Origin of the sequence: Amycolatopsis sp. 505, assembly GCF_031625235.1 — a bacterium.
GTDB lineage: Bacteria > Actinomycetota > Actinomycetes > Mycobacteriales > Pseudonocardiaceae > Amycolatopsis.
In genome coordinates this window covers 1,353,415-1,438,994 of sequence record NZ_JACKQP010000001.1, presented here as the reverse complement: position 1 = coordinate 1,438,994, position 85,580 = coordinate 1,353,415, and the positions used below count along the sequence as shown (strand labels likewise).

At 71.5% G+C, this 85,580-nt stretch carries 83 protein-coding genes (1 of these 83 running past the window's edge); 41 read left to right on the top strand and 42 right to left on the bottom strand.

The genetic code is table 11. The features are described 5' to 3' along the window. Window positions 1–128 precede the first annotated feature (128 nt). The 13 genes from H5965_RS06960 to H5965_RS06900 form a co-directional block, all read right to left on the bottom strand. Window positions 129–707, bottom strand: coding sequence for an EndoU domain-containing protein (locus H5965_RS06960; RefSeq protein ID WP_310968450.1), 579 nt, complete (start codon window positions 705–707; stop codon window positions 129–131). A 31-nt stretch (window positions 708–738) separates the two neighbouring features. Further along, on the bottom strand, window positions 739–2,019 hold the full coding sequence (locus tag H5965_RS06955) for a DUF6297 family protein (protein ID WP_310968449.1): 1,281 nt from the start codon (window positions 2,017–2,019) through the stop codon (window positions 739–741). After that, window positions 2,013–2,618 carry an ATP-binding cassette domain-containing protein gene (locus tag H5965_RS06950; RefSeq protein ID WP_310968448.1) on the bottom strand — a complete coding sequence of 202 codons (606 nt, stop codon included), beginning with the start codon at window positions 2,616–2,618 and terminating at the stop codon, window positions 2,013–2,015. Before H5965_RS06950 ends, H5965_RS06955 begins: the two co-directional genes overlap by 7 nt. Next, complete coding sequence (locus tag H5965_RS06945; RefSeq protein ID WP_310968447.1) at window positions 2,615–3,496, bottom strand: LLM class F420-dependent oxidoreductase; 882 nt, start codon at window positions 3,494–3,496, stop codon at window positions 2,615–2,617. Before H5965_RS06945 ends, H5965_RS06950 begins: the two co-directional genes overlap by 4 nt. 14 nt (window positions 3,497–3,510) lie before the next feature. Then, the gene (locus H5965_RS06940) at window positions 3,511–4,353 is read right to left on the bottom strand and encodes a TIGR03621 family F420-dependent LLM class oxidoreductase (protein ID WP_310968446.1); all 843 of its coding nucleotides are present in this window, start codon (window positions 4,351–4,353) and stop codon (window positions 3,511–3,513) included. Between the two features lie 78 nt (window positions 4,354–4,431). Then, window positions 4,432–6,255 carry a phosphoenolpyruvate carboxykinase (GTP) gene (locus H5965_RS06935; protein WP_310968445.1) on the bottom strand — a complete coding sequence of 608 codons (1,824 nt, stop codon included), beginning with the start codon at window positions 6,253–6,255 and terminating at the stop codon, window positions 4,432–4,434. A 349-nt stretch (window positions 6,256–6,604) separates the two neighbouring features. Continuing rightward, entirely contained in the window at window positions 6,605–7,300 is a 696-nt protein-coding gene (locus H5965_RS06930; RefSeq protein WP_310968443.1) for a hypothetical protein, read from the bottom strand. 101 nt (window positions 7,301–7,401) lie between these two features. Beyond that, on the bottom strand, window positions 7,402–9,240 hold the full coding sequence (locus tag H5965_RS06925; RefSeq protein ID WP_310968442.1) for a dynamin family protein: 1,839 nt from the start codon (window positions 9,238–9,240) through the stop codon (window positions 7,402–7,404). Then, a complete protein-coding gene (locus H5965_RS06920) occupies window positions 9,237–9,623 on the bottom strand; it encodes a nucleotide exchange factor GrpE (RefSeq protein WP_310968441.1) in 387 nt (128 codons plus the stop codon). The genes H5965_RS06925 and H5965_RS06920 overlap by 4 nt, the downstream gene beginning before the upstream one ends. A 19-nt stretch (window positions 9,624–9,642) precedes the next feature. Then, on the bottom strand, window positions 9,643–10,257 hold the full coding sequence (locus tag H5965_RS06915; RefSeq protein WP_310968440.1) for a TetR/AcrR family transcriptional regulator: 615 nt from the start codon (window positions 10,255–10,257) through the stop codon (window positions 9,643–9,645). After that, window positions 10,254–10,730, bottom strand: coding sequence for a hypothetical protein (locus H5965_RS06910; protein WP_310968439.1), 477 nt, complete (start codon window positions 10,728–10,730; stop codon window positions 10,254–10,256). Before H5965_RS06910 ends, H5965_RS06915 begins: the two co-directional genes overlap by 4 nt. A 45-nt stretch (window positions 10,731–10,775) precedes the next feature. After that, window positions 10,776–11,423: a hypothetical protein gene (locus H5965_RS06905; protein ID WP_310968438.1), complete on the bottom strand. Its 648-nt coding sequence runs from the start codon at window positions 11,421–11,423 to the stop codon at window positions 10,776–10,778. A gap of 59 nt (window positions 11,424–11,482) precedes the next feature. Continuing rightward, window positions 11,483–13,000: a dynamin family protein gene (locus H5965_RS06900; protein ID WP_310968521.1), complete on the bottom strand. Its 1,518-nt coding sequence runs from the start codon at window positions 12,998–13,000 to the stop codon at window positions 11,483–11,485. 203 nt (window positions 13,001–13,203) lie between these two features. On the opposite strand from H5965_RS06900, the gene H5965_RS06895 reads away from it, so the two are divergent. Together H5965_RS06895 and H5965_RS06890 are read left to right on the top strand one after the other, a co-directional pair. Beyond that, window positions 13,204–14,358 (top strand): sensor histidine kinase, encoded by a 1,155-nt coding sequence (locus tag H5965_RS06895; protein ID WP_310968520.1) that lies wholly within the window; start codon window positions 13,204–13,206, stop codon window positions 14,356–14,358. Further along, window positions 14,355–15,011 carry a response regulator transcription factor gene (locus tag H5965_RS06890; RefSeq protein ID WP_310968437.1) on the top strand — a complete coding sequence of 219 codons (657 nt, stop codon included), beginning with the start codon at window positions 14,355–14,357 and terminating at the stop codon, window positions 15,009–15,011. The genes H5965_RS06895 and H5965_RS06890 overlap by 4 nt, the downstream gene beginning before the upstream one ends. A gap of 7 nt (window positions 15,012–15,018) precedes the next feature. On the opposite strand, the gene H5965_RS06885 is transcribed toward H5965_RS06890, so the two are convergent. Continuing rightward, entirely contained in the window at window positions 15,019–15,855 is an 837-nt protein-coding gene (locus tag H5965_RS06885) for a LysR family transcriptional regulator (protein ID WP_310968436.1), read from the bottom strand. A gap of 95 nt (window positions 15,856–15,950) precedes the next feature. On the opposite strand from H5965_RS06885, the gene H5965_RS06880 reads away from it, so the two are divergent. Then, entirely contained in the window at window positions 15,951–16,676 is a 726-nt protein-coding gene (locus tag H5965_RS06880; RefSeq protein ID WP_310968435.1) for an SDR family oxidoreductase, read from the top strand. Window positions 16,677–16,682: 6 nt separating this feature from the next. Here the strand turns inward: H5965_RS06880 and H5965_RS06875 are convergent, their stop codons facing one another. Beyond that, on the bottom strand, window positions 16,683–17,594 hold the full coding sequence (locus H5965_RS06875; protein ID WP_310968434.1) for an SDR family NAD(P)-dependent oxidoreductase: 912 nt from the start codon (window positions 17,592–17,594) through the stop codon (window positions 16,683–16,685). Continuing rightward, a complete protein-coding gene (locus tag H5965_RS06870) occupies window positions 17,591–18,178 on the bottom strand; it encodes a TetR/AcrR family transcriptional regulator (RefSeq protein WP_310968433.1) in 588 nt (195 codons plus the stop codon). The genes H5965_RS06875 and H5965_RS06870 overlap by 4 nt, the downstream gene beginning before the upstream one ends. Before the next feature lie 288 nt (window positions 18,179–18,466). Here H5965_RS06870 and H5965_RS06865 point away from each other — a divergent pair, with 288 nt between their 5' ends. The 6 genes from H5965_RS06865 (at window position 18,467) to trmB (ending at window position 23,399) form a co-directional block, all read left to right on the top strand. Then, a complete protein-coding gene (locus H5965_RS06865) occupies window positions 18,467–19,405 on the top strand; it encodes an ABC transporter ATP-binding protein (protein ID WP_310968432.1) in 939 nt (312 codons plus the stop codon). A gap of 17 nt (window positions 19,406–19,422) precedes the next feature. Continuing rightward, entirely contained in the window at window positions 19,423–20,172 is a 750-nt protein-coding gene (locus tag H5965_RS06860) for an ABC transporter permease (protein WP_310968431.1), read from the top strand. A 106-nt stretch (window positions 20,173–20,278) separates the two neighbouring features. After that, window positions 20,279–21,211, top strand: coding sequence for an ATP-binding cassette domain-containing protein (locus H5965_RS06855; RefSeq protein WP_310968430.1), 933 nt, complete (start codon window positions 20,279–20,281; stop codon window positions 21,209–21,211). After that, window positions 21,208–21,963 (top strand): hypothetical protein, encoded by a 756-nt coding sequence (locus tag H5965_RS06850; RefSeq protein ID WP_310968429.1) that lies wholly within the window; start codon window positions 21,208–21,210, stop codon window positions 21,961–21,963. The genes H5965_RS06855 and H5965_RS06850 overlap by 4 nt, the downstream gene beginning before the upstream one ends. 159 nt (window positions 21,964–22,122) lie before the next feature. Beyond that, window positions 22,123–22,692 (top strand): hypothetical protein, encoded by a 570-nt coding sequence (locus H5965_RS06845; protein WP_310968428.1) that lies wholly within the window; start codon window positions 22,123–22,125, stop codon window positions 22,690–22,692. Window positions 22,693–22,766: 74 nt separating this feature from the next. Continuing rightward, the gene (trmB, locus tag H5965_RS06840; protein ID WP_310968519.1) at window positions 22,767–23,399 is read left to right on the top strand and encodes a tRNA (guanosine(46)-N7)-methyltransferase TrmB; all 633 of its coding nucleotides are present in this window, start codon (window positions 22,767–22,769) and stop codon (window positions 23,397–23,399) included. A gap of 91 nt (window positions 23,400–23,490) precedes the next feature. Here the strand turns inward: trmB and H5965_RS06835 are convergent, their stop codons facing one another. After that, window positions 23,491–25,740, bottom strand: a complete 2,250-nt coding sequence (locus tag H5965_RS06835; RefSeq protein WP_310968427.1) for an ABC transporter permease — start codon at window positions 25,738–25,740, stop codon at window positions 23,491–23,493. Continuing rightward, window positions 25,737–26,438 (bottom strand): ABC transporter ATP-binding protein, encoded by a 702-nt coding sequence (locus tag H5965_RS06830; protein ID WP_310968426.1) that lies wholly within the window; start codon window positions 26,436–26,438, stop codon window positions 25,737–25,739. The genes H5965_RS06835 and H5965_RS06830 overlap by 4 nt, the downstream gene beginning before the upstream one ends. 173 nt (window positions 26,439–26,611) lie before the next feature. Between H5965_RS06830 and H5965_RS06825 the strand changes: the two genes are divergently transcribed. From H5965_RS06825 to H5965_RS06815, 3 genes are read left to right on the top strand one after another with little or no spacing between them, the layout of a single operon-like run. Further along, window positions 26,612–28,411: a histidine kinase gene (locus H5965_RS06825; RefSeq protein WP_310968425.1), complete on the top strand. Its 1,800-nt coding sequence runs from the start codon at window positions 26,612–26,614 to the stop codon at window positions 28,409–28,411. Next, a complete protein-coding gene (locus tag H5965_RS06820) occupies window positions 28,408–29,058 on the top strand; it encodes a response regulator transcription factor (RefSeq protein ID WP_191313514.1) in 651 nt (216 codons plus the stop codon). The genes H5965_RS06825 and H5965_RS06820 overlap by 4 nt, the downstream gene beginning before the upstream one ends. 23 nt (window positions 29,059–29,081) lie before the next feature. Continuing rightward, a complete protein-coding gene (locus H5965_RS06815; RefSeq protein ID WP_310968424.1) occupies window positions 29,082–30,389 on the top strand; it encodes an amidohydrolase in 1,308 nt (435 codons plus the stop codon). Window positions 30,390–30,408: 19 nt separating this feature from the next. Here H5965_RS06815 and H5965_RS06810 read toward each other — a convergent pair whose 3' ends face one another. The 5 genes from H5965_RS06810 to H5965_RS06790 all read right to left on the bottom strand — a co-directional run bounded on the left by H5965_RS06810 (window position 30,409) and on the right by H5965_RS06790 (window position 36,647). After that, window positions 30,409–31,086, bottom strand: coding sequence for an SDR family oxidoreductase (locus tag H5965_RS06810; protein ID WP_310968423.1), 678 nt, complete (start codon window positions 31,084–31,086; stop codon window positions 30,409–30,411). Beyond that, window positions 31,083–32,717: an SdrD B-like domain-containing protein gene (locus H5965_RS06805; RefSeq protein WP_310968422.1), complete on the bottom strand. Its 1,635-nt coding sequence runs from the start codon at window positions 32,715–32,717 to the stop codon at window positions 31,083–31,085. Before H5965_RS06805 ends, H5965_RS06810 begins: the two co-directional genes overlap by 4 nt. A gap of 86 nt (window positions 32,718–32,803) precedes the next feature. Next, window positions 32,804–34,870, bottom strand: a complete 2,067-nt coding sequence (locus tag H5965_RS06800) for a PhoX family phosphatase (protein ID WP_310968421.1) — start codon at window positions 34,868–34,870, stop codon at window positions 32,804–32,806. A gap of 111 nt (window positions 34,871–34,981) precedes the next feature. Then, window positions 34,982–36,199 (bottom strand): MFS transporter, encoded by a 1,218-nt coding sequence (locus tag H5965_RS06795; protein ID WP_310968420.1) that lies wholly within the window; start codon window positions 36,197–36,199, stop codon window positions 34,982–34,984. Further along, window positions 36,189–36,647: a MarR family transcriptional regulator gene (locus H5965_RS06790; RefSeq protein ID WP_310968419.1), complete on the bottom strand. Its 459-nt coding sequence runs from the start codon at window positions 36,645–36,647 to the stop codon at window positions 36,189–36,191. Before H5965_RS06790 ends, H5965_RS06795 begins: the two co-directional genes overlap by 11 nt. Before the next feature lie 66 nt (window positions 36,648–36,713). Between H5965_RS06790 and H5965_RS06785 the strand changes: the two genes are divergently transcribed. Beyond that, a complete protein-coding gene (locus H5965_RS06785; protein ID WP_310968418.1) occupies window positions 36,714–37,352 on the top strand; it encodes an HAD family phosphatase in 639 nt (212 codons plus the stop codon). Here H5965_RS06785 and H5965_RS06780 read toward each other — a convergent pair. The 4 genes from H5965_RS06780 to H5965_RS06765 form a co-directional block, all read right to left on the bottom strand. Continuing rightward, a complete protein-coding gene (locus tag H5965_RS06780; protein ID WP_310968417.1) occupies window positions 37,318–38,043 on the bottom strand; it encodes a hypothetical protein in 726 nt (241 codons plus the stop codon). The two genes, H5965_RS06785 and H5965_RS06780, sit on opposite strands and share 35 nt — an antisense overlap. Further along, window positions 38,040–38,570, bottom strand: coding sequence for a SigE family RNA polymerase sigma factor (locus tag H5965_RS06775; RefSeq protein ID WP_310968416.1), 531 nt, complete (start codon window positions 38,568–38,570; stop codon window positions 38,040–38,042). Before H5965_RS06775 ends, H5965_RS06780 begins: the two co-directional genes overlap by 4 nt. 91 nt (window positions 38,571–38,661) lie before the next feature. Next, window positions 38,662–39,750, bottom strand: a complete 1,089-nt coding sequence (locus tag H5965_RS06770) for an inositol-3-phosphate synthase (protein ID WP_310968415.1) — start codon at window positions 39,748–39,750, stop codon at window positions 38,662–38,664. Between the two features lie 72 nt (window positions 39,751–39,822). Continuing rightward, window positions 39,823–40,368 carry a PadR family transcriptional regulator gene (locus H5965_RS06765; protein ID WP_086679623.1) on the bottom strand — a complete coding sequence of 182 codons (546 nt, stop codon included), beginning with the start codon at window positions 40,366–40,368 and terminating at the stop codon, window positions 39,823–39,825. A gap of 245 nt (window positions 40,369–40,613) precedes the next feature. Between H5965_RS06765 and H5965_RS06760 the strand changes: the two genes are divergently transcribed. The 3 genes from H5965_RS06760 to H5965_RS06750 all read left to right on the top strand — a co-directional run bounded on the left by H5965_RS06760 (window position 40,614) and on the right by H5965_RS06750 (window position 46,165). After that, a complete protein-coding gene (locus H5965_RS06760) occupies window positions 40,614–41,009 on the top strand; it encodes a DUF5318 domain-containing protein (protein WP_310968414.1) in 396 nt (131 codons plus the stop codon). Between the two features lie 67 nt (window positions 41,010–41,076). Continuing rightward, window positions 41,077–43,728, top strand: coding sequence for a transglycosylase domain-containing protein (locus H5965_RS06755; RefSeq protein WP_310968413.1), 2,652 nt, complete (start codon window positions 41,077–41,079; stop codon window positions 43,726–43,728). A gap of 169 nt (window positions 43,729–43,897) precedes the next feature. Next, window positions 43,898–46,165, top strand: coding sequence for a transglycosylase domain-containing protein (locus H5965_RS06750; protein ID WP_396136868.1), 2,268 nt, complete (start codon window positions 43,898–43,900; stop codon window positions 46,163–46,165). 63 nt (window positions 46,166–46,228) lie between these two features. On the opposite strand, the gene H5965_RS06745 is transcribed toward H5965_RS06750, so the two are convergent. After that, window positions 46,229–47,275 carry a Gfo/Idh/MocA family oxidoreductase gene (locus H5965_RS06745; RefSeq protein ID WP_310968411.1) on the bottom strand — a complete coding sequence of 349 codons (1,047 nt, stop codon included), beginning with the start codon at window positions 47,273–47,275 and terminating at the stop codon, window positions 46,229–46,231. Window positions 47,276–47,330: 55 nt separating this feature from the next. Here H5965_RS06745 and H5965_RS06740 point away from each other — a divergent pair, with 55 nt between their 5' ends. Beyond that, window positions 47,331–48,389 (top strand): ROK family transcriptional regulator, encoded by a 1,059-nt coding sequence (locus H5965_RS06740; RefSeq protein ID WP_310968410.1) that lies wholly within the window; start codon window positions 47,331–47,333, stop codon window positions 48,387–48,389. A gap of 48 nt (window positions 48,390–48,437) precedes the next feature. Beyond that, window positions 48,438–49,988: a glycosyltransferase 87 family protein gene (locus H5965_RS06735; protein ID WP_310968409.1), complete on the top strand. Its 1,551-nt coding sequence runs from the start codon at window positions 48,438–48,440 to the stop codon at window positions 49,986–49,988. On the opposite strand, the gene H5965_RS06730 is transcribed toward H5965_RS06735, so the two are convergent. After that, window positions 49,985–50,758, bottom strand: a complete 774-nt coding sequence (locus tag H5965_RS06730) for a deoxyribonuclease IV (RefSeq protein ID WP_310968408.1) — start codon at window positions 50,756–50,758, stop codon at window positions 49,985–49,987. The genes H5965_RS06735 and H5965_RS06730 overlap by 4 nt on opposite strands. A gap of 114 nt (window positions 50,759–50,872) precedes the next feature. On the opposite strand from H5965_RS06730, the gene H5965_RS06725 reads away from it, so the two are divergent. The 12 genes from H5965_RS06725 to dnaB all read left to right on the top strand — a co-directional run bounded on the left by H5965_RS06725 (window position 50,873) and on the right by dnaB (window position 60,616). Continuing rightward, window positions 50,873–51,670, top strand: coding sequence for a hypothetical protein (locus H5965_RS06725; protein ID WP_310968407.1), 798 nt, complete (start codon window positions 50,873–50,875; stop codon window positions 51,668–51,670). Between the two features lie 117 nt (window positions 51,671–51,787). Next, entirely contained in the window at window positions 51,788–52,693 is a 906-nt protein-coding gene (locus tag H5965_RS06720) for a hypothetical protein (protein ID WP_310968406.1), read from the top strand. A gap of 84 nt (window positions 52,694–52,777) precedes the next feature. Beyond that, on the top strand, window positions 52,778–53,662 hold the full coding sequence (locus tag H5965_RS06715; protein ID WP_310968518.1) for a hypothetical protein: 885 nt from the start codon (window positions 52,778–52,780) through the stop codon (window positions 53,660–53,662). 102 nt (window positions 53,663–53,764) lie between these two features. Then, window positions 53,765–54,091, top strand: a complete 327-nt coding sequence (rpsF, locus tag H5965_RS06710) for a 30S ribosomal protein S6 (RefSeq protein ID WP_200876551.1) — start codon at window positions 53,765–53,767, stop codon at window positions 54,089–54,091. A gap of 17 nt (window positions 54,092–54,108) precedes the next feature. After that, entirely contained in the window at window positions 54,109–54,621 is a 513-nt protein-coding gene (locus H5965_RS06705; RefSeq protein WP_043787121.1) for a single-stranded DNA-binding protein, read from the top strand. A gap of 43 nt (window positions 54,622–54,664) precedes the next feature. Further along, window positions 54,665–54,913, top strand: coding sequence for a 30S ribosomal protein S18 (rpsR, locus tag H5965_RS06700; protein WP_003098744.1), 249 nt, complete (start codon window positions 54,665–54,667; stop codon window positions 54,911–54,913). Between the two features lie 14 nt (window positions 54,914–54,927). Then, window positions 54,928–55,389 carry a 50S ribosomal protein L9 gene (gene rplI, locus H5965_RS06695; RefSeq protein WP_310968405.1) on the top strand — a complete coding sequence of 154 codons (462 nt, stop codon included), beginning with the start codon at window positions 54,928–54,930 and terminating at the stop codon, window positions 55,387–55,389. Between the two features lie 127 nt (window positions 55,390–55,516). Then, window positions 55,517–55,870 (top strand): hypothetical protein, encoded by a 354-nt coding sequence (locus tag H5965_RS06690; protein ID WP_310968404.1) that lies wholly within the window; start codon window positions 55,517–55,519, stop codon window positions 55,868–55,870. Next, entirely contained in the window at window positions 55,867–56,466 is a 600-nt protein-coding gene (locus H5965_RS06685; protein WP_310968403.1) for a DUF3558 domain-containing protein, read from the top strand. Before H5965_RS06690 ends, H5965_RS06685 begins: the two co-directional genes overlap by 4 nt. A 1-nt stretch (window position 56,467) precedes the next feature. Continuing rightward, a complete protein-coding gene (locus H5965_RS06680) occupies window positions 56,468–57,817 on the top strand; it encodes a hypothetical protein (protein WP_310968402.1) in 1,350 nt (449 codons plus the stop codon). A gap of 100 nt (window positions 57,818–57,917) precedes the next feature. Further along, window positions 57,918–58,706 (top strand): ESX secretion-associated protein EspG, encoded by a 789-nt coding sequence (locus H5965_RS06675; protein WP_310968401.1) that lies wholly within the window; start codon window positions 57,918–57,920, stop codon window positions 58,704–58,706. A 506-nt stretch (window positions 58,707–59,212) separates the two neighbouring features. Continuing rightward, the gene (dnaB, locus tag H5965_RS06670) at window positions 59,213–60,616 is read left to right on the top strand and encodes a replicative DNA helicase (RefSeq protein WP_310968400.1); all 1,404 of its coding nucleotides are present in this window, start codon (window positions 59,213–59,215) and stop codon (window positions 60,614–60,616) included. A gap of 3 nt (window positions 60,617–60,619) precedes the next feature. On the opposite strand, the gene H5965_RS06665 is transcribed toward dnaB, so the two are convergent. Then, window positions 60,620–61,072, bottom strand: coding sequence for a MarR family winged helix-turn-helix transcriptional regulator (locus H5965_RS06665; RefSeq protein ID WP_310968399.1), 453 nt, complete (start codon window positions 61,070–61,072; stop codon window positions 60,620–60,622). A gap of 66 nt (window positions 61,073–61,138) precedes the next feature. Here H5965_RS06665 and H5965_RS06660 point away from each other — a divergent pair, with 66 nt between their 5' ends. Both H5965_RS06660 and H5965_RS06655 read left to right on the top strand, forming a co-directional pair. Further along, complete coding sequence (locus H5965_RS06660; RefSeq protein ID WP_310968398.1) at window positions 61,139–61,531, top strand: MarR family winged helix-turn-helix transcriptional regulator; 393 nt, start codon at window positions 61,139–61,141, stop codon at window positions 61,529–61,531. Window positions 61,532–61,598: 67 nt separating this feature from the next. Next, window positions 61,599–62,369, top strand: coding sequence for a class III extradiol ring-cleavage dioxygenase (locus H5965_RS06655; protein ID WP_310968397.1), 771 nt, complete (start codon window positions 61,599–61,601; stop codon window positions 62,367–62,369). Window positions 62,370–62,593: 224 nt separating this feature from the next. Here H5965_RS06655 and H5965_RS06650 read toward each other — a convergent pair whose 3' ends face one another. Together H5965_RS06650 and H5965_RS06645 are read right to left on the bottom strand one after the other, a co-directional pair. After that, a complete protein-coding gene (locus H5965_RS06650) occupies window positions 62,594–65,977 on the bottom strand; it encodes a PE-PGRS family protein (protein ID WP_310968396.1) in 3,384 nt (1,127 codons plus the stop codon). Window positions 65,978–66,182: 205 nt separating this feature from the next. Then, window positions 66,183–67,160, bottom strand: coding sequence for a hypothetical protein (locus H5965_RS06645; RefSeq protein ID WP_310968395.1), 978 nt, complete (start codon window positions 67,158–67,160; stop codon window positions 66,183–66,185). A 225-nt stretch (window positions 67,161–67,385) separates the two neighbouring features. Between H5965_RS06645 and H5965_RS06640 the strand changes: the two genes are divergently transcribed. From H5965_RS06640 to H5965_RS06630, 3 genes are read left to right on the top strand one after another with little or no spacing between them, the layout of a single operon-like run. Further along, window positions 67,386–68,591, top strand: a complete 1,206-nt coding sequence (locus H5965_RS06640; protein WP_310968394.1) for an AI-2E family transporter — start codon at window positions 67,386–67,388, stop codon at window positions 68,589–68,591. Then, a complete protein-coding gene (macS, locus tag H5965_RS06635; RefSeq protein WP_310968393.1) occupies window positions 68,588–69,724 on the top strand; it encodes a MacS family sensor histidine kinase in 1,137 nt (378 codons plus the stop codon). Before H5965_RS06640 ends, macS begins: the two co-directional genes overlap by 4 nt. Continuing rightward, a complete protein-coding gene (locus H5965_RS06630) occupies window positions 69,721–70,380 on the top strand; it encodes a response regulator transcription factor (RefSeq protein ID WP_176173886.1) in 660 nt (219 codons plus the stop codon). The genes macS and H5965_RS06630 overlap by 4 nt, the downstream gene beginning before the upstream one ends. A 3-nt stretch (window positions 70,381–70,383) precedes the next feature. Here H5965_RS06630 and H5965_RS06625 read toward each other — a convergent pair whose 3' ends face one another. After that, complete coding sequence (locus H5965_RS06625) at window positions 70,384–71,412, bottom strand: hypothetical protein (protein WP_310968392.1); 1,029 nt, start codon at window positions 71,410–71,412, stop codon at window positions 70,384–70,386. 72 nt (window positions 71,413–71,484) lie between these two features. Between H5965_RS06625 and H5965_RS06620 the strand changes: the two genes are divergently transcribed. Beyond that, complete coding sequence (locus H5965_RS06620) at window positions 71,485–72,147, top strand: DUF1707 domain-containing protein (RefSeq protein ID WP_310968391.1); 663 nt, start codon at window positions 71,485–71,487, stop codon at window positions 72,145–72,147. 73 nt (window positions 72,148–72,220) lie between these two features. Here the strand turns inward: H5965_RS06620 and H5965_RS06615 are convergent, their stop codons facing one another. The 8 genes from H5965_RS06615 to H5965_RS06580 form a co-directional block, all read right to left on the bottom strand. After that, the gene (locus tag H5965_RS06615; protein WP_310968390.1) at window positions 72,221–73,714 is read right to left on the bottom strand and encodes an MFS transporter; all 1,494 of its coding nucleotides are present in this window, start codon (window positions 73,712–73,714) and stop codon (window positions 72,221–72,223) included. Window positions 73,715–74,375: 661 nt separating this feature from the next. Next, complete coding sequence (ptsP, locus tag H5965_RS06610; protein ID WP_310968389.1) at window positions 74,376–76,046, bottom strand: phosphoenolpyruvate--protein phosphotransferase; 1,671 nt, start codon at window positions 76,044–76,046, stop codon at window positions 74,376–74,378. Then, on the bottom strand, window positions 76,039–76,776 hold the full coding sequence (locus tag H5965_RS06605) for a hypothetical protein (RefSeq protein WP_310968388.1): 738 nt from the start codon (window positions 76,774–76,776) through the stop codon (window positions 76,039–76,041). The genes ptsP and H5965_RS06605 overlap by 8 nt, the downstream gene beginning before the upstream one ends. Window positions 76,777–76,804: 28 nt before the next feature. Next, complete coding sequence (locus H5965_RS06600) at window positions 76,805–77,674, bottom strand: ribokinase (protein WP_310968387.1); 870 nt, start codon at window positions 77,672–77,674, stop codon at window positions 76,805–76,807. A 258-nt stretch (window positions 77,675–77,932) separates the two neighbouring features. After that, on the bottom strand, window positions 77,933–79,021 hold the full coding sequence (locus tag H5965_RS06595) for a hypothetical protein (protein ID WP_310968386.1): 1,089 nt from the start codon (window positions 79,019–79,021) through the stop codon (window positions 77,933–77,935). Window positions 79,022–79,028: 7 nt separating this feature from the next. Further along, the gene (locus tag H5965_RS06590) at window positions 79,029–80,003 is read right to left on the bottom strand and encodes a hypothetical protein (RefSeq protein ID WP_310968385.1); all 975 of its coding nucleotides are present in this window, start codon (window positions 80,001–80,003) and stop codon (window positions 79,029–79,031) included. Continuing rightward, window positions 79,996–80,319, bottom strand: a complete 324-nt coding sequence (locus tag H5965_RS06585) for a hypothetical protein (protein ID WP_310968384.1) — start codon at window positions 80,317–80,319, stop codon at window positions 79,996–79,998. The genes H5965_RS06590 and H5965_RS06585 overlap by 8 nt, the downstream gene beginning before the upstream one ends. A gap of 25 nt (window positions 80,320–80,344) precedes the next feature. After that, entirely contained in the window at window positions 80,345–80,857 is a 513-nt protein-coding gene (locus H5965_RS06580; RefSeq protein WP_310968383.1) for a YbaB/EbfC family nucleoid-associated protein, read from the bottom strand. Window positions 80,858–81,070: 213 nt separating this feature from the next. On the opposite strand from H5965_RS06580, the gene H5965_RS06575 reads away from it, so the two are divergent. The 5 genes from H5965_RS06575 to H5965_RS06555 all read left to right on the top strand — a co-directional run bounded on the left by H5965_RS06575 (window position 81,071) and on the right by H5965_RS06555 (window position 85,005). Continuing rightward, window positions 81,071–82,447 (top strand): hypothetical protein, encoded by a 1,377-nt coding sequence (locus H5965_RS06575; protein ID WP_310968382.1) that lies wholly within the window; start codon window positions 81,071–81,073, stop codon window positions 82,445–82,447. Further along, window positions 82,444–83,187 carry an ESX secretion-associated protein EspG gene (locus tag H5965_RS06570; protein ID WP_310968381.1) on the top strand — a complete coding sequence of 248 codons (744 nt, stop codon included), beginning with the start codon at window positions 82,444–82,446 and terminating at the stop codon, window positions 83,185–83,187. Before H5965_RS06575 ends, H5965_RS06570 begins: the two co-directional genes overlap by 4 nt. Next, entirely contained in the window at window positions 83,184–83,579 is a 396-nt protein-coding gene (locus H5965_RS06565; protein WP_310968380.1) for a hypothetical protein, read from the top strand. Before H5965_RS06570 ends, H5965_RS06565 begins: the two co-directional genes overlap by 4 nt. Before the next feature lie 14 nt (window positions 83,580–83,593). Further along, entirely contained in the window at window positions 83,594–84,196 is a 603-nt protein-coding gene (locus H5965_RS06560; protein WP_310968379.1) for a DUF3558 domain-containing protein, read from the top strand. 71 nt (window positions 84,197–84,267) lie between these two features. After that, entirely contained in the window at window positions 84,268–85,005 is a 738-nt protein-coding gene (locus tag H5965_RS06555) for a TetR/AcrR family transcriptional regulator (RefSeq protein WP_086851640.1), read from the top strand. Here H5965_RS06555 and H5965_RS06550 read toward each other — a convergent pair. Next, a protein-coding gene (locus H5965_RS06550; RefSeq protein WP_310968378.1) for a 3-oxoacyl-ACP reductase family protein crosses the window boundary here: on the bottom strand, window positions 85,002–85,580 show its 3' portion. The gene runs 159 nt beyond the window's last position; the window shows 579 of its 738 coding nt (coding positions 160–738); its start codon lies off the right edge, out of view; its stop codon occupies window positions 85,002–85,004. The genes H5965_RS06555 and H5965_RS06550 overlap by 4 nt on opposite strands.

Below are 85,580 nucleotides of genomic sequence, written 5' to 3'. Positions count from 1 at the left end.
ACGAAGGCCTCCGGCGGGTGATGTGGTTCCTAGACAGCTCCACTTCACAACCGGAGGCCTTCACCTGTCAGCACGACAGGCCGACACCGGGTCACCTCGACTCGGAACAACGTCCCTGGACATCACAGCTAGAGCGGGCGCAGCTGCTTGAGGATGTGCTCGCGGTCGTTGAGGAACGCGCAGCCCGGCACCGGCAGGTCGTAGCTGTTCAGCAGCTTCTCGAAGTCCGAAAACTCGTCGGCCGAGAAGCCGAAGCCGACCCGGTAGGCGTGCGCGGCCAGGACGTCGGCCAGTTCCTCCCACTCGCCGGCCCACAGCAGCGTGCGGTAGTGCGTGTAGTCCTCCGGCGAAAGGCGGTTGCCGATCATCGTCAGGACGCTGTCGGCGAAGAAGCTGATGCGGTTGCCCTTGAGGTCCGCCACCGTCGGGTTCGCCGGGTCGCGGGCGGTGTCGGGGTTGCGGACCACGCCCGGCCCGGCCACCGGGTAGGCGGTGTGGACGTGCCCGTTGTCCTCGACCAGCACGATCAAGTGGACGTTGAACCGCTCGCCGGCGCAGCGCCAGCGGCCGTTGCGCTGCTGGCGCCGGGCCTCGCTGGGGTCGTTGGCGACGTCCTTGACCACGGAGATGATCTGCTCGTCGGTCCAGCCGGCCGGGAACTCGCTGGTCGCCCTGCGCCCGACGCCCGGTGCGTGCCCGCCGCCCACTCGCTGCTCCCTTCGTCGCAACGAGCGTAGGTCAAACGGCCGCGGCGAGCAGCACGATGCCGACGACCTGGAGATCGAGACCGCGGAAGAGCTGGCGGGTGAGGTTGGCCGGCATCGGGCCCATCGGGGTGTCGACGAACCCGGGATTCGCGTAGTCAACGGCGGTGCGGGTGACCGTGCGCAGGATCGAGAGCACCGAAAGCGGCACGGCGAGCCACGCGCCCGCGGCGAACGACGTCCCACCCGCGAGGGTGACCACGAACAGCGCTGTCGCCCAAAGAAGACCCACCCCGGCGAGCACCAGGCCGTGGGCCAGCACCAGGTCGCGATCCCGCGAGCCCAGCCACCGGCGGCGGCCCGGATTGCGCCACAGCTCGCCGAGCCCGCCGGCGAACGGTGTCAGCGCGACGTACGCGCCGAGGCCGACCAGGACCGCGCCCGGCACGGTCGGCACCGCGATGTGCGCGGCGACGACCGCGAGGCCCACCAGCAGCGCCGCCCCCGCGTACCGCGACCGGCCGAGCGTCCCCGCCCACGCCAGCCGCAGCGGGGTCGGGCGGCGCAGCGAAAGCCCGCCGATCGGCGTGGACGGCGGGAGCAGCATCATCGGGTCGAGGAAGGTGACGGCGACCGAGCGCAGCACCCGGCCGTCCCACCCGGCGAGCAGCGCCGCCCGGCCCGCGCGCGACACCGGTTCGCCGCCGAAGGCCAGCGGCAGCGCCGCGACCAGCACCCCGGCCGCGACGAACTGCACCGTCGCCGGGCCGAGGCGGAGCGCGGCGATGCCCAGGCCGAGCACCGCGAGCGCCAGCGGGCCGAGCGCGTCGAGGCGCAACGACGTCCGCCGGGCCGACGCGAAGGCCGCCACCCCGGTCGCGGCGACGATCGCGACCGACGCGCGCCACTCGTTCAACCCGGCGCCGCCGACGGCGAGCAGCAGCGCGGCCAGGTAGCCGGTCACCGCGATCACGCCGGTCCAGGCGCCGAGCAGCCGGAGCGTGACGACGCGGCCGCGGTCGACCGGGGCGAAGTCGAGCCAGGTCAGCTCCGCCGGTTCGACCCAGGCGAAGCCGCGCCGCAGCAGGCCGCGCCAGCCCACCGCGCAGCACAGCGTCAGCAGCCCGAGCACGGCCGGGAAGTCCACAATGGATGATCCGTAGAGCGCCGGGCGCCAGGCGTCGACGTGGAAGAACGCGGTGAACAGGAACCCGAAGCCGAACAGGAAGACGAAGGACGCGGTGTCGCCGCTGAAGATCCCGCCGAACCGCTTCCGGCCCGGGATCCGCATCCGCCTCGGGGTCAGCGTCACCACAGTTCGAGCACGCTGTCCGCGGCTTCGAGCAGCGGCGGGTGGTGGGTGGCCACCACGACCGCCGCGCCGGCCGCCGTCGACCGGGCGATCACCCCGACCAGCCATTCCTTGCCCGCGGTGTCCAGCGCGCGTTCCGGCTCGTCCAGCAGGAGCACCCGGTGGGGCCGCGCGGTGACGCCGAGCAGCAGCAGCCGACGCCGCTGGCCCGCGGAGAAGTGGCCGGACGTCACGCGCATGCGTTCGCCCAGGCCCGCGTCGCGCAGCAGTTCCTCGTGGTCGCCGAGGTCGGCGCCGAACGAACCCGACAGCAGCTCGAGGTGCTGCAACGGGGTCAGCTCGGCGAAGAAGTCGGAGTCGTCGAAGAGCACCGACACCTTGCGCCGGAATTCGACGTCCCGCTCGTCCGGCACCTTGCCGTCGATCAGCACGCGGCCCCGCTGCGGCTTCTGCATGCCGTAGAAGCAGCGCATCAATGTCGACTTGCCGACACCGTTCGGCCCGACGATCGCGGCACACTCGCCGGGGTCGACGGAGAAGTCCAGGTCGTCGAAGAGCCAGAGCTCGCCGGCCCGGACGCCGAGCGCCTTCGCGTCGATCATCGGAGGGCTTCGAGGACCGGGGCGAACTCGTCGAGGAAGGGCTCGAGGACGGTGAAGTAGCTGAACCCGAACCGCTCGCGGTGCCCCCGGAGCCGGTCGGCGATCTGCGCGGGCGTGCCGACGAGGGCGACCGGCAGCTCGCCGATCTCGGTGGCGCTCAGGCGGCCGCCCACCAGCTGCTCCAGTTCGGCCAGGCCGGCCGCGCGGTCGTTCGTGACCTTCACGAACTGGCAGAGCAGGTTGAACTCGACCGAAGACGCGCGGTCGCCGAGCTTCGCCCGCACGAACGCCACGCGCTCGTCGACCTCCTCGGGCGCGGCCGCGGCCAAGGGCGAGCCGTCGGGCGTCTTGGTGGTCCCGGTGAAGCCGATGATGTCGGCGTGCTGCGCGGCCAGGCTCAGCACCCGGTCGCCGCGGCCACCCAGCAGCAGGGGCGGGCCTTCCGGACGCACCGGCGCGGGCTTGTGCTCGGGGTCGGCGTACCGCCGCTTGAGCTCGGCGATCGTCCGCTCGAGGTGGTCGACGCGCTCGCGGGCGGACGGGAACGGCATCCCGGCGGCCTCGAACTCCTCCTTGACGTACCCGGCGCCGAGCCCGAGCTCCAGGCGCCCGCCGGTGAACTGGTCGGTGCCCGTGACGTCCCGGGCGAGCAGCACCGGGTTGTAGAACGGCGCGTTGAGCACGAAGGTGTTCAGCTTGACGCGCGAGGTGACCTCGCCGGCCAGCACGAGCGCCGGAAACGGCGGTGCCATGCCCAGGTGGTCGGCCGCCGACAGGACGTCGAAGCCGAGTTCCTCGGCCTTGCGGCACTTCTCGACCCAGGCGGCACGGCTGTCCGGCACGACCATGTTGACACCGAAACGGAAATCCCCAGTCATGCCGACCAAGGTACTCACCGGAGCTTTTCGATCACCGGGCCCAGCCTGGCCAGGTCGTCTTCGAGCACGGTGAAGTAGCTGACGCCGAGGGTCTCGCGGGTGCGCAGCAGCTGCTCGGCCGCCGCTTCCGCCGAGCCGGCGACGACCGTGGCCAGCTCGCCGAGTTCCTCGACGCCGAGGTGCGGCACGAGTTCGTGGGCCGCTTCCAGGGCCGCTCGCCGGTCATCGGTGATCCGGACGAAGTGGACCATCAGGTTCAGCTCGACGTCCCGGCCGTCGAGCACCTGCTTCACGAAGCCGGCGCGCTCGGCCAGCGCGGCGGCACCGGCCAGGGCCAACCGACCCTCGGCCGCTCCGGGCGCGGTGCCGGTGAGGGCGATGGTGTCGGCGTGCGCGGCGGCGAAGGTCAGCATCCGGTCGCCCCGGCCGCCGAGCAGCAGCGGCGGCCGCGGGCGGTCGGTGAACGCGCGCTCGAGCTCGGTGACCACGTCGACGAGCCGTTCGAACCGGCGGCCGGGCGTGCCCCAGTCGACGCCGGCGGCTTCGAACTCCGCGCGGACGTACCCCGCGCCGATCCCGATCTCCACCCGGCCGCCGGTGAACTCGTCGAGCGCGGTGACGTCCCGGGCCAGCAGCACCGGGTTGTGGAAGCTCGCGTTCAGGACGTAGGTGTTCAACCGGATCCGCTCGGTGGCCTCGGCGGCGAGGAGCAGGGCCGGGAGCGGCGCGACCCGGCCGAGGTGGTCGACCACGCCGACGACGTCGTAGCCGAGGTCCTCGGCTTGGCGGCACTTCGCCACCCACTCGGCCCGCGAGCCGGGCACGTACATCGCGACGCCGAAGCGGAACGGTCTCATGGCCGCGAAACTACCGGTAAAAAGAACAAGGGGACGCCTCCCGGATGCGGCCGGGAGGCGTCCCCTGTCTCAGGGAGCTCAGCTGAGGCGCTGGGCCAGCGCGTCGAGCTCGTCACGCAGCGACGTCGGAACCTTGTCGCCGATCTTCTCGAACCACTCCTCGATCAGCGGCAGCTCCTCGCGCCACTCCTCGGGCTTGACGTCCAGGGCGGCCTGGATGTCCTCGAGCGGCTCGGTCAGGCCCTCGGTGTCGAGGTCCTCGGCCCGCGGCACGAAGCCCACCGGCGTCTCGACCGCGTTGCCGCGACCCTCGACGCGCTCGACGACCCACTTGAGGATCCGCGAGTTCTCGCCGAAGCCCGGCCACAGGAAGCGGCCGTCGTCACCGCGGCGGAACCAGTTGACGTAGAAGATCTTCGGCAGCTTGTTCGCGTCGGCGTTCTTGCCCAGGTTCAGCCAGTGCTTGAAGTAGTCGCCGGCGTGGTAGCCGAGGAACGGCAGCATCGCCATCGGGTCGCGGCGGACGTTGCCGACCGCGCCGGCCGCCGCGGCCGTCGTCTCCGACGACATGGTCGCGCCCATGAACACACCGTGCTGCCAGTCGCGGGCCTCGTTCACCAGCGGGACCGTGGTCTTGCGGCGGCCGCCGAACAGGATCGCCGAGATCGGCACGCCCTTCGGGTCGTCCCACTCCGGCGCGAGGATCGGGCACTGCGACATCGGCGTGCAGTAGCGCGAGTTGGGGTGGGCGGCCTTCTCCTCGGAGTCCGGCGTCCAGTCCTGGCCCTTCCACGACGTGGCGTGCTGGGGCTTGTTCTCCATGCCCTCCCACCAGATGTCGCCGTCGTCGGTCAGGGCGACGTTCGTGAAGACCGTGTTGCCCTTCTCGATCGTGCGCATGGCGTTCGGGTTGGTGTGCCAGTCGGTGCCCGGCGCGACGCCGAAGAACCCGAACTCGGGGTTGACCGCGTACAGGCGGCCGTCTTCACCGAAGCGCATCCAGGCGATGTCGTCGCCCAGGGTCTCGGCGCGCCAGCCCGGGATGGTCGGCTGCAGCATGGCGAGGTTGGTCTTGCCGCAGGCGCTGGGGAACGCGGCCGCGACGTAGTGGACCTTGTCCTCCGGCGAGATCAGCTTGAGGATCAGCATGTGCTCGGCGAGCCAGCCCTCGTCGCGCGCCATCACCGAAGCGATGCGCAGCGAGTAGCACTTCTTGCCCAGCAGGGAGTTGCCGCCGTACCCCGAGCCGTAGCTCCAGATCGCGCGCTCCTCGGGGAAGTGCGAAATGTACTTCGTTTCGTTGCAGGGCCAGGAAACGTCCTTCTCGCCCGGTTCGAGCGGGTGCCCGACCGAGTGCAGCGCGGGCACGAATTCGCGCTCGCTGCCGTCCGGTGCGATGAACTTCTCGAGGGCCGCCTTGCCGGCGCGGGTCATCACGCGCATCGACGCGACAACGTAGGCGAAATCGGTGATTTCGATACCCAGCTTGGGATTCTCGTCGCCGAGCGGGCCCATGCAGAACGGGATGACGTACATCGTGCGGCCGCGCATCGAGCCGCGGAACAGCTCGGTCATGGTGGCCTTCATCTCGGCCGGGTCCATCCAGTTGTTGGTCGGACCGGCGTCCTCGGGACGCTCCGAGCAGATGAAGGTCCGGTCTTCGACGCGGGCGACGTCGTCGGGGTCGGAAGTGGCCCAGAAGGAGTTCGGCTTCGACTTGAGCTGCACGAACGTGCCCGCCTCGACCAGCTCCTGGTTGATCCGGGCGGCTTCTTCGTCAGACCCGTCGACCCACACGACCCGGTCCGGGGTGGTCAGCTCGGCGACCTCCCGGACGAAGGACAGCACGCCAGTGTGCGTCGTCGGCGCGGTGTCCAGTCCGGGGATGGCGACTGCGGTCATCTCTACTCCTGACTTCCGACGACAAATGCGCCCGCACCGGAACGACGTTGTCCCGGTGCGGGCGTCATTGCCGGCGACCGAATGGCTTCGCACACCGGCTGGCGAACCGGTGTGGATGTTTTGGGATTCCCCGAGAGTAGCCGCATGACCGGCAAGTAACCGAGAGCTGACGTGTAGGTTCTCTCACAAGAACGATAAGGGAATCGATTCAGATGTCACTTGATCGGTGTATTCGCCGAAAATCTTGCGGTGGCCCGGGACACACCTGTGACCTGCTCGTTTTCATTGAAGACATGAAGAAAGCCCGAGGCCGCAGCCTCGGGCTTTCAAACTATGACGTGGATCACTTTCAGTTCGGCGAAATCCACTGCCCGGTGCCGGAGTCGATGCGCGCGACGCCTTCCAGGGTCTGCGTGCCGGCCTCGCCCCAGGCCGCGTCCGCGGCGGGATCGCCGTCGTTCCTCAGTCCACTGGAGACTTCGGTCCACTGACCGGGGCCGGAGTGCTCGAACGTCGTGGTCGTGCCGTCGGACTCGGTCTGCACCGCGATGTCCGCTTCGCCGTCGCCGTCCTTGTCGGTGAAGGCGATGGTGCCGCCGCTCTTCGTCTCGACGATGGCGGTGTCGTTGTGGCCGTCGTGGTCGGTGTCGATGGTCGCGACGCCCGCGTCGACCTCGCCGTCCGGCAGGTCGGCGTGGATGTGGCCGCCGGAGCTGTCGTCCCGGCCGCCGGTGTCGGAGTCGTCGTGGCCGCCGCCCGCGCCGTCCTGGACCCACTGGCCGCTGGCCTCGTCGTAGACCGCCTGCTCGACGACCTTCCCGTTCTCGTCCAGCACGGCGTAGTGGTCGGCCTCGCCGTCGTGGTTCGTGTCGATGAACGCCTGGGCCGAGCCGTCGTCGTGCTCGATGATCGCGGTGTCGTTCACCCCGTCTTCGTTCACGTCGTAGTTGACCTCGGCCTGGTACTCCTGGCCGTCGACGTGGACGGTCATCGCGTCCGGGCTGCTCGCGTCGGTGTCGCTGCCGCCGCTCTCGTCGACCCACATGGCACTTCCCCCTTCGAACCGGGTAACACGCTCCGACCTGCTGTCTGAGGGTATGACTCACCGTAGGCCCGTTCGGTTCCGCTTCACAACCGGACCGGTGCTCAGGCGGTTTTGTCCCGCAGCGCCCGGATCCGCGTCAGGAAAGCTTCGGCGCGCTCGCGGCCGTCGCTGACCTCCTTGAGCCGCTTCGACACGACGGCGATCTTCTTGGCCCGCTCCTGCGCGCCCATCTTGATCGTCTTGTCGACTTCCTTCAGCTCCGCCTCGATGGCGTCGATGCGCCGGCCCAGCGCCTCGTCCAGGGCCATCGACAGCTGCTGCTCGGCCTCGATGAGCTGCTCGGCGACCAGCTGGTCGAGCGTCGAACGGGCGTCCGCGATGGCCTCGACCAGCCACTGCTTCATGTGCTGCTTGTCGGCCGCGTGCTTGCGCGTGCGGGCCATCCACCAGCCGGCGCCGAGGCCGATGATGATCGTCGCGGGCAGCACGACCGGGTTGAGGATCGCGACGCCGGCCAGCGGCAGCGCGGCCACCTTGCCGGCCCCGACACCGCCGGAGATGCCCATGAAGACGAGCAGCTTGTCCTCGGCCGTCGGCGGCTTCTTGTCCGGCGGGCGCAGCACCACGGGCGGGCCGCCCGCCCGGGCGAACTGCGCGCGGATGACGTCGAGCTCTTCGGGCGAGAACAGCTCCGCCAGCGAGACGTTGGTGACCTGGTTCAGCCGTTGCGAGAGCAGCATCGAAATGCGCTGCGACGTCGTCTGCAGCGCGATGTCGACCTGCTGGGGCAGCGCGGCCAGCTCGTCGCGCTTGGCGGCGTCGATCAGCTGGCGGAAGTGGGTCTGCGCGTCCCGCATCTGCCGGCTGCTTTCGTGCCCGACCTCGACGCGGGTGCGCTGCACCTCGCCGCGCAGCTTCAGCTGCCAGCCGCGGGTCGAGCTCCGGCGTTCGGCCTGCAGCTGGTCACGGCGTTCGCGCAGCTGCTCGGCCTCGGCCTCGCCCGCCGACAGCGCGCGGCTCTCGGCCTGCAGCTTCGCCTTGAGCTCGCCCAGTGCGCTGGACAGCGCGCGCAGCGTGTTCGCCTCGCCGAGCATCGCCGACCGGCCGACGAGCAGCTCCTGCAACGCCGTCTGGATCGCCGCGACGCCGGACTTCTCCCGCAGCATCGCGGCCATCTGCTCGTTGGGCGCCTTCGCCGCGGTCTCGAACATCCGCGCCGACACCGGGTGGAACACCGCTTCGGCGAAGCGGGGCGCGTGGTCGCGCAGCAGCTGCCGGTCGGCTTCCATGACCTCGCGCCAGCCGCGGAACATGTCCACCTTGGTCAGCGCGAACACGACGGTCTCGACGCGCTCGCCGACGTCCCGCAGGAACTGCAGCTCGGTCGAGGTGAACGGCGCCGAGGCGTCGACGACGAACAGCAGCGCGGTGGCGCCCGCGGCGGCTTCCTTGGCGAGCTCGCCGTGCATCGAGTCGAGCCCGCCGACCCCCGGCGTGTCGACCAGCGAAAGCCGTTCGAGCAGCGGCACCGGCCCGGTGACCTCGACGTACCGCGGCGGGAGCTGCCCCGGCGGCAGCTCGTGCGCGGCGGACACCCAGTTGATCAGCTGGCCGAGGTCGATCGGCACCGGGGCGAGCTGGCCGGGGTAGCAGGCCTGCGCGCCCCAGCTGTCCGCGTGGTCGAACACCAGGTAGGTCGCGGTGGCGACGTCGGCATCCACAGGGGACAGTCCCGGTGTCGCGAGCAGGGCGTTGACCAGCGAACTCTTCCCGCGGTTCGTCTCGCCGACGACCACGACGGCCGGCTTCTTCGGCCGGGCCTTCCGGATGTCCTCGACCCACTTGGCGGCGTCCGGATCGGCGTCGCGGACGACGGTCAGCAGCTGGTCTCGGGTCGCGGCGACCTGCGCGGGCAGGCTCGGCGCGGTCGGTGCGCTCACGGGCTCTTCTTCGCGTAGACGGTGACGATGGGGGCGCGCAGCAGGCGGTCGTGGTCGGCGAAGCCGGTGACCTCGGTTTCCGCGACGATGCCGTCGAGCGCCGGGTCTTCGGTGGGGACCGCGCCGCCGGCCTCGTGGCGGGCCGGGTCGAAGCGCTCGCCGTCGGGCCGCAGGGCCTGGACGCCGATCGCGGCGAGCCCCTCCTCCAGGCGTTCGACGACGCCGCCGCTGCGGGCGCGGTCCAGGGCGTACAGGCACATCTGGATCAGCGCCTGGCGGTCCGCGAGTGCCCGCTCGAGATCACTCACCTGCTGCAAGGGGTGCACATCGGTGTCCGACGCGGCCGCGCCGCCGTCGGTTCCCTCCTTGCGAAACCACGCCATGACCCACAGTCTGGCGGACTCAGCCACCCTCCGGGGATGAAACCGGGCGAAGGAACCGGATCAGGATCGTTCGGAGGATCGCCTGCTCGGCGGCCAGATCGAGGCCGGGGTCGATGCTGGCCCGCGAAATCATCGCGTCGATCAGGCCGGCCAGCCAGCCGGCGACCGCGCGCGGGGCGACGCCGGGGTCGATCTGCCCGGCCGCGCCGGCGCGGGCGACCAGGACGGCCAGGCCGTCCCGCATCGCCCGGTCGTTGCGCTGGATCAGCTCGGCGAACTCGTCGTCGCGAGCGGCCTGGGCGGCGGCTTCCAGCACGAGCCGGACGACCGCGGGGTGCGCGACCTGGCCCGCCAGCTCGGTGACGACGTCGAGCAGCGCGGCCAGCGGATCGTCCGTCTTCGCGGCGGCTTCGAGGCGATCGGCCGTCTCGGCGGCGTCGTCGGTGAAGATCGCCGTGAAGACCGCACGCTTGCTGGGGAAGTAGTGGAAGAGGCTGCCGGAGCTGATGCCCGCGGCCCGGCAGATGTCCGCGGTCGTCGTCCGCTCGAAGCCCTTCTCGGCAAAGCAGCCGGCCGCCGCGTCGACGATCGACGCGCGCTTGGCCGCGTGCTTGGCCGGGTCGACCGTCCTCATCGCTCGACCGGCTCGTCCTGCCAGGGGTAGCCGTGCTCGGCGAAGGCCGGCGCCAGCTCGCGGCCGGTGAGGTCGGTCTTCTCGCGGGCGATCTCCCGGCCGTCGGTCGTGCGCAGGACGAGCTCCTTGCCGTCGAGGTAGACGGCTTCGAGGTCGGCCTCGATGCGGCGGGTCTTGTCGCCGCGGACCATGGTGACCCGGGTCGGCGACACCGTGACGACGAGGCGCTCGTGCGCCCAGATCGCGGCGAACAGCAGGCCGAGCACGAGCCCGCCGCCGACCGCGGCCAGCGTCGCCCACGGCTGCGGCAGCTTCGTGAGCACCTTGAACACGCCCTGGAAGGGGAAAGCGGGCAGGTCGCTGACCCACGCGGCGATGGCCCAGACGCCCACGCCGAGCGCACCCCCGATGAGCGGGCAGCCGACCCAGGACCCGGTGCGCAGCCACGACGGCTCGTCGACGGTCGTCTCCATGCGGTCCATTATTAGACCGCGTGCTCGGTTTATGAAACCGGGGGTTCAGACGAGCTGGTCGATGACCTCGCGGAGGACCGCTTCGAGGCCCGGTCCGTTCTCGGCGAGGCGGGACGACACGAGCAGCTGGTCCTCGGCCGTGCGCAGCCAGATCGAACCGGCGACCGAGATTTCGATGACGTTGAGGCGGAAGGGGTAGGCGCGGCGGCCCAGGCGGACTTCGGCCTCGCGGACCAGCTGGCCGAGCCGCTCGCCGGCCACGATCTGGCGGCGGTAGAAGCCGGGGGCCCACGGGGTGCTGCCCGACGGCTCGTGCGACCCGCGCAGGGCGGGGCCGCGGGCGTTGGCGAAGTGTCGGGCCGCGGCCGGAGCGAAGAAGTCGATCGCCTGGCGTATCGCCGAGCCGGGGGCGAGTGCGGGCCTGCCGTAACGGATGCGCGGGCTGCGCGGGTCCGGGTCCTCGCGGTTGCGCAGGAAGGCGAGCAGATCGACCCACCAGCCGGCCCAGTGCGCCTGGACGGCCGCGCGGTCGAGCCCGGCCGGGATGTGCACCGGCACCTGCGGCTCCACCGGCGGCAGCACCTGCCCCTCGGAAACGGACAGCGCCAAGGCGTCCCGGATGTACAGCGCGACGTCGACCTCGGTCTCGCTGCTCCAGCCGGCTCGCCAGGATGTCGTGTTTTCTAGGCGCACGCTTCAACAGTACGCGGAAAAACGCGCCTACCAGGGAGAGTTGGCAAGCCGAAACAACCTCAGGCTTCGCGGACCTGTTGCCAGATCAAGAAGTACGCCCGGTGCACGACGTGCGCGACGCGGCTCTGCGCCGGCGTCGCCCCGAAGGAGGCGAAGGACCGCCACCAGCCCGCGCGTTCGAGCGCGTGCGCGGCCAGCTCCTGGCGCGGGGCGCCGGGCTTGCCGAGCTGGGCGCCGATGTCGGCGTTGCTGCCGACCCGCAGCACCTCTTCGGACAGGTCCTCCGGCATGTCGACCGCGCCGGACGCGACCAGCGTCAGCGCTTCGAGCAGCCGCAGCTGGTGGGCCTCGGGCTTGGCGAGGAGCACTTCGATCGCATCGTGGACGCGCTGGCGTTCGGCGGGGTCGGCCGAGGCGTGCGCGAGCGCGGTCACCGAGGCCAGGGCCGCGGCCGCCTTGATGCCGTCGGCGCGGGCGGCGAACACGATCGACAGCCGCTGCCGGACGGCTTCGAGACCGGACGCGTCGAGCAGCGCCCGCCGCAGCGCGCCCGCCGTGATCTCCGGTTCCTTGCGAATGGCCTCGACCGCGTGCGAAATGCCGAACAGGTCGAGCTTCTCCAGCAGCCGCAACCGGGTGCCCGCCGGGACGTCGCACTCCCAGCTGGTGAAGATGTCGGCCGAGATCAGCATGGTCTGCAGGACGTCGTCGTCGAGCTCGGCGAGCTGCCGCAGGGCCTCGGCGTCGGCGGAGGTGAAGCCGCCGGACTCGGCGGACTCGGCGATCAGCCCGATCACCGGCAGCACGTCGGCGACGCGCGGCTTCAGCGTGGACGCCTGCTTCTCGGCGAGCAGCGTCGCGGCCTTCCAGACGTCGCCGCCGGACCCGTCGACCGACTCGGGCGCGATGGTGTCGGCCTTGTTGAGGACGGCGATCGCGTTGACCGGGCCCGCCTCGCGGCTCGCCGTGGCCGCGGTGAAGGCGGCGAGGGCCTGCTGGTCGTCCGCGCGGACGCCCTGCGTGACGACGTACAGCACGGCTTCCGCACCGGCGACGGCGTTGCGCGAGGTGTCGTCGAGCTCGTCCGAACCCTCTTCGTCGTCCTCTTCTTTGCGGTGCTTCGCCGCACCCAGCAGCTGCTCGGTGCGGGACACCGAAGCGGCGTCGAGCGAGCCGAGGCCGGGGGTGTCGATCACCGTCATGCCCTGCAGGACGGCGTTGGTCAGGTACGCCTCGATGTGCGACACCTGCTCGATGTCGACGCCCAGCTCGGCGGGGATCATGCCGTCGGCGGCGAACGGGAGCACCTGCTTGCGGCCGTCGGTGAAGACGATCTCGACGCGGTCCACCGTGCCGTACTGGAACCGGGTGACCAGCCGGGTGCACTCGCCGATGTCGGTCGGCGCGACCCGGCGCCCGATCAGGGCGTTGACCAGCGTCGACTTGCCCGACTTGATCCGGCCGGCCACGGCCACCTGCAGCGGCGCCCCGAGCCGGCGCAGCACCTCGGCGAACCCGGCGGCGGTGCGCGCGGACACCTGCGGCTGCAGGCGGTGACACAGGTTGGCCACCGACATCGACAGCGGACCCGCGAGCCGGCCCTGCTCCGGTGACGTCACGGCCCCCAGTCCTCCCCGTCGTTCGGCGACCCGTGAATCGTGCCATGCGGGTCATCCCCAGGTCGCACCGAAGGTGGTACCGCCGGCCGACGCGCGGTTTCCGCGCCGCGACCTAGTGTTGTGTGGTGCGACGGCTGAGCCTCTGGATGCGTGCCCACCCCATGGCGGGCGACTCGGTCCTCGCCGTCCTGCTCGGCCTGTTCGACCTGCTGGTGTTCGCCGCCGGCGCTCTGGACGAGGGCCCCGGGCTGCCGCCCTGGTACGTCACCGTGCCGGTGGAACTCGCGATGATCCTGCCGCTGGTGTTCCGGCGGCGGTCACCACTGTGGTCGGCCTACGTCGTGCTGGTGATCGGTGTCGTGCACGCGACGCTGGAGCTGGGCATCTCGAGCATCGCCGGCCTCGCGATGAGCATCTACTCGGTCGTCGTCTACGCCGGGCGGCGGCCGGGGCTGGTGTACGTCGGCGCGGTCGTGGCCGGCTCGGCCCTGATGCTCGCGCTCGGCCCCTCGGACGAGCTCGTCATCTCGGCGCTGTTCCTGGCGTTCGGGATCGCCCTGTGCTGGACCCTCGGCGAGTTCGTCGGGGCCCGGCGCGCCTACGACGTCGAAGTGGAGGCCAGGTTGCACCTGCTCGAGACCGAACGGGACCAGGCCACCCGGATCGCGGTGGCCGAGGAACGCGGGCGGATCGCCCGCGAGCTGCACGACGTCGTCGCGCACGCGGTGAGCGTCATGGTCGTGCAGGCCGACGGCGCGTCCTACGCGATCCAGAGCAACCCCGAGCTCGCTCAGCGGGCTCTGCAAACGATTTCCGAGACCGGCCGCGGCGCGCTCGGCGAACTGCGGCGCCTGCTGGACGTGCTCCGCAGCGACGACGCGGACGGCGAGCCCCGGGTGCCGCAGCCGGACGCGCACGCCCTCGCCGAGCTGGCCGACCGGATGCGCACCGCCGGCGTGCCGGTGGACCTGGAGCTCGGCGAGCTCGGCGACCTGCCGGCCGGTGTCTCGCTGGGCGTCTACCGGATCGTGCAGGAGTCGCTGACCAACACGCTCAAGCACGCCGGCCGCGGCGCGACGGCTTCGGTGCGGGTGCACCGCACCGGCGACCTCGTCGAGGTGCTGGTGTCCGACGACGGCGCGGGCGCCGCCCAGCTCGTCCCGGCCGGGCGGGGCGACCGGCGGCTGCCGGGCGGGAACGGCCTGATCGGCATGCGCGAACGCGCGCACGTGTACGGCGGGACGCTCGACGTGGGCCCCGCTCCGGGTGGAGGGTGGCAGGTCCGTGCGGCCCTGCCGGTTAGGTTGGACAAGTGATCCGGGTGGTGGTCGTCGACGACCAGGAACTGATGCGCGTCGGGTTCCGGATGGTGCTGGGCGCCCAGGAGGACATCGACGTCGTCGGCGAGGCGGGCGACGGCGCGCAGGCCATCGAGCTGGCCGAAAAGCTGCGCCCCGACGTCGTGCTGATGGACGTCCGGATGCCGGTGCTGGACGGCGTCGAGGCGACGAAGCGGATCGTCGCCGCGGGCACCGCGCGCGTGCTGGTGATGACGACGTTCGACCTCGACGAGTACGTCTACGCGGCGCTGCAGGGCGGGGCGAGCGGGTTCCTGCTCAAGGACACCCAGCCCGGCCACCTGGTTTCGGCGTTGCGCGCGGTCGCTTCGGGCGACGCGGTGGTGTCGCCGTCGGTGACCCGCCGCCTCCTGGACCGCTTCGTCGGCACGGGCGGCGCGCCGATGCGGGACACCACCGAGCTGGACGTGCTCACCGACCGCGAGCGCGAGGTGCTCGTGCTGATCGCCAAGGGTATGTCGAACCTGGAGATCGCCGAGGCGCTGTTCCTGTCCGAGGCGACGGTGAAGACGCACGTCGGGCGGATCCTGGCGAAGCTGGAGCTGCGGGACCGGGTGCAGGCCGTGGTGCTGGCCTACGAAACCGGTCTCGCGCGCCCCGGCCTGGGCTGACGCCCGGTCAGAGCCGGGTCGCCGCGCGGACCAGGCCGGCGAGGGCCAGCGAACGGCTGTGCGGTGGCCAGGCGATCACCGTGGTCACGGTCGGCGCGTCCGGAACCGGCACGGCGACCAGGCCCTCGAGCAGCGCGGCGCGGCTGGACTCGGGCATGACCACCGTGGTGCGGCCGAGCGCGATCAAGTGGAAGAGCTGGGTCTGGTTGCGCACTTCCGCACCGGGGCCGTCGGGGTAGGTGCCGCCGGGGCCGGGCCAGCGGGCCAGGGGCAGTTCCGGCAGTGAAGTGACCTCCGCCAGCCGGACCTGGGACCGGCCGGCGAGCGGGTGCGCGGCGGGGAGGATGGCGACCTGCCCTTCCACGGCCAGGACCTCGGTGTCGAGATCGGCCGTCGAGTCGAAGGGCTGGTGCAGCAGGGCGACGTCGGCCCGGCCGTCGTGCAGCGCCTGCTGGGGCTGCGATTCGCAGAGCAGCAGGTCGACGGCGACGGCACCCGGCTCGGCCGCGTACGCGTCGAGCAGTTTCGCGAGCAGTTCGCCGGACGCGCCGGCCTTCGCGGACAGGACGAGCGACGGCGGGCTGGTGGCGGCGGCCCGGGTCCGTCGTTCGGCCGCCGCCAGCGCGCCGAGGATCGCCCGGCCTTCGGTCAGCAGCACCGAGCCGGCACCGGTGAGCGTGACCTTGCGGCTGGTGCGTTCCAGCAACGCGACGCCGAGCCGCCGCTCGAGCTGGGCGATCGTCCGCGAGAGCGGCGGCTGGGCGATGCCGAGGCGTTCGGCGGCCCGGCCGAAGTGCAGCTCCTCGGCGACCGCGACGAAGTAGCGCAACTCCCTCGAGTCCACCCGCTCAGGCTACCCGCCAGACCGATACCACCGGGGTATCGTCGCTCGTCGTCGAGGGTGTTGGTGCTCCGCCGGGACGCACCCATGATCGGGGCATGAACGAACGGACGGTCGCGCTGGTCACCGGCGCGAACAAGGGAATCGGCTTCGAGATCGCGGCCGGGCTCGGCGCGCTGGGCTGGAGCGTCGGCGTCGGGGCGCGCGACGACCAGCGCCGGGAGGATGCCGTGGCGAAGCTGCGCGCGGCCGGCGTCGACGCGTTCGGCGTGCCCCTCGACGTCACCGACGACGCGAGCGTGGCGGCCGCCGCGGCCCTCGTCGAGAGGCGCGCCGGACGGCTCGACGTCCTGGTCAACAACGCCGGCATCGCGGGCGCCTGGCCGGACGAGCCGTCGGCCGTCACGCCGGAGAACCTGCGGGCGGTCGTCGAGACCAACGTGATCGGCGTCGTCCGGGTCACCAACGCGATGCTGCCGCTGCTGCGCCGCTCCGCGCACCCGCGGATCGTCAACCAGTCCAGCCACGTCGGGTCGCTGACCCTGCAGACCACGCCGGGGGTCGACCTCGGCGGGGTCAGCGGGGCGTACTCGCCGTCGAAGACGTTCCTCAACGCGATCACCGTCCAGTACGCCAAGGAGCTGGCCGGCACGCCGATCAAGATCAACGGCAGCTGTCCCGGCTACGTCGCCACCGAGCTGAACGGCTTCCACGGCACGAGCACCCCCGAGGACGGCGCCAAGGTCGCCGTCCGGCTCGCGACCCTGCCCGACGACGGCCCGACCGGCGGGCTGTTCGACGACGCCGGGCCGGTGCCGTGGTGACGTCGGTCAGCGGAAGTCGTCCGGCGGGGTCGTCGCCGGGTCCTTGCCCGCGTGGCGGACTTCGGTGAGCCAGCGGCCGAAGTCCGGCCGGTCGCCGTCGACGTCCGTGTAGCCGTACTCCTTCATCAGCGTCCAGGAGGCCACCGTCTGGCCGGCGAAGCGGGCGACGTCCGGGTCCTGCGCCAGGGCCGCGACGCCACGGGCCAGCAGGTACGGCGTCTCGGAGATCTTGAAGTCGACCGGCGCGATCTTGCCGACCGCGTCACGCCAGTTGTCCTCGGTGACCTCGAAGATGTCCAGCATCGACTCCGAGCGCAGGAAGCCCGGCGTCACCGCGAAGCCGACGCAGTCGTACTCCTTCAGCTCCGCGCCGAGGGCGCGGCCGAGCGCGCGGATGCCGCACTTGGCCAGGTAGTAGGGGAAGCCGGCGCCGACGTAGTCGTCGTTGTCGCCGTCGGTCACCTCGAGCACCAGACCGCGGCGGGCGATCACCAGCGGCAGGAGCTTGTGCAAGGCGATGAGGTGGGTGTCCAACGCGTTGTGCGTCAGCTTGAGCGCGTCGTCGAGGGGCGTCTCCCAGTAGGGCGCGTCGAAGTGGAAGTACATGTCGCCGCCCCAGACGTCGTCGACCAGGATGTCGATTCCGTCCACTTCGGACTCGATGCGGGCCTTCAGCGCGTCCACATCGGACTGTGAGGTGAAGTCGCAGCGGACGACGACCGCCTTGCCGCCCGCCGCCTCGACCAGCTCGCCCGTCTCTTCGATCGTCTCCGGGCGCTTCATCGGTGACGCCGTTTCGCGCGTGGTGCGGCCGGTGACGTACACCGTCGCGCCCGCGCGGCCCAGCTCCACCGCGATCGCCCGGCCGCAGCCCCGGGTCGCCCCGGTGACCACCGCGACCTTGCCCGCCAAACTCATGCTTCCTCCCGTCCCCGCCACGCGGACAGCACCGCGTCGACGTCCTCCGCCAGCCGGTCGGCCAGCCGCCCGTGCGGCCGGATCGACCAGTCGATCGACACCCCGTTGATCACGCCGAGCACCGCACGGGCCGCGCGCGGCACGCTCGGCGCGTGCGGCAGCGAAGGAGCCGCCGCCCGCACCAGCCGCCGCAGTTCGTCCTCGACCGCCGTGAAGTGCTCGCCCAGCAGCGACCGCAGCACCGGGTCGCCGATGTCCACGCCGAGCTGGCCCAGGTGGTTCGCCGCCTCTTCGGCGTCACCGAGCACCGCGTAGACCGCCACCGCCGCGGCGCGCAGGCCGTCGACCGGGTCGTCCGCCCGCTCGGCGCACTCCCGCATCTGCTCGACCGCCCGCCGCGTGGCCCGCCGGCTCATCTCCTGCAACAGGCCGCTCTTGGAGCCGAACCGCTGCGCGACCGTGCCGACCGAAACCCCGGCCTCGGCCGCCACCTGCGCCAGCGTGAAACCGGGGCCGCAGCGGCCGATCACGGTCTCCGCCGCACCCAGCAGCCGCTCGTCGGTGATGCTCCTCGGCCGGGCCACCCAGTTATTGAACCATAGTTCATTAATGAGGTCGAATCAGAACCTTGTTCTGGTTAGGACGGCGCCACGGACCGCAGCTCGCCCACCTGCGGCGACCGTCGCGCCGGCCGACGGCTGAACAAGGTTCTCAGGGTTGACTCAGGGTCATCACGGATCGCGCATCGGCCGAAGAGCCAGCAAGGTACTACTCAGGTAGGGGGAGTGGTTCGGCCTCCAGGGTGACGCGCAAACCATCCCCGACCCGCGACGATGAACGCGTCGTAAGCGAGGGGCGGAAGAGGAGCAGTCATGATCGAGGCAACGGGCCTCACCAAACGGTACGGAAAAACGCTGGCGGTGAACAACCTGTCGTTCTCCGTGTCCGCGGGGCAGGTCACCGGCTTCCTCGGTCCGAACGGGGCGGGCAAGTCCACCACCATGCGGATGATCCTCGGCCTGGACAACCCGACGGGCGGCCAGGTCACCATCGGGGGCAAGAAGTACCACGACCTCAAGGAGCCGCTGCGCACCGTCGGCGCGCTGCTGGACGCGAAGTGGGTGCACCCGAACCGCTCGGCGCGCGCCCACCTGCTGTGGATGGCGAAGTCCAACCGCATCCCGGCCACCCGCGTCGACGAGGTCCTCGAGACGGTCGGCCTGACGAGTGTCGCGAACAAGCGCGCCGGCGGGTTCTCGCTCGGCATGTCGCAGCGCCTCGGCATCGCGGCCGCCCTGCTCGGCGACCCCGAGGTGCTGCTGTTCGACGAGCCGGTGAACGGCCTCGACCCCGAGGGCATCCTCTGGATCCGGAAGTTCATGCACCGGCTGGCCGAGGAAGGCCGCACGGTGTTCGTCTCCAGCCACCTGCTTTCGGAGATGGCGCTGACCGCGAGCAACCTCGTGGTGATCGGCCGGGGACAGCTGATCTCGCAGTCGTCCACCGAAGACTTCGTCGCCCGCGCGGCCGAGAACACGGTGAAGGTGCGTTCTCCGCAGCTGGCCGAGCTCCGCGACGCCCTGCAGCGCGCCAGCGCCGGCGTCGTCGAGGAGGCGAACGCGCTCGTGGTGTCCGGGATGGACAGCGACAAGATCGGCGAGATCGCCGCCGCCAACCGGATCGTGCTGCACGAGCTGAGCCCGCAGACCGGCTCGCTCGAACAGGCCTTCATGCAGATCACCGGCGACTCCGTCGAGTACCACACCGGCCTCGACGCCGAGGCGCAGCACGTGCTCGAGTCCGCCAAGTAACCGGGGAAACCAAGACCATGAACCTGCTCGCCGTGGAACGCATCAAGCTGTTCTCGACCCGCTCGCCGTGGTGGTGCGCGCTCATCACCCTGGCCCTGACCATCGGCTTCGCGGCCATCATCGCCGGCGCGACGCCGTCCGACGCCCAGCTCACGCTGCCGGCCACCCAGTTCGGCGGCTCCCAGTTCGGCATCGCCGTCGTCATGGTGCTCGCCGCGCTCGCGGTGACCACCGAATACCGCTTCAACACCATCCGCACGACGTTCCAGGCCGTGCCGCACCGCTCGCCGGCGCTGGTCGCCAAGGCGATCGTGGTCGCCCTGGTCGCGTTGGTCATCGGCGAGCTCGCCGCGTTCGGCGCCCTCGGCCTCGGCATGCTGATGCGGCCGAACGACGGCCTCGGCCTGCACACCTCGCAGGACTGGATGAACGTGGCCGGGCTCGGGCCGGTGTTCGCGCTCAGCGCCGTGCTCGCGGTGGCGCTCGGCATCCTCATCCGGCACAGCGCCGGGGCGATCGCCCTGCTGCTGATCTACTACTTGGCCGTCGAGGAGCTCGTGCAGCTGATCCCGAAGATCGGCAACCACATCCACGAGTGGATGCCGTTCAACGTGGCCAACAAGTTCCTCCGTGGCTCCGCGGTGGTCGACGGCCCGCCGCCGTCGGACTCGCCGCTGAGCCCCGGCTGGGCGCTGGCGTACTTCGCCGGCATCGCGCTCGTGTTCCTGCTCGTCGCGCTCGGGGTCGCGAAGAAGCGGGACGCGTAGGGGGTAACAGGGGAAAAGGGGAGAACACCGGATCCGGGTCGCGCTGTCGGGGGGCGACCCGGGTCCGGTGTTTCGCAGTAGGCTCGCCTCGACGGACGGGGAGCCCATGATCGAAGCGACAGCACTGACCAAGCGGTACGGCGCGACCACCGCGGTCGACGAACTGACGTTCACCGCACGGTCGGGGCGCGTCACCGGCTTCCTCGGCCCGAACGGCGCCGGCAAGTCGACGACCATGCGGCTGATCCTCGGCCTCGACACCCCGGACGCGGGCCGGGTGCTCGTCGACGGCGTCCCGTACCGGGAACTGACGGATCCACTGAGGACGGTCGGCGCGATGCTGGACGCCACCTGGCGCCACCCCGGCCGCAGCGGGCGCGACCACCTGCGCTGGCTCGCCGCCACCAACGGCATCCCGGACAAGCGCGTCGAAGAGGTGCTGGCGCTGGTCGGCCTGACCAGCGTCGGCAAGACCCGCGTCCTGCAGTACTCGCTCGGCATGCAGCAGCGGCTCGGGATCGCCGCCGCCATGCTCGGCGACCCGCGCGTGCTGCTGTTCGACGAGCCGGTGAACGGCCTCGACCCCGAGGGCATGGCGTGGATCCGGCAGCTGCTGCACGCGCTGGCCGCCGAAGGCCGGACCGTGTTCGTGTCCAGCCACCTCCTGCCCGAGATGGCGCAGACCGCGCAGGACCTCGTGGTGATCGGCCGCGGCCGGCTGATCTACCAGGGCACCATGGACGAGTTCATCGCGCAGACGAGTGAACACGGCGTCCGCGTCCGCACCGCGCACGCGGACCGGCTGCGCGCGGCGCTCACCGGGCAGGCCGAGTTCACCGAAGCCGACGGCGCCTTCGTGGTGTCCGGAATGGACAGTGACCGGATCGGGCAGCTTGCCTTCGACGCCGGCGCCACGCTGCACGAGCTGAGCCCGATCACCGGCTCGCTCGAGCAGGCCTACCTCGACCTGACCCGCGACGCCGTCGAATTCGCGGTGCCGTCCGCGCCGTCCGCGCCGTCTTCGGAGGCCGCCCGATGATCACCAACCTCCTGCGCGCCGAGCGCATCAAGCTCTTCAGCACCCGGGCGCCGTGGTGGTGCCTGGCCATCGCGATCATCGCGCCGCTCGCCTTCACCGCGCTGTTCTTCGCGCTGGCCGGGCCGGAGATCCCGCCGACGGTCGGCAACACCCAGCTCGCGAGCGGCAACGGCCGGACCGTGCTGCTCGTGCTCGCGGTGCTCGCGACCGCATCGGAGTTCAACTGGGGCACCATGCGGCTGACGTTCCAGGCGGTGCCGAGCCGGGTGCCGGCGCTGGTGGCCAAGGTGCTGGTCGTCGGCGCGCTGGGCGCCGTGCTCGGGCTGGTCGTCGGCTTCGGTTCCTGGGGACTGGCGTCGCTGGTGCAGCCGGACGCCGACCTCGCGCTGCACTCGGGCGCCGCCTGGCGCTCGGTGCTCGGCCAGAGCCTCGTCTTCCTCTTCACCGCGGTGGCCGGCGTCGGCGTCGCGCTCCTGCTGCGCAGTGTCGCCTTCGGGCTGACGGTGGTCCTCGTGTGGACGCAGGTGCTCGAAGGCGTGCTCGTCTTCATCCCGGGCATCGGCAAGCACATCTACCAGTGGATGCCGTTCCACGCCGCCGACGAGTTCGTCGGGGCGGGCGGGTTCGCCGCCGGGCCGCTGGGGCTGGCGCCGGCGCCGCTCGGGCCCTGGGGGTACCTCGGTTACTTCGCGGCGATCACCGTTGCCCTGTTCGTGGCCGGTGTACTCGTGACGGCACGACGCGACGCCTGAGCGTGACCGCGGTCTCAATACCGCAAAAAACCTTGTTAACAAAAGGTGAAACACCTGTGGCTTCCCTCACAGGCACCGGACATACTGCTACGACCAGGCAAGATTCATAAGTGAGAGCACCGGACCCGTCTGAACTCCCCCTGGAGGTGAATCTTGACGGTGGACACCGGGCAAGAATTGGGCGGCACGATTCCCCGAGCCCGCGTCGAAGACGACGCTCCCCGGCTCGAACCCATGCTGCACCTCGAATGGTCGCGGGCGATCGAACTCCCGCAGGCCGCCATGACGGCGGCGACGCCGGCGGAACTCCGCCGCGCGTGGGTGCACCGCGCACCCGAAGACAGCGTCCTGGCCCTGTTCCGCGCTTCGGCCGGGATGGCGGGCCCGATCCCCGCGCCGTGGTGGCTGCGCGCGATCGCGGACGGCAAGCTCGATTCGCGGGAGCAGGGTTTCCGCGTCGAGGACCGGATCGCGCAACTGCTCGGCAGGCGCCCGGGGTGGGAATTCGTCCCGTGGGCCGCGGACGGTGAATCCGGCTACTGGGAGTTCATGCCGTCCGAACGCGGCAAATCGGGACACGCGATTCCGACGACGGTGATGAACACCGACCGGCACGAGGGCTGGATCGACGTCCTGCCCGCGCACACCGGGCCGACACCGGACCCGATCCCGATCGCCGGGCTCGCCGGACTCCGGTCGCGTCTCGGGGTGATCGAGGCCGTTCGTTAACCTCTCCCTCCGTGGAGAAAGAAGACGGGCGTCGGCTGCGCAGCGTGGTCAGTTACGTCAAGCGCGGTGGCCGGATGACCGTCGGGCAGCAGCGGGCGTGGGACGACCACTGGCCGCGGCTGGGCCGCACGGTGAGCGAGCTGCCCGAAGGGCCGCTCGACTTCACCGCGTGGTTCGGCCGCGAGGCGCCGGTGATGCTGGAGATCGGCTCCGGCATGGGCGAGACGACCTCGCAGCTGGCCGCCGCGGCGCCGGAGCTCAACTACGTCGCGGCCGAGGTCTACGACCCGGGCCTCGGCCAGCTGATGCTGCGCGCCGAAAAGCTGGGCGTCGAGAACCTGCGGCTGCTGCACGGTGACGCCGTCGTGCTGCTGACCGAGCACGTCGAGCCGGACACGCTGCACGGCGTGCGGCTGTTCTTCCCCGACCCGTGGCCGAAGAAGAAGCACCACAAGCGGCGGATCGTGCAGCCGTCGTTCGCCGCGCTCGTGGCGTCGCGGCTCGCCCCCGGCGGCACCTTCCACATGGCGACCGACTGGGAGAACTACGCCGAGCAGATGCTCGAGGTCTGCTCCGCCGAACCCGCGCTGCGGAACTGCTACGACGGCTGGGCGCCGCGGCCGGAGTGGCGGCCGGTGACGAAGTTCGAGCAGCGCGCCGACGTCGAAGGCCGCGTCTCGCACGACCTGATCTTCGAGAAGCGCTGAAGGGGACTCTCCCCGGATCCCCTGCGGAGAAAGTCCACTTCAGCTCACTACCCCCGGTATCCGCCCCTCCCCCGACAGAGGGGCGAACGCCCTATTCGTCGGCCAGCGGCTCGGCCTGGACCCGCTTCAGCGCGGGGGTGCAGACCGACGCGCCGAGCAGGGCCACCCCGACCCCGAGCACGACCGGCGCCAGCAGCCACGGGCTGAGCACGATGCCGCGCGCGTCGACCATGCTGTAGAGCCCAACGCCGACCAGTACCCCGACGATTCCCGCGCCGATCGTGGCGACCAGCGCCGGCAGCGCGGCTTCCATCCGCAACGCCCTGGCCAGCACCCGCACCGGCGTGCCCGCGGCCATCAGCGCGCCGAACGTGCGGCGGCGGTCCATCACCGAGCCCGCGGTCGCGACCGCGGCGCTGCAGCCGGCCAGGACGCCCGCCGCGATCAGCCCGATCACGGTGACCCGGCGCAGGTCGCCGAGCTCGGTCTGCTGGTTGTACAGGTACTGGTCGCGGCTGCCGATCTCCGCGCCCGCCGCCGGGCCGGCCAGTGCCGTCCGGACGGTCTCGCGGTTCGCGTCGGTGGTCGGCGCGACGACGGTGTAGTCGGTCAGCTCGAGACCGTCCGGCAGCGCCGCCGGGTCGACGATCAGCGTGTCCGACAGGTCCGCGTCCCGGGGGTGCACGGCTTCCACCCGCGTCCCCGACTTCGCGGCCACCGCCGTCCCCTCCCAGTTCGTGGCGAACTTGTACTGGGCCAGGTCGATCGCCGAGTCGCCGAACACGGCCGGGCCGCCCGCGCAGTTGTCCGGGGTGAGCCCGTAGCGGGTCAGCTTGACGGCGTCGGCGCAGGTCATCACCAGCGCGCGGTGGCCGTACCGGTTGGGCGCCTGGCCCTTGACGAGGTAGACCTCGCCGACCGCGACCGCCTGCTCGTTCTGGCCGTACTTCCGCAGGGCGGCGTTGGCCTGGTCGACGATCGTGCCCGCGTGCCGGCCGTCGGTGTCGACGTAGAGCACGGAGTCGGCGTAGGACCGCCCGCCGCCGGCCATCGATTCGAACGTCGGCAGCAGCGTCAGCGCCATCGACCCGGCGAACACCGCCAGCACGATCCCGGCGGAGGCCCGGTAGGCGCCCTTCGGGTCGTCACGCAGGCGGCGGCCGGCGAGCAGAGCGGACGGGCGCCGCCAGACCCGGACGAACGTGCCGCCGACCGCCGACGTCACCCACGGCCCGACGATCGCGGCCGAGCCGACCAGGAAGAACAGGCCCGCCATGACCAGCCCGATCCCGCCGGTCTCCTGCACCGTCGTCACGGCGATGAGGAAGAACGCGCCGGCCGCGGGCAGGGCCAGCAGCCGCCACCAGTGCAGCGGCTTCTTCGTGTGCCCACCGGTCGCGAACAGCGGGTTCTTCAGGACCCGGCGCAGGCCGAGGACGCCGGCCAGCACCACGAGCACCGGGATGGCCAGGACGATGAACACCGTCAGGCCGACCGGCAGCGCGAAGTCGGACGCCAGCCAGGTGCCGCCGGCCCACGGCACGAACGACGCGAGGCCGTGCAGGGCCGGGCTGATCAGCAGCCCGAGGGCCGCGCCGATGCCCGCGGACAAGGTCGTCTCGGCGGCCACCATGTTCGTGACCTGCCCCGGCGTCGCCCCGGCTAGCCGGATCGCGGCCAGCCGCCGTTCCCGCCGGGCCGCGGTCAGGCGCGCCGACGACGCGACGAGCACCAGGCTCGGCACCAGCAGCACGATGATCCCGACCCAGGACAGCAGCATGAGCAGCGCGTCCGGGCTCGCCTTCCCGCTCGGGAACCCCGCCACCTGGGACACGTTCTCCGGCATCGCGTCCGGGGCGTGCCCGGTCAGCGCGACCAGCTGCTCCGGGAACCGGAGACCGTCTTCGCCGAGCGAGCCGACGGGCTTGCCGAACCGGTCGCCGAGCTGGGCGGCCGGGTTGGCCTGCAGGAGCCGGCCGAGCGCGGGGGACACGACGGTCTCGCCGGGGCCGGGCAGCTGCGGCACGCCCGGCGGCAGCTTGATCGACCCGGCCGTCGCGCCGGGCGCCAGTGCGACGTCGACGCGGACGATCTGCTTGCCGTCGAAGTAGTCCTTCGACGCGTTGAAGAGCAGGTTGACCGGGCCGTCGGAGCCGTGGCTGTAGAACTGTTCGCCCTGCCAGAGGGCGCGCTGTTCGCGGTTCTGGGTGGCGAACGGCAGCGTCGCCAGCAGCAGCACCAGCCCGGTCGCGACGGCCACCCCGATCGCGGTGAGGATCGCCGACGTCCGGGTCCGCCGGTCGACCCGCAGCACCCGCAGGGCGATCTGGAGGGAGTTCACGCGGCCAGCCTCGCCGCGATCAGGCCGTCCCGGATGGCGACGGTCTTGGGCATCGACTCGGCCAGCTCGCGGTCGTGGGTCACCACGATCACCGCGGCCCCGGTCTCGTGGGCGGCGCCGAGCAGCGCGTCCATCGTGTCGCGGCCGGTGCGCGTGTCGAGCGCACCGGTCGGCTCGTCGGCGAAGATGACCTTCGGCCGGTGGGTCAGCGCCCGGGCGATCGCGACGCGCTGGGCCTCGCCGCCGGACAGCTCGCCGGGACGGCGGCGCTCCTTGCCGGCCAGGCCGAGGCGGGACAGCCAGACGCGGCCGGCGTCGATGGCCTCCTTGCGCCCGAGCCCGGCCAGCAGCGACGGCAGCGCGACGTTCTCTTCGGCCGACAGCTCGGCCACCAGCATCCCCGACTGGAAGACGAACCCGAACTCGGTGCGGCGCAGTTCGCTGCGCTTCTTCTCGCCGAGGTGGTCGATCCGCTGCCCGGCCAGGAAGATTTGCCCGTCGTCGGCCCGGAGGATGCCGGCCAGGACGTGCAGCAGCGACGTCTTGCCCGAGCCGGACGGCCCGACGATGGCGACGGCGTCCCGCGGCTGGATGTCGATGTCGATGCCGGCCAGGGCGTGCTGGTTGCCGTAGCGCTTCACCAGCCCGCGGCCGGAGAGCACCGGGCCGTTCGTCGCGTGTGGAGTGTTCGGGTCCACGAGGTTTCTCCCTGTCGGTCGGATCTTGATGCCGACGAGCCTCGCCGAAACCACGGGGTGTCCACTTCGGGCAGACGGCCAGTGACTACCCCGGCCGCCTCGGCCGATCGGCCGAGGGAGGGCGGGCCACTCGGCCAAGGTGCGGGCACCGGGGAATCACGTAACGTCACGTTGTGCCCGCCGCGCCCCTGCCGAAAACGCTCTACACCCGCGCCGCCGCCCTGGTGCGGCGCATCGGCGTGCCCGCCGCCGTGCTGTACGCCGCGCTGCTGTTCGACGTCATCTACACGACGCAGGCGGCGCTCGACGAGCACGGCCCGCGCTTCGTCGACTTCGGCCTGCTGCCGGGCATCTTCGCGATGGTGGCGTGCGGCCTCTGGGCCCAGAAGCGCGCCGCGGTCGCCGGCGTGGCCGGCGGCGGGGTGCTGATCTTCTCCACCCTCTTCCTGCACGCGTTCCACATCCCGCCGTACTCCAGCGTGCTGCCGAAGGTGACGATCACCGAGGTCGTGGCCGGGGTGCTGATGGTCTACTACGTGGCCCGCCGGGCCCGGGCGGGCGTGGCGTTCTGCGTGGTCGGGTTCCTGGTCGTCGCGGGGCTCATCGCCGTCTTCGGCCGCTACGCCGGAGTCGGTGACATCGACAGCGGCACCGGCACCCAGGCGCTGCTGTTCGGCCTGCTGCTGCTCGTCGGGGCCCTGGTGCCGGCCATCGCGACCCGGGACCGCCGGCCGCAAGCCGATCCGCGGGTGCGGCGGCTGAACCGGGTGAACGAGCTGGCGATGGGGCAGTGGCCGCTGATGGGGCTGCTGGCGTTCGCGCTGCTGTTCGAGTTCGGCTACACGTATTCGAGCAACGCCCGCGGGTTCCCGATCCTGTTCTGTTCGCTGGTCGCGGCCGTCATCGCGGTGCTTTCGCCGCGGCGGCCCGCCGACGCGCTGCTCGGCCTCGCCGGGATCATGCTCGTCTCCGCGGTCGTCACGCCGTTCCTGAACCTGCGGTCCTACGACTACCAGATGCCGGGCGGGGTGCCGGCCGTGCAGGTGATCGCCGGCATGGGCGTGGTGGTGAACCTGACCCGCGCCCAGGGGCTGAGCCGGTCCTGGCCGCGGATCGCCGTGCTGTCGAGCGTGGTGGCGCTCGCCGCGATCCTCAACTCCTACCGGTCCCGGGGCCTGCAGACCGACCCGGAAACCTTGACGCTGCTGGCCTTCGCCGCGGCGCTGATGCTGGGCATCTCGATCGCCGTCGGCCTGATGCTGCGCTCGCGGGACGCCCAGCGCACCCAGGCCGTGCAGACGGCGGTGAGCGACGCGCAGACGGCCGAGCGGATGGCGCTGGCCCGCGAGCTCCACGACGTCGTCGCCCACCACGTCACCGGGATCGTCGTGCAGGCGCAGGCCGCGCGGATGATGGCCGAGAAGAAGCCCGAGATCGCGGTCGAGGCGATGGCCCGGATCGAGAACGCCGGCGTCGAGGCGCTCGCGGCGATGCGGCGGCTGGTCCGTTCGATGCGCGGCGACGCACCCGCCGGGATGAGCGAGTTCAGCGAGCAGGCCACCACCGATCTCGGCGCGGACCTGCGGAAGCTCGTCGAGACCGCGAACCACGGCGTGCCGACGTCGATGCACCTCGACGTGCCGCCGGACCTGCCGCACGAGGTCGGCCGCTCGGCGCTGCGGCTGGTGCAGGAGTCGCTGACCAACGTCGGCAAGCACGCTTCGGGCGCGACCGAGGCGTTCGTCGTCGCCGAGGTGCAGGGAGATCAGTTGCACCTCAGGGTGACGGACAACGGGCGGGAGACGGCGCACCGGCCGGCCGGCGGCTCGGGCGGCTACGGTCTGGTCGGCATGCGCGAACGCGTCGCGCTGCTCAAGGGCCGGTTGTCGGCCGGGCGGGATCCGGACGGCGGCTGGCGCGTCGAAGCTTGGCTGCCGCTGGCGGCCGGAGAAGACCAGGAAGGGGACGAGTGATCCGGGTACTGATCGCCGACGACCAGGAGATGGTGCGGATGGGTTTCCGCATGATCCTGGACGCGCAGGACGACATCGAGGTCGTCGCCGACGTCGCGGACGGCGTCTCGGCGGTCTCGAAGGCCCGCGAGCTGCGCCCGGACGTCTGCCTGCTCGACATCCGCATGCCCGGACTCGACGGCCTGGAGGTCACCCGGCAGCTGGCCGGCCCGGACGTGGCGGACCCGCTGAAGGTGGTCGTGGTCACGACGTTCGACCTCGACGAGTACGTCCACACGGCGCTGCGCAACGGCGCGTCCGGGTTCCTGCTGAAGGACGCGGGCCCGGCGCTGCTGATCGAGGCGGTCCGCGCGGCCGACCGCGGTGACGCGCTGGTGTCGCCGCAGATCACCGTGCGGCTGCTCAAGCACTTCAACGGCGGCGCGGTGAAGCCGCAGGCCGCCTCGCCGTCCGAGCCGCTGACGCCGCGGGAGCTGGACGTGCTGAAGGCGGTCGCGCGCGGGCTGACCAACACCGAGATCGGCGCGGAGCTGTTCATGTCGCTGTCGACGGTGAAGACGCACCTGGCGTCGGTGCAGAGCAAGATCGGCGCGCGGAACCGGGTGGAGAGCGCGGCGTGGGCGTGGCGGAGCGGAGTCGTTTCGTGATTCCGGGTGCGTAGTATCCAGAGATGCAACGCCGTTTCCACGCCCCTGTCGTTCTCCCCGCCGACCCGTCCTGTTCGCTTCTCCGTGACGCGGTCGTCGACGTCGACGCCGATGGGCGCATTTCGTACTGCGGACCGGCGGCCACCGCCCCGGAATCCGCCGCACCGGTCACCACCCTGACCGGCATCCTGCTGCCCGGCCTGGTCAACACGCACGCGCACAGCCCGATGACGCTGCTGCGCGGCATGGGCGGCGACCTGCCGCTGCTGCCCTGGCTCAACGAGATCATCTGGCCGGCCGAGGCGAAGCTGCGCCCGGAGGACGTCCGCACCGGCATGCTGCTCGGCTCGGTCGAGATGCTGCGCCACGGCGTCACGACCAGCGCCGAGATGTACTTCGAAGGCGAGCAGCTGGTCGACGCGGTCCTGACCACGGGCGGCCGGGTACTGGTCGCGCCCCCGGTGATGGAGCTGCCGGGCCTGGACTGGAAGACCCAGCTGGCGGCGATCGAGCGCTGGATCGACACGGACGGCCTCCGCTTCGGCCACGGAGACCGCATCGAGCTCGGCTACGGCCCGCACTCGGCGTACATGCTCTCGTCCGACGGCTTGCGCGCCACGGCGGAGTCGGCGCGCTCGCGCGGCGCGTTGGTCCAGATCCACGTCGCCGAGGCGGCGGCGGAGGACACAGCGGTTCGTGCTTCTCATGGTTCGGTGCCGGCTTTGCTTCGTGAGCTGGGCATGCTGGACGGCCGGGTGCTGGCGGCGCACTCGATCCACCTGTCGGATACGGACATCGCGCTGTACGCGGCCCACGGCGTCGGCATGGCGCACTGCCCGGGCTCGAACGCGAAGCTGGCTTCGGGCATCGCGCGGATCGCGGACCTGCGCGCGGCGGGGGTTTCGGTTGGCCTAGGTACCGACGGCCCGGCGTCCAACGACGACCTCGACCTGTGGGAAGAACTGCAGCTCGCGGCCATGTTCGCCCGCCTGGCCACGGGCGATTCGACGGTACTGACGGCGGCCGACGTCTTCCTGCTGGCGACTCGGGGCGGGGCGGCCGCGTTGGGGCGGTCCGACATCGGCTCTTTGGAGCCGGGCCGGTGGGCCGACCTGGTGCACATCGACCTGGACGACCCGGCGTTCGCCTGTGGCTTGGACGTGCCGGACGCGCAGCTGCTGTCGAACCTGGTGTGGGCGGCAGGCTCGCGGCGCGTGCGGGATGTGTGGGTCGCGGGTGAGCAGGTCGTGGCCGACGGCGAGTCGACGAAGGTGGACCGCGCGAAGGTGCAGGCCGGCGTGGCCGAGACAGCGGCGCGGCTGCGGGCTTGATCCGGAGTCCCGAGCGGGCCTAACGCGGGCGGAGGATGATCTCCGTCGGGTGGGCGTCCGGGGTGGCTGACACCGCCGTCACCACCGCGGTGGCCACCGAGTCCGCCGTCAGCAGGTGGGACGTGTCGTACTCGCGGCCTTCGCCCGCGAAGATCGCCTGCTGCATCTCCGTGTCCGTGCGGCCCGGGTAGACCGACGTCACGCGGATGTCGCGCTCCTCCTCGCGGAGGGCGTCGGCGAAGGCGCGGGCCGCGAACTTGCTCGCCGCGTACGGGGACCAGCCCGGGCGGGCGTTCAGGCCGGCTCCGGAGTTGATCACCACCACGTGGCCGCGGGCCGCGCGCAGGGCCGGGAGCAGGAGGCGGGTCAGCTCGACCACCGCCAGGGTGTTGACCTCGAAGTTCTCGCGCCACGCCGACGCCGACGCGTCCTCGATGCGGCCCAGGCGCGCGACGCCCGCCGAGTGGACCAGGACGTCCAGGGACGCGATGTCCGCGACCGCCGCCGCCAGCGACGCCGGGTCCGTCAGTTCCACCGGCCACGGCTTCGCGCCCGGGAGCTCCTTCGCCAGCGCGGCGAGTGCGTCGGCGTCCCGGCCGCCGAGGAGGACCCGGTGGGTCGGGGCCAGCTGGTGGGCGATCGCCGCGCCGATTCCGCGGGAGGCGCCGGTCACCAGGGCCAGGGGAAGATCCGTCATGACCTCACCGTAGCGGCGAACCCGGCGTCCACCGTGCGGTCTTCGCGCTTTCCGGCGCCGAGGGTGCGGGGGTCCGTGCAGCCGGACGCCGGGTCGACGTCGGAGTCGCGGGTGTCGTCGCCCGCGTCCTTGGCCGCCGGGTGGTGGCCGTCCGCGGTGAAGCACACCTGGTACGTGCCGTCTTCCAGGCCGTCGAAGCCGTACGAGCCGTCGGGGGCGGTGACCACGTTCGCGACTTCCTTGCCGCTCGCGTCCTTCAGCACCACCTTGACGCTCGCGAGGCCCGGCTCGCCCGCGTCCTGCAGGCCGTTGCCGTCGGTGTCGGCCCAGGCGAAGTCGCCGATCCGGTTCGTCGGCGACAGCAGCCCGAGGTCCACCGCGAGGTCCTCGTGGGACGGGCCGCCCACGGTGCGCGGCGCGGTGCAGCCGTCCGGGTCGGCGTCCGAATCGCGCTCTTCGCTGCCGGCGTCGCGGCGGGTCACGGTGAAGTCCGCCGGAACCGCGAAACAGACCTGGTACGTGCCGTCCTTCAGCTTCTCGAAGCCGTACTTGCCCTGGTCGTCGGTCGTCGCGGTGCCGACCGTGCCGCCGGCGCCGTCCTTCAGCGTCACCTTGACCCCGGCGACGCCGGGTTCGTCCGGGTCCTGCAGCCCGTCTCGGTTGCGGTCCGCCCAGACGAAGTCGCCGATCTTCGCGATGGCCGGGGGCGGGAGCACGGTGATCGTGGCCGACGCCGTCTTGTCGCCGAGCGTGCCGCCCGCGTAGTGCACGCCGGTCACCTTCGCCGTGTTGACGTGCCCGTTGTCGGCCACCGTGAGGTCCGCGTGGTCGCAGGTCAGCTGCCGGTTCGCGCCCGCGGCCAGCGCGAACGGTTCGAACGACCCGGGGCACCACGGGTCCTGGACCGTGATACCGGTGAGGTCCTGGGTGCCCTCGTTGGTCACGGTGATGCGGTAGTGCGCGGGTTCGCCCGCGGTGACCGTCGCGAACGACGCCCACGCGCCGGTCGCCGGGTTCTGCACTTCCTTCTTGACCGAGTAGGCGGCGAGCTGGAGGTCGACGCAGTCCCAGTGCAGCCGATCGAGGGTGCTCGTCGCGAAGAACTTCACCGCGGCCGCCTTCGCGGGCGCCGTCGCAGGCGGGAACTCCTGCCGGACGAGGGTGCCGTCGCCGGCGTAGTGGTCGGCGACGAGCTTGGTCTCCTGGATCTGCGTGCCGGTGGCGTCGTAGAACCGCAGGCCGGTGGCCGGTTCGTAGCGCGGCGCGATCGAAGCCGTCCAGACGCCGAGGGTGTAGACGCCCCCGGGCACGAACCGCTCGGTCTGGTACGCGGTGCTGGTCTTGCCGTCCGGTGTCTGGATGACCGCCGCCCGCTGCCCGTCGACCGCGTACTGCTGCTCGGTCGCCAGTCTCGGCACCTTCGCGGCCGGTGTTCCGGGCGGGACCGGCGCGGCCGGGTTGAAGACGTACCCGTCGGGTGCGCCGTTCCTCGCCGTTTCCTCGACGCTCGGGTTCGCCGCGAGGCCGCCGCAGACCGGCGGCGCGTCCTCGGCGACGGACGCCGACGCGGGAACGACCGCCGCCGCGATCGCCACCACCGCCACCGCCACCGTGCGCCCCGAGAAGATCACCCTTCGACTATGGCGCGCGGCACGGGCCCGCACCGGCCGAAGACCGTCCACTTAAGAGTGAACCTCGGCCGGTGCAGACCTCTGCGTCAGCGTTCGCCGATGCGGCCGGGCAGCCCGAAGCGGCCCTTCTTCCACACCGACACGATGGCCGGCCGCGGCTGGGCGGTGCCGCCGTCCGGCCAGTGCGACGTCGGGTTCGCCGAGCTCGCCGCGTTCTCCCCGGGGTGCTGGACCGCGACGAGGACCAGGTTGTCGGTGACGACCGGGCCGCACGTCTCGGCGCCGACCGGCACCGACAGGAACTGCTTGACGTGCCCGCGCTCCGGGCCGGTGACCGGCACCGAGAACAGGCCGTCGTTCGCGCCGAGCGCGTTGCCGTCGGTGGCGATCCACAGGTTGCCGTGCCGGTCGAAGGCCACGTTGTCCGGGCAGGAGATCGGACTGACCTGGTTCTTCGGGAAGCCGCCGAAGTAGGTGTCGGCCGCCGCGGGGTCGCCGCAGACCAGCAGCAGCCGCCAGGCGAAGCGGGTCGACGCCGCGTCGCCGCGGTCCTCTTCCCACTCCAGGACGTGGCCGTTCTTGTTGCCGTTGCGCGGGTTGACCTCGTCGACGCCGGCCTTGCCCGCCGCGCCGCGGTCGCTGTTGTTGGTCAGGGCCGCGTAGACCCGGCCGTTGACCGGGTTCGGCTCGATGTCCTCCGGCCGGTCCATCTTCGTGGCGGCCACCTTGTCCGCGGCCTGGCGGGTGAAGACGTAGACCTCTTCGGCGGTGAATCCGTCCACAAAGGACGTGTCGCCGCTGGCCAGCGGGATCCACTCGCCGCGGCCGTCGAACTCGCCGTCGGCCGGGAGCTTGCCCGTGCCGTCGATCTCCGCGGCCGGGCTGTCGCCGGTGAAGCGGCCGACGTACAGCGTGCCCTCGTCGAGCAGCGCCGAGTTGTGCCGCCGCGCGTGGGCGCTGTGGCCCGGCTTGTACTTGCCCTTGGAGACGAACTTGTAGATGTACTCGAAGCGGCTGTCGTCGCCGGAGTAGACGGCGACCCGGCCGTCGGCGGTGATCTTGATGTTCGCGGCCTCGTGCTTGAAGCGGCCGAGCGCGGTGTGCTTGACCGGCGTCGAGTTCGGGTCGTTCGGGTCGATCTCGACGACCCAGCCGAACCGGTTCGGCTCGTTGGGCTCCTGCGCGACGTCCCAGCGCTTGTCGAAGCGCTCCCACTTGCGGGTGCTCGTCCCGGTGCCGACGGTGTAGCGCTTGAGCCGCGCCGCCGCGACCGGGTCGGTGACCTTGTCGGAGTTGGCGAAGTACTGGTCGAAGTTCTCCTCGCCGGAGAGCACCGTGCCCCACGGCGTCACGCCGCCGGAGCAGTTGTTCTGCGTGCCGCGGACCTTGCGGCCGGTCGGGTCGGCCGACGTCCGGAGGAACTTCGAGCCGGCGGCCGGGCCGCGGACCTCGAAGATCGTGTCGAGGGTGATCCGGCGGCCGTACCGGCTCGGGACGACCTCCAGGCCGCCGTGGATCGGGTCGCGGCGGGCCTGCAGCACCGAAAGGCCGTGCGCCGCCCAGGCGATCTTCGCCTGCTCCTCGGTCGGGTTCGCCGGGTCGTACTGGCCGGCCGGGAACATGTGGACCTCGGTCGTGTACTCGTGGTTGACCACGAGCAGGTTCGACAGGCCCAGCGGGTCCTGCGGGATCAGGCCGACGAAGTCGTTGTTGTACCCGAACTGCTTGGCCTGCGCGGCCGCGGTCTGCTTGGTGAAGTCGAACTCCGGCGCGCCCGCGACGACCGGGTCGCCCCAGCGGACGACGACGCGCTGGGCGTACCCGTCGGGGATGCTGACCGCGTCGAGCTTGTTCGGCGGGACCGGCGTGAAGTCGGTGCCCGGGACCGGACGCGGCCGGGGCTGCGGCTTCCGGAGCGGCGAGGCCGCCGCCGTCCCGGACAGGGCGGCGAACCCGCCCGCGGCGGCGGCCATCACGGCGCCGGCCTTGAACACCCGGCGGCGCGAGATGTCCTTGACGACGTCGCCGAAGTACTCGTTCCCGGATTCGTTGGCCTCCGGGTGGGCGCAGGCGTTGCCGCAGCGGTACTCACAGGTGACCGGGGAACGGCCGCCGGGGTGGACGGGCAGCAGGGGAAGCAGGCGGTCGGGCACGAGGCCTCCATGGTGGGAGTTCGGGAACGAACCGACCGTAAGCTTCCCAAACCAGCCATTCACGACATACAGGTGAACGGCGGGTGTATTGCTGCTCCGTACGGGTGTGACTCAGAACTCTTCGCCGACGAGCACCGCTTCCTCCGGCAGCGTGTGCGGGTCCGCCTTCTTCTCCCGCAGCGAGAGCAGCGCCCCCGCGACGACGCACAGCACGGCCGAGGCGACGAACGGCGCCTGCGGCGAGCCGAACCACTCGGCGACGTGCCCGACGAGCGTCGCGGCGACCGCGCCACCCAGCCAGCGGCAGAAGTTGTAGCCCGCGCTGGCGACCGGGCGCGGCGCGTCGCTGATCGACATCGCGGTGCCGGTGAACAGTGTGTTCAGCAGGCCCGACACCAGCCCGGAGACGATGATCCCGGCGACCAGCACCGGCTTGCTCGGCACGGCGAGGACCAGCATCAGCACGGCGTACCCGAAGACGGCGGCCGCGGCGGCGTGCCGCTCGCCGAGCCGGGCGGCCAGCCGCGGCGCGAGCGCGACCCCGGCGACCGCGACGCACAGGCCCCAGCCGCAGAACACCAGGCCGACGGCGATCGCGCTCCAGCCGAGGACGAACGGTGACCAGGCCAGCACGGCGAAGAACGCGGCCGTGTACAGCGCCGAGGCGACCGAGGTGCGCAGCAGGCCGGTGTGCTTGAGCGCGCGCAGCGGGTCGAGCAGCTTGACCGGCGTTCGCTGCTCGTGCTTGTCGCTCTTGAGGAACACCGCGCACAGCACGAGCGCGCCGGCCATCAGGATCGCGGTGCCGAGGAACGGGCCGCGCCACGAGATGCTGCCGAGCAGGGCGCCCAGCAGCGGGCCGACCGACAGGCCGACGCCGAGGGCGGCTTCGTAGAGCAGGATCGCGCCGGACTGGCCGCCGGTCGCGGCGCCGACGATCACCGACAGCGCAGTCGCGATGAAGAACGCGTTGCCCAGGCCCCAGACCGCGCGCAGCCCGACGAGCTGCTCGATCGACCCGGCGGCCGCGCACAAGGCGGTGGCCGCGACGATCAGCGTCAGCCCGACGAGCACCGTGCGCTTGGCGCCGAAGCGGGCGCTCGCCGCGCCGGTGACCAGCATCGCGACGACCTGGACGCCGAGGTAGGACGAGAAGAGCAGGGTGACCTGGGACGGCGTCGCGTCCAGGCCCTTGGCGATGGACAGCAGGATCGGGTCGACCAGGCCGATCCCCATGAAGGCGATGACCGCGGCGAACGCGGTGATCCACACCTGCTTGGGCTGGCCCTTGACCGCGTCCAGCAGGCTCGAGTGGTGTTCAGCGCTCATCGCTGATCAGTTCCTCCTTCTTGGTGTCAACGAGCAACTTGGCGAGAGCGGGCAGGGCGGCTTCGATCGCTGCGCGGTCGGATTCGTCCATCGCGATGAGCCGCTCGCGGAGGAATTCCTCGCGAGCCGTCACCAGTTCGGCGTAAAAGCGCAGGCCCTCGTCGGTGACTTCGACCAGCACCGCGCGGCCGTCGGCGGGGTCCGGGCGACGGGTCGCGAGGCCGAGCCGTTCGAGCCGGCCGACGACGTCGGTCATCGACGGCAGCCGCACCCCTTCCAGCTCGGCCAGCGCGGACATCCGCCGCGGACCGCCGTTGACCAGCTCACTCAGCACCGAACCCTGGGTGAGGGTCAGCGTCAGCTGCGGGGTCTGGCGGCGGACCTGGTGGTAGAGCCGGAAGACCAGCGGCCGCAGCCGGTGGGCGAGATCGGTGATCGCGGAAGTCACTTAGCTAGGCTAACAAAAATTAGTAAGGGTGGCTAAGTAAGTCCGCTCACAGGTTAGGCTCGGGCCATGGACGCGGTGATCTTCGACCTCGACGGCGTACTGGTGGACTCCGAGCGGATCTGGGACGAGGTGCGGCGAGCGGTCGTCGCCGAGCACGGCGGCACGTGGCGCGAGGAGGCGACGCGCGCCCTGCAGGGGATGAGCACGCCGGAGTGGGCGCGGTACCTGGTCGAGGAGCTGGGCGCCCGGACCACCCCGGCCGAGATCGCGACGGTCGTGGTCAAGCGGATGGCGGCGCGGTACGCGGCGGAGCCACCGCTGATCCCCGGCGCGGTGGACGTCGTCCGGCAGGTGTCGGCGCGGTGGCCGGTGGCGATCGCGAGCTCGTCGCCGGTGATCCTGATCAAGGGGTTCCTCGACGTGACCGGCCTGCCGGTGGGAGCGGCGGTGTCCTCCGAACAGGTCGGGGCCGGGAAACCGGCGCCGGACGTCTACCTGCGGGCGGCCGAGCTCCTGGGCGTGGCGCCCGGCGATTGCGCGGCCGTGGAGGACACGACGAACGGGCTGCGGTCCGCGCTGGCGGCGAAGATGGCGGTCTACGCGGTGCCGAACCCGCACTTCCCGCCCGACCCCGAGGTGCTGAAGCAGGCGACGGCGGTGGTGGAGGAGATCACCGGCTTGCCGGGTGCGCTTGGTCTGGGTTGACCTCGTAGCGGACCGGCGGCGAACCGGGCTTGACGTCGGCGAGGAACACCCGGTCCCGCCCCAGCGCACCGACCTCCTTCGCCGGGCTCAGGTCGCCGGCCGCGTCGTAGAGGCGCAGGCCCCGGACCTCGGCGCTGACCAGGATGACCGCCTTGCCTGCCGGCAGCGGGCCGCCGTCTTTGCCCACGTACCCGGCCCGGACGACCCGGTCCGACCGCGGGACGCACGACGGCGACTCGATGCCGAACTGCGAACCGGTGCCGCCGTGCGTGGTGCCCTTGAGGAACGTCTCGACGCAGAACCACGGCCGCCCCGATAAGTCGGCCGGGTTGACCGCGTACGACGTCCACGCGTTCGTCTGGCCCGCGAAGTCGGTGAGCGCCACCGGCTCGTTCCCGCCGACCAGGTTCTCCGGGGAGATCACGGGCTTGGCGAGCACCAGCTCCTGCCCCGGCTGCGTCGCGGGCTGCGGCGGCGGGGGCTGGGCGGTGTTGACCTGGGTGGCGATCGACACGCTGGTCAGCACGACCAGGACGGCGGCCAGCGGAGCCACCCAGACGGCGGCCCGGCGGCGTCTCGACGGCCGCCGCTGCCGGCGCTGCTGTTCCGCCCAGGCCAGCTCGAGGTCGGGCGAGACCTCCCGGGCCTGTTCGCGCAGTGCTTCGGCCAGCTTGCGTTCGAGGTCGGTCATCGCTCACCTCCCAGGTCGTCCCCCAGGTGCTTGCGCAGGTTCTCCATCGCGTGGTGCGTCGTCGCCTTGACCGTGCCCGGCGAGATGCCCAGCGTTTCCGCGATGGCCGCTGTGCTCAGGTCCAGCCAGTACCGCAGCACCAGCACCTCGCGCTGCCGCCGGGACAGCCGCGCCAGCACCGCCCGCAGCTGCTGGTGCTCCCAGTTGGCCACCGCCCGGACCTCGGCCGACAGCTCGTCCGGCGGCCGGTCCTGCGGCGTCCGCCGGACGACGCGCAGGTGCCGGGTCCGCGACCGCGACATGTTCACCACGGTCGTGCGGAGGTAGCCCGCCACGCGCGTGTGGTCGGTCAGGGTGTCCCAGCGCTGGTGGAGCTTGACGAACGCCTCCTGCGCGACGTTCTCCGCGTCGTCCGCGCCGAGCAGGTGGGCCAGCCGGGTCATCTGCCCGAAGTACTCCCGGAACAGGTCGTGGAAGGTCGGCGCGCCCAGGTCCCCCGGCACGCTCTCGCCCACACTCGCACTCACACCCCGCCAACGCCCGCCCCGCCCCACCGGTTTAGTGCACCACGCGAAGAAGGCCGCCACCAGCGGTGACGGCCTCCTCCGACGGCAGTTCCTACCGCTCGACCTCGCCGCGGATGAACTTCTCGACGGCGTCGCGGGCGGTCGCGTCGTCGTACTGCTCCGGCGGCGACTTCATGAAGTAGGACGACGCCGACAGGATCGGGCCGCCGATGCCGCGGTCGAGCGCGATCTTCGCGGCGCGCACGGCGTCGATGATGATGCCCGCCGAGTTCGGCGAGTCCCACACCTCGAGCTTGTACTCCAGGTTCAGCGGCACGTCGCCGAACGCGCGGCCCTCGAGCCGGACGTAGGCCCACTTGCGGTCGTCGAGCCACTGCACGTAGTCCGACGGTCCGATGTGGACGTTGCCCTTGCCGAGCTCGCGGTCGACCTGCGAGGTGACGGACTGGGTCTTGGAGATCTTCTTGGACTCGAGCCGCTCGAGCTCCTTCATGTTCAGGAAGTCCATGTTCCCGCCCACGTTGAGCTGCATCGTCCGGTCGAGCTGGACGCCGCGGTCCTCGAACAGCTTCGCCAGCACGCGGTGCGTGATGGTGGCCCCGACCTGGGACTTGATGTCGTCACCGACGATCGGGACGCCGGCGTCGGTGAACTTCTGCGCCCACTCGGGGTCGGAGGCGATGAACACCGGCAGCGCGTTGACGAACGCCACGCCGGCGTCGATCGCGGCCTGGGCGTAGAACTTGTCCGCCACCTCGGAGCCCACCGGCAGGTACGAAACGAGCACGTCGGCCTGCGCCTCGCGCAGCGCGGCGACGACGTCGACCGGGGTCTCGTCGGACTCCTCGATCGTCTCGCGGTAGAAGCGGCCGAGCCCGTCGTGGGTGTGGCCGCGCTGGACGGTGACGCCGAGCGGCGGCACGTCGGCGATCTTGATGGTGTTGTTCTCGGAGGCGAAGATCGCCTCGGACAGGTCGCGGCTGACCTTCTTGGCGTCCACGTCGAACGCGGCGACGAACTCGATGTCGCGGACGTGGTAGCCGCCGAAGTCGACGTGCATCAGACCGGGGACGCGGGTGGCCGGGTCCGCGTCGCGGTAGTACTGGACACCCTGGACCAGCGACGCCGCACAGTTGCCGACGCCCACGATGGCCACCCGTACGCGGCGGTTCTCGCCCATGGGGGTTTCTCCTTCAATCCGTGTCTGTTCAGTAGGTCTGGTGCCGCGACGCTGCGGCCCGGGCCGGGCGGCTCAGGTCTCCGGACCCTGCCGTTCGGCTTGTTCGTGCGCGATCAGCTCGTTGAGCCAGCGCACCTCCCGCTCGCTGGTCTCCAGCCCCAGCCGGTGCAGCTCGCGGGTGTAGCGATCGATCTTCTCCTCGGCCCTGGCCAGCGCCGCCCGCATACCCTCACGGCGTTCCTCGACGCGGCGGCGGCGGCCCTCGAGGATCCGCATCCGCACGTCGGCCGGGGTCCGCGAGAAGAAGGCCAGGTGGACGCCGAAACCTTCGTCGTCCCAGGTCTGCGGCCCGGCGTCGCCGAGCAGCTCACCGAAGCGCTCCTTGCCCTCCGCGGTGAGCTTGTAGACCCGCCGTCCGCGCCGCGACCACGCCCGGTCGTCGGCCTCGTCCAGCTCCTCGACCAGGTATCCGGCCCGCAACAGCTTCCGCAGGGTCGGGTACAGCGAGCCGTACGAGAACGTCCGGAACGTGCCGAGCGTCTCGTGCAGCCGCTTGCGCAGCACGTACCCGTGCATGGGCGCTTCGTGCAGAAGACCGAGGATCGCGAACTCCAGCACACCGCACCCCCTTTCGGGAACAAACCGAGACCACCCGCGTTGCTCCGAACGAGCGCCTCGATCCAACCTACTCAGCCACTATATCGCGCCGATACATCGAAGTGGCGAAGCTAACCTCCGCTCACTACCCATCAGGGTCGAAATTCACCGGAGAGTTATCGAACGTCCGGCGTGTCCGCCCCGGTCCCGGGCTTGCGGGCGCTAGGGGGCGTGGACGCCACAGGAAGAGCCCGTACTCTGTCCTCGTGATTAACCAGCGGCAGGTCGTGGACTACGCGCTGCAGCGCCGTGCGCTGCTGGCCGAAGTCCGCTCCGGGCGCGTCGGCAGCCACGAGGCCTGCGACGCGAGCCCGTACCTGCTGCGAGCGGCGAAATTCCACGGCCGGGATGGCGACCAGCCCTGCCCGATCTGCCGCCAGGAGCCGCTGACCCTGGTGTCCTGGGTGTACGGCGACGAGCTCAAGCACGTGGCGGGCTCGGCCAGGACACCGGAAGAGCTGGCCAGGATGGCGGGCTCGTTCGCCGAGTTCACCGTGTACGACGTCGAAGTGTGCCGGGCGTGCCACTGGAACCACTTGGTCCGGTCATACGTCCTGGGCACAGGGGAACCGGCGGGTCCGCGAAGGACCGCGGGCCGGTGAGCCACCGTACGACCATCGCAACACGCAGGTCAGACCCCCTGCGGGGACTGATCCGGGAGGACCGTCCGTGACCGACGACAACCGCTCCTGGCCCAACCAGGAGCCAGACGCACCCCGTCGCGCCCCATGGCCGGGTGACGACGCGGGACCGGCGTGGCCCGGTGAGTCGCCTCGGCGCGCCACCCCGCCCCGCGGCAACCCCGGGCAGGGCGGCCCGGCCTGGCCCGCCGGCGACGAGGGTGGCCGGCAGTGGCCCGCTGACCAGCCACGACGTCCGCAGGCGCCACGCGGCCAGAGCGGTGCGTCCGACCGGCGCCAGCCGCCCGGACGGCGTCCCGGTGGCCCGCCCGGCTCGCCGCCGCAGGGTTTCCGGCAGCCTCCGCCGGCCGGACGGCGTCCGGACCCGGAACCCGAACGTGAGCCGGATCTCATCACCCACCACGCGCACAACGGGACCGAGGACGCCTACGAGCCGTACGACGACGACCGCTTCGACGAGTTCGCCGACGACGTCGGGCCCCAGGAGGAGCTCGACGAGAAGGGCCGCAAGGTCCTCACCCCGGCGCAGCGGAAGAAGCGCCGCTGGAAGATCATCCGGCGGGTCGCCTACGCTTGCGTCGGCGTCTTCTTCGTCGTCCCGGCGATCGCGTTCGTGATCACCTACTTCATGGTCGACGTGCCGACGCCGGAGAGCGTCGCGGCGCTGCAGAGCCAGCCGGTGACGTACTACTACAACGACGGCAAGACGGTGATGGGCAAGTCCCTGCCCAAGGGCGGTGACCGGCAGCTGGTCAAGCCGGGCGAGATCCCCGACGTCGTCAAGCACGCCGTGTACTCGGCCGAGGACGCGACGTTCGAGACCAACTCGGGCTTCGACTTCACCGGCATCCTGCGCGCGGTCTTCAACCAGGCGACCGGTGGCCAGGGCGGTGGTTCGACCATCTCCCAGCAGTACATCAAGAAGGCCACCGAGAACGACGCGCCGACGCTCACCCGCAAGTGGACCGAGCTGGCCAAGTCGTTCAAGATGAACAACCAGGAGTCCAAGGAAGAGATCATCACGGGCTACCTGAACATCATCTACTTCGGACGCTCGGCGAACGGGATCCAGGCGGCCGCGAAGGCCTACTTCAACAAGGACGTCAAGGACCTCAACGCGTCCGAGGCGGCGCTGCTCGCGGGTCTCATCCAGGGCCCGAGCAAGTCGGAGAACCAGGAGTACGCCCAGCGCCGCTGGAACTACGTGATGGACCAGATGGTGGCCAACAAGTGGCTGCGGGCCGACGAACGCGCGGGCGCGCAGTTCCCGACGCCGGTCCCGAAGGCGGCCAAGGACACCAACCAGTCGATGTCGTTCCACATCCAGCAGCGGATCGACGACGAGCTGGCGGACGAGGGCTACGACAGCGCCAAGCTGCACGCGACCGGCGCCAAGGTCTACACCACGATCGACCCCAAGGCCCAGAAGGCGGCCGAGGACGCGGTCGCGGAGAAGATGAAGGGCCAGACCGACGACCGGCTCCTCAGCGCGCTGGTCGCGGTGAGCCCGAAGACCGGCGGCATCCTCGCCTACTACGGCGGCCCGGACATCGTGAAGAACGCGGAGGGGAAGGACCAGACCGGCCAGGACCGGGCCAACCAGGCGCGGAACCCGGGTTCGTCGTTCAAGGCGTTCGACCTCACCGCGTACCTGAAGATGGGCAAGGGCCTCGGCGACACCTTCGACGGGTCCAACAACCGGAAGTTCGGCAACCCGCCGAAGACGATCCGCAACGCGGGCGAGAGTTCCAGCTGCGGCCCGCAGTGCACCGTCGCCACGGCGATGGAGATCTCGGCGAACACCGTGTTCTACGACATGGTCTACAACATCACGAAACCGGCGAAGGTGGCCCAGGCCGCCAACGAGGCGGGCGTGCCGACGTCGCCGCAGATGAGCCAGGACATCAACATCGCACTCGGCGGTGGCGCCACCGTGGCCACGCCGGAGGCCATGGCCGCGGGGTACGCCACCTTCGCCGGCGATGGCATGCAGCGTCCGGCCCACTTCGTCGCCAAGCTGACCAACGCCCAGGACGAAGTCGAGTTCGACGAGAGCAAGTACCAGGCCAAGCCCGCGTTCGACAGTGACGCGCAGAAGACCGCGCAGATCGCCGGCAACGTGACCACGGCGCTCGGCCCGGTCATCAAGCACTCCAACCTGCAGTGCCCGGCCGGTCACCAGTGCGCCGGCAAGACCGGTACGCAGCAGTACGACCCGCGCGACGGCGACCCCGCCTCGTACAAGGACCGCAACGCCCAGACCTGGATGGTCGGCTACACGCCGTCGGTCTCGGCCGCGGTCTGGGTCGGCGGCGACGGCAACATCCCGCTGCACGACAACAAGAACAAGCCGATCTTCGGTAGCACCATCTCCGGCCCCATCTGGCAGGAGTTCATGAAGAACTACCTGGACGGGGCCCCGCCGGAGAAGTTCAACAAGGTCGACCCGATCGGCAAGGACGTCAGCGAAGTCACCACGACGCAGTCGAAGCCCTCGGACACGCCGACGCCGACGGAAACCCCGACCTCGACGCCGTCCGAGACGCCCACGGAGACCGAGACGGAGACCGAGACCTCGAGGACGAGGGTGAGCCGGCCGACGCTGCCGGGTACGGGCGGACCGACCCCGCCACAGCCCGGCGACGGGCTCGCCCGGCCACCGGGCGCCGGAGAAGGCTGATCGGAGGCCCCGCACTGGGAACAGTGCGGGGCCTTCGCCGTTCCGGTGAACCACCGCCGCCCGTGGTCCGTGTGGAGTGTCGAGGGGTCTGCGCCCGCAGCCCACTTGCGTACCCGAGGACGGCCCCGTGTACACCGACCGAAATCGCTCGAGGTCCGGCCGGAGGCCGGTGCCGCGTGGTCGTTACCAGCCACGCCGGCCCCTTCCGCCGCGGCCGGCCGAACCGGACGAGTTCACCGCCGACGTCACCCCGGAGCCGGCGCCGGACGCGCGCAGGCGCCGCCGCTGGAAGACGGTCCGCCGGGTGCTGTACGTGCTGTCCGGCCTGTTCTTCCTGGTCCCCGCGGTCGCCTTCGTGATCACGTACTTCGCCGTCGACGTGCCGTCGCCGGACACGGTCGCGCAGTCGCAGGGCCAGGCGGTCACCTACCTCTACGCCGACGGCACCGAGATGGGCAAGGACGTGCCCACCGGCGGGAACCGGCAGATCCTGAGCCCGGCCCAGATCCCGGACGTCGTCAAGAAAGCGGTGATCGCCACCGAGGACGCGTCCTTCGAGACCAACTCCGGCTTCGACCTCTCCGGCATCGCCCGGGCCGCCTACAACCAGGTCACCGGCGGGTCCGGCGGCGGGTCGACGATTTCGCAGCAGTACATCAAGGTCTCGTCCGGCGACGACGCCCCGACGTTGACGCGCAAGTGGGTCGAGCTCGCGAAGTCGTTCAAGATGAACCAGACCTACGAGAAGGCGGACATCATCACCGCCTACCTCAACATCATCTACTTCGGCCGCGGCGCGTACGGCATCCAGTCGGCGGCGCAGGCGTACTTCGGCAAGGACGCCAACCAGCTGGACTACTCCGAGGCCGCGCTGCTCGCCGGCCTGATCCAGCAGCCGGGCCGGTCGGAGAACGGGACGGTCGCCCGCGACCGGTGGAGCACGGCACTGGACCGCATGCAGCGCAACGGGTACCTCTCCGCCGCCGACCGGAAGGCGGCGAAGTTCCCGGCACCGGTCCCGCTCGTCGAATCGCGGCAGGGGACCACGCTGAACCCGTTCGTCAAGAAGCAGGTGAAGGCCGAGCTGGCCGCGGCCGGGATTCCCGAGGAGAAGTACTACTCGGGCGGGTTCCAGGTGTTCACGACGATCGACTCGAAGGCACAGGAAGCCGCCGAGAAGGCCGTCGCCGAGGGCATGGCCGAACAGACCGACGACCGCATCCTCGACGCGCTCGTCGCCGTCGACCCCAAGTCCGGCGGCGTGCTCGCCTACTACGGCGGCGCGCCGATCGTGAAGGGCCCGAACGGCGAGGACCAGGCCGGACGCGACTGGGCGGACGAAGCGCACAACCCCGGGTCGTCGATGAAGCCGTTCGACCTCACCGCGTTCCTCAAGGGCGGCCGCGGGCTCAACGCGGTCTTCGACGGCCGCTCGCCGCGGACGTTCCCCGACGTGCCGCTGCCGGTGCGCAACGCCGGCGCCAGCAGCAGCTGTTCCGAGCAGTGCACGGTGGCCGAGGCGATGCAGCGGTCCACCAACACCGTCTTCTACGACATGGTGCTCAACGTGACCAAGCCGGGCGGGGTCGCCGAAGCCGCGCAGGAAGCGGGCATCCGCACGAAGGACACCGGCGGCCGCAGCGTGCTGTTCACCGGCGACAACAACATCTCCATCGGCGGCGGGCAGACCGCGGTCACGCCGGCGGACATGGCCTCGGCGTACGCGACCTTCGCCGCCGGCGGCGTCCAGCACGGCCGCCACTTCGTGCAGAAGGTGACGAACTCCGAGGGCGAAACCGCCTACGAGGCCGACACCCGGGCGACGGACGCGTTCGCCGACAACGACCGCGGCAAGAGCAGGCAGATCGCCGGGAACGTGACCGCCGCGCTGGCGCCGGTGATCCCGTTCTCGCGGCTGACCTGCCCGGCCGGCCACGAGTGCGCGGGCAAGACCGGCACCCAGCAGCACACGCCGGGCGACGACGAACCCGCGTCGGCGGCGAACACGAACTCGCAGACGTGGATGGTGGGGTACACGCCCTCGGTCGCCGCCGCTGTCTGGGTGGGCGGCGACGGCGACAAAGCCCTGCGCGGCCCGGCCGGCCAGCCGCTGACCCCGTCCCTGGTGGCCGGACCGGTGTGGCAGCGGTTCATGCAGCTCTACCTGTCCGGCAAACCGGGCGAGCGCTTCGACCGCGTCCAGGCGATCACCTCGCCGCAGGACGACCAGCTGCAGTTCCAGCTCCAGCAGCAACAGCAGCAGCAGCAACAGTTCCAGCAGCAGCAACAACAGCAGCAGGAGCAGCGCTTCACCATCGGCCGCGGCGGCAACCCGGATCAGCAGCAACAGCAGCAGCAGAACCGCGTGCGGCGCGACGGCCGGGGTCCCGGACGCGGCAACGGGAACGACACCGGCCAGTCGAACTCCGGTCCGTGAAACCGGGGGAGGAGGCCGTGACCTCGGAGCTGGGGGTCACCGAGGTCACGGCCGGTCAGGGGGTCAGAGGTCGACCACGACGCCTTCGACGCCGGAGCGGTGGGCCGCCTCGATGACGCGCAGGGCCTCGACCGACGAGGCCGGGTCGACCGGGAACTCGCCTTCGCCGCGCAGCGCGTCGCGCACCTGGGCGTAGAACTGCTCGTAGCGGCCGGTCTCGGTGGGCACGGTCTCGATCTCCGGGCCGACGCCGAGCTTCCCGGCGTCCGCCGCGGGCTCGGTGCCCCAGCCCGCGTCGCCGGGACGCAGACCCGCCTTGATCTGCGGTTCCTGCACGTCGAGGCCGTACTTGGTGAACGTCGCCCGGTCGCCGAGGACGCGGAACCGGGGGTTCAGCGTGGCCGCGAGGGCGGTCGCCCACAGGTGCGACCGGACGCCGTTCGCGTGGTGCAGCGCGACGAAGACGTCGTCGTCGACCTGGACGCCGGCCCGGCGGCGGTCGACCTCCGCATAGACGCGGGTGACCGGGCCGAACAGCTGCAGCGCCTGGTCGACGATGTGCGCGCCGAGGTCGTAGAGCAGGCCGCCGGCCTCGGCCGGGTCGCCGAACTCGCGCCAGTTGTCCTTGGGCTTCGGCACCCAGCGGTCGTAGCGGGACTCGAAGCGGAACACCTCGCCGAGGCGCCCGGAGTCGAGCACCTTCCGCACGGTGAGGAAGTCGGAGTCGAGGCGCCGGTTCTGGAAGACGGTCAGGCCGACGCCGGCCGCCTTCGCCGCGTCGACGACCTGCTGGGCTTCGGCCGCGGTCGGCGCGAACGGCTTGTCGACGACCACCGGCAGGCCGGCTTCGACCGCCCGCAGCGCGAGCGGCACGTGCGTGCGGTTCGGGGTGCTGACCACGACGAGGTCGAGCTCGCCGGCCCGCTCGAACAACGCGTCGGCGTCCGGCACGACCTCCGCGCCCGGGTGGTCGGTGCGGGCCTGGGCGGCGTTGCCCGACGTCGTTATCACCGAGGGGGTGAGCCCGGGCGTCGCGGCCACCAGGGGCGCGTGGAAGACGCGGCCCCCGATGCCGTACCCGAGGATGCCCACGCGCAAGTCGTCCGCCATGCCGCTATTAAACAACAGCGTTGCCTAACTGACCAGACGTGGGAAGATCCTGTCCATGGCGGAGACCGGGGTGAACCTGCGCGACGTGCGCGCGCACAACCGCGCCCTGCTGCTCTCGCACATCCTGCGCACCGGCGGTCTCAGCCGCGTCGAGCTGGCCGAACGCACCGGGCTCACCCAGCAGGCCGTCTCCAAGATCGTCCCCGAACTCCTCGACACCGGCCTGCTGGACGAGCAGCGGCAGCCGTCGGCCGGCGTCGGCAAACCCCGCACCACGCTGCGCATCCGGGCGGGCGCCCGGCACGCGCTCGGCGCGCGCCTCGACCGCGACGAGTACCACGTGCTGCGCACCAACCTCGTCGGCGAGGTCGAGGAGACGGCGGGCGGCCCGCTGCCGCCCGGCTTCACCCCCGCGCAGGCCGTCGAAGCCATCGGGGCCACCGCGCTCGAACTCGCCGACGGCTTCGACGTGCTCGGCCTCGGCCTCGGCGCGGTCGGCCCGCTGGACCACCGCGCCGGCCTGGTCCGCGACGCGACCAACATGCCCGGCTGGCACGACGTGCCCCTGCGCGACCTGCTCGAGCAGCGCACCGGGCTGCCGGTGACGCTCGACAAGAACACCAACGCCGCCGCGTTCGCGCAGCTCTGGCCGCACGGCGAGCCGACGGCGACCGCGGTGGCGCTCGTCGGCACCGGCATCGGCGTCGGCCTGCTGATCGACGGGCGGCTCTACCGCGGGCCGCGGACCAACGCGGGTGAGTTCGGGCACACCACGATCGCCTTCGACGGGCCGCGCTGCGCCTGCGGGCGCCGCGGCTGCGTCGAGATCATGGCGAAGCAGGCACCGGACACCCGGGCCGCCGCGGGCTTCCTCGGCGTCGGGCTGGCCGATCTGGTGCAGGTGCTCGACCTGGAGCGGATCGTGCTGGCCGGACGGGCGGTGCGGGACGAGCCGGACGTCCACCGCGAAGCCGTTTCGGACCGGCTGGGGGAACTGCTGCCCCTGCCGCACTGGCAGCGCATCGAGGTCGTCGAAGACGGCTCCGGCGAGGAGATCGTCACGCGCGGGGCGGCCGCGGAGGTGCTGGCCTCGTACTACGCGAATCCGGCGTGATCACCGGCTTCACCACCGCGCACGTCGATCACCGATACGATCCGCCTCGTGCCAGAGGAGACCACGCGGGAGCCGGAACCCGGTCCGGTGACGCTGACCAGGGCGGAACGGGTCGTCCCGAGCTGGAACGAGCCCCTTGCGGCGGCGGTCACCAGACCACTCGGCGGCCCGCTCGGTGAGCACGCGGCGGTCGGCAGGCACTGGTTCTGGTCACCCCAGCGCGTCGGGCTGCTGCTGGCCACGCTGGCGCTGATGCTGTGCTGGTTCGGCAAGGGCTCCTGCATCCAGCAGTACCAGGACGCGAACGGCAACACCCAGCTCGACTGGCGGGCGGGCCGCCCGTTCGTCGCCATGTGCTACTCGGACATCGTGCCGCTCTACGGCTCCGAGCGGCTCGACCGACCGGGCACCTTCCCGTACTACACGTCGTGGCAGGAAAGCTCCCAGACCGCCGAGGACAACACCCGGTACATGGAGTACCCGGTGCTCACCGGGCTCTTCCAGTGGGTCAACGCGAAGCTCGCGGCGGGCTGGTACAACGTCGCCGAGTCCGGCTGGCTGCCCGGGGCGCTGCCGGTGGCGATCTACTTCGACATCACCGCGTTGTTCCTCGGGCTCGCCTGGCTCGTCACCGTCTGGGCGACCGGCCGGACGGTGAAACGCCGTCCGTGGGACATGGTCCTGGTCGCGATCTCGCCGCTGGTGCTGGTGCACGCCTTCACCAACTTCGACGCCATCGCGACCGCGTTCACCGCGACCGGCCTGCTCGCCTGGGCGCGCCGGCGCCCGGTGCTCGCCGGCGTCCTGCTCGGGCTGGGCGCGACGGCGAAGCTCTACCCGCTCCTCCTGCTCGGCGTGCTGTTCTTCCTGTGCCTGCGCGCGGGCAAGCTGACCCCGTTCTGGAAGACCGCGGGCGCCGCGATCCTGACGTGGCTGGCGGTGAACGTGCCGTTCATCCTCACCGCGACCCGCGGCTGGTGGGAGTTCTTCCGGATGAGCGCCCTGCGGCCGATGGACCCGGACTCGCTGTACAACGTCTTCTCGTACACCACCGGCTGGGCCGGGTTCGACGGTGTGCTGCAGAAGAACCAGACGCCGACGTACCTCAACATCACCGTCGCCGTGCTGTTCCTGGCCTGCTGCGCCGGGATCGCCTACCTCGCGCTCGCCGCGCCCCGGCGGCCGCGCGTCGGCCAGCTCGCGTTCCTCGTGGTGGCCGCGTTCCTGCTGACGAACAAGGTGTGGAGCCCGCAGTACTCGCTGTGGCTCGTCCCGCTGGCGGTGCTGGCGATCCCGCGCTGGCGGCTGCTGCTCGGCTGGATGCTGATCGACGCCGTCGTCTGGGTGCCGCGGATGTTCTACTACCTCGGCGTCGACCACAAGGGCCTGCCGGAGGGCTGGTTCCTGGGCACGGTCGTGGTCCGCGACCTCGCCGTGGCCGGGCTGTGCGTGCTCGTGGTCCGGGAGATCTACCGCCCGGCGACCGACCTGGTGCGGGCCGACGGCGACGACGACCCGGCCGGCGGCTTCCTCGACGGCGCCCGGGACGTGATCATCCCGAACGCCACCCGGCGCCGCCGGCGGGCCGTGGCCGTCTAGCCGAGCTGTTCGCGCAGGTAGGCGATGTCGGTGGCCTGACCGTCGGCCGGCGTCTCGACGACGACCGGGGCACCCGCCTCGCGGGCGACGGCGACCAGCACCTCGGGGTCGATCGTGCCCTCGCCCTCGACGACGTTGGCGTGCCGGTCGCGGGTCGAGCCGAACTCGTCGCGGGAGTTGTTGAGGTGCACCAGGTCGATCCGGCCGGTGATGGCCTTGACCTTTTCGACGGCGGTGGCCAGGTCCCAGCCCGCGGCGAACGCGTGGCAGGTGTCCAGGCAGAACCCGGCGCCGAACTCGCCGACCTTGTCCCACAGCCGGGCGATGACGTCGAGGTCGCGGGTGATCGCGTTCTCGCCGCCGGCGGTGTTCTCGATCAGGATCGGGACCTTGAAGCCACCCTTTTCCTGCTCGCGCTCGAACAGCTTGCGCCAGTTGTCCAGGCCCGCCTCGACGTCGTCGTTCGCGCCGACGTGCCCGCCGTGCACGATCAGGCCCTTGGCGCCGATCGCCGCGGCGCCGTCCGCGTGCTGGGTGACGTTCTTCCGGGAGGGAATCCGGATCCGGTTGTTCAGCGAAGCCACGTTGATCAGGTACGGCGAGTGGATGAACACCTCGACCGGGTCGGCCGCGATGGCTTCGCCGTGCGGGTGCGGCTTCGGGGCCTTCCAGCCCTGCGGGTCGGAGAGGAAGAACTGGACGACGTCGGCTTTGCGCTCGGCGACCGCGGTCAACGGGTCGTCGTCACGGACATGGGCGCCAATCAGCATGCCGAGCACGGTACTCCGGATCCCGTTTCCGGCCGGTGGGCCCGGTTGGTGACGCTCGTGGAGTACCGTGAGCGCGTTCCGTGATCCAGATTGGTCCGACTGCCGGAGGGCATGATGGGGAAGCACGTCGCCCGGATCACCGCACTGGGGTTCACGCTCGCGGCCTCGGCCGCGCTCGCGGCGCCGGCCGCCGCGGAGACCAACCCCACCCTCGGCGGGAGCTGCGAAGCCACGCTGCAGCAGGGTGGTTCGCCGGGCCTGACGCTCGACGCCGGCGCCCCGTTGAACGCCCCGAACCAGCTCACGGTCGGCCTCGACTCGAGCTCGCGGAACACGAACGGCTCGGCCCCCCTGCTCACGCTGCCCCTCGGCGACACGGTGAAGGCGCTCGGCATCGGCCGGGTACCGCTGGTCGGCGACGCGGCGGCGAAGGGCGTCTGCCCGGCCGCGCAGGGCACGGTCAACACGGTCGGCGGCCTGACGCAGGGCGTCGCCTCGCAGCTGCCGCCGCTGCCCCTGCCGCCGGGACCGAACCCGCCGCAGCCCGCGCCGCCCACCCCGCCCGGTCCGCCTGGTCCGACGCCGCCGAGCCCGGCGCCGAACCCGCCCGGCTCCAGCACCGGCCCGATCGTGACCGGTCCGGGGAACGCGGGCCTGCCGGGTGACGCGATCTCGGGCATCTACACCAACGCCGCACTGCTGCCGGGCAGCCTGGTCCAGGCGCCGGTGATCGCGCAGATCATCCCCGGCCAGCAGGTGCCGCCGACCGTCGACGCCCAGAAGTCGGGCACCGCGGAAGCCCTGCCCAGCATCACGCCGCCGGCGAAGCTGCCGATGCTGCTCGCGGTGCTGGCGCTGGCGATCGTCGCGGCCGCGCTGGTCCGCGCCTGGATCCGCCGCAGCCCCGCCTGACGCACGGTCACGGCCGCTTCCACCCGAATGCCGGACATTTCTGAGCGAGCGGGCGTCACCGAGCTGCCTTAGCGTCGTTGTACTGGGAAGTAGGCGACGACACCAGGGGCGGCGAGCATGCAGGATCGGACACGGAGGGCAACAGCGGTCGGCGCGGCGGCGGTCGTCCTCGCGGGTTCGGCCGTGCTCGGCATGCCCGGCACCGCCTCGGCGGACACGGTGACGGCCAAGTGCGGTGACACGGTCAGCGCCAAGCCCGGCGACACGATCAAGGCCACCACACCGCTGCTCGGCCTGCCGCTCAACCTCGGCGTGGTCACCGAAACCACGAAGGTGCTGACCGGGACGATCAACGCGGTCCTCGGCACGCTGTGCCAGGTCACCGTGAAGGTGGTGAACACCGTCGTCTCCCCGGTGCCGGTGGTCGGCGCCCCCGCGGCGAGCGCGATCAACCAGGGTGTCCAGGGCGTGACCGGCGGCACCCAGCAGGGCCTCCGCTCGCTCACCGGCGGCGGCCAGCCCGCCCCGCAGCAGCCCGGCGGCACGGGCGGGAACCCGCAGCAGCCGCCGGCTCAGGGCGGGACCGGGGGCGCGCCGCAGGGCGGCACCCCGGCGGGCACCACGCCGATCCCGGACGCGAACAGCCCCCTTCTGCCCGGCTTCGCCGGCAGCCCCGTGTTCGGCGGTTTCCCGTTCACCCTCGGCACGGGCTACGCCCCCATGCGCGACTACAGCGGCATCCCCTTCGCGACGGCCGGGCTGTTCACGCCGTCCCCGGCGATCCGGTACGGCAGCCAGATCCCGGGTTACGCGCCGCAGTACGGCCTCACCGGTCCGGACGGCGCGGCGGAGGGCAATTCCGGCGTCCAGACCGCGGGCCAGGCGGAAGCGCTACCCTCGGCAACGGACGGATTCACGAACGGGTCGAATCTGCCCTTGTTGATCGCGGTTTTGGCACTCTCCGGAGTCAGCGCGGGCCTCGTCCGCACGTGGGTGCTCCGCCGAATGGCCGCTGCGAATTGAGCCGACTGCCGAGTATCTTTCACGTATCTCGGTCGTTCATCCTGATGTTGTGTGCAACGACGCCCCCGTGATTTCCCTGGAGGACTGCTCGTGCGGAAGAGCTTGACCGTCACCGCCATCGCCGCGTTCATCGTCGGCGGCGCGTTCCTCTCAACGGGCACGGCTTCCGCCGCGACGACCCTGGTCAGCACCAGCTGCACGGGCTCGGTCACCGGGCAGATGGGCGACCAGGTGGCGATCGACGGCGCCTCGGTCAAGACGCTGGTCACCAACGGCGCGAACAACGCCGGCACCCTGGCGATCGGCAGCTGGGCGGGCGACTCCATCGCCAAGAACCACTCGATCCCGGTCGGCCAGGTGCCGAACGCCGCCGGCGGCGAGGTGACCGGGGCCGCGATCGGCAAGGCGGTGCGGACCGCCCTCGCCAATTCCGGCACGTGGGGCCTCGGGCTCGACTGGAACAAGACCCTGAACAGCGTGGAGAGCACGGTCGCCAAGGGCTGCGGCCTCACGCTGCTCGCCGGCAACTACGTGGCCCCCAGCACCCCGGCCCAGCAGAGCGGCGGCACGCAGGGCCGCGCCGACACCGCTCCCGGCGGCGCGTCCGGCAACCTCTCGAACCTGAACCCGGGCACCGCCGGCGGCACGGGCGGCAGCGCCCCGATGCGCGACTACAGCGGCATCCCCACGGCGACCGCCGGCACGGCCGTCGCCCCCGGGGTGCGCTACCCCGCGAACGGCACCCTGCCCGGTGACGCCTCCGCCCCGCAGGCGGGCCAGGGCGACCAGAGCGGCCAGAGCGGCCAGAGCGGTCAGGGCGCGGACATCCGCGACGCCGGCAACGCGCAGTCGCTGGCCTCGAACAGCGCGTCGAACGACGTGCAGCTGCCCATGCTGATCGCGGTGATCGTGCTCGCCGGGGTGACCGCCGGACTGGTCCGCACCTGGGTGCTCCGCCGGGCCGGCTGACCCCGCCGTCCGGCCCTGCCGGTACCCCCAGGTAGCCTTACCTGGACAAACCCTCCTGCCACGGACAGCCCGTGGCCGCGAGCCCATAGGAGGTGAGTGGTTGTGTCACGCCATTACGAGGTAATGGTCATCCTGGACCCCACGCTCGACGAGCGCACGGTCGCCCCCACGCTGGACAACTTCCTCAACGTGATCCGCACTTCGGGCGGTTCCGTGGAGAAGGTCGACGTCTGGGGCCGTCGTCGCCTCTCGTACGAGATCAAGAAGCACGCCGAGGGCATCTACGCCCTGCTGGACCTGAACTCCTCGGCCGACGCGGTCAAGGAGCTCGACCGGCAGCTGTCGCTGCAGGAGACCGTGCTCCGCACCAAGGTCATGCGTCGCGAGGTCAAGCGCGCCGCGGCCAAGCCCGCTGCCGCCAAGGCCTGAGCCCGAGGGGAACCCCGATGGCTGGAGACACCGTCATCACGGTGGTCGGCAACCTGACGTCCGACCCGGAGCTGCGCTTCACCCCGTCCGGTGCGGCGGTCGCGAACTTCACCGTCGCGTCCACCCCGCGCACCCTCGACCGGCAGTCCGGCGAGTGGAAGGACGGCGAGGCCCTCTTCCTGCGCTGCAACATCTGGCGGCAGGCGGCGGAGAACGTCGCCGAGTCCCTGACCCGCGGCGCCCGCGTCGTCGTGCAGGGCCGCCTCAAGCAGCGGTCGTTCGAGACGAAGGAAGGCGAGAAGCGGACCGTCGTCGAGCTCGAGGTCGACGAGATCGGCCCCTCGCTGCGCTACGCCACGGCCAAGGTCAACAAGGTCAGCCGCGGTGGCGGCGGTGACTTCGGCGGCGGCGGTGGCGGCGGTGGGAACCGCGGCGGCGGTGGCGGCGGCATGCCGGCCGACGACCCGTGGGGTTCCGCACCGGCCGCGAGCAGCGGTGGCGGCGGCTTCTCGGACGAACCCCCCTTCTGATCTCGTACACATCCACAAAGATTTGAATTACCAGGAGTAGACAGTGGCCAAGCCACCCATCCGCAAGCCCAAGAAGAAGGTCTGCGTGTTCTGCAAGGCCGAGAAGAAGGGCCGCCCGGAACTGATCGACTACAAGGACACCAACCTGCTGCGGAAGTACATCTCCGACCGCGGCAAGATCCGTGCCCGTCGCGTCACCGGCAACTGCAGCCAGCACCAGCGTGACATCGCCATCGCGGTCAAGAACTCCCGCGAGATGGCGCTGCTGCCCTACACCTCGACCGCGCGCTAAGGGAGGGCACCGAAATGGCGAAGATCATCCTCACCACGGACGTGGCCAACCTGGGCGGCCCCGGCGACATCGTCGAGGTCAAGGACGGCTACGCGCGCAACTACCTGCTCCCGCGGGGCTACGCGATCGTGGCCTCCAAGGGCGCGGAGAAGAACGTCCGCACGATCCAGCGCGCGCAGGAGAGCCGTCGCATCCGCGACCTCGACCACGCCAAGGAGATCAAGGCGACGCTGGAGGGCCTCGGCGCCATCCAGCTGACCGGCAAGGCGGCCGCGGGCTCGAAGAAGCTCTTCGGTTCGATCACCGCCGGCGAGATCGTCGACGCGATCAAGGCGGCCGGTGGCCCGTTGCTCGACAAGCGCGTCATCGAGCTGCGCGACCACATCAAGACCGTGGGCAAGCACTCGGTCGGCGCCCGGCTGCACCCGGACGTCAAGGTCGACGTGCGGCTCGAGGTCAAGGCCGTCGCGCAGTAAGGCAGTAACGTCGTGAGAAGGCGGGTCACCCCTGGCGGGTGGCCCGCCTTCACGCTTTCCGGGGAACCTCGGACACCGCGGCGGCGTCGGAGGAGAATGGGCGAGGACGCGAAGGGGATGGGATCGCATGGCTAACGAGGTCAACATGTCCGCGCCGGCCGGTGGCGGCGGCTTCACGTTCGACGCCGACAAGATCGACGGCGTCATCAAGAAGTGGCAGGACCTGCAGGCCGACCTGAAGCGCGACTACGCCGACGCCAACCTGATGGCGAACGTGAAGGCGCCCGGCAAGGAGTTCGCCAGCGGCGACTGGGAGAAGCTCGCGAACCCGTCCGGCAAGGCGTTCCTCGAGCAGAACCAGAAGATGCAGGACTACGTCAAGAACTACATCGAGGCGCTGACCGCCGCGAAGCAGAAGATCACCACCAAGGAGTCGGACGCCTACACCGACCTTTCGAAGCAGGGGAACCAGGCCACGTGAACCGACGACTCCTCGCCGTTCCCGCGCTGGCCTGCGCCGTGCTCGCGCTCGCCGGCTGCGGCGGCAAGACCCGCGGCACCGCCAACCCGGCGCCGTCGACGGCCGAATCGGGCAGCGAGACCACCCGGTCCACCGCCGACACCGCGCCGCGGGTGCCGAGCCCGTTGAACACCGCGTCGATCACCTCGGACGCCTGCGCGACGATGAACGCGTCCGGGCGCTCCTCGCTCGGCCTCGGTGAAGGCCGGTCGCGGTCCACGGGCAACGGCCCGAGCTGCACGTTCCAGGAAGCCGCCGACCCGGGCAACCAGATCGACGTGACCACGGTGACGGCGAACAAGAACGGCCTGCAGGACGTCTACGACACCAAGGCGAACGACGCCTACTGGGGCGAAACCCAGGCCTACGGCTACCCGGGCGTCTACGCCGCCGCGGTGGACGACCGCAAGAACGGCAAGTGCGGCCTGTTCGTCGCGGTGACCGACCAGCTCGTGGTCAACATCCTGGTCCAGTACGACAACGGCGCCGGCGCCTCGGACCCGTGCTCCGTGGCGATGAAGTTCGGCGAGTCGATGATCCGCACCCTGGGAGGCTGAGATGCTGGAGCTGGTGCTCCTGGGCGGTTTCGCCGCCTACAACATGGCGACGACGCATTCGGACGACCACACGTCGGTGCAGGGCGACCGCAAGATCGACTGCTACGACATCTGGGAGAAGATCACCACCGGTCCCGGAGCAGGCTCGATCGAAAGCGGGCAGTCCGCGGCGAGCCGGCTGAAGGGCGCCTACGCCGAACGCCTCGGCACGATCGACGCCCTCGCCAAGGAGATGGACGCGGCCTGGACCGGCGGCGGTGCCGAAGCGGCGCAGCAGGCCGGCGCCCACCCGCTGCGGGTGTGGATGGAGGACTCCGGCACCAAGCTCACCGACTCCGACAAGTACCTCGGCGAGCAGCACAACGCCTTCACCACGGTGCACGCGCAGGTGCAGCAGGTGCCGAAGGAGCCGCCGAAGAACAACCTGCTCAACGCGATGACGCCGTGGACGACCGACACCGACCGGGCGATCCGCGACTACAACAGCAAGGGCCAGGCCAACGTCGACGCCTTCAACACCTACTACAAGGCGAGCAACGACAACGGCCAGAAGATGCCGACGTACTCCGCGCTGAAGGGCCAGCAGGAGAACGTCAACGTCGACGGCGGCCAGAACGGCAAGAAGAAGCCGGGCGACGACGGCCGCGGCAACGGGAACAACGGCACCGGGAACCCCAACGGCACCGGCTCGGTCCCCGGGGTGAACATGCCGGGCCCCGGCAGCGTCCCGTCCTTCCCCGGCCAGCCGAACACCCCGGGCGGCAGCTTCGACCCGGGCAAGGTGCCGGGCTTCGACCCGGCGAAGCCGCCGAACTTCGACCCCTCGCAGATCCCGGGCGGGACCTACGACCCGTCCAAGATCCCCGGCGCGGGCACCTACACCCCGCCGAACTTCGGCGACGGCACCCACTCGTCGGGGTTCACCCCGCCGAAGATCCCCGGGGCCGGCGGGTTCGGTCCCGGCGGCGGCGCGGGCGGCGCGGGCGACTTCTCCATCCCGGGTGGCGGCTTCGGGCCCGGCGGCTCGGGCGGGATCGGCGACCCGTCGGCCGGCTTCGGGCCGGGCGGTGTGGGCTTCGGGCCCGGCGGCTCGACCGGGGCCATGCCCGGCGGCGGGGACGCGGCCGGCGCCGGCCGGGGCGGCGCGGGTGCCGGCGGCGCGATGGGCGGCGCGGCGGCGGGTCGCGCGGGTGCCTCCGGGATGGGTGGCATGGGCGGCATGCACCCCGGCGGCGCCAAGGGCCAGGGCGGCGGCGACGAGGAACGCACGTCGAAGTACCTGCTCGGCGACGACCCGAACGACATCTTCGGGACCGACGAGCTCACCGCACCGCCGGTCATCGGCGAGTAGCGCACGCGGGCCCGCCGGGCGCGTGCCAAGATGGGCGCGCCCGGCGTTTCCCGTGATCACCGGGTTCATCGAGGTCGATTTCTTACTGGGGGCAAGCGCGGTGCTGGACAGGCAGGTCACCATTTCGACCGGCACCCTGATCAACCTGATCCGGCGCCGGGGCGGCGAGCCGCACACGGTGCTGTCCGAGACGCCGACCTGGTACAGCGACGAGGCCCAGCGCGCCGAGGACGAGCAGACCAACGCCGAGCTCGCCAAGGCCGGGCTGTTCGGCCCGCGCGGCATGCACCCCGGGTTCGTCGCGACGATCGAAGCGATCGCCCGGCCGCAGCTGGAGTACTACGGCTGGATCGACGGCGGGTTCCAGGGCAAGCCGGTGAGCTACCGGCTGCTCGCGGGCAGCGCCGGCGGCGAGGCGTTCGTGCTGGCCAAGCACGAGGAGCTGGACGCCGTCGTGCTGGAGTCGTCGCGGCCCGGCGAGCTGCTCGACGACTTCCTCGGCCAGATCCCGAAGCTGGCGCCGGGCCGCGGGACGCCGCTCGCAGTGCCGAAGAGCCGGCTCGAGGGGACCGCCCGTGGCGACGACGGCGGGTTCGCGGTGCTCCGCAGCGACCGCCCGGCCGAGGGTTCGCAGGAGGTCGAGGAGCTCCGCCGGATCCTCGCGTTGCGCCGGATGGGGAGCGGCAGCCTCTACGTCGCGGCCCGCAGCCGCACCGGCGCGCGGCACCGGATCGAACGCCCGGTGAACTACATCGATACCTCGGAAGGCCGCTGGCTGACCGAGGAGGTTCCGGGACGTGGCGAGAACCGGATCGCCTTCACCCCGGCCGACCAGCGCGTTCTCGCCGACCGGTTACGCAGCGCACAGGGCCGGCTCACTGCGGCCTGAGTGACGGGCCGTTCAGCCCACCGGGTTACGCGTCTACCCTCCGTGATTTTCATCCACAGGCCGCGCGGTCCAATGGGTCCGAGCTGGTCCACGACACGCCGAAGAACGGACTTCCCGCGACACGCCGGACGAGTTTTCCGCGAGTTCTCCACACCTTGTACACAGCCTTTGACCAGCGGATTCACCAAAGCCGATCACGCTTGTCCCCAACTTGTCCACAGCTCTTGCGGCACCTGTGATTGGTTACCCCCGTTCATCCCCAGGTTGTCCACAGATGGGTCCCCACCCTGAATTGCCATCGGCCTTCCGGGGGATCTAGCGTGCCCGCTCGGGCCTGTACTCACGGTGGCGCTCCGCGTGTCTGCGGCAGCCGGCCGGCGTTGTCGCCGATCATCGGGGGACGAGGTCCGGGCGGCCGGCTGCACGAGCACCGGCCACGTGCTTCGAGAGCGAAGATCCGGCATAATCGAACGGGTGTTCGACACGATGAGGAGGTGTCCGGGGCGGTGGCTCTGACCGACGACCGCAGTCCGATGTATGCGGAGGAAGACCCGGGGCCGAGCGACCCCGGTACGGGTGGTTTCGACCGCCAGCCGCCGCAGGACATCCCGGCCGAGCAGTCCGTGCTCGGCGGCATGCTGCTGTCGAAGGACGCGGTCGCCGACGTCATCGAGGCGCTCGGCCCCGACGACTTCTACAAGCCGGCGCACCAGGCGATCTACGACTGCATCCTCGACCTCTACGGTCGCGGCGAGCCGGCCGACCCGATCACGGTGTCGGCCGAGCTGGAGCGGCGCGGGGAGCTGGGCCGCGTCGGCGGCGCGCCCTACCTGCACACGCTGATCGCGACGGTGCCGACCGCGGCGAACGCGGGCTACTACGCGGAAATCGTCTCGGAGAAGGCGGTGCTGCGCCGGCTCGTCGAGGCGGGCACCCGGATCGTGCAGTACGGCTACGGCGCGGCGGCGGGCGACGGCGCGAACATCGACGAGGTCGTCGACCGCGCGCAGGCCGCGATCTACGACGTCACCGAGCGGCGGACCAGCGAGGACTACGTCGCGCTGGAAGAGCTGCTGCAGCCGACGATGGACGAGATCGACGCGATCGCTTCGCGCGGCGGCCAGTCCCAGGGCATCCCGACCGGGTTCGCCGACTTCGACGAGCTGACCAACGGCCTGCACCCCGGGCAGATGATCATCGTCGCCGCCCGCCCCGGTGTCGGCAAGTCGACCCTCGGCCTGGACTTCGCGCGTTCGGCGTCGATCCGGCACGGCCTGACCAGCGTCATCTTCTCGCTGGAAATGAGCCGCACCGAAATCGTCATGCGCATGCTGTCGGCCGAGGCCAAGATCCGCCTCGCCGACATGCGCGGCGGCAAGATGTCGGACGACGACTGGACGCGGCTGGCCCGCCGGATGAGCGAGGTCTCCGAGGCACCGCTGTTCGTCGACGACTCGCCGAACATGACGATGATGGAGATCCGCGCGAAGGCCCGGCGGCTCAAGCAGCGCCACGACCTCAAGCTCGTCGTCCTCGACTACCTCCAGCTCATGACGTCCGGCAAGCGCGTCGAGTCCCGGCAGCAGGAAGTCTCGGAGTTCTCCCGGCAGATGAAGCTGCTGGCGAAGGAGATCGAGGTCCCGGTGATCGCGATCAGCCAGCTGAACCGTGGTCCGGAACAGCGCACGGACAAGCGCCCGATGCTGTCCGACCTGCGTGAGTCCGGCTCCCTGGAGCAGGACGCCGACCTCGTCATCCTGGTCAACCGCCCGGACGCCTGGGAGCGCGACGACCCGCGAGCGGGCGAGGCCGACCTGATCATCGCGAAGCACCGCGCCGGCCCGACGGCGACGATCACCGTCGCGCACCAGCTGCACTACAGCCGCTTCGTCGACCTCTCGCACGACTAGGGCTCAGCCGAGGGCGCTGTACCCGCGGACGAACGCCGCGAGGAGCCGGCCGAACGTCTCCCGGTCCTCCTCCGGCCAGTCCGCCATGACCTCGGCGAACACCCCGCGGCGAAAGGCGTGCATCTCCTCGAGGTGGGCCTGGCCGGCCTCGGTCGGCACGAGCACCGCACGCCGTCCGTCGCGCTGATCGGCTTCGCGGCGCAGCAATCCCTGGTCGACCGCGCGCGCCACGAGGCGGCTGGCGCGTGGCTGGTCGACGCCCATCGCCGCGCTCAAGGCCGTCACCGTGCCGGGTTCTCCGCGCTCGGCGAGCTCTTCGACGACGTCGAGCAGCTCGAACACCGGGTCGTGCGCGCCGCGGCCCCGCGCCTTGCCGATCCGGCTCAGCGCCCGCCGTTGCTGGCTGCGGCGGATCGCGATCATCGCGCGCTCGACGTCGGCCACGGCGTCCGTCATGGTTGCTCCACCTCCGAACTGCATGTACTTTTACATGTAGTTGTTCATTGACATACCGGAGTACTCATGAAACCCCTCGGCTGGTGGCTGCGCCACCTCCACGAGCTCCTCGAATCCTCCATGGCCCAAATCCTCGACGCGGAGTCGCTGACCCGCCGGCACTGGCAGGTACTCAACACGATCGCCCTCGGCGCCCGCACGCCGGAGCAGGTCGACGCGGCCATGGCGCCGTTCGTCACCGGCGAGGGCTCGATGGCCCCGAAGGTGGCCGACCTGCGCACCCGCGGCTGGGTCGCCGACGACGGCGCCTTGACCGCCGACGGCCGCGAAGCGCACGCCCGCGTCGAAGCACGCATCAAGGAGTTCCGCGCGACGTCCATGGCGGGCATCAGCGACGACGACTACCGCATCACGCTGCGGACGCTGGAGCGGTGCGCCGCCAACCTCGAAGCCGCCTGAGGAATATCCCGGGACTCCTCGACGTCAGGTACTCTAGTAGTTGAACTTTCAATCACTGGAGCCGTCGATGACCCGCACCCCGGTCCTCTACCTCAGCCACGGAGCGCCGCCGCTCGCCGACGACGCCACGTGGACCCGCCAGCTCGCCGGCTGGTCGGCCGACCTGCCGACGCCCCGCGCGATCCTGATCGTGTCGGCGCACTGGGAGGAAGCGCCGCTGACCATCGGCGCGACGACGACCGTGCCGCTCGTGTACGACTTCTGGGGCTTCCCCGAGCGCTACTACCAGGTGCGGTACGCGGCTCCGGGCGCCCCGGAACTCGCGGCCAAGGTCCGGAAGCTGCTCCACTCGACCGAAACGCCGGTGCACGACGCCCCGGAGCGGGGCCTGGACCACGGCGCCTACGTGCCGCTGGTCGAGATGTTCCCGGCCGCCGACATCCCGGTGCTGCAGGTTTCGATGCCCTCGCTCGACCCGCAGGAGCTATTCGACCTCGGCCGCAAGCTCGCGCCGCTGCGCGACGAAGGCGTGCTGATCATCGGCAGCGGCTTCTTCACCCACAACCTGAGCGGCATGGCCCGCGCCACCGACGGGACGCCGCCGGCGTGGTCGGCCGAGTTCGACCACTGGGGCGACGAGGTCCTGCGCAGCGGGGACGTCGACACGCTGCTCGACTTCCGGCACAAGGCCCCGGCGGCGGCGCTCGCGCACCCGCGGATCGAGCACTTCGCGCCGCTGTTCGTCTCCCTCGGCGCCACCACGGACGAGGGCTCCGGCCGCACGGTGATCGACGGCTTCTGGCACGGCCTGGCGAAGCGTTCCCTCCAGTTCTCCTGATCGGCCCGGAGACGCAAGCGAGCCCCAGGAGCCGGGTGGCTCCTGGGGCTCGTCGTCTCCAGGGAAGGAGAGCTATTCGGTGTTCGCGGGAGGCCCGCGTCCGCGGTCCGTCGCCGGAGCGCTCCATGCGAGGTCACCCTCGCGGCGCGGTGGAGCGCCGGGCGGCGTGATCGCGGGGATCGTGGGCCGGCGGGCTCTCGGGAGAACCCGCCGGCTTCACCGCACTACTTGCGCTTGACCAGGCCCATCAGCTTCGCGAGGAAGCCAGTGGAGTCCAGGCCCGACATCGCCGGCACCTGCGGGGTGCTGTCCAGCACCGGCAGCTTGGCGTTCACCGGCACGGCCGGGGCGACGGGCAGCGCCGTCGGCAGGACGGCCGGGACCTCCAGCGGCAGCGCCGGCGCCGCGACGGGCAGGCCGGTGGCCGGCACGTCCGCACGCTCGGTGCCGTGGCCCGCGAGCGAGCCCAGCGACGACAGGCCGTTCACCGCGGGCAGCGCGGTGGGCAGGGCCGGCAGGGCCGGCTTCGGCAGCGCCGGAACGCCACCCAGGGCCGGCAGCGCCGGGGCGGCGATGGGCAGGCCCGCGGCCGGCACGTCGGCCCGCTCGGTGCCGTGGCCGCCCAGGGTGCCCAGCGACGCCAGGCCGTTCACCGGCAGCGCCGGGACGGTCGGCTTCGGCAGGGCCGGCTTCGGCAGCGCCGGGGCCGGCAGGGTCGAGACACCCGACAGCGGGCTGGTCACCGACGGCACGTCGGCGCGCTGGGTGGCCAGCGGAGCCGCGACCGGCAGCGCGGGCAGGCCCTGGGTGGGCAGCCCGGCGGTCGGCAGGTTGCTGGCCAGGCCGGTCACCGTCGGCAGCCCGCTCATGGGCAGACCCTGGGTGGGGAGGCCCTCGGTGGACAGGTTGCTGGTCTGCAGCGCGCCGGTCAGCCCGTCGAGCGAGGGCAGACCGCCGACCAGGCCGGCCACCGGCAGCTTGCCGGACAGGCCGTCCACCGACGGCAGGCCGCCCTGGGTGGGCAGGCCGCTGCGGAGCGCGGCCAGCGACGGCAGCTCGTCCGCCGCCAGCTCCGAACCCTCGGCCGGGAACGCGATGGGGTCCGCGGCCTCGTCGTCGATGCTGGTCATGTCCGTCGCGTGCGCGGTGGCGACCCCGAGCAGCTCGAGCGGCACGCCGAAGATCTGCACCGGGAGCGCGAACGCGTGGTAGGCGTTGATGCCCGACAGCGCGGACTGGTCGCCGGCGGTGACGGCCTTGCCACCGTTGTCCGTGGTCAGCGTGTTGTCGCCGATGGCGTGCGCCACGCCGCCCACGGTCACCGCGTCGCCGAACAGCTGCGCGATCGCGGTCACCGGCAGGTCGAGGATGTTGCCCGAGATCGCGCCTTCGACACCGGAGGTGGTGTCGTCGCCCGCGTTCTCGACCTCGGTCATGTTGATGCCGGCGCCCTTGGCGACGCCCGCCACGCTGGCGGCGTCCCCGAAGACCTGCGCCACCGCGAGGGGGTCGACGCCGACGATGTTGCCGGCCACGCTGCCGCGGTCGCCACTGGTGGTGGCGTCGCCGCCCGCCTCCGACTCGACGTCGTTGGTGCCCTTGCCGGTGCCCAGCGCGGCCGCGGCGATCCCGTCGCCGAAGACCGAGCCGGCGCCCGCGATCGGGGCCTTGACGATGTTGCCGGTCAGCGCGCCGTCGCGGCCGTCGGTCACGGCGTCGCCGCCCGCCGTCGCGTCGGTGATGTTGTCGTTCTCGCCGGTGCCGATGCCGCCGAGGGCGCCACCGACGCCCATCGCCTGCACGGGCAGCGCGACCGGGGCCTCGACGATGTTGCCCGCGCCGGCACCCGCCGGGCCGTGGGCCTTGACGTCGCCGCCCGCGTTGGACGTCGTGTCGGTCGAGCCCTTGCCGTGGCCCTGGCCGATCAAGGCGCCACCGATGTTGGCCGCCTGCACCGGGGTCGACAGCGGGACGGTGCCCAGGTTCGAGCTCAGGAAGCCGCCGTCGTCCACGGTGCTGCCACCGCCGCCGCCGGAGACGACCTTGGTCTCGTCGGCCGCGCCGGAGCCCTGGCCGATGAACGAGCCACCGATGCCGAAGACCTCGGCGGGCAGGCCCACCGGGACCTGGACGACGTTGCCCGAGCCGGACGAGTTGGCGCCCTGGGTGCCGTCGTACGCCCCGGCGGTGACCGTCTTGTCCTCGGTCGCCGTGCCGGTCGCGTTGCCGATGTGGCTGCCGCCGATGCCGAAGACCTCGGGCGCGCCCGCGGCCTGGGTGTTGACGATGTTGCCGCCGAGGAAGGCGCCGTTGCCCTTGGTGTAGCTGCCGTTGCCGGCGTTGGCGTCGGTCGTGTTGTCGTGGACCGCGTTCGCCTGGCCGATGTACGTGCCACCGATGCCGAAGGCCTCGACCGGCAGCGCGACCGACGGGTTGAGGACGTTGCCCGACCCGCTGGAGTCGTCACCGGTGGTCTTGACGAAGCCACCCGAGTCGACAGTGCTGGAGGAACTGCCGGCGCAGGGGATGCCCGCCGAGGCGTTGCCGATCCACGAGCCCGCGACGCCCGCGACGTTCGCGATCGGGGAGAGCGAGGCCGCCCCGCCGTTGCCGGACAGGAACGAGTCGTCGCCGCTGGTCTCGAGGTAGGTCGGGATGCCCAGGCTGCCCTTGCGGGTGGCCCCGGCCGTGGCGTCGGCGGAGGTGTTGCAGCCGTCGGAGTTCGACAGCGAGCCCCACACCGCACCGGAGTTGCAGTTGAACTTGACCGGCAGGGCGATCGGCGCGCCGATCACGTTGCCCGACCCGGAGGCCTGGTCGCCGGAGCTCAGCAGCGAACCACCGGAGGTGGCGACGGTGTCGGCCGAGTAGCCGTGGCTCTGCCCGTTGCCGAGCAGGTAGGAAGCGGCGTTGCCGGTGACCTGCACCGGAGTGGCGAACTGGCCCGCCACCACGTTGCCGGAGAGCGCGGAGCCGTCGCCGGTGGTGTCGACGTCCCCGGTCTCGGTGGTGCTCTGGCTGGCCGATCCGCCGGTCACGCGGCCGGTGCCGCCGGCGACCCCGCCGCCGTTGCCGGCGATCTGGACGGGGAGCGCCCAGTCGAGGACGACGACGTTGCCCGCGAGGCTGGAGTCCTTGCCGGTCGTCTTGACGTCCTGGTCGTGCGTCCACGTCTGCGAGTGGTCGCCGCCCTGGACGTGCGCGTCGCCGATCACGCCGATGGCGTTGTCGACGATCTGGATCGGGACGACGAGGTCACCCGTGACCTTGTTGCCCTTGAGGTTGTTGTGGCTCGGCGTGAACTTGCCGCCGAGGGTGCTCTCGTTGATCGGGCTCGCGTCGTCGAACTGCTTCGCAGCCTCGTTCGCGGCCTGGGTGACCGGCTTGGTGCTCAGCTCCGTCTGCCCGGCGGGCAGGTCCAGCTGGCCGAAGGGGGTGCCGACCGCGTTGTTGGACTCCTGGATCGGAGCCGTGACGTTCAGGTCGAGCGGCGAGGCAGGGGTGTCAGGGTTGACGTTCTCGTCAGCCGAGGCGATGCCGGTGCCCAGCATCAGCAACCCACCCGTGACAAATGCGGTCTGGAGTCCGCGCTTTGCCCACGTCTGCATGGGGTTTTTCTCCTTTATTTCGGGTTCCCTTGCGGGTTCATAGGGGTGCGCTCGTCGAATCGGAAAGGTCCGAGCCGCACCAGGGGGAGGTGGAACTTCGTGCGGGCGCGAGAAAGCGCACCGCCGTGTCACGGGGATTGCGCGGACGCCAAGCCGTCAGCGAAGGACGGACGTGGACGCCTCAGCGACCCGTGAAGGGAGGTGTTCAGTCAGGAGTGACGCCGGGCTGTTCGCCCGGGGTGCGCAGCGAGTGGCGCAGGCCGGCGCGGCTCATCGCCGCGACAGCGGAGTCGACGGCTTCGGTCGTCCAGAAGGGGACGCCGAAGTTGAAACCGTCGAGGTGTCCACCGGGGGCCGTGGTGCCACCCGGGGCGGTGGGGACGGCCGGCGCGATCGGAAGCTGCGCCGGAGTCAGCGGCGACGGCAGCTCACGGTGCCCGTCGCGGGAGTCCCCCGCGGCACCGGTGCCGTCGTGCTGGCCACCCGCCGGCATCGCGAGCGCGGCTCGCAGCGCGGCGGGAAGTTCGACGGTCGAGACGGCGGGCGTGCCCGCGACCTCGCCGGTACCGGAGGTCACCGGCTCCTCCTCGACCGGGGCGGTGCCCGGGAGGACGGGGAGCGGGACCAGGTCGCCGTGACCGGCCGGGTCGAGCAGCTGCCACACGTGGCGGCCGAAGTCGGTGGCCGGCGCGGGGGCGATGGTCTCCTCGATGACCTGGCGGGTGTCCTCCGGCTTGCGCGCGATGTGCTCGAACGCGCCGAGGGTGCGCTGGGCCGGGCTCAGCACCGCGTCGTCGGCGAGGTCGGTGACCGACGCACTGACGTGCTCGGAGACTTCGTGCTGCAGCGTGCCGGCGTCGGTGCGGCCGCACCGCGGGGCCTGCGGCTCGCTCCACGTCGTCGCGTCCTGGTGGCAGGCGGCGTCGGCGACCGAGCCGGCGACCTCGCCCGCGAAGTGCCCGGCGCCGCGGTTCACGTCGCCGATCCCGGCCGCGGTGGCGTCGGTGACCGGGGTGACGGAGGCGGTGCCCACCTGGACGGTGTCGGCGGAAGCGGCGGCGTCGGAGACGAACCACGCGGCGGCGGTGCCCGCCATCGCGCCACCCAGGACCAGCAGCGCACGCGACACGAGACGGCCGACGCGCTTGGCGCCCTGCCCCTCGTTCGTCGCGGTGGTCGCCACTAGTGGTCTCCTCGTGCTGGGTTCGTGATCCGGCCGTTGCGAAAGCGACCTAATCAAACCGGCGCCGCGCCGCGCACCCTCGACACGACTTGATGCCCCCATCGTGTGAAAGACACACGGTGTAGCCCGATTTGACGGTCGGTGATCATCCCTGGCCGTCACGCGTGTCGGACGCGGCCGCGGGAAAGCGGCCGAATCGGGCGGAGCAACCGCTACGGTGAGCCGGTGACCCACGCGCGACGTGAAGACCCGTTTCTGCCGGAGCACGAGGACGTCACCGGGCTGATCCCCCGGGGCCTACGGATAAGTGCCGCACTGGCGTGGCGGTTGATCGTGGTGGCGGCGGCCCTGTACGTCGTGGGTTGGGTGATCGGCCGCCTGTCCGTCGTCGTGATCCCGCTCGGCATCGCCCTGCTCCTCTCGGCGCTGCTCGCGCCGGCCGTGCAGAAGCTCGTGGCGGTCCGGTTCCCGCGGGGACTCGCGACGGCGATCGTGCTGATCGCCGGGCTGGCCGTGCTGGGCGGGCTGCTGACGTTCGTCGTCACGCAGTTTTCGAGCGGCCTGCCCCAGCTGCAGCGGCAGCTCAACGAGAGCCTCACCCAGATCAAGGACTGGCTGATCTACGGCCCGATCCACCTGCGCCAGGAGCAGATCCAGCAGTTCATCAACCAGGTCTTCGGCTTCCTGCAGAACAACCAGAGCTGGCTCACCGACACGGCGCTGACCACGGCGAGCACGGTCGGCGAAATCGTCACCGGCTTCCTGCTCACGCTGTTCATCACCATTTTCTTCCTCAGCGGCGGCGACGGCATCTGGACGTTCCTCGTCCGCGTCGCGCCCCGCCGGGTCCGCAACCGGGTCGACGTCGCCGGGCGCCGCGGGTTCGCGTCGCTGGTCAGCTACGTGCGGGCGACGGCGGCCGTGGCGGTCGTCGACGCCGTCGGCATCGGCATCGGCCTGTGGATCGTCGGCGTGCCGCTGGTGATCCCGCTGGCCACGCTGGTGTTCCTCGGCGCGTTCATCCCGATCATCGGCGCGGTCATCACCGGCGGGGTCGCGGTGCTGATCGCGCTGGTCACCAACGGCTTCATCGGCGCGGTGATCGTGCTGGCCATCGTGATCGGCGTGATGCAGCTGGAGAGCCACGTGCTGCAGCCGCTGCTGCTCGGGCGCGCGGTGAAGCTGCACCCGCTCTCCGTCGTCCTCGCCATCACCGTCGGCCTCGTCGTGGGCGGGATCGCGGGCGCGCTGATGGCGGTCCCGATCCTGGCCGTGCTCAATGCGGGCGTCCGGTCCCTGCTGCACGAGGAGAACCCGGACCCGGCCGAGGTGAACGTCCTCGCGGACCAGGCCGCCCAGCCGAACGACGCCGAGCCCGGCTCGCCGGGGGCCACCGTGCCGACCCGCGGCGAAGACGAAGACGAGAAGTGACCGTCCGGCGGACGCCCGACCCCGTCACGCCCATGTGGCGGGGCGTGCTGGCCTTCCGCTTCCTCACCTGGTCGTTCGCCTGCGGCACGGTGATCGTCCAGAGCGGTCACTACCGGCGCGAGTGGCTCGCGTGGACGATCCTCGGCGTGATGGCCGTGTGGTCGGTCGTCAGCAGCTTCCTCTACCTGCGCGAGCGGACGCGGCCGCCGTCGCTGGTCGTCTTCGACCTCGTGTTCACCACCGGGCTGCTGCTGAGCTCGCCGTGGGTGCTCAGCGACACGCAGTTCGCGCTCAACGTCCCGCTCATCACCACGGTGTGGGCGGCCGTGCCGCCGGTCGCCGCGGGCGCCCGGTTCGGCGCGTCCGGCGGGGTGCTCGCCGGGCTGGTGGTCGGGGTGGCGACCGGGCTGGCGCGGGAGAAGTTCGACCTCGACGTCGCCCGCGACGGCGTCCTGCTCGCCGCCGCCGGCCTGCTGGTCGGCATGGCTTCGACGATGGCCCGCCGGTCGTCGGCGCGGCTGGAGCAGGCATTGCGGAAAGAAGCGGCGACGGCCGAGCGGGAGCGGCTGGCGCGTTCGATCCACGACAGCGTGCTGCAGGTGCTCGCGCGGGTCCGCAAGCGCGGCAACGAGGTCGGCGGCGAAGCGGCGGAGCTGGCCCGGCTGGCCGGCGAGCAGGAGATCGCGCTGCGGTCGCTGGTGACGACCGAGCCGGTGCAGCTGACCGACAGCGGCACGATGAGCCTGCGCGCGGCGTTGCAGGTGCTCGCGACGTCGTCGGTGCAGGTCTCGGCCCCGGCGGACGACGTCGAGCTGCCCGCGCACGTCACCGGCGAACTGGTCGCTGTGACCCGCGAAGCCCTGTCAAACGTGGAGAAGCACGCAGGCCCGGACGCGCACGCCTGGGTGCTGCTGGAGGACCTCGGCGACGAGGTCGTGGTGAGCATCCGGGACGACGGACCGGGCATACCGGACGGCGTTCTCGAGCAAGCCGCCGCGGACGGGCACCTCGGCGTGGTGGAATCCATCCGGGGGCGGGTCCGCGATCTCGGGGGGAGCGCGACCCTCGACACCGGGCCCGGCCGGGGCACGGAGTGGGAGGTCAGGGTGCCGAGCACGAGGGGTGCGAGATGAGCGACGAACCGCGGATCTCCGTCATGGTGGTCGACGACCACCCGATCTGGCGCGACGGGGTGGCCCGTGACCTCACCGAGCACGGCTTCGACGTCCGGGCGACCGCGCCGGACGCCGACGCGGCGGTGCGGATCGCCCGCACCGTGCAGCCGGACGTCGTCCTGATGGACCTGAACCTGGGCAGCACTTCCGGTGTGGACGCGACCCGCGAGATCACCGCGGCGCTGCCGTCGACGAAGGTGCTGGTGCTCTCGGCGAGCGGCGAGCACAAGGACGTCCTGGAGGCGGTGAAGGCGGGCGCGTCCGGGTACCTGGTCAAGTCGGCGTCCGCGGTCGAGCTGGTCGACGCCGTGCACCGGACCGCGGCCGGCGACCCGGTGTTCACCGCGGGCCTGGCCGGGCTGGTGCTCGGCGAGTACCGGCGGATGGCCGACGCGCCGGCGGAGGGCGCCGAGCCACCGCGGCTGACCGAGCGCGAAACCGACGTCCTGCGCCTGGTCGCGAAGGGCCTGACCGCGCGGCAGATCGCCGAGCGGCTCGTGCTGTCGCACCGGACCGTGGAGAACCACGTGCAGTCGACGCTGCGGAAGCTGCAGCTGCACAACCGCGTCGAGCTGGCCCGGTACGCGATCGAGCACGGCCTCGACGAGGAGTGACCCTCAGGGCACGACCGCCAGGCCCGACCAGGTGCCGGCGGGCAGGGCGGCCCGGCTCAGCCGCCACTGCGGTTCGCCGGGGTGCCAGGCGGCGAGGACGCGGTCGGCGAGCACCAAGTCCCCGGCCGCCGACCAGCCGAAGCCGCCGCCGCGTTTGAGGTGCTCGGTGACGAACGGCATTCCCGGGGCGTGGTCCCAGGTCGGCCCGTCCGGGCGCAGCAGCCAGAGGTCCCGCGTCTGCGTGCTGGTGCCGCGGTAGGCGGGATTCGCGAAGTCGACGGCCCAGATCGCTCCTTCGCGCGAGGGCACCACGGCGGGTGCCGGGCCGATCGACGGCCGGCTGAGCTTCTTGCTGCTGTTGTCCCGCAGGTCGACCAGAGTGAGATCGGTCAGGCCGTCGAGCAGCAGCCAGTCGCCCGCGGCGCCGAGGATGCGCGGCGCCTGCCGGATCGTGCGGCCGGTCGCCGGTTCGATCAGGGCGTCCGTCGACTCGGCGGCGTCGGCGTTGATGGTGATCAGCAGGCCGTGCCGGGTCTCGGTCCGCACCTGGGTGCGGCAGCTGGCGGGCTGGCCGCGGCCGAGCTCGCCGGCGGCGAACGAGAGGTGCAGGAGGCGGCAGTCGTCCGGCGCGTCCTGCCGGATCAGCCACACGCCTTCGCCGCCGGCGTCCGGACCCGCCGACCAGGCCTTGCCGAGCGACCGCGGCGGGCTCGACGGCCCGGTGTACTCGAGGATGTCGAACGGCTCGGGGTCTTTCGGGTACATCGGGCGGACCGTCAGGACGACGTGCTCCCCGACTCGGACGACATCCAGCTGGACGTCACCGCCGGGGTAGCCGGGCGGGGTGGCGACGGGGCCGCGGTCGGCGTCGAACAGGGTGGGGGCGACGGTCGGCAGCAGCGCGGTGACACCGATGCCGCCGGTCGCCTGGATGCCGGAGAGTTCCGCCAGCGGCCCCGGAGGGGGTGGCGGCGGCGGGGGTGCGGTGTTGGTGCACCCGGTCAGCAGGAGGGCGGCCGCGACGGCGGCCATGGCGCGGACTACGGGTCCGTTCAGGGTTTTCCCCCGATCTCCCTGGTGAAATCCAGTTCTACCATCGTGGACATGGGCGAGGAAGAGACCGCGGCGGCGGAACCGGTGACCGAAACCAAGCCGTTGAGCGAGCGCGATCTCCGGGTGTCGGACGACGAGCGCGAACACGTCGTCGGCGTGCTGCAGAAGGCGATCGGCCGCGGGATGATCGACCTCGACGAGTTCACCGAGCGCACCGACCGCGCGCTGGCGTCGCGGACGCGCGGCGAGCTGAACGCGGTGCTGGCCGACCTCGCGGGTCTGTACCACCCGGCCGCGGCCCTCGCCGCCGCGCCGGCGTACGCGGCTCCGGCCGGCTACAGCGGCTTCCCGAGCGGGCAGCGCGTCGAGCTGAACGCGAAGTACTCGTCGCTGCACCGCGGCGGGCCGTGGGTGGTGCCGTCCCAGCTGGTGGTGCGGAACAAGTACGGCTCGACGAAGCTGGACTTCACCGAAGCCCAGGTCCAGTCGCCGGTGGTGTACCTCGAGCTGGACGCCAAGTGGGGCTCGGTCGAGATCATCATCCCGGAGCACGCGGCGGTGGACCTCAACGCGATCGGCGACGTCAAGTTCGGCTCGATGGAGGACAAGACGCGCAGCAACGGCCGCATGGGCAACCCGCGCTACGTGCTGAGCGGCCGCGTCCACGGCGGTTCCCTGGTCGTCCGCCACCCGCGGCGCGGCATCTTCGGCTAGCCGGGGCCCCTCTGCCCCCGGCGTCAAGAAGGCCTCCCCACCCAGGCATCGGGTGAGGAGGCCTTCGTTTTGTTCAGGCGGTCCGCAGGTTCCGCGCGACGAACCAGACGAGGGAAGCGAAGGCCACGGCGGCCAGACCGGCGACGACGTGCAGCCCGGCGGCGAAGCCGTGCGCGCGGACGACGGCGTTGCCGAGGGTGCCGACGGTCGCGATGCCGATGGCGTAGCCGAACTCGTTGACGGTCTGCGCCAGCGACGCGGCGGCCCCGGCCTTGCGTTCCGGAACCGAGCCGACGACGAGGTCGGTGCCCAGGGCGACCATCGGCCCGACACCCAGCGACGTCACGGCGAACCCGAGCGCGGGCCACCCCGGCCCGGCCGCGGGATCGGCGAGAGCGAGGATCGCCATGCCGCCCGCGGCGAGGGCCACGCCCCCGGCGATGAGAACGTGCGTCTTGATCCGGCGAGCGAGGTGCGGCGCGGAGAGGAAGCTGACGGTGGAGGCGGCCATCCCAGGCAGCAGCCCCAGCGCGGCCCCGACCGGCGAGAGGTGCTGCGCGACCTGCAGGAACTGCGCGGTGAAGAGCATGGTCGTGCCGCCGAGCATGCTGAACAGGAGCATCCCGCCGAGCGTGGTCCGGAAGGCCTTCGCGGCGACGAGGCTGAAGTCGACGAGCGGGTCCTTCAGGGCGCGTTGCCGCTTGTAGAAGACATACCCAACGACCAGGCCGGCGACGAGGGCGGCGGCCGGAACCGGGTGGAAGCCATCGCGAGCGAGCTCCTTCACGCCGTAGACGGCGGGCAGGATGGCGGCGAGCGAGAGGAAGACGCTGGGGAGGTCGAGCCGGCCGGCCTGCGCGTCGCGGTATTCGGGCAGCAGCTTCGGGCCGATGACGAGGAGCAGGACCATGGCGGGGACGCCGAGCAGGAAAACCGAGCCCCACCAGAAGTGCTCGAGCAGGAGCCCGCCGACCATCGGCCCGATGATGGCGCCGACGGTGAAGCAGCCGGCCCAGATCCCGATGGCCTGAGCGCGCTGCTGCGGGTTCTTGAAGAGGGTCCCGATCAGGGAAAGGGTCGAGGGAGCAAGGGTGGCCCCGGAGATCCCGAGCACGGCCCGCGCGGCGATGAGCATCCCGGCACTGGGAGCGAAGGCGGCCCCGACGGAGGCCAACCCGAAGGCGGCGGCCCCGGCGAGCAGCAGCTTCCGCCGCCCGATCCGGTCGCCGAGCGTCCCCATGGTGACCATGAACCCGGCGACCATGAAGCCGTAGGTGTCCATGATCCAGAGCTGCTGCGTCCCATCGGCGTGCAGCGCGGTGGCGATCTTCGGGAGGGCGAGGACGAGGACGAAGACATCGAGCGAGACGAGCAGGGTGGGCAGAGCCAGCACGGCCAGCCCGATCCACTCCCGACGCCCAGCCCGCGCGGCTTGCGCTTCGATGGCTTGGGCTTCGATGGCTTGCGCTTCGTTGGCTTGCGCTTCGTTGGCTTGGGCCCCGCTCGTTCGGGCCCCGCCGGTTTCAGCCTCGCCGGCTCCGGCCGGGGCGGCGATGGTGGCGGTCATGGTGAGGTCCTCTCGACTCGGGGTGCTTCGCTTCTCACCTCTTCGTCGAGCGGGTGCGGGCGGGATCGACAACTCGCCCGGATTTTTTCACTTGGGGGGTTGCGGGCCTTTGAGGCGTGGTTGCCCACACCCCTCGATCAATGTGGACAACCACGCTGATCCAGATTGGCATAGGTCAGCACTGTCGGTGATGACCGATAGACTGAAAGTGGGGGGGCGCCCCTGCGGGTGGGATGATTCGCGGTGGGGCGAAACGAGCGGGCCGGGCCGCGGACCGGATCAGAGGTGGGCGGGCAGCAGGCCGGGCTGGATAGCAGCTCGGGCCGCGCCGGCACGGCCGGGCGAGCCCGGCGGCGGGATCCTGGGCGGCAAGGAGAGCCGGAGCGCAGGCTGCGGGCGCAGGCCAGGCAGCGATCGGCACCGGCGCGGGGCGCGGCGGACGGCCAGCCAGGTTGAGTTGAGCCGCAGGCAGGGCGGCAGGTCGGGCTGACCGGCCGGGCCGGGCGGCGCGGCGGGCCGGCGGCGCGGCGGGCCGGCGGCGCGGCAGGCCGGCGGCGCGGCAGGCCGGGCGGGCGGGCGGGCGGCTCAAGAGGGGCGACCACCGCCGGGGCGACCTGGCCGCAGTATGCGGGCGGCCAGGTCGGCGTCGGGTGTCAGGGCATCAGGGGCGAGCCGCCGCGCGGGCGGATGTCGGGTCGGACGTTGCCAGCGTTGCCTCTGCCAGGGCCTCGCACTCTGCGAGCGTTGCCGTCGCCAGGCTTGCTCCCACCGCCCGGACTGCCGGGGCGTTCATCGACAAGCTCGTCAGGCCCAAGCCCGCCAGGACCAGGGCGAGCCTCGGGTCGGCCGCCGCTTCGCCGCAGACGCCGGCCGGTTTGCCTGTTTGCTTGGCCGCGTCGCCGATCAGCTTCAGGAGGCGCAACAGGCCTGGCTGCCACGGGTCGTTCAGCTTGGCCACCGCGCCCAGCTGGCGGTCGGCCGCGAACGTGTACTGGGCCAGGTCGTTCGTTCCCACCGAGACGAAGTCCACCGCGTCCAGGATTTCGCGGGCGCTCAGCGCCGCCGCCGGGATCTCGATCATCACGCCCGCGCGGGCGATGCCGGCCGCGCGTACGCGCGCTGCGAACCAGGCCGCTTCCTCGACCGTTGCCACCATCGGGGCCATCACCGAAACCTCGGCGCCCGAGTCCTCCGCCGCGCCGGCGATGGCCTCGAGCTGGCGGTCCAGTACCTCGGGGCGGTCGAACGCCACGCGCAAGCCCCGCACGCCCAGCGCCGGGTTCGGCTCGGCCTCCGGCGACAGGAACGCCAGGGGCTTGTCGGCGCCCGCGTCCAGGGTCCGCACGATCACCGGCTTGCCGCGGAACGGCGACAGCACCGCCGTGTACGCCGCGCGCTGGTCGGCCACCGATGGCTCGTCCGCGGCGTCCAGGTAGCAGAACTCGGTGCGGAACAGGCCCACCCCTTCGGCGCCCGCGTCCGCCGCGGCCTGGGCGTCGGCCGGGGAGCCGACGTTGCCGTAGACCTTCACGCGGTGGCCGTCGGCCGTCGCTCCCGTGCCGTTCCACTCGGCGAGGTGGGCCACCGTGGCCGTGACGACCGGGGCCGACGGGTCCGCGACCTCGACCGTGCCCGTGTCGCCGTCGACCGCAAGCGCTTGCGCGTCCAGGGCCAGCAGCCCGCGCACCGCCACGACGGCCGGGATGCCCAGCGCTCGCGCCAGGATCGCGGTGTGGCTGGTGGGGCCGCCTTCTTCGGTGACCAGGGCGAGCACCTTCGCCGGGTCGAGGCCGGCGGTGTCGGCCGGGGCGAGGTCACGGGCGACCAGCACGCTCGGCGACGCCAGCTCGGGCACCCCCGGCGGCGCGATGCCGAGCAGCTCGGCGATCAGCCGGTCCCGGACATCGCGGACGTCGCGGACGCGCTCGGCCATGTAGCCGCCGGCCGCGGCCAGCGCTTCGGCGAAGCCCTCGGCGGCCTGGTAGACGGCGCGCGCGGCGGGCAGCCCCTGCGTCTTGACCAGCGTTTCGGCCTGGGACGCCAGTGCCGGGTCGGCCGCCATCGCCGCGGTGGTGATCAGGATCGTCGCCGCCTCGCCGGTGGCGGTCTCGGCCTGCTTCTCCAGCCGGCCGGCGACGGTCGCGGCCGCGGGGGCGATCCGCGCGGCTTCGACGGCCGGATCGGCCGGGGCGGGCGTGGCGGCGGGCTCGCCGAGCGGCTCCGCGACCCGGACGACGGGACCGCTGGCGCGGCCAGGGCTGACGGCGACCCCGGACAGGGTTCCCGCGGAGGCGGCAGCAGGCTCGGGCACGGCGGCGGCAAACTCAGGCATGGTCTAGACCATAGCTCAGGTAGGCCTGGATATCTCGTGGTGGCGGGCACAAACCGCGCTGCTGTACCTGTTCGAGCACCGGCCGGACCTCCTCGTGCCACCAGGAGTCGGCCAATTCGCCGCGGCTGCGGACGGGCCGTCCGGCCAGCATACGGCGGAAACCCCAGGCCTCGGCCGAGTCGGCGAGCCGGAACCAGTCGGCCGGGTCGTCGAGCCACAGCCCGAGCCGGACGTCGTCGGGCAGCGGGACGCGCTCGAGGAACATCCGCTCGGCGGTCTTCGACGGCAGGTCGGCGAGCGTCAGGCAGCGCAACGCGCAGGCGACCGTGCTGATCCAGCGGACCCGCGCGCGGATGGTCCGGGCGCCGCGGGCGCGCGCGATGCCGACGCGGTGGTGGCCGTCCTCGACGAAGAACATGTCGGAGAGACGCACGAGCCGAACCGGCGGGAGGTCCGCCGACGTCCGCGTCAGGTGTTCCCAGCGGTCGCGCAGCGCGCGGTTGCGCGGCCGGAACTCGCGGTCGAAGTCCCCGGCGCGGGCGACCGTGCCGACGATCCCTTCCACCGGCACGTCGTAGACGCCTTCGTCGAGCTCGGTCTGCTTGCCGAGCGCCTTGAGGGTTTCGTCGAGCGGCATGATCGCGAGCCGGTCGGGACGGCGTGCGTCCGCGATCGCCCGCAGCTGAGCCGCGTAGCCGCGCCACCAGGCCGAGCCGAACGAGTCGCCCATGTGACGTGCAACACGGGCGTCTGGGTGATCATTCCCCCAGGTCGGCGGCGGTCGGGTAGGACGGCTGAGCCCCGGGCCGCGTCACGCTGAACGCCGCGACGCGGACCGCTCGCTTCGCCGCGGAGACCAGGTCGGCGCCATCGGCGAGCGACGCGGCGAGCGCGCCCGCGAAGGCGTCCCCGGCCCCGGTGGTGTCCACGGCTTCGACCTTCGGCGACTCGACCTGGCTCACCGAACCGGCTTCGACGACCACGGCGCCGGCCGCGCCCAGCGTGACGACGGCCGCTCGCGGGCCGAGGTCGAGCAGCTGCCGGAAGTCCGCGCCGGGCCCGGTGAGCCAGGCGGCCTCGTGCTCGTTGACCAGCAGGACGTCGAGCTTGGCCAGCGTCTCCGGGGAGAGCTTGGCCGCGGGCGAGAGGTTCAGCAGCACGCGCACGCCCCGTTCGGCGGCTCGTGCGACGGCGTGCTCGACGGTCGGGAGCGGCACCTCCAGCGAGGCGACCATGATTTCGACCCCGTCGAAGACGGCGTCGACGTCGGCGGGCTCCAGGCTGGAGTTGGCGCCGGGCGAGACGAGGATCGAGTTTTCGCCGTCCGGGGTGACGGTGATGTAGGCGATGCCGGTCGGCCGCTCGCTGGTGCGCACCAAGCCCGTGTCGACGCCGGCGGCGCGGAGCGAATCGAGCAGCAGCCGGCCGTAGGGATCGTCGCCGACGGCGCCGAGCAGGGCGACGTCCGCGCCGAGCCGGCCCGCCGCGACCGCCGTGTTGGCCCCCTTGCCCCCCGGGGACAGGACGGTGTCCCCGCCCAGCACGGTCTCGCCACCCGCCGGCCGCCGATCCACGGCGACGACGAGGTCGGCGTTGGCGGATCCCACAACGAGTACGTCGGAGTTCATACCGCACTGTCCCACGAAAGCCGTCCGACCAGGTCGGGAAGGGTACGCCAGGGGAAAGTGAAGGTTTTTGTAACTTATCCGGCGTTGAGTGCGACAATCATGCGAGCAGCGGATGCCCGTCACCTGATCGGGGGATGCTCGTCCCCCGGACGTCACTTCGCGGACCGGTCCCGCTCTCCAGGTGCGTCATCACGCGAGACGTGATGACGGTGCTCCAGCCGGCGCGAGCCGGACAGGGCATCAGGTCGCCGGCGCCGATCACGTAGCCCCCCGAGTGATCGGCGTCGGCGGCGCCCCGCCCCCTCGTGCGATGACGTTCTTGGCCGCGCCCGGGGAGATTTTCACTGCCAGCTGCCGCTCCTCGCCGCGGCGGAGGATCGCGTGCACCGAGACGTACTGGCGTGTGGCCTTCTTCGCCGAGGGCTCGGCCGTCAACCGGGCGAGGTCGGCGCGTCGCACCCTGATCGGTTCGCCTTCCTCGGGCTGCCAGGTGATCGCGTCGGCGGCCAGGACGAACTTGCCGGTTTGACCCCGGTAGCGCGTCAGGTAGAGCAGCACCCAGATCGCCACGACGACCGGCAGCGGAATGCCGGGCGGGATGTCGAAGAAGGCCGGCGCCACGAAGTCGGCGATGACGGCCAGCCAAGCCGCCCACAGGACGAGCAACCGGCCGCCGGAAGCCTGCTCGGCGCGGACGAGCGTCCGCACTTGGTCCGCGCTCCAGCGCCTGACCAGCAGCTTCACCGGATTCGGTACGCCGAAGCCGCCGCGCCGGACGTTCTTGGACGTCCACCGGACGAGGCCGGGGCGGTACCGCTCGATCGCCGCCGATGCCTTTTCGGCCTCCTCCGGGGCCATCGCCGAAGACAGGATGAAGCCGTCTTCGGACTTGTGGCGGCAGTCCGGGTTCAGGTTCTTCATCGCCTCCTCGGCCACCAGCGAAACGGCGAGCGCGACCCGGCCGCCGGGCTGCCCACCGCGGAAGTCGAAGCGGCGGACGTCGTCCCAGGGGAGGACCAGCGTCGTCTTGTCTTCGAGTGGCTGCCGGAACCCGTCGGGACCGAATTCGACCCTCGCCGTCACCAGCGAACCGTGACGGCGGATGTACCACCGCATGATCGGCCCGCTGCAGAAGCACAGCACCGCGAGCACGCCGAGCGCGGGCGCCACCCAGCGCGCGACCGGGTCGTGGCTGCGCGCCCACACCAGCAGTCCGGCCGCGACGGCGGGCGCGAGGCCGAGGAACGCCAGGCACCCGGCGGCCGTCCGCAGCACGGTTGGCTGGTGGTGGATCGGCAGCCGGACCTGCACCACGGCCGTCTCCGGCTCGCCGGGAGTCGTCGACACCACGGCGCTAGATCGACCCGGAGATCCGCTGGCCACCCTGCTGGTGGAAGACCGGGTCGGGTTTCTTTTCGTTGTAGTGGTTCTCGCGGTACTCCTTATCGGCTTCGTCGTCGGCACCTGCGGTCTTCTTGCCCGCTTCCTTCCCGGCTTCTTCGCCGAGTGCCTTGGGCAGTTCCTTGAGCCCGTCCTTGAAGACGCCCGGCGCCGCGCGTGCCGCGTCCTGCAGCGCGGCGAGCAGCTTCTGGCCGACCGTCCGGAACAACCCGCTGAGGTGGTTGAACTGGCTGATGCCCTTCTGGAAGGCCCGCACGAGCTTCTTCAGCCATTCCGACATCCGCGACCCACACTGGACGATCTCGGCCGTGCCTTCGCCGGCCAGGCCCGCCGGCGCCGCGGGGCCCGGGTACCGCATGAGGATGCTGATCAGCTTGCCGATGCATTCGGTGAGCAGGTCACGCAGCACGCTGCGCACGACGTTGAGGATGCTCTTGCAGACGTCGATCAGGACGGAGACGGCCTTCGCACCGCCCGCGACTCCGGAGTACATGTCGCCGAGTTCGGCGACGAACGCGCGGTACGCGTCCGCGCCTTGCCCCTGCCACTCCGCGCTGTCCGCCTTCACGGTCTCCAGGAGGTCTTTGGCGATGGCGTCGATCTCGTCGCTGATGCCGCTCCACGTCTCCTGCATGACGTCGAGCTGTTCCTGGTTCCCGGTGACCCAGTCGAGCGGGGCGCGCAGGAATTCGACGTGCTCGATCAGCCAGCCGAGCCCCATGCTCGCCAGGCCGGCGATCGGGTCGCGGAGGAAGTCGAGCACGCCCATGGCGCCGAAGCCGAGGTTGAGCAGGCCTTCGGTCCAGTCGCCGTCGGCCGCCTTCGTCGCCGCGTCCCAGAAGTCCTGCGCCATCCCGGCGCCTTCGAGCGCCGACGACCCTTCGTCGACCTTCTTCTTGGCCTCCGTCACCAACGCGTTCTCAGTCAAGGTGGATGCCTTCCAAACTCGCCTTGACGTCCTGCTCGCGCCAGTCGACGTGGTGGGACCAGGTGCGCACGCGGTCGATCTGCTCCTGGGCCACGTTCTTCGCGTGGCCGATGGAGTCGCTCCCCAGGGTCTGGGCGACGCCGCACAGCGCGCCGAGGCCGCAGGCCTGGCCGATGAGGCCGAACGCCATCGGGTCGACGACCTGGGCCGCCGCGTCCAGCGTCTTCGCGAACCGGTCGACGAGCGGCTCGAGCTTCTTGGCGTGGGACAGCAATTGCTCCGGCTCGATCCGGATGTCCGCCTGCGGGTCGGTCACGGTCTTCCCTCCCTCGTCGTCCTGGTCAGCGCAGGTAGTCGCCGTCACTGAAGTAGTCGTCGTCGGCGCCTGCCTCGGGCGCGGGACGCGGCGGCGCCGGTTTCGGCTTCGGCGCCGGCGGTTCGTCCTCGGCGATGAAGCGCGCTCCGTCGTTCGCGGGCGCCGCGTAGCCACCGTCCACGAAACCCTGCGGCTCCGGCTCCGGGAATTCGTGGTGGAGCTGCCGGACCAGCTCGTCCATGGTTTCGGTGCCCGCGATCGACGGCATCCCCACCTGCACGGCACCCGCCAGCCTGCTTTGCGCGCGCCGGACGGTGCGCAGGATCTCGTCGGCGAGGTTCGCCTTCTCCCGCACCGCGTGCCCGATCTCCAGGCCGACCAGGTTGCCGAGGTGGTTGACCTCGACCGCGATCTGGCCGTCCTGGCTGCGTTCGGACACCGAGACCGCCGCCATCTCGGCCTGCATGCGGTCGCCCCGCTGCTTGGCCTCGGCGATCTGGGCGTCGAAGCTCGCCAGCAGCTGCTCAGGATTCGACACGCGAACCTCCCCTGTTCACGTCAGTAGCCGTACGAGCACCGAGTGTGGCACACCGGTCCGACAGTTTCGGGGGAGTTCCGGTTTTCCCCATCCCCTCTGCGCGCGTGGCAGGTGCGGGCACCTGACCCGGTCGATTCTCCACACCGTCGGTAACCGCTGGGGTATCGTGCGTGACGCAAGAGGGGAGATCGAACGCGAGGGGAGCGCGGTTCGGTGGGGTTGTTCGGCGACATGCTCGACGCTGCCAAGCACGTCGGGTCGGAGATCGCGCACGCCGTCCAGTCGGGCGGCGAGCGGCTCGGCAACGTCTTGACCGGCGCGGGTGTCGGCCTGCTCGCGGGTGGGCTGCCCGGCGCGGTCGCGGGCGCCTACGTCGGCTCGCAGACCGGCACCGGGGCGGCGAACCCGCAGGCCTCCGGGCTGTCACCCGCTCAGCTGGTCCAGGCGGTGATGAACGGTCCCGGCACCGAGTCGCTGCAGAAGGTGCACCAGGCGGGCGTCGACCAGTCGGCCTACCAGCGCCGGTTGGAGCAGGGCACGCGCGAGCTGACTTCCGGTCTGGAATCCGCGTGGACGGGCGGGGCGTCGGACGCGGCACGGGAGCGGCTCCGGCCGTTGACGGCGTCGGCGACCTCGGCGTCCACGACGCTGGACCGCAACTCGACGCTGGCCCAGGCGCAGATCGACCAGTTCCACCAGATGAAGAACTCGCTGCACCCGGACGTCACCGACCAGCCGCCGACGCGCAGCGCCTGGGACGTCGCGACGCCGTGGGACACCGACACCGAAGACAAGATCAACCAGTACAACCGGAAGGCGCAGGAGAACGTCGAGCGGTACACCGCGTATTCGCAGCAGTCCAGCTCGAACACCGCGGCCCGGACGATCGACTACGGCCAGCTCCGCGAGTACACCGGCGGCGAGTTCACGGTGCAGGACCCGGTCGAGCCACCGCCTCGCAAGCGGACGCGAACCGGTGGCGACGACGACCGGTCGATCGGCGGGCAGGTTCAGCCGCCGCCCGCGGTGCACCCGCCGGTCGCGCCGCCGCCTCCGGGGCAGGTGACGCCGCCCGGGCAGGTGACGCCACCGGCGCAGGTCGTTCCGCCGGGACAGGTCCTCCCGCCGGGGTCGCACACGCCCGTCGTCGACGACAGTGTTCGCGCGCAGGGTTACGTGCCGCCGTCGGCGACGCAGTACCCGCCGGGTTACCAGCCGCCGGGGACGGGATTCGGCCCCGGCTCCGGTCCCGGTGATGGGTTCGGTCCCGGTTTCGGCCCTGGCGGTTTCGGGCCGGGTTCGTCGTCGGGCGGGAGCGGCGGCACCGGCACGGGTGTCCGTGGTCCGGGCGCTTCGACCGGATCCGGCGTCCCGGGCGAAGGACGTCCCGGCGCGGCGGGCGGGGTCCGCGGCGGCGCGGCGGGCAAACCGGGTGCGCCAGGAATGGGCGGCATGGGCCCCGGTGCCAAGGGCGGCAAAGGCGAGGAGGACGCGGAGCACCAGCGCGCGTCGTACCTGGTGGAGGCGGATCCGGAGAGCATCTTCGGCGGCTCCGACGAGCGGACGGTGCCCCCGGTGATCGGGCTGTGATCTTCCTGCCCAAGACGGCCCTGCTCACCGCGTGGGAGTGGGAACGGCACGGCCCACCGCCGGCGGTCCTCGGCGCCGACAACCTCTGGCTCGGCGACGAGACCCGCAAGCGGCTCGACGAGCAGGTCCTCGACGTCCTGACCTCGCTCCGGCTCGCGGCCGGCGGCACACTGACGCGGGAGTTCCGGGACGTCCTGCGCGTCCTGGCGAAGGGCGTCCACCAGTTCACGGCGTGGCTGGGTGACATCGAAGCGGACGAATCGGGCACGGCGCTCGTGTCCGCCTCCGGGCCGGACGCGCTGCGGCTGATCCGGAAGGACGAGACGGTCCGGATCGACGTCGTGGAGCCGTCGCGGCTCGCGGAGTCGCTGGTGGACGTGCTGCCCCCGGTACCACCGGCGCGGATCTCGGCGGTGTCGATCCCGGAGGCGCGGTTCTCGGGCCGCGCGGTGGAGGAGTCGTACGACCTCGACGACCCGACCGCCGACCGCGGGCGCGACCCGTTGCCGTGGGCACGCCGGCTGATGGCGGCGCGGCGCACGGGGCTGCACCAGTGCTACGCCGTGCGCAGCGGTGCTCGCAGCGCACCGATCACCGCGGTCGACGTGGCCGGCACAGGCCGGGTGCTGACGTACGTGTACCCGGGGCGCGAGCGGATGGTCAGCTTCCAGCCGGGGACCCGGGATGCGCTGGCCGAGGTGCTGTACGCGACCCTGAACGGGTTAGGGGGAGGACGATGACGGGCTCGATCTTCAGCGGGATCGGTTTTTGGGCGACGGACCTGCCGAGTGCGGGGCCGGCCGGTGGGCAGGGGTTCGCGATGAGCTCGGCCGAGATGCGGGCGATGCTCGAAAAAGCCGAAGACCAGCGCACGGCCCTCGGTGAGCAGATGCGGGCCGCCGAATTCACTTTGAAGGCGGTGCCCCCGGCCGAGGAGCCGGTCAGCCAAGCAGCCGTGAACGGGCCGAACGGGGTGAACGAGGCCGGCGAGTACTACCGCGGACACCTGCAGTACCAGTTCAGCTACTACTCCGAACTGATCCGCCGGTTGCGACAGGCACTCGGCATCACCGAAGCCGCGGATCAGCAAGCAGCGGATTCGACCAAGACGATCAAGGGGTCGCTCGAATGAGGCATCGGATTCTCGTGACCGCAGCCGTGGTCGCCGCCGGAGCGACGCTACTTACCTCTTGTACCGGTAAAGAAGCGTTGTCGGGCACTCCGACACCTGCGCCGGCAAGCACCGAGGAGCTGCCGAACGGCGGAGCTCCGAAGGTCGACAACCCGTTGCCGGCCAAGGTGCTGGACGGCAGTCCATGCGGTTCCGCACTGACTGCGGACCAGGTGAAGGGTTATCTCGGAGAGACGGACGCAGCCGATGCGAAGGACACCGAACTGGGTCCCACGTGCGACTGGAGCAGCAGCTCGGGAAGTGCCGCCGGCATCCTGGTCGGCTACGAGACGAAAACCGGCCAGGGAATCAGCCTCACCTACAAGAACGTCAAGCCGAAGGCGAGGCGGTGGGTCGACGACCTGGACCCGGTGCAGGGCTACCCCACCGTGGGTTACGTCGGCGTCGGAACCACCGACAACCGGACGTGCGTGGTCGTCGTCGGCATCGCGGACAACCTCGCGTACTCGGTTTCGCTGAGCATCGGCGACTCGGCGGTCCAGGCCGGGAAAGACGCCTGCCAGCTCGGGCGGGGCGTGGCCGACACGGTGCTGACCAACCTCAAGGCGCGCGCCTGAGCTGCACCTTTCGTTACCCCGGAGAACGCGTTAATGCAAAATCTGTCGTACTAAGCACCTAGACTGTTCGGATGAGCCACCCCACTCGGAGGGGTCGCGCGCGTGCGGCTACCGAACAGGACATCCGGCGGACCGCCCGGAAACTGCTCGTCGAGCAGGGGCCGGAGGCGGTCACGCTGCGCGCCATCGCGCGGGAGCTGGGGATCACCGCGCCCGCGCTCTACCGGTACTACGAGTCGCGGGACGACCTGGTCGAGAACCTGCGGCTGGACGTCTGCGCCGACCTGGCCGACGACCTCGCCGAGGAGATCGCCGAGCTGCCGGACGACGGCGTGCTGCAGCTGTTCGCCATCTGCAAGGGCTTCCGGCGGTGGGCGCTCACCCACACGAAGGAATTCACGCTCGTCTTCGCGTCGCCGACCGGGGGGATCGGGTCGACGTCGGGGAGTGCGCTGAGCCGGGTCGACGAGCCGTTCGGGCGGATCTTCCTCGCCGCCGCCGGGCGGGTGCTGGCGCGGCACGACATCGTGCTGCCGTCGGCCAGCGGGGTGCCCGATGAGCTGCGGGACGACCTGAAGACCTTCCAGGAGTCGCTGATCACCGTGCTCGTCGAATCCGATCAGGGGGTGCCCGTCGAAAAGATCGACCTCGGCGTGACGTACCTGATGATCCAGTTCTGGGCCCGGCTCTACGGGCACGTCACGCTCGAGGTCTTCGGCAACTACCCGATCCCGATGTCCAAACCGGACGTCCTGTTCGAATCGATGCTCGCCGACCTGGCGCGGGAAATCGGGCTTTACTCCGGTTAGGCCGCGTGGCCGCCGTCCACCGACAGCACCGCCGCCGTCACGTACTCGGCGCCGGGTGAAGCCAGGTAGGACACCGCCGAAGCCACCTCCGACGGCTTCCCGTAGCGGTCGAACGCCGTCAGCGCCCGCTGGTCCGCCGCGTACGGGCCGTCGGCCGGGTTCATGTCCGTGTCCGTCGGGCCCGGGTGGACCAGGTTGACCGTGATGCCGCGCGGGCCCAGCTCGCGGGCCAGCGCCTTGGTCAGGCCGACCATCGCCGCCTTGCTCGTCGCGTACAGCGCCATGCCCGGGCCGGGTACGCGGTCAGTGACGCAGCTGCCGATCGTGATCACGCGGCCGCCGTCGGCCAGGACGCCGGCCGCGGCCTGGGTGGTCGCGAACACGCCGCGGACGTTCACCGCCAGCACGCGGTCGACGTCGTCCAACGAGGTTTCGCCGAACGCGCCGACGAAGCCGACGCCCGCGTTGTTCACCAGGACGTCGAGCCGGCCGAACTCGGCCACCGCAGCGGAAACGGCGGCCGACACCGCGGCCGCGTCCGCCGAATCCGCCTGGATCGCCAGCGCGCGGCGGCC

Coding starts and splice junctions, on each gene's coding strand:
- H5965_RS06950 (WP_310968448.1), bottom strand. CDS start 2,618: ATGATCGACGCGAAGGCGCTCGGCGTCCGGGCCGGCGAGCTCTGGCTC.
- H5965_RS06945 (WP_310968447.1), bottom strand. CDS start 3,496: ATGACTGGGGATTTCCGTTTCGGTGTCAACATGGTCGTGCCGGACAGC.
- H5965_RS06940 (WP_310968446.1), bottom strand. CDS start 4,353: ATGAGACCGTTCCGCTTCGGCGTCGCGATGTACGTGCCCGGCTCGCGG.
- H5965_RS06935 (WP_310968445.1), bottom strand. CDS start 6,255: ATGACCGCAGTCGCCATCCCCGGACTGGACACCGCGCCGACGACGCAC.
- H5965_RS06930 (WP_310968443.1), bottom strand. CDS start 7,300: ATGTGGGTCGACGAGAGCGGCGGCAGCGACACCGACGCGAGCAGCCCG.
- H5965_RS06920 (WP_310968441.1), bottom strand. CDS start 9,623: ATGGCGTGGTTTCGCAAGGAGGGAACCGACGGCGGCGCGGCCGCGTCG.
- H5965_RS06915 (WP_310968440.1), bottom strand. CDS start 10,257: ATGAGGACGGTCGACCCGGCCAAGCACGCGGCCAAGCGCGCGTCGATC.
- H5965_RS06910 (WP_310968439.1), bottom strand. CDS start 10,730: ATGGAGACGACCGTCGACGAGCCGTCGTGGCTGCGCACCGGGTCCTGG.
- H5965_RS06900 (WP_310968521.1), bottom strand. CDS start 13,000: ATGTCGGTGGCCAACCTGTGTCACCGCCTGCAGCCGCAGGTGTCCGCG.
- H5965_RS06895 (WP_310968520.1), top strand. CDS start 13,204: ATGGCGGGCGACTCGGTCCTCGCCGTCCTGCTCGGCCTGTTCGACCTG.
- H5965_RS06880 (WP_310968435.1), top strand. CDS start 15,951: ATGAACGAACGGACGGTCGCGCTGGTCACCGGCGCGAACAAGGGAATC.
- H5965_RS06875 (WP_310968434.1), bottom strand. CDS start 17,594: ATGAGTTTGGCGGGCAAGGTCGCGGTGGTCACCGGGGCGACCCGGGGC.
- H5965_RS06865 (WP_310968432.1), top strand. CDS start 18,467: ATGATCGAGGCAACGGGCCTCACCAAACGGTACGGAAAAACGCTGGCG.
- H5965_RS06860 (WP_310968431.1), top strand. CDS start 19,423: ATGAACCTGCTCGCCGTGGAACGCATCAAGCTGTTCTCGACCCGCTCG.
- H5965_RS06855 (WP_310968430.1), top strand. CDS start 20,279: ATGATCGAAGCGACAGCACTGACCAAGCGGTACGGCGCGACCACCGCG.
- H5965_RS06850 (WP_310968429.1), top strand. CDS start 21,208: ATGATCACCAACCTCCTGCGCGCCGAGCGCATCAAGCTCTTCAGCACC.
- trmB (WP_310968519.1), top strand. CDS start 22,767: ATGACCGTCGGGCAGCAGCGGGCGTGGGACGACCACTGGCCGCGGCTG.
- H5965_RS06815 (WP_310968424.1), top strand. CDS start 29,082: ATGCAACGCCGTTTCCACGCCCCTGTCGTTCTCCCCGCCGACCCGTCC.
- H5965_RS06810 (WP_310968423.1), bottom strand. CDS start 31,086: ATGACGGATCTTCCCCTGGCCCTGGTGACCGGCGCCTCCCGCGGAATC.
- H5965_RS06795 (WP_310968420.1), bottom strand. CDS start 36,199: ATGAGCGCTGAACACCACTCGAGCCTGCTGGACGCGGTCAAGGGCCAG.
- H5965_RS06785 (WP_310968418.1), top strand. CDS start 36,714: ATGGACGCGGTGATCTTCGACCTCGACGGCGTACTGGTGGACTCCGAG.
- H5965_RS06780 (WP_310968417.1), bottom strand. CDS start 38,043: ATGACCGACCTCGAACGCAAGCTGGCCGAAGCACTGCGCGAACAGGCC.
- H5965_RS06770 (WP_310968415.1), bottom strand. CDS start 39,750: ATGGGCGAGAACCGCCGCGTACGGGTGGCCATCGTGGGCGTCGGCAAC.
- H5965_RS06745 (WP_310968411.1), bottom strand. CDS start 47,275: ATGGCGGACGACTTGCGCGTGGGCATCCTCGGGTACGGCATCGGGGGC.
- H5965_RS06740 (WP_310968410.1), top strand. CDS start 47,331: ATGGCGGAGACCGGGGTGAACCTGCGCGACGTGCGCGCGCACAACCGC.
- H5965_RS06730 (WP_310968408.1), bottom strand. CDS start 50,758: ATGCTGATTGGCGCCCATGTCCGTGACGACGACCCGTTGACCGCGGTC.
- H5965_RS06725 (WP_310968407.1), top strand. CDS start 50,873: ATGGGGAAGCACGTCGCCCGGATCACCGCACTGGGGTTCACGCTCGCG.
- H5965_RS06720 (WP_310968406.1), top strand. CDS start 51,788: ATGCAGGATCGGACACGGAGGGCAACAGCGGTCGGCGCGGCGGCGGTC.
- H5965_RS06705 (WP_043787121.1), top strand. CDS start 54,109: ATGGCTGGAGACACCGTCATCACGGTGGTCGGCAACCTGACGTCCGAC.
- rplI (WP_310968405.1), top strand. CDS start 54,928: ATGGCGAAGATCATCCTCACCACGGACGTGGCCAACCTGGGCGGCCCC.
- H5965_RS06690 (WP_310968404.1), top strand. CDS start 55,517: ATGGCTAACGAGGTCAACATGTCCGCGCCGGCCGGTGGCGGCGGCTTC.
- H5965_RS06680 (WP_310968402.1), top strand. CDS start 56,468: ATGCTGGAGCTGGTGCTCCTGGGCGGTTTCGCCGCCTACAACATGGCG.
- H5965_RS06665 (WP_310968399.1), bottom strand. CDS start 61,072: ATGACGGACGCCGTGGCCGACGTCGAGCGCGCGATGATCGCGATCCGC.
- H5965_RS06660 (WP_310968398.1), top strand. CDS start 61,139: ATGAAACCCCTCGGCTGGTGGCTGCGCCACCTCCACGAGCTCCTCGAA.
- H5965_RS06655 (WP_310968397.1), top strand. CDS start 61,599: ATGACCCGCACCCCGGTCCTCTACCTCAGCCACGGAGCGCCGCCGCTC.
- H5965_RS06650 (WP_310968396.1), bottom strand. CDS start 65,977: ATGCAGACGTGGGCAAAGCGCGGACTCCAGACCGCATTTGTCACGGGT.
- H5965_RS06630 (WP_176173886.1), top strand. CDS start 69,721: ATGAGCGACGAACCGCGGATCTCCGTCATGGTGGTCGACGACCACCCG.
- H5965_RS06625 (WP_310968392.1), bottom strand. CDS start 71,412: ATGGCCGCCGTCGCGGCCGCCCTCCTGCTGACCGGGTGCACCAACACC.
- H5965_RS06620 (WP_310968391.1), top strand. CDS start 71,485: ATGGGCGAGGAAGAGACCGCGGCGGCGGAACCGGTGACCGAAACCAAG.
- H5965_RS06615 (WP_310968390.1), bottom strand. CDS start 73,714: ATGACCGCCACCATCGCCGCCCCGGCCGGAGCCGGCGAGGCTGAAACC.
- ptsP (WP_310968389.1), bottom strand. CDS start 76,046: ATGCCTGAGTTTGCCGCCGCCGTGCCCGAGCCTGCTGCCGCCTCCGCG.
- H5965_RS06605 (WP_310968388.1), bottom strand. CDS start 76,776: ATGGGCGACTCGTTCGGCTCGGCCTGGTGGCGCGGCTACGCGGCTCAG.
- H5965_RS06600 (WP_310968387.1), bottom strand. CDS start 77,674: ATGAACTCCGACGTACTCGTTGTGGGATCCGCCAACGCCGACCTCGTC.
- H5965_RS06565 (WP_310968380.1), top strand. CDS start 83,184: ATGACGGGCTCGATCTTCAGCGGGATCGGTTTTTGGGCGACGGACCTG.
- H5965_RS06555 (WP_086851640.1), top strand. CDS start 84,268: ATGAGCCACCCCACTCGGAGGGGTCGCGCGCGTGCGGCTACCGAACAG.